The sequence below is a fragment of the Enterobacter cloacae complex sp. P17RS genome (genome assembly GCF_014895885.1).
Classification (GTDB): Bacteria; Pseudomonadota; Gammaproteobacteria; order Enterobacterales; family Enterobacteriaceae; genus Enterobacter; species Enterobacter bugandensis.
Genome location: NZ_JADBQK010000021.1, coordinates 1 through 101,353 on the forward strand (window position 1 = coordinate 1; position 101,353 = coordinate 101,353).

Sequence of the window (101,353 nt, forward strand, 5' to 3'; positions counted from 1 at the left end):
AAATTGTTAAAGAGCAGTGCAACGCGGCTTTCGCTCACCGTTGCGAGGTGGCGTATATTACGCTTTCCTCTTTCAGAGTCAACCCGTTATTTCAGGATTTTTTCTCTTCAACCGACCGGGTTAACTGTGAAGTGATTCACATCCGCCGTGTCGATGGAGGCGCATTATAGGGAGCTGCCGAGGAATGACAAGCGGAAATATGCATTTTTATTTTGACCGCTCACCTTTTCGCCAAAAAGGCTATTTCTGATGCTTTTTTATCTCTTTTGGCAGCTCTGCCAGACTATTAATCACCCAATCCGCTGCACTTTCTGCTTCTGGTGTTACGGGCTTACCGGTACGCACTAATATTTTGGTACCCACTCCCGCCGCTGCCGCTGCCTGCATATCTTCCAGCTTATCGCCCACCATATAAGAAGCAGCCATATCAATGTGCAAGAACTCCTGCGCAGAGTTAAACATGCCCGGATGCGGTTTACGGCAGTCACAGGTCTGACGATACTCTTCTACCGTTCCCTGCGGGTGGTGCGGACAGTAGTAAATGCCATCAAGATCGACCCCACGATCGGCCAGCGACCAGTCCATCCATTCCGTCAGCGTCTCAAACTGCGCTTCGGTGAACTTACCACGCGCGATGCCGGACTGGTTCGTTACGACCACCAGCGCATAGCCCATCTCTTTTAGCTGGCGCATTGCCTCTATAACGCCGTCGATAAATTCGAATTCATCGATCTCATGCACATAACCGTGATCCACATTAATAGTGCCATCACGGTCGAGAAAAATTGCGGGTACTGATTTTGCCACCGGTTTGCTCCTGAAAAAGGCCTGTTGAGCTAGTATCTCATGAATCGCAGCGCAATAAAGTGCTCATCGTACAGAGTTGGATTGATTTAGACGTCTGGATGCCTTAACATCCGTTTTGTTTACGGTCATCACCCGTATCTGGCAGAAGAAAATGCCACGGCTAACTTACATACGATAAAAATAATCTAATGATTAAACTTTCCAATATCACCAAAGTGTTCCAGCAGGGGAACCGAACCATTCAGGCGCTGAACAACGTCAGCCTGCATGTTCCTGCTGGTCAAATTTATGGCGTCATTGGCGCATCGGGTGCGGGTAAAAGCACGCTGATCCGTTGTGTTAACCTGCTTGAGCGCCCAACCCAGGGCAGCGTAGAAGTTGGCGGTCAGGAACTTACCGCCCTTTCAGAAAAAGAACTCACCAAAGCGCGCCGTCAAATTGGCATGATCTTCCAGCACTTTAACCTGCTGTCTTCCCGCACGGTGTTCGGCAACGTCGCCTTACCGCTGGAGCTGGATAACACGCCGAAAGAAGAAGTGAAGCGTCGCGTTACCGAACTGCTCGACCTCGTGGGTCTGGGTGATAAGCATGATAGCTACCCGGCAAATCTGTCCGGTGGGCAGAAGCAGCGTGTTGCTATTGCCCGCGCGCTGGCCAGCAACCCAAAAGTACTGCTGTGCGACGAAGCTACCAGCGCACTGGATCCGGCCACCACGCGTTCTATCCTGGAACTGCTGAAGGACATTAACCGTCGCCTGGGCCTGACGATCCTCCTTATTACGCACGAGATGGACGTGGTGAAACGCATCTGCGACTGCGTGGCGGTCATTAGCAACGGTGAACTGATCGAGCAGGACACGGTAAGCGAAGTATTTTCCCATCCGAAAACGCCGCTGGCGCAGCAGTTTATTCAGTCCACGCTGCATCTGGATATTCCAGAAGATTATCTGGAGCGTTTGAAAACCGAGGCAACGGCGGACAGCGTTCCGATGTTGCGTATGGAATTCACCGGTCAGTCCGTTGATGCCCCTCTGCTTTCCGAAACCGCGCGTCGCTTTAACGTGAACAACAACATTATTAGCGCGCAGATGGATTACGCCGGTGGCGTGAAGTTCGGCATCATGCTGACGGAAATGCACGGCACGCAGGAAGAAACCCAGGCCGCAATCGCCTGGCTGCAAGAACATCATGTAAAAGTAGAGGTACTGGGTTATGTCTGAGCCGATGATGTGGCTACTGGTTCGCGGCGTTTGGGAAACGCTGGCAATGACCTTTGTATCGGGTTTCTTTGGTTTTGTGATTGGCCTGCCGGTAGGCGTACTGCTGTACGTGACGCGTCCGGGTCAAATCATTGAGAACGCGAAGCTCTACCGTACGCTCTCCGCGCTGGTGAATATCTTCCGTTCCATCCCGTTTATTATTCTGCTGGTGTGGATGATTCCGTTTACCCGCGTGATCGTCGGCACATCGATTGGTCTGCAGGCGGCTATCGTTCCGCTGACTGTAGGCGCTGCGCCGTTTATCGCCCGTATGGTGGAGAACGCCCTGCTGGAGATCCCAACCGGTTTGATTGAAGCTTCTCGTGCAATGGGGGCAACACCTATGCAGATCGTCCGCAAGGTTCTGCTGCCTGAAGCACTGCCGGGCCTGGTGAACGCGGCAACGATTACGCTTATTACTCTGGTAGGGTATTCCGCGATGGGCGGTGCCGTAGGCGCTGGCGGTTTAGGACAGATTGGTTATCAGTACGGCTATATTGGATATAACGCTACCGTGATGAATACCGTTCTGGTATTGCTGGTTGTTCTGGTTTACTTAATCCAGTTCTCTGGCGATCGCATCGTCCGGGCTGTTACTCACAAATAACGTTACACACAACACAAACTCGACGAGTTAAGGATAAAACATGGCGTTTAAATTAAAGACCTTTGCAGCAGTAGGCGCGCTGATTGGATCTCTGGCACTGGTGGGTTGCGGTCAGGACGAAAAAGATCCAAACCATATTAAAGTGGGCGTTATCGTAGGTGCAGAACAGCAGGTTGCTGAAGTTGCTCAGAAAGTGGCGAAAGAAAAATACGGTCTGGACGTTGAGCTCGTAACCTTCAACGATTACGTTCTGCCGAACGAAGCGCTGAGCAAAGGCGATATCGACGCCAACGCCTTCCAGCATAAGCCATACCTGGATCAGCAGATCAAAGATCGCGGCTATAAGCTGGTTGGCGTGGGTAACACCTTCGTCTACCCGATTGCAGGCTACTCCAAGAAAATTAAATCGCTGGACGAACTGCAGCCGGGTTCTCAGGTAGCCGTGCCTAACGATCCAACCAACCTCGGACGCTCCCTGCTGCTGCTGCAGAAAGTGGGCCTGATCAAACTGAAAGACGGCGTTGGCCTGCTGCCAACCGTTCTGGATGTCACCGAGAACCCGAAAAATCTGAAAATTGTCGAACTGGAAGCACCGCAGCTGCCGCGTTCTCTGGACGATGCGCAGATTGCCCTGGCCGTTATCAACACCACTTACGCCAGCCAGATTGGCCTGACGCCAGCGAAAGACGGTATCTTCGTTGAAGATAAAGACTCTCCGTACGTTAACCTGATCGTGACTCGCGAAGATAACAAAGACGCGGAAAACGTGAAGAAGTTCGTCCAGGCCTATCAGTCAGACGAAGTTTACCAGGAAGCCAACAAAGTGTTTAACGGCGGCGCTGTTAAAGGCTGGTAATCTCACCTCAGTGTAATATCATCAGGACGGGCTTATGCCCGTCTTGTCATTTGTGCAGTCACCTGATTCAATATCTGACGTTTTGATTATCCATTGAGGAATTATTATGCGTGCTTTACCGATCTGTCTTTTAGCACTCATGCTGAGCGGCTGTTCTATGCTAAGCAGATCTCCTGTTGAACCCGTTCAAAGCACGGCAACCCCGCCAAAAACAGAGCCTGCAAAACCGAAAGTGGTTCGCCCTGCGCCGGTTCGCATTATCACCAAGGCTGACGAACTGGTCGGCAAACCGTTCCGTGAACTGGGTGAAGTGAGCGGTGAATCCTGTCAGGCAACCAATCAGGACTCTCCACCGAATATCCCGACTGCGCGTAAACGCATGCAGATTAACGCCGCAAAAATGAAAGCTAACGCGGTGCTGCTGCACAGCTGCGAAGTCACCAGCGGCACGCCGGGCTGCTACCGTCAGGCGGTTTGCATCGGTTCTGCGCTGAACATTACGGCGAAATGAGTGCATTTCAGTTTGAGCAAATAGGCGTTATCCACTCTCCGTATAAAGAGAAGTTCGCCGTGCCCCGCCAGCCCGGTCTGGTCACCAGTGGCAGCGGCGAGCTTCATCTTCAGGCACCTTATAACCAGGCCGATGCGGTACGCGGGCTCAAGTCTTTCAGTCACTTATGGGTGGTATTTGTTTTTCACCAGACAATGGAAGGCGGCTGGCGTCCCACCGTGCGTCCCCCGCGCCTGGGCGGAAATGCGAGAATGGGCGTGTTTGCGACTCGTTCGACCTTCCGCCCCAATCCGATCGGGATGTCGCTGGTTGAACTGAAAGGCATACGTTGCCAGAAGGATCAGGTCATCCTTGAGCTGGGCAGCCTGGACCTGGTTGACGGCACGCCGGTTATCGACATTAAACCCTATTTGCCTTTCGCCGAATCCCTCCCGAATGCGCGTGCAAGCTACGCTCAGGGCGCACCGCAGGCGGATATGCCAGTCTCGTTTACGCCTGAGATAGCCTTACAGCTGAGTCAGCTGGAGAAACGCTATCCTCGCTTACGGCATTTCATCACTGAAGTTCTGGCACAGGACCCCCGTCCGGCCTACCGCAAAGAAGAGGAAGCAGGAAAGACGTACGCCGTCTGGCTGCTGGATTTTAACGTGCGCTGGCGCGTCACTGGGGCAGGTTTCGAAGTGTTTGCCCTTGAACCCAGGTAATTTTGTTCTCCTCTCTTTTGGCATCTTTGCCACACTGGTAAACTAAACCACTTTTTTTGTGTCAGGCTGGCGTTTCAGCCTGTTCCAATCGTCGAAATGGAACCGTAACAACATGCGTACTAGCCAATATCTGCTCTCCACTCTGAAGGAGACACCTGCCGACGCCGAAGTAATCAGCCATCAGCTGATGCTGCGCGCCGGGATGATCCGCAAGCTGGCCTCCGGGTTATACACCTGGCTGCCGACCGGCGTGCGCGTCCTGAAAAAAGTCGAAAACATCGTGCGTGAAGAGATGAACAACGCCGGTGCTATCGAGGTGTCCATGCCCGTGGTTCAGCCCGCTGACCTGTGGCAGGAGAGCGGTCGTTGGGAGCAATATGGCCCAGAACTGCTGCGCTTCGTCGATCGCGGCGAGCGTCCGTTCGTTCTCGGTCCAACGCATGAAGAAGTCATTACCGATCTGATTCGTAACGAGCTGAGCTCTTACAAACAGCTGCCGCTGAACTTCTTCCAGATCCAGACCAAGTTCCGTGACGAAGTGCGCCCACGTTTCGGCGTGATGCGCTCTCGCGAATTCCTGATGAAAGATGCCTACTCTTTCCATACGTCACAGGAATCGCTGCAAGAGACCTACGACAAAATGTACGAGGCTTACAGCAAAATCTTCTCCCGCATGGGTCTGGATTTCCGCGCTGTGCAGGCTGATACCGGCTCCATCGGCGGTAGCGCGTCCCATGAGTTCCAGGTTCTGGCGCAGAGCGGTGAAGACGATGTGATCTTCTCTGACTCTTCAGACTACGCGGCGAACATCGAATTTGCAGAAGCGCTGGCGCCAAAAGAACCTCGCGGCGCGGCAACGCAAGAGATGACGCTGGTTGATACGCCAAATGCGAAAACCATCGCCGAGCTGGTTGAGCAGTTCAGTCTGCCAGTCGAAAAAACCGTGAAAACGCTGCTGGTGAAATCCACCGAAGGCAGCGCTTACCCGCTGGTTGCCCTGCTGGTGCGTGGCGATCATGAACTGAACGAAGTGAAAGCCGAAAAGCTGCCGCAGGTCGCCAGCCCGCTGACGTTCGCCACGGAAGCGGAAATCCGCGCCGTCGTGAATGCTGGCCCAGGCTCTCTCGGTCCGGTGAATATGCCGGTTCCTGTCGTTATTGACCGCACGGTTGCTGCAATGAGCGACTTCTCCGCGGGTGCTAACATCGACGGTAAACATTACTTCGGCATTAACTGGGATCGCGACGTGGCGACGCCAGAAGTGGCAGACATCCGTAACGTGGTTGCAGGCGACCCAAGCCCGGACGGCCAGGGTACGCTGATGATCAAGCGCGGTATCGAAGTGGGCCACATCTTCCAGCTGGGTGATAAATACTCTCGTGCGCTGAACGCCGCCGTTCAGGGTGAAGATGGCCGTAACCAGATCCTGACCATGGGCTGCTACGGTATCGGGGTAACGCGCGTGGTGGCTGCGGCCATCGAGCAGAACTACGACGAGCGCGGCATCGTCTGGCCGGACAATATCGCGCCGTTCCAGGTGGCCATTCTGCCAATGAACATGCACAAGTCTTACCGCGTGCAGGAGCTGGCCGAGAAGCTGTACGCCGAGCTGCGCGCTCAGGGTATCGAAGTGCTGATGGATGACCGTAAAGAGCGTCCGGGCGTGATGTTTGCCGATATGGAACTGATCGGTATCCCGCACACCGTCGTCATCGGCGACCGTAACCTCGACAGCGATGAGATTGAATACAAATACCGTCGCAGCGGCGAAAAACAGATGATCAAGACCGGCGATATTCTTGATTACCTGGTGAAAGCCATCAAAGGCTAAACAAAAAACCCCGCTCTGGCGGGGTTTTTTAATGGCTCAACGTCAATTTATTTACTGTTACAGTCTTTACCCGCGACAAACTTCGCGTCTTTATCTGCCACCAGCGTTTTCACCATCTCCCCGCTATCCGGGTTTGGCTCGAGCGTAAAGTGGCCATCAACCGTCAGCAATACCGGCTTGCTGTCATTGCCGCGCGCCACGGCGTAATCACGTTCAAGCTGCGCATTGTTTGCCACGCTGACTTTCTTACCGGTAGCGCAGTCAGTAAAGATCGCCGCATCCGCCATATAGAAATACATCCCCCGCATCGCCATTGGCGTGGCTGGCAGCGCCGCTTTCACCGGCGTCAGCGTGTAGTTGAGCTGGGATTCAATCGGATTGCCTTCCCGGTCGAGCATTTCCATGTTCTCACCTTTAGGGCGGAACCAGGTTTTGTCACCGGAGGTATCCGTCAGGACCAGCTTCTCCGCCGTACGCGCCCATGTCCCGTAGGTGGCAAATGAAGAGGGTTCTTTCGCGCCCTGGTAGCGCTGGTTCATCACCCAGGTACCGTCTTTTTGCAGGAACAGTGACGTTTCAATGCCTTCGCAGTCCGCGCAAGGCAATACGCCGTGCCAGCTCTGCTGCATTGGCTTTAACTCTTCATTCTGCGCTGGCTGCAAAACCTGCGTTTCAGAACGGTTGTTACACCCGAAAAGCGCAAACAATGTACTCACTGCCAGCGCTGAAAATAATGCTTTTTTCACAATGAATTCCTTATGAAAATTGTGTTCCCTTTCGTCACTCCATCGGGCGACGAACTTTACCGCGTAATGCTTTCACTGTGGATTTTTGGGCTTTCGAGGACAGCCGACGCTCTTTCGATGCGCGGGTTGGCCGCGTTGCCCGGCGGCTTTTTTGTACTGCCGTTAACTCTTTGATGACCGCCACCAGCCTGGCTAGCGCCGCTTCCCGGTTTAATTCCTGGCTGCGGTACTCCTGGGCTTTGATCACAATCACACCATCGCTGGTGATCAAGTGATGGCTGGCGGCAAGCAGACTTTCTTTATAATACTCTGGCAGGCTTGAGGCCCGAATGTCAAAACGCAAATGGATAGCCGTCGACGCCTTGTTGACGTGCTGCCCGCCCGCGCCCTGAGCACGGATGGCGGCGATCTCCAGCTCGCTATCAGGGATGCTGACGCTTCGGGACAAGACGATCATGGCGCAGGCTGCCAGGCTGTCAGATGAATTTCCAGATTATTCTGAGAATCAGAAAGCCAGATGGCTCCGTCCTGGATCGTTGCCTGCAGCGCCATCGTCCGGCTGGCGAACTCGCTCAGCTGCGCCAGCTGTTCATCATCCAGATACCAGACGGCGAGATTTTTAAACTGCGCGCATTTATTCTTATTTTGCTGCCACCAAATCTCCGCCGCGCGCTGGTTATAGGCGAATAACGCCACTTCCGCAGACTGAGTACACGCCTTTTTGATCCTGCGCTCGTCCGGCAGACCGAGTTCAATCCATAAATCGATCCCCAGATGGTCGTTGCGCAGCCAGGCTTCAGGCTCGTCTTCCGCGCTTAACCCACGGGTAAACTGCAGACGTTCATCAGCATACTTAATCCACGCCAGCAGGCGCAGCATCATACGCTCCTGTGTTTCGGAGGGGTGGCGTGCCAGCGTAAGCGACGCGTCCAGAAACTGGTTGCGATCAAGATCGGCCACGTTGACCACTGCTTTATAAATTGTCGCTTTCAGCGCCATGAGAGAACTCCATTCGAATCAGCCGCACATTGTAGCGAAAACGGAGGCAAAAGGCTGTTACCGAGTAATAAATACACCGCTATCAAGGCGCTGATATTGCTTAAATGAGTATGGTATAGTCACCTTGCTAAACCGAGTTTATCTTCGTAGGCTTAATGATATCTCACAGTAAGTCAGTGCGCTGGCGGGAGGGGATGTGAATAATTATTGTGAGTTAATTCGCAAACGGTATGCGGAAATCGCCAGCGGAGATCTGGGGTATGTCCCGGACGCGTTGGGCTGTGTATTGAAGGTGCTTAATGAAGTGGCCTCTGATGAGAGCCTTTCAGAGTCGGTCAGGGAAAAAGCAGCGTATGCTGCGGCGAATTTACTGGTGAGCGATTATGTCGATGAATGATACTTATCAACCCATCAATTGTGATGACTATGACAACCTCGAACTCGCCTGCCAGCATCATTTAATACTGACGCTGGAGCTAAAAGATGGCGAAGTGTTGAAGGCGAAGGCCAGCGATCTGCTTTCACGCAAGAATGTGGAATACCTGGTCGTGGAAGATGCCGGTGCGACGCGCGAGCTGCGTCTGGACAAAATAGCCAGCTTCAGCCACCCGCAAATCGGCACCGTCGTGGTGAGCGAATCCTGATGACACTAACGGGCAGCCGGGCTGCCCGTTACGCTTTCCGCCACTCGAAGCTGGCACCCTCTTCTGTCCACCCCTCTTTCGTGATGAACACCCCTGCAGCAGCAATCAGCGTTTCACCGTAGAACAGCAGCGGCGTGGTGTCGCGCAGCCACGGCGGCACGTTGTACTCCTGCCATATCTTTTTCAGCTTCCGTCCCCCGTTGCGTCCGACGATATGCAGCAAGCCGCCAGCCTTAAAGCGCACGCTGACGGGTTCACTGGGCTTTGGCAGACGCACATGCCCAGTCGGCATCAGAGAGACACTCCCCGCGTCCTGGGGCAATATCAGCGGTGCCTCTGGTGAGGTCCAGTGAAGCACCACATCGGTCAGCGAGGGGGAGTATTTTACCCACCAGAGTTTGCCTTTATAGCGTCTGACCTCATATCCACTCAGGTGTACGCAGGGGGAAGCATCTTCCCGCGCCTGCGCGACTTCGTCCCAGATACGGCTAAGCATTGCCCGCGACGGCATCGCAGCATGATGAGTGGCTAGCCAGCGACGTAACAGCGCGGCCCGACGCGCCGGGCTTATCGCCTCCAGAGGCGCAATTGCCAGCGCACCGTCTTCTGAAATGAGGTCAGACAGCTCCTCGCTGAGTAACTCATCCAGCAGGCTTTCCTGTTCGGCACACAGCATGGCGCTTCTTGCCGTCGCGTCGGCGAAATGCGGCCAGCGCTCGCTTAAAAGCGGGAGGATGCGCAGACGCAGGAAGTTACGATCGTAGCTATCGTCCTGGTTGCTCTCATCTTCGATCCAGCTCAGCTGATGTTCCCGCGCCCAGGCTTCCAGCGACGCGCGTGTCTCGCCAAGCAACGGCCGTAATAATTGCGCTCCGGCAAACTCTGAACGCGCCGGCATGGCGGAAAGCCCCGCGGGTCCGCTGCCCCGCTTAAGTGCCAGCAAAAAGGTTTCGCACTGATCGTCCAGATGCTGCGCCGTGACCAGCGCTTCGCCGGGCAGCAATACGCCGGCAAAAGCGGTATAGCGGGCTTTACGCGCCTGCGCCTCAATACCCAATCCTTCATCAGCAAGCGTGACGCGCTCAACGATGAGCGGGATAGCCCACGCATCACACAAGGCTTCACAGTGTGCCACCCACTCCTCTGCATGACGGCTTAGTCCGTGGTGGATATGTATAGCCCGAAGCTGGACGCCAGGGTCCCGGTCGCGCCAGAGCTTAAGGCGATGCAGCAACACGGTGGAATCCAGGCCACCGCTAAACCCCACCAGCAGCTGGCGGTACGGTGAAACGGCTTGTGCGATAGCGGGTAAGATCATAGGAAATTACACATAAAAAATGCCCGAACTGAGCGGGCATTATCACACAGGACAAACATTATTGCTGGTAAAGCTCCAGCGGCAGGCCGTCCGGGTCGTTAAAAAAGGTAAACCGCTTGTTGGTAAACGGATCGACGCGAATCGCCTCGCACGTCACGCCGTGCGCTTCCAGGTGTTTTACTGCGCTATCAAGGTCATCAACGCTGAAAGCCAGATGACGCAGGCCGCAGGCTTCCGGGCGGGACGGACGCGAAGGCGGGAAAGGAAAAGAGAACAGCTCAATCACATACTGCCCGTTTAGCGCGAGATCGCCCTTCCAGGAGTCACGCTCCTCGCGGTAGGCCTCGCTCATGAGCGTAAAGCCAAGAATGTCGCAGTAGAAGGCCTTACTTTTCGCGTAATCGGTGGCGATGATCGCAATATGGTGAACCGCTTTTAAACCCAGCATAGCTTCTCCTTTTTATGATGCCTGAACGTTACAACCGAAAACCCACACCTGGCAAGCGGTCACCTTTATTTTAGGACTCGCACCCAGTAAACGCCGTTTTCGTCGCGTTTCGCGCCGTGAATATCCGTTTCAAAGCCTGGATAGTGACGTCCTACCGAACAGAGCATCAGCAGAAAATCGAGCACCGCCCGGCTCTCCTCGGTGATCATCTCACCCGGCATCAGCAGCGGCACGCCCGGCGGATACGGCAGGATCATGTTGGCCGATACCCGCCCGACCAGATTTTCCAGTTCAACGGTTTCGACTTCGCCTTTCACCTGCCGCTGCCAGGCCTTGTGCGGCGTCAGCTTCATATCAGGCAGGACGTCAAACGCCTGGAGCATCAGGCGCGGCAGATCGTGCTGGCGAATCAGCCGGTGGATCCCCTGGGCCAGATCCTGAATGCGCATGTTGCGGTAAAAGTCAGGATCTTCCGCGTAGAGATCCGGCAGCATGTTCTTCACCCGCAGGTTGAGATCATAGGCGCGCTTGAACTCCATCAGCCCGCGGAGCAAACCCATCGCCCGAGTTTTATCGATCCCGATGCTGAACAGGAACAGCAGATTGTAAGGACCGGTTTTTTCCACCACCACGCCGCGCTCGTCAAGGAACTTCGCTACCAGTGCAGCAGGGATCCCCTCCTCGCCCATCACGCCCTGTTCGTCCATGCCCGGCATCAGGATCGTCACCTTCACAGGATCGAGAAACATGTGGTCCGCATCGGCATCCCGGAAGCCGTGCCAGCTCTCTCCCGGCGCGACGGGCCAGCACTCCGCCTCGTCGATCTCTTCCGGCTGCCAGATATCGAAGAACCAGCCGTCGGCCTCATCCTTCAGCCGCTGGACCTCTTTACGGAAATGCAGCGCCCGTTCCACCGAGCGGTTAATCAGGCGCTTACCCGGATTGCCGCGCAGCATCGCCGCCGCCGTCTCGATAGAGGCCACCAGCGGATAGCTCGGTGAGGTAGTGGTGTGCATCATAAAGGCTTCGTTAAACGTATCCTCGTCGTACTCGCCTTTAATATGGATTAACGAAGCCTGCGAAAACGCGGCCAGCATTTTGTGCGTCGACTGCGTTTCGAAAAATACCTTGCCCGGCACGCGCTCGCCGCTCATCCCGCTTTTGCCCGAGTAAATCGGGTGGAAGTTGGTATAGGGCACCCACGCGGAATCGAAGTGGATCGACGGTACGTCCAGCGTCTGCTTGATCCAGTTCGTGTTATACAGCAGACCGTCATAGGTGGAGTTGGTGATTACCGCATGGACAGGCCAGCTTGCGTCGGGGATCGCCGCGACCTTACTTTCGATGGCTTGATGGGTGAACTCCCGGCGCGGAATGCCGCCGAGGATACCGAGCGCGTTACGCGTGGGTGACAGCCAGATCGGAACGACGTCGCTCATCATCAGCAGGTGCGCCAGCGACTTGTGGCAGTTACGGTCAATCAGCAACGTGCTTCCGGTTGGCGCGGCGTACATCCCGACGATTTTGTTCGAGGTCGAGGTGCCGTTGGTCACCATATAGCTCTGCTCGGCACCAAAAGTGCGGGCGATATACTCTTCAGCTTCAAGATGTGGGCCGGTGTGATCCAGCAGAGAACCCAGTTCTGTCACTGAAATCGACACGTCTGCTTTCAGGGTGTTGCCGCCGAAGAAATCGTAGAACAGGCACCCCACCGGGCTTTTTTGATAGGCCGTTCCGGCCATGTGTCCCGGCGTACAGAAGGTGTATTTCCCCTCTTTCACATAGGTGAACAGCGCGCGCGTAAACGGCGGCGTGATGTTATCAAGGTATTCACCGGTGTACTGCTGAATGCGGGTCGCAATGTCCTCGGCCACGCCGAGCGAGTATTCGAAGAACCACAGCGCCATGCGCATATCGTGCGCGCTGACGTCCATGGTCGAGTGAGTGTTGATAAAGGCGTAGAGCGGAAGGTATTCATTCAGCCTGTTGATCTCGCTGCACAGCTCCATGTCGTATTCGTCCCAGTCGAATATCACGCCACAGATGCGCGGATTATGTTCGATGAATTTCAGCAGATCGGCGCTGTTTTGCGGCCAGATCAGCTGATAACCGCGCGCTTTAAGGGCTTGCTCCAGCTCCTTGATGGGCTCGTCTTTATAAAAGACGCCGTGTGGCCCCATGATGGCAATGATGTTCATGGTTTACCTCCTTGAAAAACATCAGATAAGCATAGTTAAGGTAAACGGCAGGTATAAAAAAAGCCGCAACAATGTGCGGCTTTTCAGATAATTGTGAAGCTTACGCGTAACCGTAGGTCATCAGACGCTGGTAACGACGGTTGAGCAGGTCTTCTTTGCTCAGGACGTCCAGATCGGCCAGGTCGGCCAGCAGCTGTGCTTTCAGGGAAGCAGCCATCACTTCCGGCTTACGATGCGCGCCGCCCAGAGGCTCCGGGATAACGGTGTCGATCAGCTTCAGCTCTTTCAGACGCGGCGCAATGATGCCCATCGCTTCAGCGGCCAGCGGCGCTTTGTCGGCGCTTTTCCACAGAATGGACGCACAGCCTTCCGGGGAGATAACGGAATAGGTGCTGTACTGCAGCATATTCACTTTATCGCCCACGCCAATCGCCAGCGCGCCGCCGGAACCACCCTCACCGATAACGGTACAGATGACCGGAACCTTCAGGCGAGACATCTCGCGCAGGTTGCGTGCGATAGCTTCAGACTGGCCGCGCTCTTCCGCGCCTACGCCTGGGTATGCACCCGGCGTGTCGATGAAGGTGATGATTGGCATGTTGAAACGCTCGGCCATCTCCATCAGACGCAGGGCCTTACGGTAGCCTTCTGGTGCTGGCATACCGAAGTTACGACGGATCTTCTCTTTGGTTTCACGGCCTTTCTGGTGACCAATGATCATCACCGGGCGTCCGTCCAGACGCGCGATACCGCCAACGATAGCTTTATCGTCAGCGTATGCGCGGTCGCCTGCCAGTTCGTCAAATTCGTCAAACGCCAGGCGGACATAATCCAGGGTGTACGGACGCTGTGGATGACGCGCCAGCTGCGCGATCTGCCATGCGCCGAGATCGGCAAAGATTTTGCGCGTCAGCTCTACGCTTTTTTCGCGCAGACGATGCACTTCTTCGTCGATGTTAATATCCAGTTTTTCATCCTGACGGCTTACCGCTGTCAGAGAATCGATTTTCGCTTCCAGCTCAGCAATCGGCTGTTCGAAATCAAGGAAATTCAGACTCATAGTATTCCTGTATTAGTCAAACTCCAGTTCCACCTGCTCCGAACCAATGAGGCCACGGAGATCGTTCAGTAAACGATCGCTCGGAGAGACACGCCACGTTGCACCAAAGCGCAACCGCGCACGTGCATCCGCCCTCTGATAGTAGAGATGTACTGGAATGGTCCCCGAGCGGTGGGGTTCCAGAGACTGACGGAGTCGGTTTAAAAGCTGGTCATCAATTTGCCTGTCCGTCAGCGAGATAGCAAGCCCGCGAGCATATTTTTCCCGGGCTTCGTCAATGTCCATCACTTCGCGGGCGGTCATTTTAAGCCCCCCGCTGAAGTCATCAAAGCTGACCTGTCCGCTGACGATAAGTATGCGGTCTTTTTCCAGCAATTGCTGGTATTTATCCAGCGCGTCGGTGAACAGCATCACCTCCAGACGCCCGGAACGGTCATCTAACGTACAGATGCCGATACGATTGCCGCGCTTGGTGACCATTACCCTTGCAGCAATCACGAGCCCCGCAGCCGTGGTGATTTTACCACGTTCTGTCGGATGCATGTCTTTGAGCCTGTGGCCGCCGACATAGCGCTCAATTTCTTTAAGATACTGGTTGATCGGGTGCCCCGTCAGGTACAGACCTAACGTTTCCCGCTCTCCATCCAGCACCACCTGTTCTGGCCACGGCTGGCAGTTGGAATAGGACTGCTCGATCTGCTCTGGCTCTTCCGCCAGCACGCCGAACATATCCGCCTGGCCAATGGCTTCCGCTTTCGCATGCTGATCGGCAGCTTTAAGCGCATCGCCGAGCGAGTTCATCAGCGCGGCACGGTGTGGCCCCAACCTGTCAAACGCGCCGGACATGATCAGTTTTTCCAGCACGCGGCGGTTCAGTTTTTTGGTATCGGTACGGGCGCACAGATCGAACAGCTCACGGAAGTAGCCACCATTATTACGCGCTTCGATGATCGCCTCGATCGGCCCCTCACCCACGCCTTTGATCGCGCCGATCCCGTAGACGATCTCCCCGTCATCGTTAACGTGGAAATGGTACAGACCCGAGTTAATATCCGGCGGCAGGATCTTCAGCCCCATGCGCCAGCACTCGTCCACCAGGCCAACCACCTTCTCAGTGTTGTCCATATCGGCGGTCATTACTGCCGCCATAAACTCAGCGGGATAGTGGGCCTTGAGCCACAGCGTTTGATAAGAAACCAAAGCATAGGCGGCGGAGTGAGATTTGTTAAATCCGTACCCGGCGAATTTCTCCACCAGGTCGAAGATTTTCATCGCCAGTTCGCCATCGACGCCGTTTTTCTTCGCCCCATCTTCAAAGATGGAGCGCTGCTTGGCCATCTCTTCCGGCTTTTTCTTACCCATCGCACGACGCAGCATGTCCGCGCCGCCAAGGGTATAGCCGGAAAGCACCTGGGCGATCTGCATGACCTGTTCCTGATACAGGATGATGCCGTAGGTCGGCTCCAGCACCGGTTTCAGGCTTTCATGCTGCCACTGCACGTCCGGGTAGGAAATCTCTTCGCGCCCATGTTTACGGTCGATAAAGTTATCCACCATCCCTGACTGCAGCGGGCCCGGACGGAACAGGGCCACCAGCGCGATCATATCTTCGAAGCAGTCGGGCTGCAGGCGTTTAATCAGATCTTTCATGCCGCGGGATTCAAGCTGGAAGACGGCTGTCGTCTCCGAGCGCTGCAGCATGTCGAAACTTTTCTTGTCATCCAGCGGGATGGCCGCGATATCCAGCGGCGGCTCGCCGTTCTTCTCGCGGCGGGCGTTTATCATCTCCAGCGCCCAGTTGATGATGGTCAGCGTGCGCAGGCCGAGGAAGTCGAACTTCACCAGCCCGGCGTATTCCACGTCGTTTTTATCGAACTGGGTGACCGGGTGCTGGCCCGCTTCGTCGCAGTAGAGCGGCGCAAAGTCGGTGATTTTGGTCGGGGCGATAACCACGCCCCCCGCATGCTTACCGGCGTTACGCGTCACGCCTTCCAGCTTGCGCGCCATGTCGATCAGCGCTTTTACCTCTTCATCAGCTTCGTAGATTTCCGGCAGCTGAGGTTCGGCTTCAAAGGCTTTTGCCAGCGTCATGCCCGGATCGGGCGGCACCAGCTTTGAAATACGATCGACAAAACCGTACGGGTGGCCCAGCACGCGGCCCACGTCGCGGATAACCGCTTTCGCCGCCATGGTACCGAAGGTAATGATCTGCGAAACCGCGTCACGACCGTACATATCGGCCACGTGCTCAATCACCTGGTCGCGTTTTTCCATGCAGAAGTCGACGTCGAAGTCGGGCATGGAGACACGTTCCGGGTTAAGGAAACGTTCGAACAGCAGGTCAAATTCCAGCGGATCGAGGTCGGTAATTTTCAGCGCATACGCCACCAGTGAGCCCGCACCCGAGCCACGGCCCGGACCTACCGGCACGCCGTTATCCTTCGACCACTGGATAAACTCCATTACAATCAGGAAGTAGCCCGGGAAGCCCATCTGGTTAATCACCTGGAGTTCAATATCCAGGCGTTCGTCATACTCCGGACGACGTTTTTTACGCTCTTCTTCATCCGGGAACAGGAATTCGAGACGCTCTTCCAGACCTTCTTTCGATTTCATGACCAGGAAATCTTCCGTGGTCATGTCCCCGGTCGGGAACTGCGGCAGGAAGTATTCGCCGAGGCGCACGGTCACGTTACAGCGCTTGGCAATCTCTACGCTGTTTTCCAGCGCTTCCGGAATGTCGGAGAAGAGCTCGCACATCTCCTCTTCGCTGCGCATGTACTGCTGCGATGAGTAGTTCCGCGGACGCTTTGGATCGTCGAGGGTGAAGCCATCGTGGATAGCGACGCGAATTTCATGCGCGTCAAAATCGCCGGACTCCAGGAAACGCACGTCATTCGTTGCCACCACGGGCAAGCCGCGCTCTTCTGCCAGCGCGACAGCAGCGTGCAGATAGTTCTCTTCATCCTGGCGGCCGGTGCGAATCAGCTCCAGATAGTAACGATTCGGGAAGTACTCTTCATAGAACGAGACGCACTGATCCACCAGCGCGCTGTTACCGCGCAGCAGGGATTTACCGACATCGCCCATGCGGCCGCCGGAGATCAGCAGCAGCCCTTCATTCAGCTCAGCCAGCCATTCCCTGTCAATCCACGGACCCAGCGCCCCATAACCGCGCTGATAGGCTTTTGAGATAAGCAGAGTGAGGTTTTGGTAACCCGTATTGTTCATGGCCAACACGGAGATTTGCGTCAGTTCATCGCCGATGAGATCGCTCTGCACATGAAAATCCGCACCGACGATAGGCTTCATCCCCGCGCCATGCGCCGTCCCGTAGAACTTAACCAGGCCGCACAGGTTGGTAAAATCGGTGATCGCCAGCGCAGGCATGCCAAGCGAGGCCGCCTTTTTTACCAGCGGCCCGGTCTTTGCCAGCCCATCGATCATGGAGTAGTCGCTATGCACCCGCAGGTGTACGAAACGTGGTTCAGCCATCTTCAGATCCCGCGTTACTTAATTGCTTGCGTCTTGATTCAGGACACCAGTCCCAGCGCGCGCTTCACCGGGCCAAAGCTGCGCCGATGATGTTCAGTTGCGCCATGTTCAGCCAGCTTTTCCAGATGGAAAGCCGTTGGATATCCCTTATGCTGGGCGAAACCATACGCGGGATAAGTGAGGTCCAGCGCGGCCATTTCGGCGTCGCGCGTCACTTTGGCAATAATAGAAGCTGCACTGATCTCTGCGACGCGACTGTCGCCTTTAACGACGGCCATCGAAGGCATCGGCAGCGCCGGGCAACGGTTACCGTCGATCAGCACATATTCAGGCACAACCTTCAGGCCAGCAACGGCTCGCTGCATTGCCAGCATCGTGGCGTGCAGAATATTCAGATCGTCGATTTCATTCGGCTCTGCGCGCCCGACGCTCCAGGCCAGCGCCTTCTCTTTAATTTCATCGAACAGCGCCAGACGGCGCTTCTCACTGAGTTTTTTTGAGTCGTTCAGACCCATAATCGGGCGCGTTGGATCGAGGATCACCGCCGCGGTCACCACGGCACCGACCAACGGGCCGCGCCCGACTTCATCCACTCCGGCAACGAGGTGCGTGTGGGGATAAGTAAATTCCATCATTTTGCTAACTCCAGCACTGCATCAGCCGCCTGCTCATCAGCATTACAGCGGATCTGCTGATGCAGTTCACGGAAAGTATCGTGCATCTGGTGGCTGGTCTTGCCGTTGGCCAGCAGCGGCAGCAGGGCATCCGCAAGCGCCTGCGGCTGGCACTCATCCTGCAACAGCTCTTTAACCAGTTCGCGCCCGGCAAGCAGGTTTGGCAGGGAGACATAATCCGTTTTCACCAGACGTTTTGCCAGCCAGAAGGTAAACGGCTTCATGCGATAACCGACCACCATCGGGCATTTCGCCAGCATACACTCCAGCGCTGCCGTGCCGGAAGCCAGCAGTGCGGCATCGCTTGCATACATGGCTTCCCGCCCTTTCCCGTCGAGAAGACGAACGTGAAGATCCGGGGCAACGTCTGCTTTGATGCGCTCAAACTGCTCGCGGCGTTTGGCATTCACCAGCGGCACAACCACTTCAAGATCGGGATAGGTCTGGCGAAGAATCTGCGCGGTCTTCAGGAAATCAGCGCTCAGCATCTCGACCTCTGCGCCACGGCTGCCCGGCAGCAGCGCCAGACAGTGCACATCATGCGGGATACCCAGCACGTCTCGCGCCGCGTTTTTATCCGGATCCAGCGGCATCGCATCCGCCATGGTATGACCGATAAAACGGCACGGAACATTAAATCTGTCGTAAAACGCTTTTTCGAAAGGCAGGAAAGCCAGCACCAGATGGGTGGACCGTCCGATTTTGAAAACGCGTTTCTGTCGCCACGCCCACACGGACGGACTGACATAGTGAATGGTTTTGATGCCCTGCTTTTTCAGATTACCTTCGAGGGTAATGTTGAAATCAGGTGCATCGATACCGACAAACACATCGGGTTTGAGTTCGGTAAAGCGGCGGGTGAGATCGGCACGAATATGCAGCAGGCGTCGCAGGCGCCCCAGCACCTCGACGATGCCCATCACGGCCAGCTCTTCCATTTCATACCAGGCTTCACAGCCTTCGGCCTGCATCAGCGGGCCAGCCACGCCAACAAAGCGAGCATTGGGTACGCGCGCCTTAAGCGCCCGGATGAGACCTGCACCAAGAATATCGCCGGAGGTTTCTCCGGCGACCAGGGCTATCGTAAGCGGACGACTGTCGACCATTAACGAATCAGACCCCTCGTGGAACGGTCAAAGAACTCCATGAACGCGTTCACTTCAGGATGCTTATTCGCCAGCTCGGCAATTTCCGGCTTCGCCTCTTCCAGCGTTTTACCGCTACGGTACAGCAGTTTGTACGCGTTGCGGATAGCAGTAATCGCTTCGCGGCTAAAGCCACGACGCTTGAGGCCTTCGATGTTCACGCCAAACGGCGTGGCATGGTTGCCCTGCGCAATCACATACGGCGGGACGTCCTGCGCCACACCGGAGCATCCGCCGACCATCACGTGTGCACCAATGATGCAGAACTGATGGACTGCGGTCATGCCGCCAATAATTGCGAAGTCATCAACCGATACGTGTCCTGCCAGCGTTGCGTTGTTGGCAAGAATACAGCGATCGCCCACGGCACAGTCGTGCGCAATGTGCGCATTCACCATGAACAGGTTGTCGCTGCCCACCTTCGTCAACCCACCACCCTGCACTGTTCCACGATGAATGGTGACGCTTTCGCGAATACGGTTACGATCGCCAATTTCCAGACGGGTCGACTCACCAGCATATTTCAGATCCTGGTTAACTTCGCCGATGGAAGCGAACTGATAGATCTCGTTATTGCAGCCAACGGTCGTGTGACCATTCACGACAACGTGAGATTTCAGTACTGTACCCTCACCAATTTCGACATGGGGTCCAACAATACAGAACGGGCCAATGTGGACGTTTGCGCCAATAATGGCACCGGTTTCCACAATAGCGGTAGGATGAATAAAGGCGGATTTATCAATCACGTATCAGGACTCCCGGCTACGAGCACACATCATCGTCGCTTCGCAAACAACTTTGCCGTCAACCAGCGCTACGCCTTTGAAGCGAGTCAGGCCACGACGCGTTTTTTCAAAAGTGACTTCCATGATCATCTGATCACCAGGCACGACAGGACGCTTGAAGCGTGCTTCATCAATACCTGCGAAGTAATACAGTTCACCCGGCTCCAGCTTACCGACGCTTTTAAACGCCAGAATACCGGTAGCCTGAGCCATCGCTTCCAGAATCAACACACCCGGGAAGATAGGCTTACCCGGGAAGTGTCCCTGGAAGAACGGCTCGTTCACGGAAACATTTTTCACTGCGCGCAGAAAACGACCTTCTTCAAAATCCAGCACACGGTCTACCAGCAAAAACGGGTAGCGGTGCGGCAGAAGTTCTAAAATCTCTTCAATATGCAGAGTATGAGTGTCAGTAGTCAAAATACTCTTCCTGTCAAAATGTACTGATAACAATAATAACACGGCCTGCCGGTTTATTAGAAAGCCGACAGGCCGGGAAAGATAGCGTTAAACGGGTGACGTTTAGTCTTGTTGATCGATCTTACGCTCAAGAGACTTGAGTCGCTTGCTCATATCATCAATGTTCATCACCAGAGCTGCTGTTTTACGCCATACCTTGTTGGGTTGCAGCGGAATACCGGAGGAATAGACGCCAGGTTCAGTGATAGGACGCATTACCATGCCCATGCCCGTCACCGTCACCTTGTCGCATATTTCCATATGGCCATTAATCACGCTCGCGCCGCCAATCATGCAGTAACGACCAATTTTCAGGCTGCCCGCCATGATGACACCCCCCGCAACCGCGGTATTGTCGCCAATCACAACGTTATGCGCAATCTGGCACTGGTTATCGATGATAACACCATTGCCAATGATCGTGTCGTCGAGTGCACCACGATCGATCGTGGTACAGGCCCCGATCTCCACGCGATCGCCAATAATAACGCGACCAAGCTGCGGGATCTTAACCCAGTTACCGCGATCGTTCGCGTAACCAAAGCCATCAGAACCAATCACGGTACTGGACTGGACGAGGCAATTTTCGCCGATTTCAACTTCATGATAAACGGACACATTGGCCCATAAACGGGTGCCAGCGCCGATTTTCGTATTTTTCCCAACGAAGCATCCAGGGCCAATGACGACGTTATCGCCCAGCTCAACGCCAGATTCAATAACCGCATTCGCGCCAACGGCCACGTTGTTACCCAGCTTAGCCGTCGGATCAATCGCTGCACTGGCAGCAATGTTCTGCGCCGGCTGCGGCGTGGTATCAAGAATTTGAGCCATGCGTGCATACGTCAGGTAGGGATTTTTCACTACCAGCGCGCTTCCAGTGGCAAAAGGAAGATCGTCCTGCGTCAGAACAACAGCTGACGCCTGGCATTGAGCCAGTTGTTCACGGTACTTAGGGCTTACCATGAAGGTAATCGTGCCAGCTTTAGCAGATTGCATGGACGCAACAGCGGTGATGACGATATCGCCATCACCGTGTAATTCTGCATCCAACTGCTGAGCTAAATCAGCCAGTCGAATTGAAGGCATTACTTATTTAACCTGTTTCAGAACATCAGCGGTGATGTCTTTAACATCGCTGCTGTTGAAAGCAACGGCGTTCGCATCAACAACCAGATCGATGCTCTGATCGGCAGCAACTGCTTTAACAGCAGTCTGAATGCGAGTCACCAGCTTGCCACGCTCTTCGTTAGAACGACGCTGACGATCCTGCTCGAAAGCCTGCGCTTTCTGGGAGAAGGTCTGGCGCTGAGCCATAACGTCTTTTTCCAGTTTGCTGCGATCGCTTGCTTTCATGGTAGAACCATCACGCTGCAGACGCTGCATTTTGGACTGAAGATCGCCTTCCATACGCTGCAGCTCGCTCGCACGGCCTTTGAATTCGTTTTCCAGAGTCGCAGAAACACCTGTTTTCTGAGCGACCTGCTGGAACAAATTACCCATGTTGACGATTGCGATTTTGTCTGCTGCCTGAGCAGAAGTTGCCATCGCTAAACCGAGACCTGCAGCTAATAACCACTTTTTCACAATTAACTCCTTACCATCCCATTGGCACCAGAAGGTACCGTTCTTTGCGTGGCAAGGCGACCGTTTTACCGATCGCCGGTTGTCAGCGCTACACAGCCAACGCATTCCATTGCAGCGGATTATTACCAGGTTTTACCAATGTTAAACTGGAATTGCTCCGCTTTGTCTCCATCGTATTTCTTAAACGGCTGGGCGTAGGAGAAGACCAACGGCCCCAGCGGTGACATCCATTGTAATGCGATACCGGCAGACATGCGAATATTGCCCGGATCGCTGTAGTCTGGAACGCCAGCCAGACGCATCTGCTCAGTATTCTCCCAGTTGGTATCCCACACCGTACCCGCGTCTAAGAAGAAGGACGTACGTACGGAGTTCGCGTATTTATCACTGATAAATGGCGTTGGGGTGATGAACTCCAGGCTGGCCACGGCCATAGCGTTACCGCCTACCGCATCATCAGATCCACAGACGTTTTTGTTACCCGAGCCATCAGTAGCTGGCTTATCACAATTATCTTTATCGTTCCCGCCGTAATAAACCGCTTTCGGACCAATGTTGTTAGACTGGAAGCCACGCACGGTGCTTGAACCACCCGCGTAGAAGTTCTCATAGAACGGCAACTCTTTACTGCCGATACCGTCACCATAGCCCCAACGGGTACGACCCAGCACCACCCACTTGTGATCGTCATCGATCGGGAAGTAGGACGCGGTATCCAGCGTCACCTTGTAGAACTCGTTATCGGAACCAGGAATGGTCACCTTACCGTTCAGGTTGACGCGAGAGCCTTCCGTTGGGAAGAAACCGCGGTCAAGACGGTTGTAGGTCCAGCCATAGTTGAAGGTGAAGTCATCTGCAGCAAAACCGTTGTCATCGCTGGAGGTACTCGCCGACTGGCCGATGGAATCCAGATAACGCCACATCGCCACCTGCGGCTGCATGTTGGACAGGTCGTTATGCACGTAACCTAAGCCCGCTCGCAGGGTGTTGTATTCGTTAACCGGGAAGCCAAGCGTTCCGTCCACACCGTAACTTTTGTTGGTGTAGGAAGACAGATCTGCATCATCCGCTTTAAAGTCGTTATAGAAGATACGACCGCCCAGACTCACACCGTCAACGGTGAAGTATGGGTTGGTAACGGAGAACTCAGAGTAGGTCTGGTAGTCGTTTTTGGTACCGTTAATACCAACAGAGTAACCCGTACCCAGCCAGTTATCCTGCTGGACGCCTACCTGGAAACTCACGCCGCTTTCCGTGCCGTAGCCCACGCCGAAGTTAAAGCTACCGGTGTTACGCTCTTTCACTTTATAAACGACATCAACCTGATCCGGGCTGCCCGGTACACGCTGAGTTTCAGTATCTACGGTTTCAAAATAGCCCAGACGGTTCAGACGCTCTTTACCCTGGTCGACCAGGTCGCTGCCCAGCCACGCCCCTTCCATCTGACGCATTTCACGACGCAGAACGGAGTCTTTAGAGGTGTCATTACCGACGAAGCGGATCTTACGCACGTAGAAACGGTTACCCGCATCAACGTTAACGTGCAGCTTAACGGTTTTATCCGCATCGTTGATTTCCGGCTGAGTTTGTACGCGCGGATAGGCATAACCATAGCGGCCGAGCAGCTTCTTAATGCTGTCTTCCATTTTGGTGACTTTGGATCCGCTGTACAGATCGCCCGGCTGAATTTTGGTCAGCGATTCGATCTCAGCAGAATGCCCCGCCAGGTTACCACTCACTTCAACACCAGAAAGCTTGTACTGATCGCCTTCAGTAATGTTAACCGTAATGTAGATACCTTTCTTGTCCGGAGTCAGACTGACCTGAGTCGAGTCGATGTTGAAGCGGGCATAACCGCGATCCAGATAGTAGCTGCGCAGGGTTTCAAGGTCGCCCGCCAGCTTCTGTTTCTGGTATTTACGATCGCCAACCACGTTCCACCACGGCACTTCATCGCGCAGCTGGAAGGTCGAGATCAGTTCGTCGGTGCTGAACGCGTGGTTACCCACGATGTTGATCTGCTGGATCTTCGCAGAAACACCTTCCTGGAAGACCAGCTTCAGGTCAACACGGTTACGCGGGAGCGGAGTGACAACCGCTTTCACGCTGGCGCTGTATTTACCGACGCTGTAGTAGAAGTCTTCCAGACCTTTTTCAATGTCTGAAAGGGTTGTGCGGTCCAGAGATTCACCCACACGAACACCCGATGCTTCAAGGTTTTGCTTGAGCATGTCATCTTTCACCGACTTGTTGCCGGAGAAAGTGATACTGGCGATCGTTGGACGTTCTTTTACCTGTACCAGCAGCGTATCACCATCGCGCAGGACGCGGACGTCCTCGAAGTTGCCGGTGGCAAACAGAGCACGGATGGTGTTACTGATATCTTCATCATTAACCGTATCGCCGGGGCGCACAGGCATACTGAGGAGGGCCGCACCAACGGCGACACGCTGAAGGCCTTCGAAATGAATATCTTTCACTACGAACCCGTCAGCACCGTATACGGTGGCGCTGCTAAACAGCAGCGACGCTATGAGCAACTTTTTCATCGCCATCGTTATTATGCGTTCTTCCTAACTAACTCTCTTACAACCGAGAGAAATCATTGAAAAGTGCAAGCCCCATTAACAGCACCAGCAAAATCGAGCCAATGCGATAACTAAAGTCTTGAACTCGCTCGGATACCGGCCCGCCTTTTAGCTTTTCAATCGCTAAAAACAGCAGATGACCCCCGTCTAAAACGGGAAGCGGGAACAGGTTGATAATCCCAAGGTTCACGCTAATAAGCGCGAGGAACATGAGATAGTAAATCACCCCGAACTCCGCTGACATCCCAGCCCCCTGAGCAATCGAGATTGGCCCACTGAGGTTGTTCAGTTTCACATCACCGGTTATCAATTTCCCCAACATGTTGACCGTCAGCTTCATCAGTTGCCATGTTTTATCCGTGGCTTCAAGAATGGCGCTGAACGGCCCATACTGGCGTATTGTCTTGTACTCATCTGGCAGCGGGATCACTTTTGGCACAACGCCTGCAAACCCTTCTGCCTTTTTGCCGACCGACTTCGTATCCGGGATCAGCGTCAGCGAAAGCGGACTGCCTTGCCTTTCAACTTCCAGCGCGAGGGACGTCCCCGGATTATCGCGCACCAGAGTAACAAAGGTCATCCACTCTGTTAATGGTTGACCATCGACTTTAACGATCCTGTCGCCAGCTTGCAAACCCGCTTTGCTCGCCGCCGAATTTGCTTGTACTTCGGCTAATACCGGCTCAATCTGCGCGCCGCGGGGACGAATGCCCAGCGCAGCGACGGGATCCTCTTTGTCTGGCTCGAAACGCCAGTGGCGTAAATCCAGTACTTTGTCCTGACGCGCGTCTGACCCAAACGGCGATACGCTGATAGTTGTCTGCGGATCGCCAATTTTGGCTACCAGCTGCAGTCGCACGGCATCCCAATCAGGGGTTTCGATGCCATCAATCGCTTTAAGTTCCATCCCGGAGGTAATTTGCGCACTCGCCGCGATGGAGTCAGGGGCAATATCCCCCACTACCGGACGCACGCCAGGGACGCCGATGATAAACACCAGCCAGTAAGCGAAAATCGCAAAGATGAAGTTGGCTACCGGTCCGGCAGCGATGATAGCGGCGCGTTGTCCAACGGTTTTGTTGTTAAACGCACTGTGTCGCAGTTCGGGAGCGACAGGCTCAACACGTTCGTCGAGCATTTTGACGTAGCCGCCAAGCGGGATAAGGGCGATGACAAATTCCGTGCCGTGACGGTCGGTGCGCGTCCAGAGTGATTTGCCAAAACCAATGGAGAATCGCTCTACCCGCACACCACAACGGCGAGCAACCCAGAAATGGCCAAATTCATGCACGGTAATCAGTACACCCAGTGCAACAATGAACGCCGCCAGATTCCAGAGAATGCTCAGCATAAAACCTTCCGTTAAATCGTCCCGAATACCAGTAAAAGCAGGCAAGCAAATACTGGAACAGCCGCTGTCAGGCTGTCAATGCGATCCAGTATACCGCCATGCCCTGGAATAAGATGTCCGCTGTCCTTAATCCCTGCTTCACGCTTAAACATACTTTCGGTTAAATCACCGAGCACTGAGGCAAGTGCAGCAAAAATCGAGCACACCAGCAGTATTGACGGTGCCACGGCCAGATCTGCCCAGATGCCATAGCCCCAGGAGATGATCGCTGCCGTAAACAAGCCGCCGATGAAGCCTTGCCAGGTTTTCCCCGGCGAAACTTTTGGTGCCAGCTTATGTTTGCCAAACAGTTTACCAAACATATAGGCCCCGGAGTCAGCCCCCCAGACGAGAATCATCACATAAAGCAGCCAGATCGCACCGCTGTAGTGGTTTTCGTCATAGTGCCAGGCGCGCAGCGCGACCATGCCCCAGAAAAACGGAACAATGGTGAGCAAACCAAAAATCAGTCGCAGCACTTTTGAATGACGCCAGATTGCGGCCGAGCCTGGATAAAAAAGCACCAGTAATAGCGCAACAACCCACCAGGCCAACGACATCCACAAGGAGCCGGCAACCAGCGGTTGATGAATATCATGGTGATATTCAGGCAACGTAAACAGCATTATGGCCAGGATAAAGCCACAGAGTACCGCAAGCCATACTCGCTGGCTGCGCGAGGTAAAGCCGCTAAACTGTCCCCATTCCCACGCGGCAAGCATGCACACTACCAGCGTGACAATGGCGAATCCCACCGGGGGCAGTAAAAACAGCGCCGCAATGACAATGGGTATTAAAACAAAAGCGGAAATCAGGCGATACTTCAGCAAAAGCTACCCCCATCAGGCTTTGTCGCCACCTGGCTCGGTGCCGCCGAAACGACGCTCTCGATTGGCAAAGGCATGCAGCGCACCTTCAAAGTCTTGTTCATCAAAATCGGGCCAGAGAACATCTGTAAAGTAAAGTTCAGCATAGGCAATTTGCCATATCAGAAAGTTACTTATGCGATGTTCCCCCCCTGTCCTAATTACCAAATCCACAGGTGCCAGTTCATTCATGCAGATTTGCTTGCTCAGCGCCTCTTCATCAATCTGGTCGGGTCTCAACAGCCCTTCCTGAACCTGTTCGGCCAGATGCCGAACGCCCTGGATAATATCCCAGCGTCCACCGTAATTCGCCGCAACGTTGAGCGTCAGACCGGTATTATTTTCCGTCAGCGCTTCTGCTTTACGAATCCGCTCCTGCAAACGTGAGTTAAAACGACTGGTATCGCCAATGATGCGCAGGCGAACGTTGTGGCGGTGCAGGCTTTTTACTTCGCTGTCTAGCGCCCACACGAACAATTCCATCAACGCAGTCACTTCCTGCGGAGGTCGATTCCAGTTTTCACTGCTAAAAGCATAGAGCGTTAACGCATCAATGCCGTTATTGGCGGCAAAAGAGACGGCGCGGCGAACAGATTTCGCTCCCGCTTTATGCCCAAAGGCTCGTATTTTCCCTTGTCTTTTCGCCCAGCGCCCGTTGCCATCCATAATGATTGCTACATGACGGCAGCCATGAGCTGGCAAGTTTTCGCTTATTGGTTGATTCGCAGACAACATAACGCGTTTTTTGTCCCTGAAAGGATTTAACGGTACTCAGGAATACTTAAGCCTGTACATAAAAAAGCCGTGTCAAACCACGGCTTACCTGACCACATAAAGTCAAATTCCTGCGATCAGGTGGCGCAGACTATATCACTGAAGCCCAACGCTAACAAATAGCACGACCACTAGTGCTTGCTTTATCACCAGCTTGCGAGACGTGTCACCTGTTTACGCGCAATATCACGAGCAGCTGTATCCACCGCCAGTACCTCTTCCACGCTTTGTGGCTCGCGCAAATCCATCATTTCCAGTACCGATAAATTTAAGGTCGCGATATCGGTAAAACGGATCTGCTGATTCAGAAATGCGTCAACGGTAATTTCATTGGCTGCATTCAGTGCCGTCGTCGCCGCCTGCCCCTGGTCAAAGGCGTTCATTGCAAGCTTCAGACAAGGATAACGATCGTAGTCTGGTTCACTGAACGTCAGAGAACTGAGCTTACAGAAATCAAGCGGCTTCACGCCGGATTTCACCCGGTTCGGCCATGCCATTGAATGGGCAATAGGCGTACGCATATCCGGCTCGCCGAGCTGTGCCAGCACGCTGCCATCCTGATAGCGCACCATCGAGTGAATCACCGACTGCGGGTGGATCAGTACTTCCATCTGTTTCGCCGACGCATTAAACAGCCAGCGCGCTTCAATGTATTCCAGACCTTTGTTCATCATGGTGGCAGAATCCACGGAGATTTTACGCCCCATTGACCAGTTCGGATGACGGCACGCCTGATCCGGCGTCATTGCGCGCAGTTCAGACAGTGGCGTTTCACGGAACGGGCCACCAGACCCGGTAAGCAGAATCGACACAACGCCATTCTGCTCCAGGTCAGCGTACCCCAGGTTCTGTTGAAAAGGTTGCGGTAAACTCTGAAAAATGGCGTTATGCTCGCTGTCGACCGGTAAAAGACGCGCCCCGCGCTGTTTTACCGCGTCCATGAACAGACGTCCGCAGGTCACCAGCGACTCTTTATTGGCGAGCAAAACATCTTTACCGGCATCGATCGCAGCAAGTGTCGGCAGCAGCCCGGCTGCGCCGACAATGGCCGCCATAACCTGGTCAACCTCATCCAGCGCCGCCATCTCGCAGGCCGCCTGCTGGCCACTCAGCACCTCGGTTCGGCTGCCCTTCTCACACAGTTGGGCTTTTAGCAGGCGCGCGCTCTCTTCGTCATCCATCACCGCATAGCGGGGCATAAACTCCAGGCACTGCTCGACCATACGCTGCACATTCTTACCGGCCACCAGCGCTGTCACGGTGTAAAGTTCAGGATTATGGCGGACGACGTCGAGAGTACTGCAACCAATGGAACCGGTTGAGCCGAGGAGTGTTAAATGCTTCATGAGATGCCCGAAAAAAGTTAGACCAGATAAAAGCAAAACGCCGCCAGCAAGACCCGAAGTCCCTCTGAACGGCGTTTATCAGTGTACGACAGAAATCAGAACTGCATCAGTTCCGCTTCTTTTTCTGCCAGCGCCGCATCAATTTTCTTGATGGCAGCGTCGGTCATTTTCTGAATGTCGTCCTGAGAACGACGATCGTCATCTTCGCTGATCTCTTTTTCTTTCAGCAGTGCTTTCACTTTATCGTTCGCATCGCGACGCACGTTACGCACGGAAACACGACCCTGCTCAGCTTCACCGCGAACCACTTTGATGAGATCTTTACGACGCTCTTCCGTCAGCGGAGGCAGCGGAACGCGGATGTCAGCACCCGCTGAGCTTGGATTCAGACCCAGGTCAGAAGCCATGATCGCTTTCTCAACGGCCGGGCTCATAGAGCGATCGAAGACGTTGATTTTCAGCGTACGGGTATCTTCAACCGTCACGCTCGCGAGCTGACGCAGAGGGGTTGGCGTACCGTAGTATTCTACGATGATGCCATCCAGCAGGCTTGGGGAAGCACGGCCAGTACGGATTTTGCTGATTTGGTTTTTGAACGCTTCTACGCATTTGTCCATGCGTACTTCAGCATCTTTTCTGATGTCGTTAATCACGTTACGAATCCTTGAAAACTTGTCTCAGGCAGACTATCCGCCAGCACAGCGCTACAGGTGTGCTAAGTATAGTCGCGTTTAATTCATGACAACGCCAAAGGCGCGTCCAGGTAAGATACCACTACAAAGTAAAGCGGAATCTTACCTGTATTTATCGTCGACGGAAATTATTCCGTGATCAAAGTGCCTTCTTTTTCGCCCATGACCACGCGACGCAGTGCGCCAGGCTTGTTCATGTTGAAGACACGGATCGGCAGTTTGTGGTCGCGAGCCAGCGTGAAGGCGGCAAGATCCATCACTTTCAGCTCTTTATCCAGCACTTCGCTGTAGCTCAGCTGATCGTACATGGTCGCAGAAGGATCTTTTGCCGGGTCGGCAGTAAACACGCCGTCTACTTTTGTCGCTTTCAGCACCACGTCGGCTTCAATTTCGATACCGCGCAGGCAGGCAGCGGAATCGGTGGTAAAGAACGGGTTACCCGTACCGGCGGAGAGGATCACCACGCGGTTGTTGCGCAGCAGGCTGATGGCCTCTGCCCAGCTGTAATTATCGCATACGCCATTCAGGGGAATCGCGGACATCAGGCGGGCATTCACGTAGGCGCGATGGAGCGCATCACGCATTGCCAGGCCATTCATCACGGTTGCCAGCATACCCATGTGGTCGCCCACAACGCGGTTCATCCCCGCTTTCGCCAGACCAGCACCACGGAAAAGGTTGCCACCGCCAATGACCACGCCAACCTGGATACCCAGTTCGACCAGTTCTTTGATTTCCTGTGCCATGCGATCAAGGATGCTTGCGTCAATACCGAAGCCTTCCGATCCCTGCAGCGCTTCGCCACTCAGCTTAAGCAGAATGCGTTTGTACACGGGTTTTGCATTGGTAGCCATGTTTCTTTCCTGAGACTGTCAACGATTAAGATGGGAGTTAATTCTGGCGACATAATATGCCGCAAATCAGCACGGCGATACTGGAGCCTGTCTGATTTCCTGTGACGGGTGACAAAAAGAAGCCGCCCTCAGGCGGCTCCTTTTCAATCATTAAGACTGCTTGGACATTGCAGCAACTTCTGCTGCGAAGTCAGTCTCAACTTTCTCGATGCCTTCGCCCACTTCGAAGCGGATGAAGCCAGTTACGTCAGCATTGTGCTCTTTCAGCAGCTGAGCAACAGACTTGCTTGGATCCATAACGAAAGGCTGGCCAGTCAGAGAAACTTCGCCGGTGAATTTCTTCATGCGGCCTTCAACCATTTTCTCTGCGATTTCTTTTGGCTTACCAGACTGCATCGCGATGTCCAGCTGAACCTGGTACTCTTTTTCTACCACTTCAGCAGACACGTCTTCTGGCTTAACGAATTCTGGTTTGCTTGCAGCGATGTGCATTGCCAGCTGTTTAACCAGCTCTTCGTCAGCGCCTTTAGCCGCAACCAGAACACCGATACGTGCGCCGTGCTGGTAAGAACCCAGTACTTCGCCTTCCAGGGAAGATACGCGACGGATGTTGATGTTCTCACCGATTTTAGCAACCAGCGCAACACGTTCTTCTTCGAACTGTGCTTTCAGAACTTCAACGTCAGTGATTTTGCCAGCAACCGCTGCGTCCAGAACTTTGTTCGCAAATGCCTGGAAACCGCCATCTTTAGCAACGAAGTCAGTCTGGCAGTTAACTTCCAGAATGATGCCGTAGGTGCCGTCGATTTTAGTGATGATCACGCCGTCAGCAGCAACGTTGCCTGCTTTCTTAGCTGCTTTGATCGCACCGGATTTACGCATGTTTTCGATTGCCAGCTCGATGTCGCCGTTCGCTTCAGTCAGCGCTTTTTTGCAATCCATCATGCCTGCGCCAGTACGCTCGCGCAGCTCTTTTACCAGGGATGCGGTAATTTCAGCCATTCTTAAATCCTCGGGAGATGTGAACTGCCCGGCCGGAGGCCAAACAGTGTAAATTGAAAAAAGGGGCCGATAATGGGCCCCTATTCATACACGGTACTAATAAGGGGTAAAACCTTATTATTCAGCTTCTACGAAGCTTTCTTCCGCCTGAGAAGCCAGATCCTGGGAACGGCCTTCACGAACGGTAGCAGCTACAGCGCTCAGGTACAGGCTAACAGCACGGATTGCGTCGTCGTTACCCGGGATAACGAAGTCAACACCGTCCGGATCGGAGTTGGTATCAACGATAGCGAATACCGGGATACCCAGGTTGTTAGCTTCTTTGATAGCGATGTGCTCGTGGTCTGCATCGATTACGAACAGCGCGTCTGGCAGGCCGCCCATATCTTTGATACCGCCCAGGCTGTTTTCCAGCTTGTCCAGTTCACGAGTGCGCATCAGCGCTTCTTTCTTAGTCAGCTTGTCGAAAGTACCGTCCTGAGACTGGGTTTCCAGATCTTTCAGGCGCTTGATGGACTGACGAACAGTTTTCCAGTTGGTCAGCATGCCGCCCAACCAGCGATGGTTCACGAAGAACTGGTCGCAGCTGTTAGCAGCATCTTTCACAGCTTCGCTTGCAGCGCGCTTAGTACCAACGAACAGAATCTTACCTTTACGGGAAGAGATCTTGTTCAGCTCAGCCAGGGCTTCGTTGAACATTGGTACAGTTTTCTCAAGGTTGATGATGTGAACTTTGTTACGCGCGCCGAAGATGAAAGGCTTCATTTTCGGGTTCCAGTAACGGGTCTGGTGACCAAAGTGAACACCAGCCTTGAGCATGTCGCGCATGGAAACAGTTGCCATGTTTTAAAACCTCTATATTGAAAGTTGGGGTTATGCCTCCACGTATCCCATATTACCGACCCCGAAGGGCACCCCGGAATATGTGCCGATACGTGTGTGTTGTTACACAAAGTGAGATTTGTCGCTTCCGTCCAGCCTGTGTATCTGAGATGGATCGGAAGTCCGGCGCGCTTTATACCACAAAACACGACCAGAAACCAACAGTTGTTGGCGGAGTGTGCTGTTAATGATTCTCAATTTGGCACGGGGCGTGCCTGACTGATACCATTGACGACACTAAGACTAGTATTGTCGAAAAAATCGACACCGATGGACAGATTACATGGCTATCTCTATTAAGACACCTGAAGAAATTGAAAAGATGCGCGTCGCCGGTCGTCTGGCCGCGGAAGTGCTGGAAATGATCGAGCCGTTCGTGAAGCCGGGCGTCAGCACCGGCGAACTGGATCGCATCTGTAATGACTATATCGTTAACGAGCAGCACGCGGTTTCCGCCTGTCTCGGCTACCACGGTTTCCCGAAATCCGTCTGCATCTCTATTAATGAAGTGGTTTGCCACGGTATTCCGGACGACGAAAAACTGCTTAAAGATGGCGACATCGTCAACATCGACGTGACCGTCATTAAAGACGAGTACCACGGTGACACCTCGAAGATGTTCATCGTTGGCAAACCAACGATTCTGGGCGAGCGTCTGTGCAAAGTGACGCAAGAGAGCCTGTACCTGGCGCTGAAAATGGTTAAGCCGGGCATCCGCCTGCGCACCCTCGGTGCCGCAATTCAGAAATTCGTGGAAGCGGAAGGTTTCTCCGTGGTGCGCGAATACTGCGGTCACGGCATTGGCCGCGTCTTCCATGAAGAGCCGCAGGTTCTGCACTATGATGCCGATGACGGCGGCGTGGTGCTGCAAAAAGGGATGACCTTCACCATCGAACCGATGGTCAACGCCGGTGACTACCGCATCCGCACTATGAAAGACGGCTGGACGGTGAAAACCAAAGACAGAAGCTTGTCTGCCCAGTACGAGCATACTATTGTGGTAACGGACAACGGCTGCGAAATTATGACGTTGCGCAAGGATGACACCATCCCGGCGATACTGACGAACATTGAGTGATAAGAAGCCGGCAAATGCCGGCTTTTTTAATGGCGATAGCTTTTTCTTATGGGTGGCGCACGATGAGTAATCTATTACCCGAACAGTATGCTAACACAGCACTTCCCACCCTCCCCGACCAGCCCGATAACCCGGGCGTCTGGCCGCCGCACGAGCTGACCTGCGCGCACATAAAAGCCCATATGGATGTTTTCCACCGCTGGCTGGGCAGCGCGTTCGACGCGGGCGTCTCTGCCGAGCAGCTCATCGAAGCGCGCACCGAATTTATCGATCAGCTGCTGCAGCGTCTGTGGATCGACTACGGTTTCGGGCAGGTGAGCGACGTCGCGCTGGTTGCCGTCGGGGGCTATGGCCGCGGGGAGCTGCATCCGCTTTCCGATATCGACCTGCTGATCCTGAGCCGCAAAAAGCTGCCGGACGAACAGGCGCAGAAAATAGGCGAGCTGCTGACTCTGCTGTGGGACGTCAAGCTTGAAGTGGGCCACAGCGTGCGCACCCTGGAAGAGTGCCTGCTGGAGGGGTTATCTGACCTGACCGTCGCCACCAACCTGATTGAAACCCGCCTGCTGATTGGTGACGTCGCGCTGTTCCTGGAGCTGCAAAAGCATATTTTCAGCGACGGCTTCTGGCCATCTGAGAAATTCTTCGCCGCCAAGGTCGAGGAGCAAAACCAGCGCCACCAGCGCTACCACGGCACCAGCTATAATCTTGAACCTGATATTAAAAGCAGCCCCGGCGGCCTGCGCGACATCCACACGTTACAGTGGGTCGCCCGTCGCCACTTTGGTGCCACCTCGATGGACGAGATGGTCGGCTTTGGCTTCCTGACCGAGGCCGAGCGTAACGAGCTGAACGAGTGTCTGCACCTGCTGTGGCGCATCCGTTTTGCCCTGCATCTGGAAGTGACCCGCTACGATAACCGCCTGCTGTTTGACCGTCAGCTCAGTGTAGCGCAGCGGCTGAACTATCAGGGCGAAGGCAACGAGCCGGTTGAGCAGATGATGAAGGATTTCTTCCGCGTCACCCGCCGGGTCACCGAGCTGAACCAGATGCTGTTGCAGCTGTTCGACGAGGCCATTCTGGCCCTGACTGCCGACGAAAAGCCGCGCCCGATTGATGACGAATTCCAGCTGCGCGGCACGCTTATCGATCTGCGCGACGAAACGCTGTTTATCCGTGAGCCGGAAGCGATCCTGCGGATGTTCTACACCATGGTGCGCAACAGCACCATCACCGGGATCTACTCCACCACCCTGCGCCATCTGCGCCACGCGCGTCGCCATCTGACGCAGCCTTTGTGTTACATCCCGGAAGCGCGCTCGCTGTTCCTGAGCATGCTCCGCCATCCGGGTGCCGTCAGCCGCGGGCTGCTGCCGATGCACCGCCACAGCGTGCTGTGGGCCTATATGCCGCAGTGGTCGCACATCGTTGGGCAGATGCAGTTCGATCTGTTCCACGCCTACACGGTGGATGAACACACCATCCGCGTGATGCTCAAGCTGGAAAGCTTTGCCAAAGAAGAGACGCGCTCCCGCCACCCGCTGTGCGTGGAGCTGTGGCCGCGCCTGACCCATCCGGAACTGATCCTGATTGCCGCCCTGTTCCACGACATCGCCAAGGGCCGCGGTGGCGATCACTCGGTGCTGGGCGCACAGGACGTGCTGAAATTTGCCGAACTGCACGGTCTCAATTCGCGCGAAACGCAGCTGGTCGCCTGGCTGGTGCGTCATCACCTGCTGATGTCGGTCACCGCCCAGCGTCGCGATATTCAGGACCCTGAGGTTATTAAGCAGTTCGCCGAAGAAGTTCAAACGGAAAACCGTCTGCGCTATCTGGTCTGCCTGACGGTGGCCGATATTTGCGCCACCAACGAGACCCTGTGGAACAGCTGGAAGCAGAGCCTGCTGCGCGAGCTGTACTTCGCCACCGAAAAACAGCTGCGACGCGGGATGCAAAACACCCCGGACATGCGCGAGCGCGTGCGTCATCACCAGCTGCAGGCGCTGGCGCTGCTGCGGATGGACAACATTGATGAAGAAGCACTGCATCAGATTTGGGCCCGCTGCCGTGCCAACTATTTTGTGCGCCACAGCCCAAACCAGCTTGCCTGGCACGCGCGGCACCTGCTGAAGCACGATCTGTCTCAACCGATGATCCTGCTGAGCCCGCAGGCCACGCGCGGCGGAACGGAGATATTCATCTGGAGCCCGGACCGGCCTTATCTGTTTGCTGCCGTCTGCGCCGAGCTGGACAGACGTAACCTGAGCGTTCACGACGCGCAGATTTTTACCACCCGCGACGGCATGGCGATGGATACCTTTATTGTGCTGGAGCCGGACGGCAGCCCGCTGTCCTCGGACAGGCATGAAGGGATACGCTTCGGTCTGGAGCAGGCAATCACGCAGCGCAGCTGGCAGCCACCGCAGCCGCGCCGTCAGCCGGCGAAACTGCGTCATTTTACCGTCGATACCGAGGTCAACTTCCTGCCGACCCACACCGACCGTAAATCGTTCCTGGAGCTGATCGCGCTCGACCAGCCAGGGCTGCTTGCCCGCGTCGGCCAGGTTTTTGCCGATCTGGGAATTTCGCTCCATGGGGCCCGAATTACAACCATTGGCGAGCGAGTAGAAGATTTATTTATAATCGCCACCGCCGACCGGCGTGCCCTTAATAATGACCTGCAGCTTGAAGTGCAACAACGGTTGACAGCAGCCCTCAATCCAAACGATAAAGGGTGACGTGTTTTTTAGTAAAATGGAAAGAGTAAACAATGCAGCAGTTACAGAACGTTATTGAGTCCGCTTTTGAGCGTCGCGCCGAGATCACTCCGGCAAATGTGGATACCGTGACCCGTGAAGCGGTAAACCAGGTTATTTCCCTGCTGGATTCCGGCGCCCTGCGCGTGGCAGAAAAAATCGACGGTCAGTGGGTCACTCATCAATGGCTGAAGAAGGCCGTGCTGCTCTCTTTCCGCATCAACGATAACCAGGTTATCGACGGAGCAGAAAGCCGCTACTTCGATAAAGTGCCAATGAAATTCGCGGATTACGACGAAGCGCGTTTCCAGAAAGAAGGCTTCCGCGTGGTACCACCGGCAGCAGTTCGTCAGGGCGCATTCATCGCACGTAACACCGTGCTGATGCCATCCTATGTGAACATCGGTGCGTACGTTGACGAAGGCACCATGGTCGATACCTGGGCAACCGTCGGTTCCTGCGCGCAGATCGGTAAAAACGTTCACCTGTCCGGCGGCGTCGGCATCGGTGGCGTTCTGGAGCCACTGCAGGCTAACCCGACCATCATCGAAGACAACTGCTTCATCGGCGCGCGTTCAGAAGTGGTTGAAGGCGTGATCGTGGAAGAAGGCTCCGTGATCTCCATGGGCGTTTACATCGGCCAGAGCACCCGCATTTACGATCGCGAAACCGGTGAAGTGCACTACGGTCGCGTTCCGGCGGGCTCAGTGGTCGTTTCCGGTAACCTGCCGTCAAAAGACGGTAAATACAGCCTGTACTGTGCCGTTATCGTGAAGAAAGTGGATGCGAAAACCCGCGGTAAAGTGGGCATCAACGAACTGCTGCGCACCATCGACTAATCCCCGACGCGTTGATAAACCGGGACGCGCCTGTGCGTCCCGGTATAATCATCAAAAACGTCCGTTTCCGCAGTCGCGATTGCCATTCCCTTTTTTCTCAACCCTGCGATATCCGCCGCCATACGCTGGCTCCCCAGCCAGAAAAGCCCGTCGAGAGCCGTCACGGCCAGACCCGACTCCAGCGCCAGCTTCAGTCGCTCACGCGGCGCTTTTACCTCTTTGGCGATCTGCCGGAAGGGCTCTGCAGTAAGCCCGGTGGGATCGATCCGCCGAATGCGGGTGCTCATGCGGTACTGAAAAGCCTCAGGAATCGCATTGAGATCGGCTTTCAGGCTGTAGACGCAGCCAAAGCGCTTGCCGTTAAAGATGACGTTCTTCTGGCTTAGCTGAAACTCATCGCGCAGCCCGGCGATAAGCTGAGGGGCGCGGGTCAGCACCAGTCGGAACGGCAGTTCGAAGCTGGTGACATAATCCACGTTCAGTAAGGCAATACGTAAACGCTCTTCCGCACCCGCCTTTAGCTGGCGGCACTCTGCGGCAACTTCTGCCCACTGGTGCGTGAGCCTTGGGCTCTCATCTGCGGCGCCAAAGCTGTATTTTTCGATCTGATAATCAATGCGTCCTGACATGTCATTATCCCCGCGGGCTACGCTTTCGTGCGATAACTTTGCCTCATTTCCCCGCTTTTGAATACCCGTCTCGCTCGCCTTTTCTCAGCTGAAGTAACAATGATGAATCTCTTTACAAGCAAGTTTGCCTCGTTACTTAATGCAAATTTTTTCTTTTAAAACATAGGTTTGTTGAAAAACAGGATTAACGATATTATTCGTGAACAGCAAATAATAATCTGGCCTTGCGGGCAATAAACGGGAATCGTGCAATGAGTAGTTACGGCAAAATAATTGGTGCGGGGATCGCAGGTCTGGTCACTCTGGCCGGGACGTATTTATTGGGAAAAAATAACGGCAAAGACGAAGGGATTGCCGAAGGGCAGCAGATCGCAAAAGCTGAATACGCCGAAAAGATCAAAAAACTCCAGACTGAACTGGCGGACAAGATGCGCGATATCAGTAAACGGGATGACTTTATCCTCGCGGCGTATGCGCTGGGGACATGCTGCATCAAGGCTAATGGCAAGCCCCCGGCGGAAAATATCGCCCTGCTGGATGATGCAGTGTCTGGTCTTGTTCCGCGGGAAAAGTTACCTCAAGCCGTTCAGCAGAAGATCGTCGAGATGGTCGAAACACCGCCCAATCTACCAACGGTTTGGTCACTTATAAATGAATATCAGCTTAACGATGCGAAAAGTCTGGAGAGGTTTAGCCTCATTGTTGGCATGATGGCAAGTCAGGATGAGCTAAGAACACAAAGCGAAAGTGATTTTATGGCCTCCTGGAACTTACTGGTTGCGGCCTGAGGACGACGGATGACAAATCTTAATGCACATCTCGCCAGAATGAAAAAGCTGCAACAGGTGCGGAATGCCCCTGCGCTAAAATCCGTGGCGACGGCGTCCGCCATCGAAGCTCATCTGACCGGAGAAGTCGATGCTGCATTTATAAAGGGGTGCGATACCGGCAGCATTTACCGCGAAGCGATCATGGGGGCCAACCTGACGGTCAGCAACGACGACGTTATGGCCCGCCTGAACGTAATCTCAACGGGCAGCGCCATCGACAATATCCTCGAACCCGTGTTTCTCAGCCTGCTCGACGGCACAATGCGCGCCTGCAATATCGGCACCCGACAAGGTGTTACCCCGTCCCGCCTGTACCAGGAGTGCCGGGCGTTCAGTTACGAAGCGCCCGAAAGAAATGCCTTTATGCTGGATAGCTACAGCGAGCACTTGAACGAGCGTCAAAACATTGACCGTTTTTCTGAACAATCGTCGTTTAACGGCGGCGAAATGACGCGCAACAACGACTCTCTGAACATGCGCGATGGTGCAAAAATGAAGGCCCGTAAAGAGAACCATTTCTCCGGTAGTCTGCGCGCTGAGGATGAATATGGTAACGGCACGATCTACCAGTACAAAAAACATGCGAAAAGCGAGGGAGAGCAGAAGCAGGCTGCCGAAGTCGATCATGTCGTCTCCTGCGCCGAAGTATGCAATAACCTCAAAAGCAACAAGGCTCTGAAGCTTGATGACATCAAAAATATTCTCAATATTGACGAAAATTATGCTGTTACCAGCATGCAAAACAACCGTGGCGAGAAAACCGGTAAGTTCGCTAAAACCCGCGAAGAACTCCAGCAGGAGATCGATCAGGGCTTTGTAGTTGTCAAAAAAGGGAAAAAAGATGTCGCGCATCCGCTGACAGAAGAGGAAATCAAAACGCGGCAGGTGATGGTCGAGAAAATGGACATCGCGCAGCAAACGATGGATACCAAAACCAATGAAACCGTATTTGATAATATCCGCAAGGATCGCGACGTCCAAAAAGTTCTGGCGAAAGATGCGGCCCAGGCATCAGGTCATCAGTCGCTGGGCGATCTCATTCTCTTCATTATCAAGCCTCTTTACTATGAGCTGCGCAGCTGTTTAACGCACGGTATTGAAGCTGGCGTAAGTGCGAGCGATTTTTCGCAGGCTCTGTCGATTCGTCTTGGTCGCATGAAAGATCACATTCTCAAAAACGCTGTCGTTTTATTAAAAGATGTTGCCGTCGGCTTTATTAAAAATTTCGTGTCGATGCTGCTGGAAGGGATTGTTAACTGCTTCGTTGGCGTGTTTAAAAACATCATGCGGATGGTAAAAGAAGGCTTTAAGGTGCTGATGCAGACGGTACCGATCCTCAGGGATAAACACAGCAGTATGGCCCAAAAAGGCGATGCCATTCTTAAGCTTGTAGCAGGTTCTCTTTCCGTCTTTGCGGCTATTGGCCTTGAGTCATGGCTCAGCGGCCTTGGTCTACCAGGACCGCTCCCCATTTTACTCTCATCGGTCCTGACCGCCGTGATTACGGCGCTGGTGATGTTCCTGCTGGATAAGCTCGATCTGTTCGGCGTCAATCAGGCAATCAAAAAACAGCGGATCGACGAACTGTTGGAACAGGAAATTACCACCACGGAAAGCGAAATGCTGGCCTCCATCGCCTTACTGCGCTAGCGCTCAGATCGTCAGGTTTTGGTATTAAAGTGATTTCCACTTGACGTAGTCGTTAAAAACAACAATAAACGAGTGGGGGCAATGCACCTTCCCTGCCCGGTAATTTCAGTGAAATGTAATCAGGATCGACCCCGCTTTTTTTGTATATGAGGGTGGCAAAAAGGAATTTTTTCATTAATTATTCAAAGGTTATGTTGAGATAAGGGTACCGCTATGTACGATAATCTGAAAAGTCTGGGCATTACCAATCCTGATGAAATCGATCGTTACAGCCTTCGCCAGGAAGCCAACAACGACATTTTAAAAATCTATTTTCACAAGGATAAAGGAGAGTTTTTCGCCAAGAGCGTGAAGTTTAAATATCCACGCCAGCGTAAGACCGTCGTCGCTGACGGCGTAGGACAAGGGTACAAAGAGGTGCAGGAAATCAGCCCTAACCTGCGCTATGTGATCGATGAACTCGATCAGATTTGCCAGCGCGATCGCACCGAAGTCGATCTCAAGCGTAAGATCCTAGACGATCTGCGTCACCTTGAAAGCGTTGTCACCAACAAGATCAGCGAAATTGAAGCGGATCTTGAGAAATTAACGCGGAAATAAAAGCAAAACGGCAATCCCTGATTGCCGTTTTAGTGTTTGCGCCCTCTCCCTGTGGGAGAGGGATGGGGTGAGGGCACCAGACCGCACTCAGTCATCTCTGTTCGTCCAGCTGCAACGCGACATAGAGCAGCAGCCTGTCGTCAAAGTTCCCCAAATCCAGCCCCGTCAGCTCCGAGATCCGGTTTAGCCGGTACTCAAGCGTATTGCGGTGAATAAACAGCGCTTTTGAGGTCGCCAGCGGTTGCACGTTATGGCGAAACCACGCCTGCAGCGTCCGGCGCAGCAACCCATTGTTGTCCATCGCCTTCAGGCGCGCTAATGGCCGCGCCAGCTCATTGGCCTGCCAGCCGCCGCGCAGGCTGTCGAGCAGCACCGGCAGCATCAGATCCTGATAGAAATAACTGCGGCTCTCCGGCATCCGCTGCTTGCCCACCATCATGGTGGTGCGCGCGGTACGCCAGGACCGGGCGATGCTGCCCGGCCCGGTAAAGTAATTGCCCAGGGCAACGCGAAAACGCAACTGGCCGTTCTCCTGCATACGGGAAATCAGCAGTTCCACGCGACGACGATGATCTTCCGCATCCCAGCGGCCGAACGCATTGAGCGCGGGTTTGAGTACCACCATTTCCGTCAGCGAGACGATCGCCACCAGGTTGTCGCGCTCCGGCGTCGCCAGCGCATTTTGCAGCTGCTGCAGCTCGGCCATCGCGCTGTCTACGCCAAGCTGTCCGCTATCGACCTCAATCACCGCCACCACGCGCGGCTGGTTCAGATCGATCCCCAGGCGCTGCGCCCATTCGCTGAGTGCAGGCGTATGTTCTTCCGCCTGAATCAGGTTCATCACCAGCTCTTCACGTAAGCGGCTGTCCTGAGCAAGCAGATGCATCAGACGCGACTGCTCCAGCATCATTTCCGCCGTCATACAGACCAGCTCGCCGTATTTACGCAGGGATTCCGGTTCGCCCGTCAGGCCGATGACGCCAACAATTTCCCCTTCCAGACGCAGCGGCAGGTTGATCCCCTGACGCACGCCGTGCAGGTGTTTTGCTACCGCATCATCGATATCAACCACGCGGCCCTGAGAGAGCACCAGCAGGGCTCCTTCGTGCAATTCCCCAATACGCTCGCGATCGCCGCTGCCAATAATGCGCCCGCGGGCATCCATTACGTTGATATTGGTATCAATGATGCGCATGGTGCGCGCCACGATATCCTGCGCCATTTTGGTATCAAGATGCCAGCCAGCCATGTAACCCTCCTGTGAGCAGAGCTCAAGCATAGGGAAGTTCAGCAGCGACTGCATTGTGCGAATGCACAAAATGAGAGGGGGAAGTATGGAGTTGCGGTAGGCGTCACAGAAACGAGAAAGCCCCTGCGTACAGGGGCTTAAGAGAATTACTGCATCAGCAGGTAAATTGAGGTGTCACCGCGCTGGATATTCAGCGCCAGCACGGACGGTTTGCTGTCGAGAATTTTGCGCAGTTCAGCGATGTTTTTCACCGGTTGCTGGTTAGCCCCCATGATCACATCGCCTTTTTTCAGGCCGATACGGGCAGCAGGTGAATTTGCTTTCACGTTGTTCACCACCACGCCTTTGTCCTGGCCCTTGTTACTCATCTCTGCGCCTTCAATTCCGCTGAAGATGGTGCTGGAGTCCACCTGATTCTGGCTGCTCTGCTGCAGCTCCAGGCTTACGTTAACCGGTTTGCCGTCACGCAGCAGGCCAAGGGTCACTTTGCTGCCAATTGGCATCGAGCCCACTTCCGCACGCAGGGCGGCAAAGCTACTGATCGGTTTACCGTTCAGAGAGGTGATCACATCACCCGCTTTAATGCCCGCCTTCGCTGCAGAGGAGTTCGGCATAACCTGGCTGACGAACGCACCGCGCTGCGCATCCACCTTCATCGCTTTCGCCAGCTCGGAGTTCAGCTCGGTACCCATAATACCCAGCTCACCGCGTTTCACCTGGCCGTACTGCACCATCTGAGCAGTCAGGTTTTTCACCATGTTGCTCGGGATAGCAAAGCCGATCCCGATGTTACCGCCGTCCGGTGCCAGAATAGCGGTGTTGATACCGATCAGCTCGCCGTTCAGGTTCACCAGCGCACCGCCGGAGTTACCGCGGTTGATTGCCGCGTCCGTCTGGATGAAGTTTTCATAGTTTTCCGCATTCAGGCCGCTACGGCCCAGCGCAGAGACGATACCCGAGGTCACGGTTTCACCCAGACCGAACGGGTTACCGATAGCGACGGTGTAATCGCCCACGCGCAGCGCATCGGAGTCGGCAATTTTAATCGCCGTCAGGTTCTTCGGATCCTGAATCTGGATCAGCGCGATGTCGGAGCGCGGATCTTTACCCACCACTTTAGCATCGAATTTACGACCATCGCTCAGCTGTACTTTAATGGTGCTGGCGTTATCCACAACGTGGTTGTTGGTGACCACGTAGCCTTTTGCGGCATCAATAATCACACCGGAACCAAGCGCCATGAATTTCTGTTGCTGGCCGCCGCCCTGGCCGTCATCCCCTGCGCCACCGCCCTGACAGAACGGAGAACTCTGGAACGGCGAACCGTCCTGGCAGAACGGTGAATTGTCACCGAAGAACTGCTGGAAGTTACGCGGCATGCGCGGCGTATTGACGGTCGTGCTGCCCTCAACGTTAATACTCACCACCGATGGCATCACTTTTTCGAGCATCGGTGCCAGGCTTGGCATCTGCTGCGCGGTTGCTGCCGACGACGCGGTCTCGGCTGCAGTAGCAGTCAGAGGAGACAGCGCTAAACCTAAACTCAGAGCCAGTGCACTCATTGCTAATGTGGTTTTTTTCATGTTTCTCAATCTCGATTTACAGGTAACGCAAAATTGCTGTGTAACTCAGATTCATTTTATACCGCTTAGTTCCGGCCATAAGTTTATGGAAAAGGTAAAAATTTATTGGCCTTCTTTACAAAACTCCGGAATTATTCCACGGCCATGAGCTTGCGGTATTCATCCCAGGCATACAAATCGGTCATGCCGCTGATATAGTCCTGGATTAGACGGCAGCGATAATAATATTCCATCACCGGCCATTCCAGAGCGTGGCGATCCAGCTTACCCATCGCTTCGACATACGCCAGCCGATGGCGGGTAGAAAGTTTCTGATAAAGCCGGGATTCGATAGGAATTCGCCGCACGCGTTCTTTTTCCACCAGCTCGCTAAACTCCTCGACGGAGAGTTGAAGCAACGGTGAATAAATTTCCAGTAATCCACTGATTACACGGTATCCCTGCAGTTCCAGCTGCTCGACATCAGGATGGCTGAACACATGCCGCATCGCCACATGTTTATAAAGCTCAAGGAGTTGGCTGAAACTGCTGTCATCTTCCAGCAGCGCATGATTGAATTCCCCGCTAAAGATTTGCGGCAAATTATCAATAAAGCGCGAGGCGGCATACGGCACCAGTTTATTTAATGTATTGACCCGCAAATACATAAAGAACTGATCTTCCGTACTGCGGCTCAACGTATTTGAGCGCGATTTTTCCCAGGCATTTTCGACAACCTGCGCAAACAGCGATCCTTTTTCATGGGCTCCCCATGCCGCATAAAGATGCTGATAAAGCTCCTCGACGCTGAATATTCTTTTCTCAACGGCATCTTCCAGGTCAGCCACGCAATAGGAAATATCGTCGGCGGCTTCCATAATCCACGTCAATGGGAATCGGCCGTTTGGCGTCAGGGAAAGTTCTTTACGCAGCCGTTCTATATAGGCCTCTTCGGAAAGGTAATAGCCCGGTTTTTTCATTAAATAGCTGTGGGATGCGGGCGTCTCCCCCGTCCACCACGCGGGACGCGTATATTTCAAAATGCAGCCAACCTGCGCCCAGGTCAGGTTCATGCGCATCAGGGAGTGCACCAGCCGGATCCCCTGCGCGTTGCCCTCAAAGTGACAGAGATCCTGGCGCACTTTACGGCGCAGATCGTTCAGCCCTTCTTCGCCTTCACGCAGGCGTAAATCGCGCACGATGCAGCGGTCATCGCTGAGTGGCTGGCTTGCCGCATCCGACGGATAAAGCCGTTGTTTAAACCAGTCATTAATAGCCGCCTCGCCAAAATGGCCAAAAGGCGGGTTGCCGATGTCATGCATCAGGCAGGCCATCTCAACGATGCTCTCGAAAGGCCCCGTCAGCTCATCCAGGCCATAGGTTTCCAGTAAACGCTGCTCTTTGAGGCGGCTTAAAATCTCTTTGGCAATATAACGCCCGACCTGCTGCACTTCCATGGAGTGGGTTAAGCGCGTGCGCACCGCGGCGTTACGCTCCAGCGGGAATACCTGGGTCTTTTGCTGCAGACGCCGGATGGCGGGCGAGTTAATAATCCTGCCGCGATCGCTTTCGAAGATACGCAGGATCTCATGTTCGCTCTTTTCGCCCTGCGGCGAACGGAAACGTCGGTGCCAGTTAATTTTGGTACGAAAATCGATTGGTGACATGTGCTCCCCCGCGTGAGAATGCGTTTCCCCTTAACCGCATGATAGACTATGCCTCTTAACAAGGCACATCGCGAGTAAATCTATGAAAATCGGCATTATTGGTGCAATGGAAGAAGAAGTTACGCTCCTGCGTGACAAAATTGAGAACCGTCAGACCCTCTCTCTCGGGGGTTGTGAGATCTACACCGGGCAGCTGAACGGTGTTGAGGTGGCTCTGCTGAAATCAGGCATCGGTAAAGTGGCTGCTGCGCTGGGTGCGACCCTGCTGCTTGAGCGCTGCAAGCCGGACGTCATCATTAACACGGGCTCAGCAGGCGGTCTGGCACCGACGCTGAAAGTGGGCGATATCGTTGTCTCCGACGAAGCGCGTTACCACGATGCTGACGTCACCGCGTTCGGCTACGAATACGGCCAGCTTCCGGGCTGCCCGGCAGGGTTTAAAGCTGACGATAAACTGATAGCGGCGGCTGAAGCCTGCATTGCTGAGCTCAATCTCAACGCGGTACGCGGCCTGATTGTCAGCGGTGATGCGTTCATCAATGGCTCGGTCGGTCTGGCGAAAATCCGTCATAACTTCCCGCAGGCGGTTGCCGTAGAGATGGAAGCGACCGCGATTGCGCACGTTTGCCACAATTTCAGCGTACCGTTCGTGGTGGTTCGCGCCATCTCTGACGTGGCAGACCAGCAGTCTCACATCAGCTTCGACGAGTTCCTGGCCGTTGCGGCAAAACAGTCCACCGTGATGGTGGAACGCCTGGTGCAGAACCTGGCGCGTGGCTAAACGATCTATCAGGGCGCTGGCCGCCCTGCTGCTGCTTGCACCGGCGTGGCTGTTCGCCGCGCCGCGTGTGATTACCCTCTCTCCCGCTAACACCGAACTGGCGTTTGCCGCCGGGATCACCCCCGTTGGCGTCAGCAGCTTTTCAGATTACCCCCCACAGGCGGCCGGCATTGAACAAGTGGCAACCTGGCAAGGGATGAATCTTGAGCGCATTGTGGCGCTTAAGCCGGATCTCGTGCTGGCCTGGCGCGGCGGTAACGCCGAGCGGCAGGTTAACCAGCTCACCTCGCTTGGCATCAAGGTCATGTGGGTTGACGCGGTAAGTATTGAGCAGGTCGCTCAGGCTCTGCGCGCCCTGGCCCCTTATAGCCCTGCGCCTCAAAAAGCCGTGAGTGCGGCGAACCAGATGCTCAGCGACTATGCCGCGCTGAAAGCCCAATACGATACGCCTGTTAAAAAGCGCATCTTCCTGCAGTTCGGCAGCCAGCCGCTGTTTACCACCGGAAAAGGCTCAATTCAGAACCAGGTGCTGGAAGTGTGCGGCGGTGAAAATATCTTTGCTGCCAGCCGGGTACCGTGGCCTCAGGTGAGCCGTGAGCAGGTTCTGGCGCGCCAGCCGCAGGCCATCGTCGTGGTCGGAAATGCGAGCGAGATTCCTAAAATTAAACAATTCTGGCAGAGCCAGCTAAAAATTCCGGTGATCCCACTCAACGGTGACTGGTTTGAACGCGCCAGCCCGCGTATTATCCTCGCCGCAAAACAGCTCTGTGCCGCTCTGGCAGAGGGTCATTAACATTTGTTCGAGGATTTAACGATGCTCGTTTATTGGCTGGATATTCTTGGTACAGCCGTTTTTGCTATCTCCGGCGTCCTGCTCGCCGGAAAACTACGCATGGATCCGTTTGGCGTGCTGGTGCTTGGCGTGGTGACCGCCGTTGGCGGCGGGACAATCCGCGATATGGCGCTGGCCAATGGCCCGGTGTTTTGGGTGAAAGATCCTACCGATCTTGTGGTCGCCATGGTCACCTGTCTGTTGACCATTGTGCTGGTTCGCCAGCCCCGCCGATTACCCAAATGGATATTGCCGGTGCTGGATGCCGTCGGTCTGGCCGTGTTTGTCGGTATTGGCGTCAATAAGGCGTTTAATGCGGGCACCGGCCCGATGGTGGCGATCTGCATGGGCGTGTTAACCGGCGTGGGCGGCGGCATCATTCGCGACATTCTGGCGCGTGAGGTGCCGATGATCCTGCGTACTGAAATTTACGCAACGGCCTGTATTGCGGGCGGCATTGTCCACGCGACCGCGTACTACACGTTTGCAATTCCGCTGGAAAACGCCGCGATGCTGGGGATGGTCGTGACGCTGGTGATACGTTTAGCGGCGATACGCTGGCACCTGAAGCTGCCGACGTTTGCGCTGGATGAAACTTCAAGATAGGCGTCGTTTATAAGCCCGGTGGCGCTTCGCTTACCGGGCCTACAATCCGCATTCAGGCTTAAATGCTGAACGAAGAACCACACCCGCAGGTGCTTGTTGCGTTCGGGTTGGTCACCACAAAACGCGAACCTTCCAGACCTTCGGTGTAATCCACCGAACCGCCCACCAGATACTGCAGGCTCATCGGGTCAACTACCAGCGCGACGCCTTGCTTCTCAATGGTCATATCGCCGTCGTTCACCTGATCGTCAAAGGTAAAACCGTACTGGAAGCCGCTGCAGCCGCCACCGGTAATATAGACACGCAGTTTCAGATCCGGATTGTCTTCGTCGGCAATCAGGGTTTTCACTTTGTTGGCTGCTGCTTCGGTAAATTCCAGCGGCACAGCTACGTCATCACTCATCTTATGCTCCCATGAATACTGCTATTGGGTAAAATTCACCCAATTCTTTTCGTCATTATCTAATACCCTGGTAATTCATTCAAGTATTCTGCGTGGCGGCCCGCTCCGCCTCTTGTTTTGCCAGGGTACGCGCGAGGATGGTGGAGTATAGCGGTTTTCCACCCAGGAATTGGGCTAATAGTGTCGCGCCGAGACAGGTAATGATCATTGGCAAAATGAGCTGGTAATTATCCGTCATCTCCAGCACCAGCACGATGCCGGTTAACGGCGCGCGCAGGGAGGCGGCCAGCAGCGCCCCCATCCCGGCCACTGCAAAGGTGCCGGCGTCCAGATGGTAAGCGGGGAAACCTGCCTCAGCCGCCATACCAAACGCGGTGCCGAGCAGCGTTCCCAGCGCCAGCATCGGGGCAAAAATCCCGCCGGGCGCGCCGGAGGAGAAGCACAGTACCGTCGTAATGACCCTGGAGAAAAACATAAACAGCAGCAAACCCACGCTGAAATTCCCGGCTGCGGCAATGGGAATCAGCCCGAAACCGCCGCCCGCGGCATTCGGTTCGATAAAGCCGAGCACGCCACAAATGCCGCCCAGCAGGCCGCCCATCAGCACCCATTTCGTGGTATTGCCGCCGTGAACGCGCTGGAACATATCCTGAGCGCGTAAGATAAAGGTGTTAAACAGCGGGCCCACCACACCAAAAATCATGCCGAGGATCAGGTATAGCCACAGGGTGTTAACCGGTGCGTTGGTCAGTTTACCGACTCCAATCACCGCCCCTTCGCCATTAAAGATGCGAAAGACGATGCTCGACATAATGACGCCGGTGAACACCGCTTTAATGGAGATCAGGTTGTAGCGGAACTGCGCGCGCATCTCTTCGATGATGAACAAAATACCGGCCAGCGGCGCGTTAAACGCCGCAGAAAGCCCCGCCGCTGCACCGGTGGCCAGCAGCGTATGGCGCGCCTCGGCGCTGCGCATGCGGAACAGATCGCCCACCATGCGGCCGACGTTCCCCCCCAGCTGCACCGTTGGCCCTTCCCGGCCGAGCACCATCCCTGCGCCCAGCGTCCCCATGCCGCCAATAAACTTAACCGGGATCACCCGCCACCAGCGCACCGGGCGCAGCTCCTCCAGCGCGCCTTCAATTTCCGGGATGCCAGACCCGCCCGCCTCCGGGGCGAATTTACGCACCAGAAAATACCCCACCATGGCAAACAGCGCAGACAGGCCGAATGCCGCTACCCAGACCAGCCATTCGCGATCGGCAAAACCGGCTACGGTACCCACTCGCCAGTTGAGTACGGCATTAACCGCTTTTTCAAACGCCACGCCAACCAGCCCTGCAAGGGTACCCACCACCGCAGCAGCAAGCAGGATCGCCAGCGGCGTTTTATCGCGATTAAGCAGCCGCCGAATGCTGATTCGGTGCTGGGCGCGCGTAAACTGTTGTTCTTCAAAAGACGGGGAATCTGATTTCATGTCCTGTTCTTATTCGTCATACAAAAAGCCGCGAAGATTTTACCAGAGACCTTCCCTGCGACGCCTGAAAAATACTTAACAAATCTTAAAGCATTAACAGGCTAAAAATTTCATAACCTTCTGCGGATCACTTAGAATAGTGTGCTTAATCATTTTATACGAACCAGGAACGACGCCATGAGCAAGTCTGAAAACCTCTACAGTGCAGCCCGCGAGCTAATCCCCGGTGGCGTGAACTCGCCAGTACGCGCCTTTACCGGCGTGGGCGGCACGCCGCTGTTTATTGAACGTGCTGACGGCGCGTATCTGTATGATGTCGATGGCAAAGCCTATATCGATTACGTCGGTTCCTGGGGGCCGATGGTTCTCGGACATAACCATCCTGCCATTCGTAACGCGGTCATCGAAGCCGCGCAGCGCGGCCTGAGCTTCGGTGCGCCGACCGAGATGGAAGTGAAAATGGCGGAGCTGGTTACCGAACTGGTGCCGACCATGGACATGGTGCGTATGGTGAACTCCGGTACCGAAGCCACCATGAGTGCCATCCGTCTGGCGCGCGGCTTTACCGGTCGCGACAAAATCATCAAATTCGAAGGCTGCTACCACGGCCATGCGGACTGCCTGCTGGTGAAAGCGGGCTCCGGCGCGCTGACCCTCGGCCAGCCAAACTCGCCTGGCGTACCTGCTGATTTCGCGAAGCACACCCTGACCTGCACCTACAACGATCTGAACACCGTTCGCGCGGCGTTCGAGCAGTATCCGCAGGAGATCGCCTGCATTATCGTTGAACCGGTTGCGGGCAATATGAACTGCATCCCGCCGCAGCCTGACTTCCTGCCGGGCCTGCGCGCGCTGTGCGATGAGTTCGGCGCGCTGCTGATCATCGATGAAGTGATGACCGGCTTCCGCGTGGCACTGGCGGGCGCCCAGTCTTATTATGAGGTTGAGCCGGACCTGACCTGCCTCGGCAAAATCATCGGCGGCGGCATGCCGGTCGGTGCTTTCGGCGGTCGTAAGGACGTGATGGAAGCCCTGGCACCAACCGGCCCGGTTTACCAGGCGGGCACGCTCTCCGGTAACCCAATTGCCATGGCTGCGGGCTTCGCCTGTCTGACCGAAGTGGCGCAGCCGGGTATTCATGAAACCCTGACAGACCGCACCACGCAGCTGGCAAACGGTCTGCTGGAAGCCGCAGAAGAAGCGGGAATTCCGCTGGTTGTTAACCACGTGGGCGGCATGTTCGGGATTTTCTTCACCGATGCGAAAACCGTGACCCGCTATCAGGACGTGGTGAAGTGCGACGTTGAACGCTTCAAGCGCTTCTTCCACCTGATGCTGGAAGAAGGCGTGTACCTGGCACCGTCCGCGTTCGAAGCGGGCTTTATGTCCGTGGCGCACAGCGAAGAAGATATCAATAACACCATCGACGCGGCGCGTAAGGTGTTTGCGAAGCTTTAAGGGCATTGCCGGGTGGCGCTAACGCTTACCCGGCCTACGATGTTCTCCCTCTCCCCGTGGGAGAGGGTATCAGGCCGCACCTGACTACCGACTCTGCTTTCTCAACAGATAGATAAAGTAAGGCGCACCGATAAAGGTCGACAACAGGCCCGCCGGGATCTGATACGGGAACAGCACCATCCTTCCACACCAGTCGGCAAACACCAGAATGACCCCGCCCGTCAGGGCCGACATCACAATATGTGGCATCGTCCGTCGGAAACCCATCATTCTGGCGATATGCGGCGCCATCAACCCTACAAAGCTTAGTGGACCGATGGTCATGGTGGCGGTTGCCGTCAGACACGCCGCCAGCAGAAGAAGCGCGACGCGCGTTGGCGTCAGCGCTAAGCCAACCGCACGCGCGGTTTCGCCCCCCAGCGGCAGAATGGTCATCCAGCGACGGCACAGCGGTACCATCGCCAGCAGCACGATCATAACGCTTCCTGACCAGGCAACCTGGCTGGCGGTGGCGTTGTACGTTGAGCCGGAAATCCAGGTCAGGATCTTCGCCATGCGCGGATCGCCGCTCGCCTGCAGCATCATCAGCAGCATAGTAAAGGCGGTGCTGAGCGCCATACCGGCCAGCAGCATGCGGTGCGGAGAAAATCCACCGCGGCCAGAGGCAACCAGAATAATCATCAGCGTGGCCGCCGCACCGATACTCCCGGCAGGCATCAGCCAGCCAAACGCATTGCCCGGCACCAGGAAGAGCATCAGCACCACGCCAAAGGCCGCGCCGGAGCTGATCCCCAGCACTTCAGGGCTTGCCATCGGGTTACCGGTCAGACGCTGAATAATACAGCCCGCCACCGCCAGCATCACCCCGGCAATCAGCGCGGAGAGAATACGCGGCCAGCGCCACTGCAGCAGTTCGTTGAGTAAGTCACCCGTTGCCCAGTGCCAGCCTGCGGCATCGCGCCCAAACGCGAGGGCGGCAAACGAGGCGATAAGCAACACCGCCAGACCGGCAAGGCTGAACCATAGCACCGACTGACGTTCAGCGTAGACCTTATCACCCGCGTCCATCGCTGGGGCGCTGATGCTGCGCAAACGCGGGAGCAGCCACAGCAGCAGCGGCGCACCGATAAGCGCCGTTGCCGACCCGGTAGACACTTCCATCCAGACGCGCGCCAGCCAGAGAATGATCTGATCGGAAAGCCAGAGGATCAGCGCCCCGATCAGCGGCGCCAGCAGCAGACGTGCCAGAAGGCGACGCGCCCCGAGCATTTTCGCCAGCAGCGGCGCAAAGAGGCCGATAAACCCGATGATGCCAACCGCGTTAACCAGCAGAGCGCTCAGCACAATCGCCAGCGTGAGCGCCGCCAGACGAGCCAGCGACAGCGCCAGCCCCAGGTTGCGCGCCACGCCATCATCCAGCCCCATCAGAGTGAGCGGGCGCAGCAGCAGCAGCGTGAGCACCACGCCGCCAAACAATTGTGGCCACAGGCGCTGGACGATACTCCAGTCGGTCTGGGTGAGCGTGCCGGTGCTCCACATAAACATGCTTTGCAGCTGGTCGTGGTGAAACAGCACCAGAAGCTGGTTGATCGCGCCGCAGTAGAGGCTGACGACCAGCCCGGCGAGGATCAGCGTGACCGGCGAGAGACGTTTTCCCCAGGCCACGCCAAAGACCAGTGCGCCCACGACGCAGGCACCTGCCAGCGCGGCAAACTGCGAGGTTAATGCCCCCGGCAGGGTCCAGAGGGTGGTGATGGTGATCCCCAGCTGTGCCCCCGTCGCCACGCCCAGCGTGGTTGGCTCCGCCAGCGGGTTACGTAGCACCTGCTGGAACAACACGCCCACCAGTCCCAGCCCCGCCCCGACCAGCAGGGAGATGCTAAGACGCGGCAGCAGGCTGTAGTGGAACAACATTTGCTGAATATTGTCGATATCCGGAGCGGCAAACGCGGCCGCCCACTGCTCGCGCGGCAGTGCCGTGGAGAGGTTGAACCCGGTTAGCGCCAGCACCGCCAGAAAAATCAGCCCCAGCAGCAGCGCCGGGAAACGGGCAATACGCGTACTCATGCTTTGCCCCCCATCACGTTGTCCAGCACGCGGGCAAAGTGCATTGCCGACAGCGTCGCGCCGTAAAACCATACCGCAGGGGCGCGCAGGAAGCGCTGCTTGCGCACGAACGGCATCGCCTGCCAGAGCGGGGTCGCCATCAGGGTTTGCATTTCACGCTCGTTGCCGTGGTCAAAGCACAGCACGTCGACGTCGCGAAACGCCGCCAGGCGGTCGATGCCCACGGCGGTGCTTCCCCAGAACGTCATCTCGCCTTCCCAGGCGTTGCGAATGCCGAAGTTGTCGAGCACTTCCTGGAACAGGCAGTTCTTTCCAAAGACCAGCATATGGCGGGCATCCAGCAGCGTCACCATCAGCAATGGCCGATCGCCACGGCGGGCAAAGCGCGGCTTAAGGGACTCAATCAGCGCGTCAAACTCATCGAGATGCTGTTTTGCTTCCGCTTCCCGGTTGAGGAACTGGGCCATCTCGTGGATGGAATTTTTTGCCATGGTCAGCGGCTTTTTACCGTCGCTAAAGGAAAAGCCTCGTCCCGGCGCAATCTTCGCCATGATCTCTTCCGACGGGCCATACCCCGCAGACCAGAATAAATAAGACGGTTTCATCTGCGTGAGAAGCTCAAGGTTTGGCTCCGTGCGCAGACCGATGTCGATGACCGAGTCCGGCAGTTTTGGCTCATTCACCCACAGGGTGTAGTTGGGAATGTCGGCCACGCCGTAGGGCGTGATACCCAGGGCCATCATCAGCTCGACGGGTAACCACTCCAGCGCCACGATGCGGTGCGGATCGATAGCGGCGGCGCGGGCCGGGGCCATCTTCAACAGCAGCGGCGAGAGCGCCATGGCCGTCAGCAGGCGACGGCGGCTAATGTATATTGAATCCAGCATCAGTAGACAAAGCTCACGGGAGCTGCCCCGGCCGGGTGAGGCAGAATACCCATTGGAATACCGTAAATATGTTCCAGCGTTTCGCTGCGCATCAGCTCAGACGGCGTGCCCTGAGCGATCATTTCACCGCCGCGCAGCGCGACGAGGTAGTCACAGTAGCGCGCCGCCATGTTGATATCGTGCAGGACAGCGATCACCGTCAGGCCGCGCTGCTGGCTTAAGCGATGCACCAGCGCCAGCACGTCGACCTGATGGGCGATATCCAGCGCAGAGGTCGGTTCATCCAGCAGCAGGCAGCGGCTGTCCTGCGCCACCAGCATCGCAATCCACGCCCGCTGACGTTCACCGCCGGACAGACTATCCACCAGGCGATGCGCCAGCGGTTTTAGCCCTACCAGCGCAATCGCCTCTTCTACTTTCTCCCGGTCGGCGACGCCGAAGCGGCCAAGCGCCCCGTGCCACGGATAGCGGCCAATCGCTACCAGCTCACGCACCGTCATCCCTTCCGCCTGCGGCAGCTGCTGCGGCAAGTAGGCCACCTTGCGGGCAAAGGCTTTACTGCTCCAGCCCTCCAGCGGCCGATCGTCCAGCAGAATATCCCCTTCAGAAGGTGGCTGGTGGCGTCCCAGCATCTTGAGCAGCGTGGATTTACCGGAACCGTTGTGGCCAATCAGGCCCGTCACTTTACCGGCAGGAAACGTCAGAGAGAGCGGATGCAGCAGGGTGCGCCCGGGTACACGAAAGGAGAGATTATTGAGCGTAAAGGTGGTGTCGGATTGCGTTTTATTATCCTGCATGTCAGCCAACTTAAATAAAAAGGGCACGGCGAACCGTGCCCATAAAGAGGTTAGAAGCGGAAGGTCGCGGTGGCGACAACCTGGCGTTCAGCACCCCAGAAGCAACCGTAGGTGTTGAAGCAGCTGGCAACGTACTCACGATCGAACAGGTTGTTCACGTGAAGCGCGACGTTTGATCCGGCCATGCCTACACGCGCCAGATCGTATCTGACCAGTGCATCAACCAGTGTATAGCTTCCAACAGTGAAGCTATTCGCCGGGTCACCTTTGCTGGAGCCGGTATAACGCACACCGGTACCCAGCGTCAGGCCAGAAAGTGGGCCGTCAAACATCGTGTAATCACCCCACAGGGATGCCATATGTTTTGGCACCTGCGCCGGCGTGTTGCCTTTGTAGTTGGTGTCGGTGGTGTATTCCGCATCGGTATAGGTATAAGAACCGACAACGTTCACGCTGGCAGATAACGCCGCTTTGGCTTCCAGCTCTACGCCACGGGCGCGGATCTCGCCGCCTTCAACGGAGAAGGGTGAGCCAGTTGGGTCAGCCATCAGGTTGTTGGTTTTGGTCAGCTGATACACTGCACCGGTGATCACGATCGGACGATCGTTAGGCACGTATTTCACGCCCGCTTCGTACTGTTTGCCTTTAGACGGTGAGAATGGTTTACCTTGAGCGTCGGTCAGGGAAGCCGGTTCAAAGGATTCGCTGTAGCTGAAATAAGGAGTTACCCCGTTGTCGAACAGGTAGTTAACGCCGCCACGCCAGGTGAACTGAGTATCATCACGCTTGGCGGTGGTATTTAATACGCGGTTGTAGGACTCCTGATCGGCCCAATCGTAACGGCCGCCCAGTGTCACCAGCACTTTATCCCATTCGATCTGATCCTGAGCGTAAACGCCGGTCTGCTTCTGCTTGTTCAGCACCTGGTAAGCACCAGATGGTCCAGGGTGTGAACCGAAATCGAAATCGCCACGATCGAGATCGTAAATATCGGATGGCGCAACGGAGCCGGCATAGCCGAACCAGGAGTTAATGTCATTACGCATGCGCATGAAATCAACGCCTGTCAACAGAGTATGGTCGAGAGCCCCCGTCGCGAACTTGCTCTGAAGCTGCGTATCAACGGTGAAGTTTTGCAGCTTCTCGTCATCGATCACATACTGGCGAGTCAGCGTATGCCCCCATTGTGACTGAGGAATGCTCGCGCAAGGGCTGGATGCCGGATTACTCGAATAGAGCGGATCGGAACACATGCCGTAGCCGTAAACGCTGTTTTGCGAGGTTTTGTTCTCGGCAAAGCGCAGATTCTGACGCACGGTGAAAGTATCGTTGAATTCGTGGTCGAAGCTGTATCCCACCATTTTCTGGTTACGGGAATAGGTGTTGTTCTTCGCGCCTTCATTGAAGTTAGTCGGCAGACGATCGCCGTTTGGCAGCGGGTCAACCGTCCCCTCTTTTGGCAGCCAGCCGTAGTAGCCCGTTTCAGGCTCGTTCTGGAAGTAGGAGAGGAACGTGAAGGTTGTTTTGTCATCCGGACGCCAGGAGAAGGATGGCGCGATGGCATAACGCTGCTCGCCCTTATCTTCCTGCTGCGAATTGTTCGAGCGCGCAACGCCCGTCAGGCGGTATGAATAGACACCGTCATCGTCGATCGCATCGCTGAAGTCAAAGCCTGTCTGGAACAGGCTGTCGGTACCCACTTTAAACTGGATCTCTTTCAGCGGCTCGGTTGTTGGGCGCTTACTTACCATGTTCAGCAGGCCGCCTGGGCTGCTTTTACCGTACAGAACGGAAACCGGACCGCGCATGATTTCGGCGCGCTCCAGCATGTACGGGTCAATTACCGCGTCGTTGTAGAAGTTCCCCTGCATTTTCATGCCGTCGAGGTAGTTGTTTTGGCTCTGGCCATCGGCCGCGAAACCGCGAATAACCAGGTAGTCGTAAGTATTGGAAGCACCACGGGTGCCTACTGCAACGCCCGGGGTATAGCTCAGAGCTTCTTTAACGGAACGTGGCTGATGCAGCGCCATCTCTTCGGCCGTTACCACAGAAATAGACTGTGGAACCTTTTGAATTGGGGTGTCTGTTTTGGTACCGGTCGCAGATTGGCGAGCGGCGATAGTCGCAGCAGGTCCCCAGGCACTTTCCTGTGCAGCAGGTGCAGCGGTAACGGTAATAGTATCTTCTTTTTTCGGGGTTTCGGCAGCGTGAGCAAATGCAGACATGCCGGCAACCGCTGTGGCTACGACAACCGCGACTTTACGCAGCGACGTGTTAATTGGCTGAGCAGTATTGGAAAGCGCCATGTTTATCTCTGATGGAAAAGTGAATGATAACGTAAACGAGAATTATTATTATGACCGCAGAATAATATGCGAAACGCTGGTTGCATAGCAAGCAGTAAGCGGCCCTACAAGATTTAAGGGTTTAAGAATTAACCAGATGAAAAGAGAGGGTTAACGAAGTTAGTGAAATGATCCTTAGCCCGCCAGAGCGGGCAGGATGAATCAACGGTAAAAGAGCTCGAACGTCGCGACAGAATCGACTTTGCCGGCTTTTATCTCCCCCGTCCTGACGTAGCGAGCCTTGAGTGGGATCTCGACAGGAACGTTGTCCTGCGTGCCGGTTATCGCCGTATAGTTCCGATCGAACTGCAGTACCGTATCATTCTGGTCAAGGATCTGAATGCCGACGCCTTCAGCGGCGGAATCTCCGGAGGCGATCCCCAAAATATTGCCGTTCGTGACGCCCGTTGATCCCGCGCTGGTAAACTGATAATCCACCTTTGTGCCTGCCGCGCAGTCGGTGATCTCAATCTTAAAGCTGCCGTCCGTGAGGATGTCAGAGTATTGGCCGCTAAAGTCCTGGGTATTGACCGTTTTCAGCGGCACATAGATGTTGCGATCGACCAGGTTACAGGTGTTTGTGGTGATGCGAATAGTGGTGGGAGAGAAGCGCATTTCACCGATCGGCGCGTTGCCCAGGATATCCATTGAGGTTAACCGTGAGGTATCAAGATCGCCCTCCTGGATAGCGCCCGTGACGACCAGCTGGGCAGCGGCGCGAAATACAGATGTACTTGTCGAAGAGCCGTGGATCGAGCCCAGAAATTGCATGGGCCGGACGAGATCCTGTTCAGTGTAACCGGGAAGCCGTTCGGTCGACGACGCCGCGCGGATGCCAATACCCGGCACGTTGGTCTGATAAACCCCGCTCATCACACCTTCGCGCGCATCCGCATCCGTGAGGTACAAATACCCGCGTCGAATTTGCGCGTCACCGCTACAATCCACCGTTACCGCTTTACTCTCGACGCTGGCGTCATAAAGCACGGTGCCGACGGGCGTGTCGGGGGCGACAATAATGACCGGGGGAAGCTGAAACGTCACCACGGCATCCGCGTCAGCGCTGCCGTTGAAGGTACAATCTGCCCGGGCTGAATGGCAAAATGCCCCTGCCAGCACGAGCAGTATCGGTGGCAGGTATGTGTTAACGATACGACGTAGATTCATGAAATACCTCAGTTAAGGCAGTTGACCGTGGCTTTCACGATCCCTGCCGCGCTGTGCGAGGGAAGATCCAGCGTCCCGTGACACTGCCGATCGCGCTCTTCTCCCCACTGCACGCTAAACGTTGTTTTGCCGGACAGCCCTGTCAGGTAAACCTCCCCATCATCGCCCACGATGGCCGTGGTGTTGTCCAGCGCCACCAGGGCACCAAACGGCACGGGCTTACCCGCGTAGAGCAAGGTCACCAGCGCGCGTCGTCCCACGCGCGCGTCGAACGTGGCCGGCACTGCCGCCCCTTTCGTCGGCACGAGATCCAGCGTTGCCGCGTCGATATCAATATCTTCCCGATCCTGCGTATTCACGGTGATGATGTTGTGCCGGTAGGCCGTCAGAGAAGGAACAATCGCGTTACCAAAACGGTCCGTCGTGATGCCGCGCCCGTTTTGCACTTTGACGTTATCACCATCTTTAATGTGCACAATGGCGAAGGCGTCGCGTACGGGTTGCCCCAGCGTCACGCCATGCTCGTGAGCAACGATTGACCCCTGAGCGCTGTAGTTCCACTGCCGATTGTTACCACCGTAGCTGTACCCCATCCCTACCTCACCGGAAGCCCCGCGATAACGCCCGGACAGGCTGCCGCCGTAACCCGTATCCTGGTTGGCATAGGTCTGCTGGAGGTTGTAGCTCAGCTTATTGTCCTCGAGAGCAGTACCGCCAAGCCCAACCTGATGCGAGACAAATCCGCCACTGGAGGTATTGGCACTGTAGGTTGCCCAGGAATTCGGCAGCCACTTTGATAACGGAATGTTGACCGTCAACGCCATTTGCCGGTCGGTATCGGCATCTGGCGTGCGGGTCAGGTTGTAACTTATCGACCAGGTGATGTCGCGCCAGCTGGAGCTGAACCCCGCGCTGACGCTACGCTCATGGCCGTCCATATCCCAGTAGTCCTGCTGATAGCCGTTGAGATAGGCCGAGCCCCAGTCAGAAACCCGCTGGGAAAGGTTGAGCTGCATGCGGCTACGGCGGTTATTAGTTCTGCGGTAGGTATAAATGCCGTCATCGATTTCGCTGTCACGCTGATCGATAGCTTCCTGAAAGGTATAGAACCCCGATGTGGAGTAGCGATAGCTGGCAAGCGTGATGGTGGTATCCGTGTCGGGAATATCTTTTGAATACTGCGCCCGCCAGGATAAACCGCTGGCATCGTCACGCCCGTCATCAAACACGGTACGCGCGGCCGTGAGGTCGACAGAGGCGGAGCCGAAATGCCCCAGATCGGCACCGAGCCCCAGCAGCAGCGCGTGATACAGTGATGAACCCAGCGCGCCGGTATACGCCGTGACGCCGTAAGGCAGACCATAGATGGCCGTGCCTTGCGCAAAGGTGGGTTCGTCTTCACCTTCATTACCGCGATAGCGCCCTGCGGCCAGCGAATACTTAAAGCCGCCTTCCCGCTGTAACACCGGCACCGACGCGCTGGCCTTGATGAAGCTATGCTCGCTGCCATCCGCCTCTTCGACGGTCACTTCCAGATCGGCTCCGGATGTTACCTGGCTTAAATCGCGGATCTCGAACGGCCCGGGTGAGACGTTTGTCTGATAGATGGTGTAGCCGTTTTGCTTGATAGTGACTTTCGCATCGCTATTGGCAATACCGCGCACGACGGGCGCAAAGCCCTGCTGACTAACAGGCAGCATAGAAGTATCCGTTTCCAGCTTCACGCCGGTCATCTGGACGCTGTCAAAAAGTTCACCATTGGTATATGTCTGACCAATCTCAAGCTGGCTTTTCAGCGTTTTGATGTCGCGTTGTAACGTGCTGGCAATGCCCTCCCAGCCGGAAGCGTCGCTCCAGGTGCTGTTATTCCGCAGCCGCCACGCCCCAAGGTTAATCCCCGACTCCAGGCCAAGCCAGGTCGAAGAGGTTTTGCCCGAACTGTAGTGCTGCTGAGAACCGCTGAGTTGATAGCTTGTCCAGGCGGCAGGCGCGCCGTCATCCCAGAATTTTGGATGTATCGCGCCAGCGGCAGCATGGTCGCGGTACGCCTGCGGGATGACCAGCTTCAGGGTCTGGTCATCCTGATTGTATTCGTAACGGGCATTTTCAATGAAATGAGAGATATCGCGGACATAAGCGCCGTCATCCAGATCTTTTAAGTCCGGGATCGTGTCTACTTTCACGCCGTAATCGCGCAGATCCGCTTTCGTCAGCTCCGGCAGCAGGCGCTGTTTATCGTCAGACAGCACGAAAGCGATGGGACGTTTATCCACAACGTCCCGATCCCACATAACAGTCGTAAGGTAGCTTCCGGCAAGTAGCCCGTTATCGTTAATGAAGTTTTTTAATGTAGAGGTATTTTCGAGGGGCGTATCCAGCTCAAGGATCCGCAGGTTAAATTCGTCATCAGCACAGGCAGGCTGGATCGCGGCGAGCAGCGTCAGCGCGATCCCGTACAGTACCTGTTTGTGAAGCAGAGATGACGACATAAAATACCAACATGATGATTTAAAGAGCCTGCTTGCGCTGTGGGGTTTGCCCACCGAAATCATTGATTGCCGTCCAGGTCACCGCGCCCTTTGCTGAATTCGGTAACGCGAAACGCTGCTCGCTGAACGGAGCCACCATCATTGAAATGGCGCCTGGCGTGGTTTTGGTCTCTTTCACCGGAACACTTTTCCCACCAACGGCCAGCTCGCCAAACGAGACGTAAAACGGGGTCGGGTTGTTTGCAATTAGCGTGTCGCCCTGACGCTGGAATGTGATTTTTGCGTAGGCTCCCAGGGCATCGCTTTCCTTCAGCTGAGCCGGACGCCAGAAAAGCTTCAGGCGCGTTTTCATCGCAAATTGCAGCGTGTTTTTCTCTTTCAACTCCGGCGAGAGTGCCGATACGGATTTAACGTTTGCCAGAAACAGAGATTCCCGGTCTGCGGGCAGGCTTTTTTTATCGCCGGTAAAAATAACGTGCAAAAGGGTTTGACGATTTTCCTGCAATTTGTAAACAGGAGGAGTAATAATAAAGGGCGCTTTCGCATCATTGGGGTAACTGACCCAGCTTTGCACCAGATAACGTGTATGCGGATCTTTATTTTTAAGTGCTATCTGAACATCTGATTTATTCGATGGATAAATAATTCGCGTACCACCGAGAACAACACTTGCCTGTACTGAACAGCAGGAAATAATTAAACAACCACATAACAATTTAAATAAAGTCTTCATACAATGTTCCAAAAAGGCAGCCGTTCAGGCTGCCCGTCATTGCTTAGCGATAGACAACCTCGAATGTTGCAGAGGAGGAGTAATGGCCCGCGGTTGGCGCGGTATCCCCCACCTGAATCACTTTCGCGGTGTAGTTAAAGACAGAAGCCGTTGCCCCGGTCGCGTCGTTATTCACATCGGTACCCGTATCCGGTACTGAACCGTCGAAAACAACATCGCCTTTAGCGCCGTTCTCATTGCTGACGATGATGCCAACGTTGGTCGCATTGCCTGCGCCAGTCAGATCGTTCTTCAAGCGCTTGTTAGCGGCGTCTGTTGTCGTGCCGCTAAACTTGAGGTTCAGTTTAGCGACCAGCGGGTCACATTTTTTCACTTCAATCTTAAAGGCTTTTGAGGTGCCAACCGTACCGTCAGCACCAAAATCCGAAGGATAGGTATCTGCGAAAGTGACGGTGGAAGCGTTAGTCCCTGTGCCATCAACGTTAATTTCACAGGTATCGGCAACAATTTTTCCGGCGAAGTTCACCGTACCGGAATCGTTTGATGCAAATACAGGCAGAGACAGCGCGGCCATAACGCTTCCGGCTAAAAATGTAGAGACAATTTTTTTGTTCATGAAAAATATCCTTATATTTGACAAATGTGGCATCCATTCGCACTACAAATATTTTGAGTCGAAATGTTATCCAGCATGTTACACATGACTGACTAAATAGGAATATCCTTTGAGCCAGTGAATTTCTTATGGCGATTACATCAGATTATTCTTCATTGTGTCCAGAGAGGATAAAGTTACGCAACATGTAGAAGATTTCAAATGCATGTTTTAGATGAAAAAAATGAGAACTTAAAAAATCTAAATTAGATATTTAATTTTTTTAAAAATTGCAGGATGTAAAAAACAAAAAAACCGCTTTATATTAAAGCGGCTTTTTATTCAGGGAATTAATTAATTCCCACCAAACATATCCTTGATCCAGCCGGCCACGCCATCACTGTCTTTCTTCTCGTTCTGCTGCTGGGCCGGTTGTTGCTGCGGCTGCTGCGGCTGAGAAGATTGATCGAACGGGTTGCCCGTTGGCTGTTCAGGCTGGCTCTGCTGGCACAGTGAGTCCGGGTTGGTCGTCCAGACCGGCAGGGTACGCATCCCGCCGCCGCAGATAAAGTTCCCGGAACCATCCACGCCCATATCGACGATATCTTCCGGCGCGACCAGGTTCAGCGGCACAGGTGACTGGTTCGCCAGGTAGCGCTGGTAAATCGACATCGCCCCGCTCGCCCCGTAAAGTTTGGTCGGCTGGTTGTTGTCACGGCCTACCCAGGTGATCACCACTTCACGGCCATCAATACCGGCAAACCAGGTATCGACGTTGTTGTTGGTGGTCCCGGTTTTACCCGCCAGATGCAGACCAGGATACTTCGCCCCCAACTGACGACCGGTACCGCGCTGCACAACCTGCTGCATCGTCCACAGCGTCATGTAGGCCGCCTGCGCAGGAACGGCACGTTCAGCCTGCGGGAAGCTCTGATACAGCACGGAGCCATCTTCGGCAATCACCGAACGCAGGGCAGAGAGCGGTGCGCGGTTACCCCCGCTGGCAATGGTCTGGAACGCCTGCGCCACTTCGATCGGCGTCAGGTTAAGCGCCCCCAGAATCATCGCCGGAACAGGGTGCAGCTGATCTTTCGGTACGCCCAGCTTCTGCCAGGTATCGACAATGGCCGGCAGGCCCAGCGCCATACCGAGGTTAACCGTAGGTACGTTCATGGAGCGGGTTAACGCGTCCACCAGCATCACCTGGCCGCTGAACTGTTTATCATCGTTCTGCGGTGACCAGACCTGGCCGTTAGGCTGACGCAGGGAGATTGGCGCATCGGCGATCCAGGTGTTCAGGCGATACAAATTCGGCTGGCTCAGCGCGGTGAGATAGGTCGCCGGTTTAGCCAGAGAGCCAATCGAACGACGCGCCTGCATCGCGCGGTTGTAGCCCGCATACTGCGGCTCTGCGCCGCCCACCATCGCGCGCACTTCGCCGGTATTGCGGTCAACCACCACCATCGCGGTTTCCAGATCGGAGAGCTTGCGCTGCTTCTTCAGCGCCGGGATCCCTTCCACCGCCGCTTTTTCTGCCGCGTCCTGGGCTACCGAGTCAAAGGTTGTGAAGATCTTCACGCCGGAGAGATCTTTGACCTTATCACCGAGCTTGCTTTGCAGCTCCTGGCGCACCATCTGCATGAAAGCAGGCTGCGGAGAGATCACCCCACCGCGCGGCTGCACGCCCAGCGGACGTGCGCTAAGCATGTCGTATAATTCCTGGTCAATCACCTGCTGCTGTTGCAGCAGACGCAGTACCAGGTTACGACGCTCCAGCGCCAGTTTCGGGTTGCGCCACGGGTTATAAATGGACGCCCCTTTCACCATGCCCACCAGCAGCGCCTGCTGGTCAAGGCTGAGCTCTTCCACCGGACGGCCAAAGTAGTACAGGCTCGCCAGCGGGAAGCCGCGGATCTCGTTATCGCCGCTCTGGCCGAGGTACACCTCGTTCATGTACAGCTCAAGGATACGATCCTTGCTGTAGCGCGCATCCATCAGCACGGCCATGTACGCTTCGTTGGCTTTACGCCAGTAAGAACGCTCGCTGGAGAGGAACAGGTTCTTCACCAGCTGCTGGGTAAGCGTACTCGCCCCCTGCACGGTACGGCCCGCAGTCAGGTTCGCCAGCACCGCACGGCCGATGGAGTAGAGACTGATACCGTCGTGCTCGTAGAAATGGCGGTCTTCGGTTGCCAGCAGGGTATCCACCAGCAGATCCGGGAAGCCGTTACGCGCCACGAACAGGCGCTGTTCGCCATTGGCGGACGAGAGCATGGTGATCAGACGCGGATCAAGACGGAAGAAACCGAACTGGCGGTTATTGTCCATGTTCTCAATGGTTTCCAGCCGATCGCCGTCAAAAGTCAGACGCGCGCGCACCTGCCCCTCTTTGCTGTCCGGGAAGTCGAACGGGCGGCGGATCATCTCAATGCTTTTCGCCTGGACGGTAAATTCGCCCGGGCGGGTCATTTTCGTGACCTGACGATACTGCGTAGCTTGCAGCAGTTTCACCATCTCGTTCTTGCTGATGGACATGTCCGGCTCAAGGTTCACCATGCGACCATACACTGCCGCCGGCAATTGCCAGACTTTCCCGTCGATACGGCTGCGGATCTTCTGATCCAGATAAACGCCGTAAATCGCGATCAGCACAACAAAAACAATGAACAGCTTCAGCAGCAGCCAGAACCAGCCGCGCTTCCCACGAGGCTTACGCCCTTTGCCTTTTCCTTTACGCGGCATGGGTTCTTCATCCTCATAATCGTCTTCATAGTCATCGTCATACTCCTCATCTCTGAGGCGACGACGGCTTACCTTTTCTTTCGCCGGACGCGCGGGTTTTCCCTTACGTCCTATTGGCTCGCGGTCATTCCCCGCCATGCTTTTTCTCCGCAACTTTCAGGCGCAAAGGCCAGATTTTCTTTTCTTCCACAGGCCTGTGAAAGAAGAAATCTCTCAAAATTGGTTTTCTCCCTCTCTCCGTGGGAGAGGGCCGGGGTGAGGGCATCAGGCCGCACTTTCCCCACTACGAATATTTCTTCGTCCGCCGCGTCGGCGCCGTATTCGCCGGATCGTCCGGCCATACGTGTTTGGGGTAGCGCCCTTTCATCTCTTTCTGCACTTCACGGTAGCTCCCCGCCCAGAACGCTCCCAGATCGCGGGTGATCTGCAACGGACGATGCGCAGGCGAGAGCAGCTCAAGCACCAACGGCACCCGCCCTTCCGCAATAGACGGCGTGGTTGCCTCACCAAACATCTCCTGCATCCGAACCGCCAGCGCCGGAGGATTATCCTCATGATAACGAATGGCAATCCGGCTCCCGGTGGGCACAGTGTAATGCCCAGGAAGCTCACTATCCAGACGTTGACGTAATGACCAGTCCAGTAAATTCTGTAACGCGGTCTTAACATCAAGCGCCTTAAGGGCGCGCAGAGAGTGCACGCCGCTCATTTGCGGCAGCAGCCACTGCTCAAGCGTCGCGAGCAGCGTCTCATCATCCACCGCGGGCCAGCCGTATTCCGGTAGCCACTTCGCGGCGCAGTGCAGACGAATGCGATACTGTTCAGCTTCCGGCGTCCAGTTCAGGACGTTAAGGCCCTTTTCCCGAATGCCGTTCAGCATTGCCTGGTGTAACTCTTCTTCCGACGGCTTCGCCAGCGGTTTCGTCCCGAGGATCAGTTTGCCAATCTGACTACGCCGAAACGCCTTTAGCGTCCCCTGAGCGTCATCCCATTCCACGATGTCCGATTGCTGGAGCAGCTGCGGGTAGGTACGCGTCAGGGCATCTATGTCCACGGCAATCGCCTGTAAAATACGGGCATCAGGAGACTGGCTGCCCTGAAGCAGGAGCGGCGCGATCAGCCATTCATGTCGCGTCAGGGCATCATCGCTGTCCAGCATCGCCCCCATGCCGTTTGCCAGCTGGTAGCGTCCATCCAGCCCGCGGCGGCGCGCAATCCTGTCCGGGAAGGCCAGCGCCAGAAGGGAGGCAATCTTATCGCCGTCAGGTGAACCGCCCCGGCAGTTCAGGCGTTTGCACAGCTGCTGCGCCCGCTGCTGCCAGTTTCCCTGATTGCGCGAAAACGCTTGCCCCAGATCGCTGCTGCCTCCGCGCGGCGGCTCCTCAAGAATAGCCGCCAGTTTCGCCGCTGTGGCAATTTCATCTTCGCCCTGAGCGGCCACCAGCATTGCCGCCAGACGCGGATCGTTGCCCAGCGCCGCCATTTTCTGACCGCGCGCCGTCAGACGTTCACCTTCCAGCGCGCCAAGCTGGGTGAGCAGGCTGCGCGCGGCGGCGAGATTCACGACAGGCGGCGGATTAAGCCAGGTGAGCTGTTCAGGATCCGGGCAGCCCCAAAGCAGGAGATCCATCACCAGCCCGGAAAGATCGCTTTGTAAAATCTCCGGCGTGCTTTGCTGTGCCGCGCGTTCAGCCTGCTCCGCGCTGGTCAAATGCAGGCAAATACCCGGCTCAAGACGCCCCGCACGGCCCGCGCGCTGCACCATTGACGCCTGACTGATGCGTTGTGTCAGCAGTTTAGTCAGCACGGTGCGCGGATCAAAGCTCGCCACCCTCTCCTGCGCGCTATCCACTACCAGGCGAATGCCTTCGATGGTTAAACTGGTTTCGGCAATGTTGGTTGCCAGCACGACTTTACGCTGCCCCGCCGGGGCGGGAAGGATGGCTTTACGCTGCTCGGTCAACGACAGGGCGCCATAGAGCGGGCAAAGCAGTACGTCACTGCCCACCCTGGAGGCCAGCCGCTCCTGCACGCGCTGAATCTCCCCCACGCCGGGCAAAAACAGCAGCAGCGAGCCGGGCGCCTGGCGAAGCAGGTCAGCAGTGGCAATAGCTACCGCTTCGTCAAAGCGCTGATGGGCAGGAAGCGGCTGATAGCGACGCTCAACAGGAAATGCCCGTCCTTCTGAGCTGATGACCGGCGCATCGGGTAATGTCTGTCGTAGCCGCTCGTTATCCAGCGTCGCCGACATAATCAGCAGCCGCAGATCGTCGCGCAGCCCCTGCTGAACGTCGAGCAACAGCGCGAGGGCCAGATCGGCCTGCAGGCTGCGCTCGTGGAATTCATCCAGGATCACCAGCCCGACGCCGTTCAACTCCGGGTCGTTTTGCAGCATGCGGGTAAGAATGCCCTCGGTGACCACCTCAAGCCGCGTGGACGGGCCGACGCAGGTTTCGGCGCGCATCCGGTAGCCTACCGTTTCACCCGGTTTTTCATTCAGCAGTTCCGCCAGGCGCTGCGCCACGTTGCGCGCGGCCAGCCTGCGCGGCTCCAGCAGGATAATTTTCCCGGCAATCTTACCCTCTTTAAGGATCTGCAGCGGCAGCCAGGTAGATTTACCCGCCCCCGTAGGCGCGTTAAGCAAAACCTGCGGGGCATGTTGTAAGGCAGCGAGAAGCTCAGGAAGAACGACGGCGACCGGCAATGAGGACACTAACAGCTCCAGAGGGTTAACATTAGTCGGCGTACATTGTAGCATCGGCGCATATCATTACCGAGTCCCCCGTATGTCTGATTCGAAACGGCTGTTTTTTGCCATTGAATTGCCCACCACCCTACAGCGGCAAATCGTTCGCTGGCGCGCGGAACATTTTCCACCGGAAGCGGGCCGACCCGTTGCGGCGGCAAACCTGCACCTGACACTGGCCTTTTTGGGTGACGTGAGCGCCGAAAAACAGCGGGCATTAGCCGCCATGGCCGGGCGTATTGCCCAGCCGGCGTTTACGCTGCACCTTGACGATGCGGGTCAGTGGCTGCGTTCGCGCGTGGTCTGGCTGGGTACGCGCCAGCCGCCGCGCGGGTTGTTACAGCTCGCCAATATGTTGCGCGCGCAGGCAGCGCGCAGCGGCTGTTACCAGAGCCCGCAGCCGTTTCATCCGCACGTCACGCTGCTGCGCGATGCCGGGCAGGCCGTTGCCATTCCGCCGCCGGGTTTTCACTGGGCTTTTCCGGTTAATGAATTCGCGCTTTATGAATCCGTCTTTGCACGGGGACGCACCCGCTACAGGCCGCTACAGCGCTGGACGTTGGGCGACACCACAAGGAATTCCGATGAAGTTTAGTCCTGCACTCCAGTCCGCCACGCTGATCCAACGCTACAAACGCTTCCTCGCCGACGTAGTGACGCCGGAAGGCGAAGAGCTCACCCTGCACTGCCCCAACACCGGCGCCATGACCGGTTGCGCCGCGCCGGGTGACACGGTCTGGTATTCCACTTCAGAAAATACTAAACGCAAATACCCCCATACCTGGGAAATAACCGAAACGCAAAACGGGGCGTTTATTTGTGTTAATACTCTGCGTGCAAATCAGCTGGTTAAGGAAGCGCTGACGAATGGCGCCATTCCCGAACTGGTGGGTTACGGTACGCATAAAACAGAAGTGAAATACGGCGATGAAGGCAGCAGAATTGACTTCATGTTACAGGCGGAAGGCCGTCCTGAGTGCTATATTGAAGTAAAATCAGTGACGTTAGCGGAACAGGAAAACGGCTTCTTTCCGGATGCGGTAACGCTACGCGGGCAGAAGCATCTGCGAGAGCTAATGAGTGTTGCGGCGGCGGGCAAACGCGCCGTATTGCTGTTTGCGGTGTTGCATACAGCGATTGAACGGTTTTCCCCTGCCCGCCATATCGATCCTAAATACGCACAACTGTTGAATGAGGCACAAAAGCAGGGGGTAGAGGTTTTAGCTTATAAAGCGGAACTTTCTGCCGATAATATGACTCTGAGATCGTCTCTTCCCATTGTCTTATAAGGGATTAGACGATTGATGAATAAGTGTTCTGGCCGCGTGCGCAAATACGCTTTTCCTCACAGGCTTGTCAAGTGTTACGTTTAGATAATTGCCATACGGAAAAGCATCTGCTATTTATAGCGACCTGATTTTTCCCCCAACACGGGGATCGATAGTGCGTGTTAAGGAGAAGCAACATGCAAGAAGGGCAAAACCGTAAAACATCGTCCCTGAGTATTCTCGCCATCGCTGGGGTGGAGCCGTATCAAGAGAAGCCGGGCGAAGAGTATATGAACGAAGCCCAGCTGTCGCACTTCAAGCGTATTCTTGAAGCATGGCGTAATCAACTCAGGGATGAAGTGGATCGCACCGTTTCGCATATGCAGGATGAAGCTGCTAACTTCCCGGATCCGGTAGACCGTGCCGCTCAGGAAGAAGAGTTCAGCCTCGAACTGCGTAACCGTGACCGCGAACGCAAACTGATCAAAAAGATCGAGAAAACGCTGAAAAAAGTCGAAGACGAAGATTTTGGCTACTGCGAATCCTGCGGTGTTGAAATCGGTATTCGTCGCCTGGAAGCGCGTCCAACCGCCGATCTGTGCATCGACTGTAAAACGCTGGCCGAAATCCGCGAAAAACAGATGGCCGGCTAACGCCAGCGCTGTTTATACACTTCAAAGGCGGGAGTCTCTCCCGCCTTGTTACTGTTGATATGTCTGAATCACACTATATCGGGCGCTTTGCGCCATCTCCTTCCGGTGAATTACACTTCGGCTCATTAATTGCCGCGCTTGGCAGCTACCTGCAGGCTCGCGCCAGTCAGGGTAAATGGCTCGTCCGCATCGAAGATATTGACCCTCCGCGTGAAGTTCCCGGTGCTGCAGACACCATTCTGCGTCAGCTGGAACATTACGGTCTTCACTGGGACGGCGACGTTCTGTGGCAGTCACAACGTCATGAGGCTTATCGGGAACGTCTGGCCTGGCTCAGCGCTCAGGGGCTCTCCTATAACTGCACCTGCACCCGCGCGCGTATCCAGAGCGTGGGAGGTGTGTATGACGGCCACTGCCGCACGCTGAATCTTCCCCCGGAAAATGCCGCCGTACGCTTGCTACAGCGCGCGCCCGTCACCCGCTTCCACGATCGGCTCTCCGGTGAGATTAGGGCGGATGAACGTCTGGCATGTGAAGATTTTATTATTCACCGTCGTGATGGTCTGTTTGCGTATAACCTGGCGGTGGTCGTCGACGATCATTTCCAGGGCGTGACGGAAATTGTGCGCGGGGCGGACCTGGTCGAACCGACCGTACGGCAAATCTCGCTTTATCATCAGTTTGGCTGGACGGTGCCGGATTACATTCATCTGCCGCTGGCGGTCAATGCGCAGGGCGTTAAGCTCTCCAAGCAGAACCACGCCCCGGCCCTGCCAGACGGCGATCCGCGTCCTGTTTTGATCGACGCGCTGCGATTTCTCAACCAGAATGTAACCAACGAATGGCAGGATCTGCGCATTGACGAATTGCTGAAAATAGCCATTGCCAACTGGACGCTCGCGGCAGTGCCAAAAATCCAGCATTCTCAAATGCGTTGCGCTGAGCTATGATTAGCCGCTTTTTTCATAACAAAACACACTACGAGGTGTACCATTTTTACCCGAGTCGCTAATTTTTGCCGTAAAGTGCTAAGCCGCGAAGAGAGCATGGCGAACGACGCTATTGCACAGCCACACATGTCGGTTATTCCGCGTGAGCAGCACAATATTTCCCGCAAAGATATCAGTGAAAATGCCCTCAAGGTACTCTATCGTCTGAATAAAGCGGGCTACGAGGCCTATCTCGTTGGCGGTGGGGTGCGTGATTTACTGCTGGGCAAAAAACCGAAAGATTTCGACGTGACGACCAGCGCCACGCCCGAGCAGGTGCGTAAATTATTCCGCAACTGCCGTCTCGTTGGCCGCCGTTTCCGTCTGGCTCACGTGATGTTTGGGCCGGAAATCATCGAAGTGGCGACCTTCCGCGGCCACCACGAAGCGGGTGCATCCGACCGCACCACGTCACAGCGCGGCCAGAACGGTATGCTGCTGCGCGACAATATCTTCGGCTCTATCGAAGAAGATGCCCAGCGTCGCGACTTCACCATCAACAGCCTTTATTACAGCGTGGCGGATTTCACCGTGCGTGATTACGTCGGCGGCATGCAGGACCTGAAAGAGGGTCTGATCCGCCTGATCGGCACGCCGGAAACGCGCTATCGTGAAGATCCGGTGCGCATGCTGCGCGCCGTGCGTTTTGCCGCCAAGCTGAACATGCGCATCAGCCCGGAAACCGCAGAGCCGATCCCGCGTCTGGCGACGCTGATTAACGACGTGCCGCCTGCCCGCCTGTTTGAAGAGGCGCTGAAGCTGCTGCAGGCCGGCTACGGGTTCGAAACCTACAATCTGCTGCGCGAATACAACCTGTTCCAGCCTCTGTTCCCGACCATTACCCGTTACTTCACCGAAAACGGTGACAGCCCAATGGAGCGGATGATTGCGCAGGTGCTGAAAAATACTGACACCCGCATCCATAACGATATGCGCGTGAACCCGGCATTCCTGTTTGCGGCAATGTTCTGGTACCCGCTGCTGGAAACGGCTCAAAGAATCACCCAGGAGAGCGGCCTCGCCTATTACGATGCCTTCGCGCTGGCCGCGAACGATGTATTGGACGAAGGGTGCCGCACGCTGGCTATCCCAAAACGTATTACTACCCTGGTGCGCGACATCTGGCAGCTTCAGCTGCGCATGTCCCGCCGTCAGGGCAAACGTGCCTGGAAGCTGATGGAGCATCCAAAGTTCCGCGCCGCCTTCGACCTGCTGTCGCTGCGTGCGGAAACTGAACGCAATCAGGAGCTGCAGCGCCTGGCGCAGTGGTGGGCCGAATTCCAGGTTTCCGCCCCGCCGGAGCAGAAAGATATGCTGACCGGGCTGGATGAAGAACCTGCCCCGCGTCGCCGTCATCGTCGTCCGCGCAAACGCGCACCGCGTCGCGAAGGGACAGCATGACCCTTGCGTATATCGCCATCGGCAGCAATTTAGCCTCTCCGCTGGAGCAGGTGAATGCTGCCGTACAGGCGCTGGGTGAGATCCCGCAAAGCCGTATCGTGGCGGTCTCCTCCTTTTACCGCACGCCGCCGCTAGGCCCGCAGGATCAGCCTGATTATCTGAACGCCGCCGTGGTGCTGGAAACATCCCTCGATGCCGAAATGCTGCTGGACAATACTCAGCGCATCGAACTGCAGCAGGGGCGCGTACGCAAAGCCGAACGCTGGGGGCCGCGCACGCTTGATCTCGATATTATGCTGTTCGGCCATGAGGTGATTAACACTGAACGCCTCACCGTACCGCATTACGACATGAAAAATCGTGGCTTTATGCTCTGGCCGCTCTTTGAAGTGGCGCCCGATCTCACCTTCCCGGAAGGCATCCCGCTCAAGGCCGTTCTGGACAACCTGAACGCGGAAAGACCCGCTCGCTGGTGATCCTCTTCCCTCACCGGTTGACCACAGAATAATTGTGGTTAATCGGTTGCCTAAAATCATTGTTCCCTCGAATGTTACTGTTAGAATGCGCAAAGATTCGCTTTTGGGCTATCAGGAAACAGTATGAAACCAACCACCATCTCCTTACTGCAGAAATGCAAACAGGAAAAAAAACGCTTCGCCACCATCACCGCGTATGACTACAGCTTCGCCAAACTGTTTGCTGAAGAGGGTATCAACGTCATGCTGGTCGGAGATTCGTTAGGGATGACGGTACAAGGACATGATTCAACCCTGCCGGTCACGGTCGAAGATATTGCATATCACACCCGTGCGGTACGCCGCGGTGCGCCAGGCTGCCTTCTGCTTTCCGACCTGCCTTTTATGGCCTATGCCACGCCAGAGCAGGCATTTGAAAACGCGGCGGCAGTGATGCGCGCTGGCGCTAACATGGTCAAAATTGAAGGCGGCGCCTGGCTGGTGGAGACGGTGAAAATGCTCACCGAACGCGCCGTGCCGGTGTGTGGTCATTTGGGCCTGACCCCGCAGTCCGTCAACATCTTTGGCGGGTATAAGGTGCAGGGCCGCGGCGACGCAGCGCAGACGCTGTTTGAGGATGCCCTGGCGCTGGAAGCCGCAGGCGCCCAGCTGCTGGTGCTGGAGTGCGTGCCGGTTGAGCTGGCGAAACGCATCACCGACGCACTCTCCATTCCGGTGATTGGTATTGGTGCAGGCAACGTGACCGACGGTCAGATTCTGGTGATGCACGACGCCTTTGGTATTACTGGCGGGCATATCCCGAAATTTGCCAAAAATTTCCTCACTGAAGCGGGCGACATGCGCGCTGCGGTCAGGCAGTATATTGCCGACGTTGAATCCGGTGTTTACCCGGGTGAAGAACACAGTTTCCATTAAGGAGTCTCGTTGTGCTAATCATTGAAACCCTGCCGCTGCTTCGCCAGCATATCCGCCGCGCGCGTCAGGAAGGTAAACGTATCGCACTGGTCCCGACCATGGGCAATCTGCATGACGGCCACATGAAGCTCGTCGACGAAGCCCGTGCGCGAGCAGATATCGTGGTGGTCAGTATCTTCGTGAACCCCATGCAGTTTGACCGCGCCGACGATCTGGCACGCTATCCGCGCACCCTGCAGGAAGATTGCGAGAAGCTCAAAAAACGCCACGCGGATATCGTCTTCTCTCCTGCACCGGCGGACGTTTACCCGCAGGGTACCGAAGAGGCGACCTACGTTGACGTCCCGGGTATTTCCACCATGCTGGAAGGAGCAAGCCGTCCGGGCCACTTCCGCGGCGTCTCCACCATCGTCAGCAAGCTATTTAACCTGGTGCAGCCGGACGTTGCCTGCTTCGGTGAGAAAGATTTCCAGCAGCTGGCGCTGATCCGCAAGATGGTTGCTGACATGGGTTACGATATTGAGATCGTCGGCGTACCGATTGTGCGTGCGAAAGACGGTCTGGCACTCAGCTCGCGGAATGGTTATCTGACCGCCGAACAGCGTAAAATCGCGCCGGGCCTGAGCAAGGTTATGAACACCATGGCAGAGCAGATGCTGGCAAAAGAGTTAACAGCAGAAGAGATTATTGCCCTTGCCGAGCAGGCGCTTAACGATAAGGGCCTTCGTGCTGACGACGTACAAATTCGTGATGCTGATACGCTGCTGGAATTAACTCAGAACAGCAAGCGCGCAGTCATCCTGGTGGCGGCATGGCTCGGCCAGGCACGCCTGATTGACAATAAAGTGGTTGAGCTGGCGTAGTTCTTCACCCTTGATAATTAAAGGTAAACGTAATGATTCGCAAAATGCTGCAAGGTAAACTTCACCGTGTGAAAGTCACCCAGGCCGACCTGCACTATGAAGGCTCCTGCGCCATTGACCAGGATTTTCTCGACGCGGCGGGTATCCTTGAAAACGAAGCGATTGATATCTGGAACGTGAACAACGGTAAACGCTTCTCTACTTATGCGATTGCCGCCGAGCGCGGTTCTAAAATCATCTCCGTTAACGGCGCTGCGGCGCACTGTGCGGACGTGGGCGACATTGTGATCATCGCCAGCTTCGTGATGATGTCTGACGAAGAAGCCCGCCGCTGGCAGCCTAAAGTGGCCTACTTCGAAGGCGACAATGAAATGAAGCGCACCGCAAAGGCAATTCCGGTTCAGGTTGCCTGATTCTAACAAGGAGCGGAACCCTCTGGATCCGCTCCTTAACAGGAAAAAACACATCATTGTGAATTATGTAAATAGCATCTCTTTACTCATTTCACTTATTTTGACCTCTCTTTTCGCGTCTCCTTTCTTAAATAAACATTCCCCTCAGTTATATGCGAATGGGGAATGATCAATGCCATTAATAATCCAAGCCTGCCAATACCACATCAACGCAATAAAAAATAATCCCCAGTGTTTTTTTGAGATCATTTTCAAGATCTTTTTCAATGACTTATCAATCTTTAATTTTTTCTAATTATAACTTTTAGTAATTCTAAATACCCAACGTATACAGAGATCCCTATCATCATTTTGCTTGTATTAAATCATTACAATGTTTTTTAAATGGAATTTCAATTATGTTAAAAAAAACGTTATTAGCTTCAGCTGTAGCTTTGTTTGCAGTAGGTTCTTTTTCAGCAATCGCAGATACGGATCTTGGTTTAATCACCTTTGATGGTGCGGTAACAGACACAACATGTAATATTTCCACCTCCAATGGTGAATCACAAAACAATATTACTATTACCTTACCCGTCGTTAAAAAATCTGAAGTTGAATCCACAACTATTGATACTGGCGTCGGTTCCAAAAACTTTGAACTGCTGCTCACCAATTGCCCTGAGACATTAAAGAATGCCTCTGCAAGCTTCATGTCAAAAAATATGGGCGCTATTGCGAACGGTACTATTGAACCCGATGCTAACGTACAAGGCTCTGCAACCAACGTTGCACTTGCCCTGTTTAACAATGCCCCAACCATTTCATCTCGTATTATGGTAGGCCAGCCTGACAATAATACGCAGAAAACAGACCTGAAAGCCGGCTCCGGTAAACTGTTCTACCGTGTTGCTTATGTCCCTGGCTCCAACTGGGTGAAAGATACTAGCCCTGTACAGTCAGGTAAAGTCAGCGCCAACGCTTACTTCACCATGAGCTACGAATAATTTTATTCGTCCTGTTAATGTGCCCAGCCGGGCACATTTTTTCGTATTATTTGAGAGTAGACATGTACTTACTGAATATTAAGAGCGGATTAAAAGCCCTGCTGCTGGCCTCGGTGAGCGTTTTTGCTCTTAACGCCAGTGCAGATATTGTGATTTCCGGCACCCGTGTCATTTATCCAGAATCGGCAAAAGACGTAACGGTGTCTATGGATAACCGTGGCACCAGACCTTTACTGGTACAAACCTGGCTCGATGACGGAAGAGATACCACTAATCCTCAAGAGCTGAAACTTCCCTTTATTGTCACGCCTCCTGTATCGCGTGTAGAACCGCAAAAAGGGCAAACGGTCAGAATCACCTGGCTTGGTCAGTCATTGCCAAAAGATAAAGAATCCCTGTTCTGGTTTAACGTTCTGGAAGTTCCGCCAAAGGCAAAGGAAAGCGATACGCAAAGCATGCTTCAGCTGGCATTCCGTACCCGCATAAAACTCTTTTTCCGGCCTACAGGTTTGAAAGGAGAACCGACAGATGCGGCTAAAAATCTTAAATGGACTGAAACCCGGCAAGGTCAAAATATCGTTTTAAGTGCGAAGAATGATTCACCTTATTATGTATCACTGGCGGGGGCAACGCTTATTGCTGGTGCTAAAAGTTACGATATTGAAACGCATTATATTGAGCCATTCTCAAGCCAGACTATGAACGTAAAAAATCATAACACCCTGGGGTATAACAAAATCACCTGGCAAGCCATCAATGATTTCGGTGGAATTGATAAGTATGAATCCATACAGAATTGATTATTTATCCGCCTCGTATCATTCGGAATAACTATAATTAGCTTAACTCTGGGACAGAGTACATCATGCGGTTTAAACGTTCACTACTATGTTTATCGATAAGTGCGGTATTGCCGTTTTGTGCATTTGCTGCTGAAAATAATAAAGAAGAAGACGTGCAGTTTAACGATCAGTTTCTTTATAACACCGGTACATCAATTGATGTCAGCCGTTTTTCAAAAGGCAACCCTGTTCTTGCCGGGACGTATAAGGTGAAGGTGGTTATTAACGGAAAACCTTCCATTACCACGGATCTTGTGTTTAAGGAGAATGGTACACCGCGCGCTACGCCCTGCATCACGCGTAAACTGCTCACCCAGACAAATGTAGCAACCGAGCAACTTAAACCAGCCGGAGATGATTCCGAAGATACGTGCGTCTCTGTGTCAGACGCCTATCCCGGCTCACGTGTGGCTTACGATCCTTCCACACAGGAGTTGGACCTTTCTATTCCCCAGGCTTTCGTCATTCAGCGCCCGGCGGGATTTGTCGATCCTTCACTTTGGGAAGACGGGATCCCGGCGGCGATGCTCTCCTGGGATCTTAACGGCTGGCACGCGGACACGTCTGATTACAGCACCGATACGGCCTACGCAGGGTTGCGCTATGGAGCAAACCTGGGCCCGTGGCGGCTCCGGGCACGAGGTAATCTGAACTGGGATCGGGATTCCGGTACTCATTACGCCAGCCAGGACATTTATCTCCAGCGTGATATCACGCCGCTGAAAGCACAATTTATCGCGGGAGATTCCTACACCCGTGGAGATGCTTTCGATTCCATTAGTCTGCGCGGGGCGCGTTTATATAACGATGATCGTATGCTTCCTAATGGCATATCGACTTATGCGCCGGTGATTCGGGGTGTGGCAAACAGCAACGCCAAAGTCACGATCGCCCAGAGCGGAAACACGATTTACGAAACCTCCGTCCCGCCGGGGCCCTTTGAAATCTCAGATCTCAGTACGACGGGTTATGGCAGCGATCTTATCGTCACTGTAGAAGAAGCGGATGGCAGCAAACGTTCCTTCTCGGTCGCGTATTCCTCGGTCGCGCAAATGCTGCGCCCGGGCTACTCCCGATGGGATGTCGGCGTGGGTGAACTGCGTGACGATAACCTACGTGACAAGCCAAAGGTAGGTTACGCCACGGGCTATTATGGATTAACCAATACCTTCACAGGTTATGCGGGTCTGGAGTACACCGATAGCGATTTTTACGCCGCATTGGTGGGTTTGGCTATGAACACCCGCATTGGCGCATTCGCCTTTGATGTCACGCATTCTGATGCCCGGATCGACGGCTTACGGCACCTTAAGGGTGAGAGTTATCGTATCTCCTACAGCAAACTCATGGAAGCCACGAATACCTCTTTCAACGTAGCAGCATACCGGTTTTCGACATCTGACTATCTCAGCCTGAGCGATGCAGCTTCCTTGACCAACGAGATCAAATACCGTGACAGGGAGCTTAACCCTGACCGTGATAACAGCGATGTGTACCAGACTTTCCAGCGCATGAAGAACCAGATCCAGGTGAACATCAGCCAGCCGTTGGCCTTTAACGGTCTTGATTTGGGATCGCTGTATGTCAACTCCACCTGGCAGGACTACTGGAATGAAAGCAGCTCATCAGCGCAGTACTCGGTTGGCCACAGTCAATCGTTAAGCTGGGGAAGTTACAGCCTCTCCGTGCAGCGCACCTACAACGAGTTCGGGGAAAAGGATGATAGTGTCTACCTGAGCCTCACAATTCCTTTCGACACGCTGATGGGTAACGGCAAGCGTGCAGGCGGGTTCTCGTCCCTCACCACGGGCATCGGCAGCGATCTAAAAGGCGGTGGAAGTTTTAACGCCAGCGCCAACGGCAACACCGAAGATAACCGGTTCAGTTACAGCATAACCGAAAGCACCACGCGTAACGACGATACATTAAATCAGCTAAGCGGTTACGGGAGTTATAACGGCCCGCATGGACCGGTGAGTCTTTCCGTCTCCGCATCCGATGACGATAGCCGACAATATTCCGCCAGCTATAGCGGCGGGATGATTCTGCACTCTGGTGGCATAACACTCGCCCCTGGCAGCATTAGCGAAAGCGATACGCTTGCGCTGATTAAAGCTGAGGGAGCAGAAGGTGCCCGAGTCTCCATCGGTAACGGTGAAATTGGCTCTTCAGGCTATGCCCTTATGCCCTATCTGTCTGCCTACCGTGAAAACAACGTCGGTCTTGATATCAGCGATATGCGCTCTGACGTTGAAGTGAAAAATACCCGTTCCACTACTGTCCCTCGTAGCGGTGCCGTTGTGCTGGTTAATTTTGAGACCGATCAAGGGCGTTCAGTGTTAATGGAACTGACGCGTGACGACGGTGGGTTTATTCCGCTTGGTGCCGATGTTCAAACTGAGCAAGGCGTATCCGTAGGTAGCGTAGGCCAGGCCGGGCAAGCCTGGATTCGCGGAATTGAAGATAAAGGATTGTTAAAAATCGTCTGGGGAAGTGAGTCCGGCACATCCTGTACTGTCTCCTATCAGATTCCGCCCAATGCGAAAAAGATTGGACCAACAACGCTGCTGACAGGCCAGACCTGCCGCATCACAGTATTATAAAAGGAGTTAGAGCATGCTTTTTAAACCTGGGAAAAAAACAGGATTATGGGTATTAAGTTCGAGTCTGATGGCGCTGTCGCTCGGAACATACGCCGATAATCTCGATATTACCTTTACCGCTAATATCCGTGACACCACCTGCGATATGAAAATTGAAGGTGGCAGCGGTGATGGCTCCAGCAACGTTATTCCCATTGGCACCGACGGCAAGGTACGCCTGGATTACATCATCCTCAAAAATGCCAAAGCAACAACAAATTTTAAACTCAAAATGGTCTCATGCCCTTCGAGTCTGACAAAGCTGAACACGACCATTAGTGGTAGTGCCAGCCCACTGAATACGGCAATTAAAAACTCACTCTCCGGTGAGGGCAGCGCAGAAAATATTGGCGTGGCGATTTCCCGCACCGCCACTCCGGATGCCCCTTTTGTCATTAATTCATCCACTGATACTCAGCGCCTCGTCTGGTCGAGCGGAGAAATAAGTGCTGGCGAAGTTCAACTCCTGGCGACGCTGGTGGAAACTGCAAGCGGGCAAGGAATGACCGGCAACTTTAGCGGTATCGCTACGTTTAATTTCACCTATGAATAACTGGCGCAATACGGAGCGTTAATATGAAAAAGAAAATGACATCACTGGTGTTTGCGATGACTGCCATCCTGCCTTCCGTTTGTTTAAGCGCCATTACGGGTACGACGAGCGTTCAGGCCACCTTTACGTCCACCATTGAAGCCGGAACCTGTAATGCCGAGATTCAGGATGCGAGCGGGGCTCCTATTAGCATTTTGCCGTTTGGCGATGTATTTAAGTCCGATCTGGTGAGCCAGAACCGAACAGGGGCATTCAAAATCGCGTTCACTAACTGTGCCGGGGTCAAAAATGCCTCCGTTCAAGCCACGCCGGGCGCTGGCGGGTCCTGTACTGGCAATGCCAAAAATGGGAACTCATATGCAGCCGGGCATAACGTTGGTTTTGAAATCTGGAAAGGTTCTGTCGACTCAGGTTCCCTGCTGAACTGCGCCACGGCTCCAACCTCTATTGTCAACCTGTCTAACGGGGCGGGAAAATTTGAAATGGATGCGCGCATCGTTATTGCTAAAGATAAAACCATTTCTGACGTGACCACTGGTTCGGTCAGCGCCCCTGTGACTTTTATCGTGACCTATCAATAATGTTTATTAAGACTGATAGCTTAAACAGGATGTTCCACTCCCGCTTAAACTTTAGAAGTGCGATGTTATGGCTCGCCTGCTGTCTGGGGTTTCCCGCAGCAGGTTTTGCCTCGAGCCTGGAGATGGATATGACGGCAAACATCATCAACAATACGTGTCAGGTAAGTATTCCGAATGATGGCAAAGTTATTTTACCGATCGTTGGCAAAGGTTGGTTTTATAACTCCGACGGCAGCCCACGGCTACAACCCGGTGACGCAGCTGGGGGAACTCGCTTCGAAATACAGCTGAAAAGCTGTGCGGAAAGTGAATCTGGACTGGCAAAAACCCTGCATTTTGAGTTTAAACCTCAAAGTGGGATAGTTATCGGAAGCTCTCAACAGGTGTTCGCCAATGAAATTCCCGCCTCCGGGGGAGGAGCAGAGAACGTCGGCGTTGTGATTTTCTCAGAAAAAGACAATACCAATGTGGTCAATGCGTCAGGAACGTCAGATGTTATTTTTGATGTATCTAACCAAACCGAAAGCCAGTATTTAACAAATTATAATTTCTATGCCCGTTATCAAGACACAGGGATTGTCAGCGCGGGGAAAGTTACCACAAGCGTGCTGGTCAGCGTTACTTACAATTAAAATATACCAAGCATCGGATATAAGGAATTTTTGAATGTGTTATATAGCAGGAGCCGGAACAAGTCATTTCTTCATAAAAGGTGCAGGCCTTGCTTTGTCAATTCTTGCAATAAGTTTTTCTGCATCGGCCGATTTGTATGAATGCAAATTTAATGGTTACAGTGTTCAGCCTATTTCGGATGTCAAAGGTGCAAAGCCCAAGATCGTTCCCCTGGAGAGCGTCAGCGCGCCAACAAAAATAAGCGGCCTTATTGATTTGCAGGTGACTCCGGGCCTCTACTCCTGGTGCTCAATGGGTAGAGATGGCGAGCGCGTCTATCAGAAAACGGACAGTACACTGGTCGTCGGTGGCGTGGACGGAAAAGCACTCTTTAAAACTAACGTAACGGGGATCGCCTATACGCTGGCCATGTACCCGACCAACAACGCTTTTAATGCCTTTTTCCCTTCGACTACAGGAAGTTATGTAGAAACGGCCAATCAGGGGGATAATTCAGATCTGGTTAAAGCAGTATGGTGGTATGCCCGTATGGAATTTTATCAATTACCCTCATATGCTGGCGTGCCCGCAAGCGTCACACAGATTGGTCCAGTGGCCGGGAATATTGGCAATATTGTCGTAGGTAACCCCTGGAGCTCAGATGAAAGTGACCATCCACGTCCGTTAATCACGATACCCGATATGGCCTTCAATGTTCCTGTTGAAAAACCGACCTGCACTCTTACGGCTCCTAAAAGCGTAGATCTGGGGGAGTATGATGTTTCCGATGTCGAGAACGATAACACGCAAAAAGTCTCTGCTACCGTGTCAGGGAATTGCACCAACACTCGCAAAATTACGATGAAGTTGACCACCAGCAAGACAACCGGGACTGATGGCTCTTTACTCGCGAACACCGCATCGTCGAATGCGGCAAAAGGCGTGGGCGTGTTGCTGAAGTGGCCGGACAACAGCCTGGCGGTGCCTAATTCAACTAACAACTATTCGACAAAAGGGAACACTATCATCCCGTCATTTAGCGAGTCTCTCACGGCTCAGTTGGTTAAATCTGGTACAGAAAAAGTCACTTCAGGAACGTTCAGCGCCATCGGCACGTTGCAGATTACCTACGAATAGCTTATCCCTGCGGCTGATTGCTGATCAGCCGCGACATCGTCTCCAGCGAATCCGTTCTTAAAATATAGAGTCGTTTGAGTAAGAACGGATTATCCCCCGGCTTCACCTTACCCTTCACCGTGGTCACGGCCAGATGGAAACCGGCATCATTCGCCGCCTTGATCGCCTTATTGTCATAGCCGCCAAAGGGATAAGAAAGGTAGAGCACACGCGGGTTGAACTGTGACAGCGCGCGACGAGAACGCTCAAAATCAAACAGGATCACGTGATAGCTGCGGCTCAGTAAGATCGGGTGTTTATACCCGTCCACGCGGTGCAGGAAGTGAGTGTGCGACTGAATGTCGAACACATCCTGAATGCCTTTGATTTCCTGAACGCTCATAAACTGCAGCGATTTCGGATCCCACTTCTGCGGATGGCCTTTAATACGTGACGAAATGATAAACGCCGTCGCGTTGAAGCCATACTCTTTCAGCACAGGATACGCGTAACGGCTCACCGACTTCAGGCCGTCGTCAAAGGTAATCACCACCGCCTTCGCGGGCAGGTTCATCTTGTTGCGCACGTAGCCTTCCAGCTGATACATCGTCAGCGTGGTGTACCCCTGGTCGCGAAGCCAGGTCATCTGGTTGCTGAACGCGCGCACGCTGGTGGTGGTGGAGGTATGACGAAAACGGGTGTTCTCCTCATCGCGCAGGATATGGTGATAGGTCAGAACCGGAATGCCGTTATCTTCCTGCGCGTCCAGGCTGCTTATCCACGCCAGGCGGTTGCCGATGCGGATCTGATACCAGGTCTGATTCAGACGGTCTTTAAGTTTGTTCAGAATGGGATAACGCAGGTTGGCGCTCAGAGTACCAAAGGGCGCGCTTCCGCTGCTGGGCGCGTTATAGACGGGCGTATCTTTCCAGGTGATGAGGTTCTGGTTACTGAGCGGCTTGTTCAGGTCGCCCAGGCTGTCCTCAACGCGTTGCTTACCCTGCACTTTCTCAAGGTGGTCTTTATCAATAAAGCCGGTACCGAACCCGAAGCGAAATTCGTAATAATCCGCCGCCGCGGGAAAGACCGCGATGATCTGCCCTGCGCGAATATTGCCCACATTAACCACAGAGTTACCTACCTGAGCCCAGATGGCAGCATCCTCAGTGGTTTGCATATATTGAGCAGGAAGCCCTTGCTGACTTATCAGGCTGGCAGACGCCCCGCCGGAAACCAGCAGCAAAAGGAGAAAGAACACGCGCATGAACATAGGATATAAATCGACACGGGAAATCAGTCGCCATTGTAGCAAAAGCGACATCAATACCAATGTTTAATGCTTATACAGATCGTGAAGCAGAACGAAAGGCGGGTTTTTCTGCTGCTGGTGCCACAGGCTGCTCACCTCCGGCTGGCCCTCCGCCACGATAGCGTGCCGAAACTCTGCGCTGCTCAATGAGGCGCGAAGCGGATAGAGGGCTTCGAGTAAAGGCAGGCTGATACCGGAGATCACTTCACAATTATCATGCTTGTGGCTCAGCAAAGCGGCCGCGCGGTAAGGCGCCGCGCCGGATTTATCGGTAAGAAAAATCACCCCATCACCGGTATCCGTTTCATGCAGGGCATCGCACATCATCCGGCTGAGCATGTTGGTGCTCAACCCGCGCCAGTAGTTAACCACCCGGCATTGCGCCAGCGGGCCAAATTTGGCCTCAAGCGTATCCAGCATGTCCTGCGCTCGTTCATCGTGGCAGGTGATCACCCATCCGAGCATAACTCTCTCCTTAGCAGGCAAGTAGTTTAGCGGAGTGAAGGTTTGCTTACGGTGATAACCGTCAAAGAAAGTGCCCGGCAACCAGAGCGTCGCCGGGCAGAGGGTTAACTACGCAGACCGCGCCCGCGCTGGATCAGATACCAGCACAGCAGGTAGAAGGCGATGATGAATACCACCAGCACCGCCACCGTGGTAAACAGCGGAACATCGGTAATGCCGAGGAAGCCAAAGCGGAAGCCGCTGATCATGTAGACGATCGGGTTCAGATGCGACAGTGCCTGCCAGAACGGCGGCAGCAGCGTCAGGGAGTAGAACACCCCGCCGAGATAGGTCAGCGGCGTCAGCACAAAGGTCGGGATCAGGCTGATGTCGTCAAACGTTTTAGCGAACACCGCATTCAGCAGACCGGCCAGCGAGAACAGAATTGCCGTCAGCAGCAGAGTCAGCGCCACGAACAGCCACGAGTGTACCTGGAACGGCACGAAGAACAGCGAAATCGCCGTCACCAGGATGCCCACGCACAGCCCGCGCGCCACGCCGCCGCCCACGTAACCGGCTATGATGACGTGCGTTGGCACCGGCGCCACCAGCAGCTCTTCAATATTGCGTTGGAACTTAGCGCTGAAGAACGACGAGGCCACGTTTGCGTAGGCGTTGGTGATCACCGCCATCATAATCAGGCCCGGCACGATAAACTGCATATAGGTAAAACCGTGCATCTCACCAATGCGGGAACCAATCAGGTTGCCAAAGATGATGAAATAGAGCGTCATGGTGATGACCGGCGGTACCAGGGTTTGCACCCAGATACGCATAAAGCGGTTAATCTCTTTCGCCCAGATACTTTTCAGCGCGACCCAATAAAGATGCGTCATGCCTTGTCTCCTTGTTTATCCTGCACCAGAGAGACAAACAGCTCTTCCAGTCGGTTCGCTTTGTTACGCATGCTTAAAACCTGAATCCCCTGCGCGCTCAGCTGGGAGAACACGCTGTTGATCCCCTGCTCGCGCAGCACTTCCACTTCCAGCGTTGAGGTATCAACCAGGCGATACTGGTACCCTTCAAGCTTCGGTAGCGGGCTTTTTGCCGCCAGATCGAGAATAAACGTTTCGGATTTCAGCTTGGAGAGCAGATCCTTCATCGAGGTGTTCTCCACCAGCTCGCCGTGCTGAATGATGCCGATGTTGCGGCATAGCATCTCTGCTTCTTCAAGGTAGTGGGTGGTCAAAATGATGGTGGTGCCTTTGTCATTAAGATCCTTTAGGAAACCCCACATAGAACGACGCAGTTCGATATCCACGCCTGCGGTGGGTTCATCAAGGATCAGCAGCTTCGGCTCGTGCATCAGCGCACGGGCAATCATCAGGCGGCGCTTCATCCCTCCGGACAACATCCGCGCACGTTCGTTACGCTTTTCCCACAAATCGAGCTGTTTCAGGTACTTTTCGCTACGCTCAAGCGCCTCTTTACGCTCAACGCCGTAATAACCCGCCTGGTTAACGACAATCTGCTGCACCGTCTCAAACGGGTTGAAGTTGAACTCCTGCGGTACCAGCCCCAGCTGGCGCTTGGCGTTTACCACATCTTTTTGCAGGTCGTAACCAAAGACGCTCACCCGTCCGGACGTTTTATTCACCAGCGAGCTGATGATCCCGATGGTGGTGGATTTCCCCGCCCCGTTCGGCCCCAGAAGCGCGTAAAAATCCCCAGCCTCTACTTTTAGGTCTATCCCGCGTAGCGCCTGAACGCCACCCGGATAGGTTTTTTTAAGCTGCTCAAGCTCCAGTGCAATTGCCATGAATTTAACTTACCTTCAGTTCTTACACACGTTGTGTGGTTTCATTAAAAGTCGGGTTACCCTATAGTAGCGCAACGCAATTACTTGGTTACAGGTCGCTAACCTCCATGAACGACATAGATACACTCATTAGCAACAATGCACTATGGTCAAAAATGCTGGTGGAGGAAGACCCCGGATTTTTTGGAAAACTCGCACAAGCCCAGAACCCGCGCTTTCTCTGGATTGGCTGTTCAGACAGCCGCGTACCTGCCGAGCGCCTGACCGGCCTTGAGCCCGGCGAACTGTTTGTTCACCGCAACGTCGCCAACCTGGTGATTCATACCGATCTCAACTGCCTTTCCGTGGTTCAATATGCCGTTGACGTCCTGGAAGTCGAGCACATCATTATTTGCGGCCACTACGGCTGCGGCGGCGTGCAGGCGGCGGTTGAAAACCCGGAACTGGGTTTAATTGATAACTGGCTGCTGCACATCCGCGATATCTGGTTCAAACATAGTTCACTGCTCGGCGAAATGCCGCAGGAGCGACGCATGGACACGCTGTGCGAGCTGAACGTGATGGAGCAGGTATATAACCTTGGGCATTCGACCATCATGCAGTCGGCGTGGAAACGCGGGCAGAAGGTATCAATCCACGGCTGGGCGTACGGTATTCACGATGGCCTGCTGCGCAATCTGGAAGTCACCGCCACCAATCGCGAAACGCTGGAGCAGCGTTACCGTTCGGGGATTGCCAACCTCAAGCTTAAGCATGTGAACCATAAATAAAGCCGGGGGTTTTCGCCCTCTCCCCGTGGGAGAGGGTCGGAGTGAGGGCATCAGCCCGCAATTACTCGTCCAGCAATACCACTTTCCCAACATACGGCAGATGACGATAACGCTGCGCGTAATCAATGCCATAACCCACCACGAACTCGTCCGGGATGGAGAAACCGACAAACTCCACCGGCACCTGCACTTCACGACGCTCCGGTTTATCCAGCAGCGTACAAATCGCCAGCGATTTCGGCTCGCGCAGGCTCAGGATCTCGCGCACCTTTGAAAGGGTGTTGCCGGAGTCGATAATGTCCTCAACGATCAACACATCTTTGCCACGAATATCTTCATCCAGATCTTTCAGGATTTTCACATCACGGGTTGTGGACATGCCGCTGCCGTAGCTGGAAGCGGTCATAAAATCGACCTCGTGCGGTACCTGCACTTCACGGCACAGGTCTGCCATGAACATGAAAGAACCGCGCAGCAGACCAACCAGCACCATTTCGCTGCCGCTGTCCTTGTAATGCTCGGTGATTTGACGACCCAGTACGGCGATACGCGCTTTGATCTCGGCTTCCGGGATCATCACTTCAACAGTATGTTTCATATTACTAACCAAATGATTTTGATGAAAATCTTTCAATGCGGATGAATCTTGCTCCGGCATCGATACGCAAGCCAGCCATTATATCAGTAAATGGATAAGCCTGGCGTATGAGTTATAAAAAGCAAATATTGTGATTCCGATCACACTTGTTAACACCTATAATTAGTTGCTAGCAAATTATTAACAAAAACTGACGAGTACACTTTCTATGGCTGAAACAAACACTAAACAGCCGCGTCTACTGGTGACACTAACAGCGCTATTCGCCGCCTTCTGCGGCCTGTACCTGTTAATCGGTGGCGTCTGGCTGGTCGCGATCGGCGGCTCCTGGTACTACCCGATTGCGGGCCTGGTTATGCTTGGCGTAACCGTCCTGCTCTGGCGTAGAAAACAATCCGCACTGTGGCTGTATGCCGCCCTCCTTCTTGCCACCATGATCTGGGGCATCTGGGAAGTCGGTTTCGATTTCTGGGCCCTGACGCCGCGCAGCGACATCCTGGTCTTCTTCGGTATCTGGCTGATCCTGCCGTTTGTCTGGCGCCGCCTGATTGTCCCTTCCAGCGGTGCCGTTGCAGCCCTGCTGGTGGCGCTGTTAATCAGCGGCGGCATTCTCACCTGGGCTGGCTTTAACGACCCGCAGGAGATCAACGGTACGCTGAACGCGGAGTCCACGCCTGCGGCAGCTATCTCGCAGGTCGCTGACGGTGACTGGCCAGCTTATGGCCGTAGCCAGGAAGGTCAACGTTACTCCCCGCTGAAGCAGATCAACGCGGACAACGTTAAGAACCTGAAAGAAGCCTGGGTATTCCGTACCGGCGACCTGAAAATGCCGAACGATCCGGGTGAACTGACCAATGAAGTGACGCCAATTAAAGTCGGCGATATGCTCTACCTGTGTACGGCGCACCAGCGTCTGTTCGCGCTCGATGCGGCTACCGGTAAAGAGAAATGGCACTTTGATCCACAGCTGAACTCCAACCCGTCCTTCCAGCATGTCACCTGCCGCGGCGTCTCTTACCACGAAGCGCGCGCCGATAATGCCAGCCCGGAAGTCATTGCCGACTGTCCTCGCCGCATTATGCTGCCGGTGAACGATGGCCGTCTGTTTGCCATCAACGCTGAGACCGGCAAGCTGTGCGAAACCTTCGCCAACAAAGGCATTCTGAACCTGCAGACCAACATGCCGGACACCACGCCGGGTCTGTATGAGCCAACCTCCCCGCCAATCATCACCGATAAAACCATCGTGATTGCCGGTTCGGTAACGGATAACTTCTCTACGCGTGAAACCTCCGGCGTTATCCGTGGTTTCGACGTGAACACCGGTAAACTGCTGTGGGCTTTCGACCCGGGCGCGAAAGAACCAAACGCGATCCCGTCTGACGAGCACACCTTTACCTTCAACTCGCCGAACTCCTGGGCACCAGCCGCGTATGACGCGAAGCTGGACCTGGTCTACCTGCCGATGGGCGTATCCACGCCGGATATCTGGGGCGGTAACCGCACGCCGGAGCAGGAACGTTATGCGAGCGCTATCCTGGCGCTGAACGCAACCACCGGTAAGCTGGCGTGGAGCTATCAGACCGTTCACCACGATCTGTGGGATATGGATATGCCGTCCCAGCCGACGCTGGCGGACATTACCGTTAACGGTAAAACCGTGCCGGTCATTTACGCTCCGGCTAAAACCGGCAACATCTTCGTGCTGGATCGCAGCAACGGTAAGCTGGTTGTGCCTGCCCCGGAAAAACCGGTTCCGCAGGGTGCGGCCAAAGGCGATTACGTCAGCAAAACCCAGCCGTTCTCTGACCTGAGCTTCCGTCCGAAGAAAGACCTCAGCGGTGCAGACATGTGGGGTGCCACCATGTTTGACCAGCTGGTGTGCCGCGTGATGTTCCATCAGCTGCGCTATGAGGGCATCTTCACGCCGCCGTCTGAGCAGGGTACGCTGGTCTTCCCGGGCAACCTGGGAATGTTTGAGTGGGGCGGTATTTCCGTCGACCCTAACCGTCAGGTGGCGATTGCCAACCCAATGGCGCTGCCGTTCGTTTCCCGTCTGATCCCACGCGGTCCGGGTAACCCGATGGAGCAGCCGAAAGACGCGAAAGGCAGCGGGACCGAAGCCGGTATCCAGCCGCAGTATGGCGTACCGTTTGGCGTTACCCTGAACCCGTTCCTGTCTCCGTTTGGTCTGCCGTGTAAACAGCCAGCCTGGGGTTACATCTCCGGTCTGGATCTGAAAACCAACCAGATCGTCTGGAAAAAACGTATTGGTACCCCACAGGACAGCATGCCGTTCCCGATGCCGGTTCCAGTGCCGTTCAATATGGGTATGCCAATGCTGGGTGGTCCAATCTCCACAGCCGGTAACGTGCTGTTCATCGCGGCAACCGCAGATAACTACCTGCGCGCGTATAACATGACCAACGGTGAAAAACTGTGGCAAGGCCGTCTGCCGGCCGGTGGACAGGCAACGCCGATGACCTATGAAGTGAATGGCAAGCAGTACGTTGTCATTTCTGCGGGTGGTCACGGTTCGTTTGGTACGAAGATGGGCGACTATATTGTCGCGTATGCATTGCCGGACGAAGGCAAATAAAAGCAAAACGGCAACGAAAGTTGCCGTTTTTAGCAATGCAGGCCGGGTAAGGCGAAGCCGCCACCCGGTTTTTTTTATACGGTAAAACCGAGCATCATCCCCGTATCTTCATGCTCCAGCAGATGACAGTGCGCCATATAGGCAAACTCTTCAGGCGCTTCGTGGTCGAACTTCACCAGCACCTCGCTGACGCCGCCTTCCACTCTCACCGTATCTTTCCAGCCTGCTCGATGCGCTTCCGGCGCTTTACCGTTCTCAGACAGAATACGGAACTGCGTGCCGTGGATATGGAACGGGTGCAGCATCATGTCCCCTTCACCTGAAACCACCCAGCGCTCAAACTGCCCCTTCGTGGCGGCAAACATCGGCGTGTTCATATCGAACGCTTTGCCGTTGATCTTGTTGGCGTTGTGGAAATCGAACCCGTGACCGCCGTGATCCATACCGCCCATTTTGCCGTGGTCCATATTCATGTGGCCCATCATCTGGCCGTGGTGCATTCCCGCCATGGCCTGATTGCCATACTTTTTCATCAGCGCCTGCATGCCCATCATGTCGAGCATCGGGTCCATGGAGAGCTGAAGCTTACGCTGCGTGAGCCCATCCAGCGACGGGAGCGCAGGCAGCGTGGCTAAGGTGTCCGGCAGCGTGCCGGAGGCGGTGATCTGTAGTGGCTGAATGCGCAACACCGGATGCGGTTTATCAAACGGCGCGACGGCCATCCCCATCTGGCTGACAGGCAGCGTTACCAGGTCAAACGGCTTGCCGTCGCTGATGTCCACCAGCACTTCGAAGCGTTCGCCCATCAGCATCGGCAGCTCGCTCACTTTTACCGGTTCCGGCAGCAGGCCGCCGTCGCTTGCCACCACGTAAAGCGGGCGCTTATCGCTAGTGGCGAAGTTCAACGAGCGGGCGTTACAGCCGTTAAGCAAGCGCAGGCGCAGCCAGCCTTTCGGGGCGGCGTGCTGCGGATAGATCGCACCGTTGGCCAGCAGCGTATCGCCAAACCAGCCGACCGCCGCGCTCATCACGTCCAGCTGGTAGTCAATCTGCCCATCAGCGCTGAATTTTTTGTCCTGCACAATCACCGGCACATCGTCGATACCCCACTGTTTTGGCAGGCGCAGGAGACTGCTTTCGTCATCCTCAATCAACACCAGTCCGGCCAGCCCCATTGCCACCTGATGGCCCGTTTTGCCGTGCTGATGCGGGTGGAACCAGCAGGTTGCCGCCCGCTGGTCAGGGGTAAAGGTTACGCTGCGTTTCCCCCCAGGCTTGATAACACCCTGGGGACCACCATCCACTTCGCCCGGGACTTCCAGCCCGTGCCAGTGCAGCGTGGTCTCCTCGGCAAGCGTATTGTGGATATCCACCGTCACCGCTTTCCCTTTGCGTAACTGAAGCGCCGGGCCGAGCAGATTGCCGTTGTAGCCCCAGGTTGTGGCGCTGTGCCCACCGAAGGAGGTTTTACCGGCCTGAACAACAAGCTGAATACGGCTACGGGCGTTTGCGGTCAGTAAGTCAGGAATGGGTAAGGCAGGCCTTTCAGCCGCAAAAACCGCGCGGCTCCAGAGTGGTAATGCGCTGGCAACACCCAGCACAGCGGAATATTTTAAAAAATCACGACGTTGCATGTTCATTTCCTTATTTCCAGCAGGCGATCTTTTGAGCATAAACCCTCCCCTTACCGGAAGGTCAAGTAAAGCGGCAATAATAAAGATCGTCGCACTGGCATCAAGTGTGCTAACGTTAATTTTCCGTGAAGAAGTGGTAGAAGCAATGAAGACGTTTTTCAGGACAATTTTGTTCGGAAGCCTGATGGCAATGTGTGCGAACAGCTATGCGCTCAGTGAAAATGAAGCGGAAGATATGGCCGATTTAACGGCGGTTTTTGTATTCCTGAAAAATGATTGTGGCTACCAGAATTTACCCAACGGGCAAATTCGCCGCGCGCTGGTCTTTTTCGCCCAGCAGAACCAGTGGGATCTCAGCAATTACGACAGCTTTGACATGAAGGCGCTCGGTGAAGACAGCTACCGTGACTTGAGCGGTATTGGCATTCCCACGGCTAAAAAATGCAAAGCGCTGGCCCGCGATTCGCTCAGCCTGCTCGCCTACGTGAAATAACCTTCCCGACGCCCTCTGTTCAACCTATACCCGTGCAACCACGGTTATAGTTAGCTATCATGTTTCGCTCATTTTTTGTGAGCGTTACGGATGTTAACAAAGGAGGAGTCCGCGTATGGCCGACCACACGTTGTGGCATGAAACACTGCATGACCAGTTTGGTCAGTACTTTGCCGTTGATAACGTGCTCTATCATGAGAAAACGGATCACCAGGATCTGATCATCTTCGAAAACGCCGCCTTTGGCCGCGTGATGGCCCTGGATGGCGTTGTGCAAACGACCGAGCGCGACGAGTTTATCTATCATGAGATGATGACCCACGTTCCGCTGCTGGCCCACGGACACGCGAAGCATGTTCTGATTATCGGCGGCGGCGACGGCGCAATGCTGCGCGAGGTTTCACGTCATCGTTCCATTGAAACCATCACCATGGTTGAGATCGATGCGGGCGTGGTCTCTTTCTGCCGCCAGTACCTGCCCAACCATAATGCCGGCAGCTATGACGATCCGCGCTTTAATCTGGTTATCGACGACGGCGTTAACTTTGTTAACCAGACCACGCAGACCTTCGACGTGATTATCTCTGACTGTACCGACCCCATCGGCCCTGGCGCGTCGCTGTTTACTTCCTCGTTCTACGAAGGCTGCAAGCGCTGCCTGAACCCGGGCGGGATCTTCGTCGCACAAAACGGTGTCTGCTTCCTGCAGCAGGACGAAGCGCTCGACAGCCATCGCAAGCTCAGCACCTATTTCGGTGACGTCAGCTTCTATCAGGCGGCAATTCCGACGTACTACGGCGGGATCATGACCTTTGCATGGGCAACGGATAACGACGTGCTGCGTCATCTCTCTACCGAAATTATCCTGGCCCGCTTCCATCAGGCCGGGCTCACGTGCCGCTACTACAATCCGGCTATTCATACCGCAGCGTTTGCTCTGCCGCAGTACCTGCAAGACGCATTATCCACTAAGGGGGTGAGCTAATTGAAAAAGCTTAAACTACATGGCTTTAACAACCTGACTAAAAGCCTGAGTTTTTGTATTTACGATATCTGCTATGCCAAAACAGCGGAAGAACGCGATGGTTACATCGCCTATATCGATGAACTCTACAACGCCAACCGTCTGACCGAGATCCTGTCAGAAACCTGCTCGATCATCGGTGCCAATATTCTGAACATCGCACGACAGGATTATGAGCCCCAGGGTGCCAGCGTCACCATTCTGGTCAGCGAAGAGCCGGTCGACCCGCAGCTTATCGACAAAACTGAACACCCGGGTCCGCTGCCGGAAGTGGTCGTCGCCCACCTCGACAAAAGCCATATCTGCGTTCACACCTACCCGGAAAGCCACCCGGAAGGCGGGCTGTGCACTTTCCGCGCGGATATTGAAGTGTCGACCTGTGGCGTGATTTCCCCGCTGAACGCGCTGAATTATTTAATCCACCAGCTGGAATCGGACATCGTCACGATTGATTATCGCGTGCGCGGTTTTACCCGTGATATCAACGGCATGAAGCACTTCATCGACCACGAGATCAACTCCATTCAGAACTTTATGTCCGAGGACATGAAATCGCTGTATGACATGATGGACGTGAACGTGTACCAGGAAAACATCTTCCATACCAAGATGATGCTTAAGGAGTTCGACCTTAAGCACTACATGTTCCACACGAAGCCGGAAGATTTAAGTGAAGAAGAGCGCAAGGTCATCACCGACCTGCTCTGGAAAGAGATGCGCGAAATCTACTACGGCCGCAATATTCCGGCCGTGTAAGTGTTGCCCGGAGCAGGGACGCTTCGGGGAGTTACTTCTGTTTCATGAACTCACGATAGGCATTCACTACCTGCAGGAAGTCTTCCACGCCGCACAGCGACAGGCTCTCTTCGTCGTAGTAGCTCATCCCCTCTTCCATCTCATCCCCTGAAAACTCAAGCTGGTTGGCGCGCACCATCACCTCTTCGCCATCCATCCACAGGGTGTACTCATGCCCGGCACGTTGCCAGGAGCGTTCACTGCCTTTCACCGTATTTGCCGCCTGTTCGACTTCATCAAGAAGGGCGAGATTTTCTTTCACCTCTTCGTTAAACCAGTGTCCAACGGCTTCGTGCCCCATCGACATGCGCACTTTCACCACACCGGTGATGTCGCGCAGAAATTCGTAATCCATAGCGTTTTCCTCTGCAAAGCCATTAGGGTAATTATCGCAGCAGAGGGAAAGAAAAAAAGCGGGAGAGTTGGGAGGAATGAAAATAAAAAGGTGAGAGCAAGACCCTGCGGCCTGATGCCCTCACCCCGTCCCTCTCCCACGGGAGAGGGTGCAAATACTAAAAACCGTCTCGTAGAGACGGTTTTGCTGATTATACCGCCGTCTGGAAGATCACCCCGTCAGCCTTCTCGGTGTACTGAGAAAGCTGGTCGAAGTTCAGATAGCGATAGGTATCCACCGCCGTCTTATCCACCTGCGCCACGAAGGTCTGGTACTCTTCCGGCGTTGGCAGTTTGCCAATCAGCGCCGCAACCGCCGCCAGCTCCGCAGAGGCCAGGTAGACGTTCGCACCAGTACCTAAACGGTTCGGGAAGTTACGGGTAGAGGTGGAAACCACCGTCGCACCGTCGGCTACGCGCGCCTGGTTACCCATACACAGGGAGCAGCCAGGGATTTCGATACGCGCTCCGCTCTTACCGAACACGCTGTAGTAACCCTCTTCGGTCAACTGAGCCGCGTCCATACGGGTTGGCGGTGCCACCCACAGGCGGGTCGGCAGCTGGCCTTTGTGGGTATCCAGCAGCTTACCGGCGGCGCGGAAGTGGCCGATGTTGGTCATACAGGAGCCGATGAACACTTCGTCGATCTTATCGCCCTGCACGTCAGAGAGCAGACGCGCATCGTCCGGATCGTTCGGCGCACACAGGATTGGCTCTTTAATATCCGCCAGATCGATGTCGATCACCGCCGCGTACTCTGCGTCTGCGTCAGCTTCCAGCAGTTGCGGATCCGCCAGCCATTTCTCCATGCCCTGAATACGACGCTCCAGCGTACGACGATCGCCGTAGCCTTCTGCGATCATCCACTTCAGCAGCACGATGTTGGAGGTCAGATACTCAATGATCGGCTCTTTGTTCAGCTTGATGGTACAGCCTGCCGCAGAACGCTCGGCGGAGGCGTCGGTCAGCTCGAACGCCTGCTCCACTTTCAGATCCGGCAGCCCTTCAATTTCAAGAATGCGGCCAGAGAAGATGTTTTTCTTGCCTTTCTTCTCAACGGTCAGCAGGCCCTGTTTGATGGCATACAGCGGGATCGCGTGAACCAGGTCGCGCAGAGTGATGCCCGGCTGCATTTTGCCCTTGAAGCGCACCAGCACGGATTCAGGCATGTCCAGCGGCATTACGCCGGTCGCTGCAGCAAACGCCACCAGGCCGGAGCCCGCCGGGAAGGAGATACCGATTGGGAAACGGGTATGGGAGTCACCGCCGGTACCCACGGTATCCGGCAGCAGCATGCGGTTCAGCCAGGAGTGGATGACGCCGTCACCTGGACGCAGTGACACGCCGCCGCGGTTCATGATGAAGTCTGGCAGCGTGTGGTGCGTGGTCACGTCAACCGGCTTCGGATAGGCCGCCGTGTGGCAGAAGGACTGCATCACCAGGTCAGAAGAGAAGCCCAGGCACGCCAGGTCTTTCAGTTCATCACGGGTCATTGGGCCAGTGGTGTCCTGAGAGCCCACGGAGGTCATCTTCGGCTCGCAGTATGCGCCAGGGCGAATACCGGCGACGCCGCACGCGCGACCCACCATTTTCTGTGCCAGCGAGAAGCCGCGGTTGCTTTCTGCCACGTCTTTCGCGTGACGGAAAACGTCGGAGTGCGGCAGACCCAGCGCTTCACGCGCTTTGGTGGTCAGGCCGCGCCCGATGATCAGCGGAATACGGCCACCGGCACGCACTTCGTCAATCAGCACGTCGGTTTTCAGTTCGAAGCTTGCCAGCAGCTCGTTGGTTTCATGGTTGCGCACTTCGCCTTTATACGGGTAGACGTCAATCACGTCGCCCATGTTCAGGTTAGAAACATCCACTTCGATCGGCAGCGCGCCCGCATCTTCCATGGTGTTGAAGAAGATTGGCGCAATTTTGCCGCCGAGGCACAGACCGCCGCCGCGCTTGTTCGGCACGTGCGGAATATCGTCGCCCATGAACCACAGTACGGAGTTGGTGGCGGACTTACGGGAAGAGCCGGTACCCACAACGTCACCGACGTAGGCCAGCGGGAAACCTTTTTGTTGCAGCGCTTCGATCTGTTTGATCGGGCCCACCACGCCCGGCTGATCCGGCTCAATGCCTTCACGGGCGTTTTTCAGCATCGCCAGGGCGTGCAGCGGGATATCAGGACGAGACCACGCGTCCGGTGCCGGAGACAGGTCATCGGTGTTGGTTTCACCGGTCACCTTAAAGACGGTCACGGTAATTTTTTCCGCCAGCGCAGGGCGGTTCAGGAACCATTCGGCATCGGCCCAGGACTGCATCACCTGCTTCGCATAGACGTTGCCCGCTTTGGCTTTTTCTTCTACGTCGTAGAAGTTATCGAACATCAGCAGCGTGGAAGAGAGCGCTTTAGCGGCAATCGGTGCCAGCTTGTCGTTATCCAGCGCGTCAATCAGCGGATGAATGTTGTAACCACCCTGCATGGTGCCGAGCAGTTCAATGGCTTTTTCAGGAGTAACCAGTGGGGAGGTGGCTTCGCCTTTGGCGATAGCAGCAAGGAATCCGGCTTTTACGTAGGCAGCTTCATCTACGCCAGGCGGTACGCGGTTGATCAACAGATCTAACAGGAATTCTTCTTCGCCCTTAGGCGGGTTCTTCAGCAGCTCGACGAGCGCGGCCATTTGGGTTGCATCTAAAGGTTTGGGTACAATTCCCTCGGCGGCACGTTCTGCTACGTGCTTACGGTATTCTTCTAGCACGACGGTTCTCCTCGCTCTCATTGTCATATGCGGCGGGCGTTCTCTTCACGCTCCTGTGAGACAGCAGTTTGTAGGGTAAATGCCCGATACCGCGTCGGGCAGCATAGCAGGATTTCTGCACAGTGTTAATCCGTTTACAAAAAAGCAACATTAAAAAGTTTGCTGAATCGTTAAGCATGGTGTAGCGGGGAGGAGAGGTGAATTTTGGGGACAAAAAAACCGCCTGATAGCGGTTATTTTGTTGCCTTGCGGTGGTAGCACACCGGGTTGGCAGATTTGCGGCAATGCACTCGGCATGAATAATGCTCCTGAGTATGCAGATCCGCAAGCACATGTTTTGTGTTTACGAGCCGCCATCCAGTTTCGAATGTAAAAGGATGAAACTGCATTTCACCTCTTTTCAGTCAATTTCGGCTGTAATACTGTTGCCCCCGGCCTGCTTCGCTGGTGTAGCAACCAGTCACCGGGCCCGGAAGCAGTTCCGTAACCTACGCGGCAATGTACTCATTTGCCTAGTTCTGCCTTTTCCGGTGAAGAAGGAACCCGCGTAGCCTGTACAGGAACGCACGCAATGGAGATGCGAATCACTGCGCTGATCGTTGCAATTGGTTTACTGCTTACCGCGCTGCACGGTGGCTGGAACATATCCGACATCACGGTGCTGTTTGTCGTCAACCTCGGCAACTAGCTGCTGGCCGCTCGTAAGAGCGGCCTTCTGAATTCCCGGCGCCTTTTCCCGCATCGCATATAATTGTGTAATAAATACTCACACTCTTTATCCGGACGTACCGGACGCTTCCCAATAAAAGTCAAAACAGTAAAAGACGGGTGAATAATACTCACGCCAACCGTAACGCCTCACGGCACAGCGCCTGTCTCGTTGGAGTCATTTTATGAAGTTGCCCTTTAAGCCACATCTGCTTGTCCTTCTGTGCAGTGCCGGGCTGTTTGCCGCCTCAGGCGTCATGTTTGTCAAAAGTCGTGCAACGGAACCCGTTGCGCCAGCCCCCGTCGCGCAACCACCGTCAGCGCCTACCGCAGCCCAGCCGGCCCCTGTCGTCGCGCCAACCTACACTGCCGCGCAAATCGATCAGTGGGTTGCCCCCATCGCGCTCTACCCGGATGCTCTGCTGTCACAAATCTTGATGGCCTCGACCTACCCGGCCAACGTGGTTCAAGCGGCGCAGTGGTCCAAAGACAACCCCAAAATGGAAGGGGACGCCGCGATTCAGGCCGTTGCCAGCCAGCCCTGGGATCCCAGCGTAAAATCCCTGGTCGCGTTTCCTCAGCTTATGTCGCTGATGGGAGAGAATCCGCCGTGGGTACAAAATCTGGGCGATGCGTTTCTCGCGCAGCCGAAAGATGTAATGGATTCCGTTCAACGCCTGCGCGCGCTGGCGCAGAAGACCGGCGCCTTGCAATCTACGCCTCAGCAGACGGTCACCACGGTAACGAAACCCGCACCGGCAAAAACCAGCACCACCGAGTCAACGTCAACCACCACGTCCGCACCGGCCCCGACGGTGATCAAAATCGAATCTGCCGATCCGCAGGTCGTTTATGTTCCCACCTATAATCCCAATACGGTTTACGGGACCTGGCCTAATACCGCCTATCCGCCAACCTATCTCCCGCCGTCACCCGGGGAGCAGTTTGGTAACAGCTTCGTCAACGGCTTAGGTTTCAGCCTGGGTGTCGCCACTACCTATGCCATTTTCAGCAATATCGACTGGGATGACGACGATGACTGGGACCACCATCATGACGGTGACTGGGATAACCACAGCGGGTATAGCCGCAACGGTGATAACAACATCAATATCAACGTTGAGAACTTCAATAAAATCAGCGGACAGCGTCTGACGGACGCCAACCGTACCTGGCAGCACAACCCGGCCTATCGGGAAGGTGTGCCCTATCCTACGAACCAGCTCAACACCCGTTTCCACTCCACCAGCACGGCGACCGGGCTAAGCTCAACCCAGCAAAAACCGGTTAACCGGGATAGCCAGCGTCAGGCTGCCCTGAGCCAGATGGAGAAATCCACGGGTAAAACCTTTCCCCAAACGGCACGTCCCGGCACGAAAGATCTGCAGCGTCAGGCCTCAAGTGAACAGCTGAAGCAGATTTCCCAGCGAAATAACTACCGTGGCTACGACACCAAACCGCAGACGGCAAAGCGGGCATCCACGCAGCAGCGAGAAAATCGTCAGGCAGCAAGCCAGAGACAGGAGAAACGGGTTTCACAACCTGCGCAGCAACGCGCTCTTCAGCAGCGAAACGGTCAGCTCCGGGCCAATGCACTGAGCGGCAACGACAGCCGTTCCGCCAACTGGCAGGCGCAGCAGCAGCGTGGGGCGCAAAGCAGACACCTCGCCGCTCGTCAGCAGCAGCTACGCCCGGCAGCGGCTGGACGTGCTGAACACCGTGAATTCCGTCATCGCTAAGGGAGCCGACATGAAACGTAAATTACTCAGTGGAATGGTGTTGTTCATGGTCTCGGCGACCGTCATGGCGCAGCAATCCTTCAGCTCACCAGAACAGGCTACCAATGCGCTGGAAAGCGCCATCCGCGATCAAAACGAAAGCGCGATGAGCAACCTGCTCGGTGAGAACTGGCGCGACTTCCTGCCCCCTGAAGGCGTTGATCCTGACGCAGTCGATCGCTTTCTGCGCGACTGGAAAGTCCGTCATAACACCATTGTCGAAGGCGATAAAGCGCATCTGGTTGTCGGAGACAGCGGCTGGCAACTTCCCATTCCGGTGATCAAAACCGCCTCCGGCTGGCAGTTTGACATCAAAGAAGGCGCCGAGGAGATCCTGACCCGCGAAATTGGGCGCAACGAACTTGCCGCCATTGAAGCTCTGCATGCCTACGTGGATGCGCAGCAAAGCTATTTTGCGATGAACCAGAAATACGCGCAGAAGATTGTCAGTTCTGAGGGGAAAAAGGACGGTCTGTACTGGCCCGTCTCGCCCGGCGAAGCGCCAAGCCCGCTTGGCCCGGCATTTAGCCCTAAAGAGCCAGGCGCGGGTTACCATGGCTATCGCTTCCGCATCCTGCCAGATAATCACGGTTTCGCGATGGTGGCGTGGCCTGTCAGCTATGGTCAGACAGGCGTCATGAGCTTTGTAATTAACCAGGACGATCGAGTCTATCAGCGAGATCTTGGAAAGGAAACGGAAGATGCAGTGCAGGCAATCGGGCAGTTTACATCAGAAAATCCCTGGCAAAAGGTAACGCCTTAATCACTGCCCGGCGAAAGTGCTGGGCAGCGGTCACTTTTAATTCAAATTTTATTTAACGAAGCTATAGGTGATATTGCCTTGTAAATTTGCCGGCATTTTTGAAATGTCGGTTCTTGCCTCTACGCCCCACTCAAAGACTTGATCATCATCACGCAACGCGATAAAGCGATAGCCACACGAATAGATAGCGCGAATGTTGTATAATTCATGAGCTACCGGGGTAGTATCTCCGCCTTCGTATTTATCTCCCCAGGCTAATACAGTGCCATCACGACGAAGCGCCGCAAATGCATTCCAGGCACCGCCTGTCAGAGAAACTACATTTGTTACATTTTGGGGCATACGATTAGCGACATGCCCCCAGCAGTATACGTCTCCATCTGATGTTAAAAATGCATAGCTGCCATTAATAGCAGCCTGAACATCGATAATATTAGTCAGACACGCAATTTCTTGTGGCAGCTCGCTTAAGTAATACGATTGTCCCCAAAAAACCACACTACCATTTTTTCTCAAAGCAATGAAAGTTGTATCAGTGCTATGTATAGAAACAATGTCCGACAGGTTTGCTATATTGTCTGGTATATCAGCACCGTATTTAGCACTTCCCCATGCAAAAATATTGCCTGTAGCCCTGAGCGCCACAAATGTACCAGTATTACTGTGTAATGCGATAACATCGTTAACTTCTTTTAAATGAATCGGCAACTCGCCTCCGTATGCACCATCCCCCCATGCGATCACGTGACCATTTTGGGTGATTCCTGCAAAGGCATATTCCGTAGTCTGGATAGCGACGAAATCCTTGCGTTCAGCAATATCTTTCGGAAAATCTTCACGAGGCGCACCGTCTGTCCACTGTACTACCTGATTGTTAGCCCGCAACGCAAGATAAGAATTGCTTCCGCTATCATACCCATATTCAGCTACTTTAATAGCTACTATGTCGGTCAGTGCTGCAATGTGATCCGGCAGAGGATTATTACCATCAACAGACCAGGTAAAAACCTGTCCATTAGAGTTAATGGCGGCAGAAATTTCTCGCCCACCGTAAATAGCCCTAACATTATGATTACGATCGCTGGTCGGAGAAGTACCACCGCTTTCTGGCACACCCCACGCTTCAACAACACCATCATTTTTAATAGCGGCCAATGCGCCACCTGAACCACCAATATTGCTGATATTAATAACGTCACCCAGACGATAGATATCAGAGTTTGCCAGCAGTCGCACGTCGGGACGTGTATCGGTAAAAATGGGGCCAGTATGGCGAGGTGTGGATTCATCCTCATACCACCAATCAACGCTCACGGGCAGTAGAGTCTCTTTATCAAGCGCAATCAGTTTGTGTGTTGAACTTGCCCAAGCATTTCCTAATTGCGTTCTGGCTCCCATAACTTTTAAATCACGAATATCAGATATTGAAACATAACTATTCATAATACATCCTTTTATTGAAAATATACCTTCGAAATAGTTATATACCCTTTAAATATTATGTCAAACCGCTAAATCAATTTTTAGAATATTTTTCCAAACGATATTGATATGAATTTTATATAATAATAATCAATATTGAACTCTAAAACATTTACCTAACAAATTACCGTTAAATGAAGAGGGGAATATTTTATTATATAGTATT

At 54.6% G+C, this 101,353-nt stretch carries 90 protein-coding genes; 41 read left to right on the forward strand and 49 right to left on the reverse strand.

Annotation, left to right across the window (positions count from 1 at the left end):
- Positions 1 to 240 precede the first annotated feature (240 nt).
- A complete protein-coding gene (gene gmhB, locus IM265_RS15680; RefSeq protein ID WP_028015601.1) occupies positions 241 to 807 on the reverse strand; it encodes a D-glycero-beta-D-manno-heptose 1,7-bisphosphate 7-phosphatase in 567 nt (188 codons plus the stop codon).
- A 188-nt stretch (positions 808 to 995) separates the two neighbouring features.
- On the opposite strand from gmhB, the gene metN reads away from it, so the two are divergent.
- The 6 genes from metN (at position 996) to proS (ending at position 6,575) form a co-directional block, all read left to right on the forward strand.
- Positions 996 to 2,027 carry a methionine ABC transporter ATP-binding protein MetN gene (gene metN / locus IM265_RS15685; protein ID WP_193030290.1) on the forward strand — a complete coding sequence of 344 codons (1,032 nt, stop codon included), beginning with the start codon at positions 996 to 998 and terminating at the stop codon, positions 2,025 to 2,027.
- Positions 2,020 to 2,673 carry a methionine ABC transporter permease MetI gene (locus IM265_RS15690; RefSeq protein WP_003856130.1) on the forward strand — a complete coding sequence of 218 codons (654 nt, stop codon included), beginning with the start codon at positions 2,020 to 2,022 and terminating at the stop codon, positions 2,671 to 2,673. Before metN ends, IM265_RS15690 begins: the two co-directional genes overlap by 8 nt.
- Before the next feature lie 40 nt (positions 2,674 to 2,713).
- A complete protein-coding gene (metQ, locus tag IM265_RS15695; protein WP_014168729.1) occupies positions 2,714 to 3,529 on the forward strand; it encodes a methionine ABC transporter substrate-binding lipoprotein MetQ in 816 nt (271 codons plus the stop codon).
- Positions 3,530 to 3,635: 106 nt separating this feature from the next.
- Positions 3,636 to 4,040, forward strand: coding sequence for an Rcs stress response system protein RcsF (gene rcsF / locus IM265_RS15700; protein WP_008501883.1), 405 nt, complete (start codon positions 3,636 to 3,638; stop codon positions 4,038 to 4,040).
- A complete protein-coding gene (tsaA, locus tag IM265_RS15705) occupies positions 4,037 to 4,744 on the forward strand; it encodes a tRNA (N6-threonylcarbamoyladenosine(37)-N6)-methyltransferase TrmO (protein WP_193030288.1) in 708 nt (235 codons plus the stop codon). Before rcsF ends, tsaA begins: the two co-directional genes overlap by 4 nt.
- 112 nt (positions 4,745 to 4,856) lie before the next feature.
- Complete coding sequence (gene proS, locus IM265_RS15710; protein WP_028015597.1) at positions 4,857 to 6,575, forward strand: proline--tRNA ligase; 1,719 nt, start codon at positions 4,857 to 4,859, stop codon at positions 6,573 to 6,575.
- Between the two features lie 47 nt (positions 6,576 to 6,622).
- Here the strand turns inward: proS and nlpE are convergent, their stop codons facing one another.
- From nlpE to IM265_RS15725, 3 genes are read right to left on the reverse strand one after another with little or no spacing between them, the layout of a single operon-like run.
- On the reverse strand, positions 6,623 to 7,321 hold the full coding sequence (gene nlpE, locus IM265_RS15715; protein ID WP_193030286.1) for an envelope stress response activation lipoprotein NlpE: 699 nt from the start codon (positions 7,319 to 7,321) through the stop codon (positions 6,623 to 6,625).
- A gap of 34 nt (positions 7,322 to 7,355) precedes the next feature.
- Entirely contained in the window at positions 7,356 to 7,778 is a 423-nt protein-coding gene (arfB, locus tag IM265_RS15720; protein ID WP_028015595.1) for an alternative ribosome rescue aminoacyl-tRNA hydrolase ArfB, read from the reverse strand.
- Positions 7,775 to 8,320, reverse strand: a complete 546-nt coding sequence (locus IM265_RS15725) for a YaeQ family protein (RefSeq protein ID WP_028015594.1) — start codon at positions 8,318 to 8,320, stop codon at positions 7,775 to 7,777. Before IM265_RS15725 ends, arfB begins: the two co-directional genes overlap by 4 nt.
- A gap of 196 nt (positions 8,321 to 8,516) precedes the next feature.
- On the opposite strand from IM265_RS15725, the gene IM265_RS15730 reads away from it, so the two are divergent.
- Positions 8,517 to 8,717 (forward strand): YaeP family protein, encoded by a 201-nt coding sequence (locus tag IM265_RS15730; RefSeq protein WP_008501889.1) that lies wholly within the window; start codon positions 8,517 to 8,519, stop codon positions 8,715 to 8,717.
- Positions 8,704 to 8,964, forward strand: coding sequence for a Rho-binding antiterminator (gene rof, locus IM265_RS15735; protein ID WP_028015593.1), 261 nt, complete (start codon positions 8,704 to 8,706; stop codon positions 8,962 to 8,964). The genes IM265_RS15730 and rof overlap by 14 nt, the downstream gene beginning before the upstream one ends.
- A 28-nt stretch (positions 8,965 to 8,992) precedes the next feature.
- Here the strand turns inward: rof and tilS are convergent, their stop codons facing one another.
- The 20 genes from tilS to rpsB all read right to left on the reverse strand — a co-directional run bounded on the left by tilS (position 8,993) and on the right by rpsB (position 32,491).
- Positions 8,993 to 10,282: a tRNA lysidine(34) synthetase TilS gene (tilS, locus tag IM265_RS15740; RefSeq protein ID WP_193030284.1), complete on the reverse strand. Its 1,290-nt coding sequence runs from the start codon at positions 10,280 to 10,282 to the stop codon at positions 8,993 to 8,995.
- Positions 10,283 to 10,340: 58 nt separating this feature from the next.
- Positions 10,341 to 10,730: a VOC family protein gene (locus tag IM265_RS15745; RefSeq protein ID WP_049000570.1), complete on the reverse strand. Its 390-nt coding sequence runs from the start codon at positions 10,728 to 10,730 to the stop codon at positions 10,341 to 10,343.
- 65 nt (positions 10,731 to 10,795) lie between these two features.
- Positions 10,796 to 12,928 (reverse strand): lysine decarboxylase LdcC, encoded by a 2,133-nt coding sequence (locus tag IM265_RS15750; RefSeq protein ID WP_193030282.1) that lies wholly within the window; start codon positions 12,926 to 12,928, stop codon positions 10,796 to 10,798.
- A gap of 100 nt (positions 12,929 to 13,028) precedes the next feature.
- On the reverse strand, positions 13,029 to 13,988 hold the full coding sequence (accA, locus tag IM265_RS15755; protein WP_013095666.1) for an acetyl-CoA carboxylase carboxyl transferase subunit alpha: 960 nt from the start codon (positions 13,986 to 13,988) through the stop codon (positions 13,029 to 13,031).
- 12 nt (positions 13,989 to 14,000) lie between these two features.
- Complete coding sequence (gene dnaE, locus IM265_RS15760; protein ID WP_041911187.1) at positions 14,001 to 17,483, reverse strand: DNA polymerase III subunit alpha; 3,483 nt, start codon at positions 17,481 to 17,483, stop codon at positions 14,001 to 14,003.
- Positions 17,484 to 17,521: 38 nt separating this feature from the next.
- Positions 17,522 to 18,118 (reverse strand): ribonuclease HII, encoded by a 597-nt coding sequence (gene rnhB, locus IM265_RS15765; RefSeq protein WP_028015588.1) that lies wholly within the window; start codon positions 18,116 to 18,118, stop codon positions 17,522 to 17,524.
- Positions 18,115 to 19,263: a lipid-A-disaccharide synthase gene (gene lpxB / locus IM265_RS15770; protein WP_193030280.1), complete on the reverse strand. Its 1,149-nt coding sequence runs from the start codon at positions 19,261 to 19,263 to the stop codon at positions 18,115 to 18,117. Before lpxB ends, rnhB begins: the two co-directional genes overlap by 4 nt.
- A complete protein-coding gene (gene lpxA, locus IM265_RS15775; RefSeq protein WP_193030278.1) occupies positions 19,263 to 20,051 on the reverse strand; it encodes an acyl-ACP--UDP-N-acetylglucosamine O-acyltransferase in 789 nt (262 codons plus the stop codon). The genes lpxB and lpxA overlap by 1 nt, the downstream gene beginning before the upstream one ends.
- A 3-nt stretch (positions 20,052 to 20,054) precedes the next feature.
- On the reverse strand, positions 20,055 to 20,510 hold the full coding sequence (fabZ, locus tag IM265_RS15780) for a 3-hydroxyacyl-ACP dehydratase FabZ (protein ID WP_010426706.1): 456 nt from the start codon (positions 20,508 to 20,510) through the stop codon (positions 20,055 to 20,057).
- Positions 20,511 to 20,612: 102 nt separating this feature from the next.
- Positions 20,613 to 21,638, reverse strand: coding sequence for a UDP-3-O-(3-hydroxymyristoyl)glucosamine N-acyltransferase (gene lpxD / locus IM265_RS15785; RefSeq protein WP_041911190.1), 1,026 nt, complete (start codon positions 21,636 to 21,638; stop codon positions 20,613 to 20,615).
- Positions 21,639 to 21,641: 3 nt separating this feature from the next.
- The gene (gene skp / locus IM265_RS15790; RefSeq protein WP_014882635.1) at positions 21,642 to 22,136 is read right to left on the reverse strand and encodes a molecular chaperone Skp; all 495 of its coding nucleotides are present in this window, start codon (positions 22,134 to 22,136) and stop codon (positions 21,642 to 21,644) included.
- A gap of 122 nt (positions 22,137 to 22,258) precedes the next feature.
- On the reverse strand, positions 22,259 to 24,691 hold the full coding sequence (bamA, locus tag IM265_RS15795) for an outer membrane protein assembly factor BamA (RefSeq protein ID WP_059357901.1): 2,433 nt from the start codon (positions 24,689 to 24,691) through the stop codon (positions 22,259 to 22,261).
- A 31-nt stretch (positions 24,692 to 24,722) separates the two neighbouring features.
- The gene (gene rseP, locus IM265_RS15800) at positions 24,723 to 26,075 is read right to left on the reverse strand and encodes a sigma E protease regulator RseP (RefSeq protein ID WP_041911192.1); all 1,353 of its coding nucleotides are present in this window, start codon (positions 26,073 to 26,075) and stop codon (positions 24,723 to 24,725) included.
- An 11-nt stretch (positions 26,076 to 26,086) separates the two neighbouring features.
- Complete coding sequence (cdsA, locus tag IM265_RS15805; RefSeq protein WP_126345467.1) at positions 26,087 to 26,944, reverse strand: phosphatidate cytidylyltransferase; 858 nt, start codon at positions 26,942 to 26,944, stop codon at positions 26,087 to 26,089.
- A gap of 12 nt (positions 26,945 to 26,956) precedes the next feature.
- Entirely contained in the window at positions 26,957 to 27,715 is a 759-nt protein-coding gene (gene ispU, locus IM265_RS15810; protein ID WP_028015581.1) for a (2E,6E)-farnesyl-diphosphate-specific ditrans,polycis-undecaprenyl-diphosphate synthase, read from the reverse strand.
- Between the two features lie 185 nt (positions 27,716 to 27,900).
- A complete protein-coding gene (gene ispC / locus IM265_RS15815) occupies positions 27,901 to 29,100 on the reverse strand; it encodes a 1-deoxy-D-xylulose-5-phosphate reductoisomerase (RefSeq protein WP_193030276.1) in 1,200 nt (399 codons plus the stop codon).
- A 95-nt stretch (positions 29,101 to 29,195) separates the two neighbouring features.
- Positions 29,196 to 29,753, reverse strand: coding sequence for a ribosome recycling factor (gene frr, locus IM265_RS15820; protein WP_003856180.1), 558 nt, complete (start codon positions 29,751 to 29,753; stop codon positions 29,196 to 29,198).
- Between the two features lie 167 nt (positions 29,754 to 29,920).
- The gene (gene pyrH / locus IM265_RS15825; protein WP_008501910.1) at positions 29,921 to 30,646 is read right to left on the reverse strand and encodes a UMP kinase; all 726 of its coding nucleotides are present in this window, start codon (positions 30,644 to 30,646) and stop codon (positions 29,921 to 29,923) included.
- Between the two features lie 150 nt (positions 30,647 to 30,796).
- A complete protein-coding gene (gene tsf, locus IM265_RS15830) occupies positions 30,797 to 31,648 on the reverse strand; it encodes a translation elongation factor Ts (protein ID WP_028015579.1) in 852 nt (283 codons plus the stop codon).
- Between the two features lie 117 nt (positions 31,649 to 31,765).
- Positions 31,766 to 32,491: a 30S ribosomal protein S2 gene (gene rpsB / locus IM265_RS15835; protein WP_003856207.1), complete on the reverse strand. Its 726-nt coding sequence runs from the start codon at positions 32,489 to 32,491 to the stop codon at positions 31,766 to 31,768.
- Between the two features lie 322 nt (positions 32,492 to 32,813).
- On the opposite strand from rpsB, the gene map reads away from it, so the two are divergent.
- From map to dapD, 3 genes are all read left to right on the forward strand, one after another.
- A complete protein-coding gene (gene map, locus IM265_RS15840) occupies positions 32,814 to 33,608 on the forward strand; it encodes a type I methionyl aminopeptidase (RefSeq protein WP_028015578.1) in 795 nt (264 codons plus the stop codon).
- A 62-nt stretch (positions 33,609 to 33,670) separates the two neighbouring features.
- Positions 33,671 to 36,346: a bifunctional uridylyltransferase/uridylyl-removing protein GlnD gene (glnD, locus tag IM265_RS15845; protein WP_008501914.1), complete on the forward strand. Its 2,676-nt coding sequence runs from the start codon at positions 33,671 to 33,673 to the stop codon at positions 36,344 to 36,346.
- A gap of 32 nt (positions 36,347 to 36,378) precedes the next feature.
- Positions 36,379 to 37,203, forward strand: a complete 825-nt coding sequence (gene dapD / locus IM265_RS15850; protein WP_008501915.1) for a 2,3,4,5-tetrahydropyridine-2,6-dicarboxylate N-succinyltransferase — start codon at positions 36,379 to 36,381, stop codon at positions 37,201 to 37,203.
- Here the strand turns inward: dapD and IM265_RS15855 are convergent.
- Positions 37,200 to 37,832 carry a DNA-binding protein gene (locus IM265_RS15855; RefSeq protein WP_041911197.1) on the reverse strand — a complete coding sequence of 211 codons (633 nt, stop codon included), beginning with the start codon at positions 37,830 to 37,832 and terminating at the stop codon, positions 37,200 to 37,202. The genes dapD and IM265_RS15855 overlap by 4 nt on opposite strands.
- A gap of 251 nt (positions 37,833 to 38,083) precedes the next feature.
- Here IM265_RS15855 and IM265_RS15860 point away from each other — a divergent pair, with 251 nt between their 5' ends.
- From IM265_RS15860 to IM265_RS15870, 3 genes are all read left to right on the forward strand, one after another.
- Positions 38,084 to 38,620 (forward strand): hypothetical protein, encoded by a 537-nt coding sequence (locus IM265_RS15860; RefSeq protein ID WP_126326328.1) that lies wholly within the window; start codon positions 38,084 to 38,086, stop codon positions 38,618 to 38,620.
- 9 nt (positions 38,621 to 38,629) lie between these two features.
- Positions 38,630 to 40,312, forward strand: coding sequence for a hypothetical protein (locus IM265_RS15865; protein ID WP_182035421.1), 1,683 nt, complete (start codon positions 38,630 to 38,632; stop codon positions 40,310 to 40,312).
- Between the two features lie 213 nt (positions 40,313 to 40,525).
- Positions 40,526 to 40,912: a DUF3461 family protein gene (locus IM265_RS15870; RefSeq protein WP_014168696.1), complete on the forward strand. Its 387-nt coding sequence runs from the start codon at positions 40,526 to 40,528 to the stop codon at positions 40,910 to 40,912.
- Positions 40,913 to 41,003: 91 nt separating this feature from the next.
- On the opposite strand, the gene cdaR is transcribed toward IM265_RS15870, so the two are convergent.
- The 3 genes from cdaR to dgt form a co-directional block, all read right to left on the reverse strand.
- Positions 41,004 to 42,161: a DNA-binding transcriptional regulator CdaR gene (gene cdaR / locus IM265_RS15875; protein WP_032644978.1), complete on the reverse strand. Its 1,158-nt coding sequence runs from the start codon at positions 42,159 to 42,161 to the stop codon at positions 41,004 to 41,006.
- 146 nt (positions 42,162 to 42,307) lie between these two features.
- Positions 42,308 to 43,744, reverse strand: coding sequence for a serine endoprotease DegP (degP, locus tag IM265_RS15880; protein ID WP_028015572.1), 1,437 nt, complete (start codon positions 43,742 to 43,744; stop codon positions 42,308 to 42,310).
- A 131-nt stretch (positions 43,745 to 43,875) separates the two neighbouring features.
- Complete coding sequence (gene dgt, locus IM265_RS15885; protein WP_182035420.1) at positions 43,876 to 45,390, reverse strand: dGTPase; 1,515 nt, start codon at positions 45,388 to 45,390, stop codon at positions 43,876 to 43,878.
- Positions 45,391 to 45,472: 82 nt separating this feature from the next.
- Between dgt and mtnN the strand changes: the two genes are divergently transcribed.
- The 3 genes from mtnN to IM265_RS15900 are packed head-to-tail and all read left to right on the forward strand — an operon-like array spanning position 45,473 to position 47,609.
- Positions 45,473 to 46,171: a 5'-methylthioadenosine/S-adenosylhomocysteine nucleosidase gene (gene mtnN / locus IM265_RS15890; protein WP_028015570.1), complete on the forward strand. Its 699-nt coding sequence runs from the start codon at positions 45,473 to 45,475 to the stop codon at positions 46,169 to 46,171.
- Entirely contained in the window at positions 46,164 to 46,964 is an 801-nt protein-coding gene (btuF, locus tag IM265_RS15895) for a vitamin B12 ABC transporter substrate-binding protein BtuF (protein ID WP_048961427.1), read from the forward strand. The genes mtnN and btuF overlap by 8 nt, the downstream gene beginning before the upstream one ends.
- Positions 46,965 to 46,985: 21 nt before the next feature.
- Entirely contained in the window at positions 46,986 to 47,609 is a 624-nt protein-coding gene (locus IM265_RS15900) for a TRIC cation channel family protein (protein ID WP_023616579.1), read from the forward strand.
- Between the two features lie 58 nt (positions 47,610 to 47,667).
- Here IM265_RS15900 and erpA read toward each other — a convergent pair whose 3' ends face one another.
- Both erpA and clcA read right to left on the reverse strand, forming a co-directional pair.
- The gene (gene erpA / locus IM265_RS15905; RefSeq protein WP_008501923.1) at positions 47,668 to 48,012 is read right to left on the reverse strand and encodes an iron-sulfur cluster insertion protein ErpA; all 345 of its coding nucleotides are present in this window, start codon (positions 48,010 to 48,012) and stop codon (positions 47,668 to 47,670) included.
- Positions 48,013 to 48,091: 79 nt separating this feature from the next.
- Positions 48,092 to 49,492, reverse strand: coding sequence for a H(+)/Cl(-) exchange transporter ClcA (gene clcA, locus IM265_RS15910; RefSeq protein ID WP_182035419.1), 1,401 nt, complete (start codon positions 49,490 to 49,492; stop codon positions 48,092 to 48,094).
- Between the two features lie 177 nt (positions 49,493 to 49,669).
- On the opposite strand from clcA, the gene hemL reads away from it, so the two are divergent.
- Positions 49,670 to 50,950, forward strand: coding sequence for a glutamate-1-semialdehyde 2,1-aminomutase (gene hemL, locus IM265_RS15915; RefSeq protein WP_041911201.1), 1,281 nt, complete (start codon positions 49,670 to 49,672; stop codon positions 50,948 to 50,950).
- Between the two features lie 84 nt (positions 50,951 to 51,034).
- Here the strand turns inward: hemL and fhuB are convergent, their stop codons facing one another.
- The 10 genes from fhuB to hrpB form a co-directional block, all read right to left on the reverse strand.
- A complete protein-coding gene (fhuB, locus tag IM265_RS15920; RefSeq protein ID WP_193030275.1) occupies positions 51,035 to 53,017 on the reverse strand; it encodes a Fe(3+)-hydroxamate ABC transporter permease FhuB in 1,983 nt (660 codons plus the stop codon).
- Positions 53,014 to 53,904: a Fe(3+)-hydroxamate ABC transporter substrate-binding protein FhuD gene (gene fhuD, locus IM265_RS15925; protein ID WP_063438120.1), complete on the reverse strand. Its 891-nt coding sequence runs from the start codon at positions 53,902 to 53,904 to the stop codon at positions 53,014 to 53,016. The genes fhuB and fhuD overlap by 4 nt, the downstream gene beginning before the upstream one ends.
- On the reverse strand, positions 53,904 to 54,701 hold the full coding sequence (fhuC, locus tag IM265_RS15930) for a Fe3+-hydroxamate ABC transporter ATP-binding protein FhuC (protein WP_028015563.1): 798 nt from the start codon (positions 54,699 to 54,701) through the stop codon (positions 53,904 to 53,906). Before fhuC ends, fhuD begins: the two co-directional genes overlap by 1 nt.
- 50 nt (positions 54,702 to 54,751) lie before the next feature.
- The gene (gene fhuA / locus IM265_RS15935) at positions 54,752 to 57,007 is read right to left on the reverse strand and encodes a ferrichrome porin FhuA (RefSeq protein WP_045259489.1); all 2,256 of its coding nucleotides are present in this window, start codon (positions 57,005 to 57,007) and stop codon (positions 54,752 to 54,754) included.
- A 201-nt stretch (positions 57,008 to 57,208) separates the two neighbouring features.
- Entirely contained in the window at positions 57,209 to 58,213 is a 1,005-nt protein-coding gene (locus tag IM265_RS15940) for a fimbrial protein (RefSeq protein ID WP_182035418.1), read from the reverse strand.
- 8 nt (positions 58,214 to 58,221) lie between these two features.
- Complete coding sequence (locus IM265_RS15945) at positions 58,222 to 60,702, reverse strand: fimbria/pilus outer membrane usher protein (RefSeq protein WP_182035417.1); 2,481 nt, start codon at positions 60,700 to 60,702, stop codon at positions 58,222 to 58,224.
- Positions 60,703 to 60,721: 19 nt separating this feature from the next.
- On the reverse strand, positions 60,722 to 61,435 hold the full coding sequence (locus tag IM265_RS15950; RefSeq protein WP_182035416.1) for a molecular chaperone: 714 nt from the start codon (positions 61,433 to 61,435) through the stop codon (positions 60,722 to 60,724).
- A 43-nt stretch (positions 61,436 to 61,478) separates the two neighbouring features.
- The gene (locus IM265_RS15955) at positions 61,479 to 62,051 is read right to left on the reverse strand and encodes a fimbrial protein (protein ID WP_088204385.1); all 573 of its coding nucleotides are present in this window, start codon (positions 62,049 to 62,051) and stop codon (positions 61,479 to 61,481) included.
- Between the two features lie 333 nt (positions 62,052 to 62,384).
- Positions 62,385 to 64,910 carry a bifunctional glycosyl transferase/transpeptidase gene (mrcB, locus tag IM265_RS15960; protein WP_045631651.1) on the reverse strand — a complete coding sequence of 842 codons (2,526 nt, stop codon included), beginning with the start codon at positions 64,908 to 64,910 and terminating at the stop codon, positions 62,385 to 62,387.
- A 145-nt stretch (positions 64,911 to 65,055) separates the two neighbouring features.
- Positions 65,056 to 67,485 (reverse strand): ATP-dependent helicase HrpB, encoded by a 2,430-nt coding sequence (hrpB, locus tag IM265_RS15965; RefSeq protein WP_193030272.1) that lies wholly within the window; start codon positions 67,483 to 67,485, stop codon positions 65,056 to 65,058.
- 73 nt (positions 67,486 to 67,558) lie between these two features.
- Here hrpB and thpR point away from each other — a divergent pair, with 73 nt between their 5' ends.
- From thpR to IM265_RS16045, 16 genes are all read left to right on the forward strand, one after another.
- Complete coding sequence (gene thpR, locus IM265_RS15970) at positions 67,559 to 68,113, forward strand: RNA 2',3'-cyclic phosphodiesterase (RefSeq protein ID WP_047367352.1); 555 nt, start codon at positions 67,559 to 67,561, stop codon at positions 68,111 to 68,113.
- Entirely contained in the window at positions 68,103 to 68,807 is a 705-nt protein-coding gene (gene sfsA, locus IM265_RS15975) for a DNA/RNA nuclease SfsA (protein WP_041911210.1), read from the forward strand. The genes thpR and sfsA overlap by 11 nt, the downstream gene beginning before the upstream one ends.
- 176 nt (positions 68,808 to 68,983) lie before the next feature.
- Positions 68,984 to 69,439 (forward strand): RNA polymerase-binding protein DksA, encoded by a 456-nt coding sequence (dksA, locus tag IM265_RS15980; RefSeq protein ID WP_013095632.1) that lies wholly within the window; start codon positions 68,984 to 68,986, stop codon positions 69,437 to 69,439.
- A gap of 59 nt (positions 69,440 to 69,498) precedes the next feature.
- A complete protein-coding gene (gene gluQRS / locus IM265_RS15985; protein WP_049137775.1) occupies positions 69,499 to 70,389 on the forward strand; it encodes a tRNA glutamyl-Q(34) synthetase GluQRS in 891 nt (296 codons plus the stop codon).
- Between the two features lie 42 nt (positions 70,390 to 70,431).
- Positions 70,432 to 71,829 (forward strand): polynucleotide adenylyltransferase PcnB, encoded by a 1,398-nt coding sequence (gene pcnB, locus IM265_RS15990; protein WP_028015552.1) that lies wholly within the window; start codon positions 70,432 to 70,434, stop codon positions 71,827 to 71,829.
- A complete protein-coding gene (gene folK, locus IM265_RS15995; RefSeq protein WP_193030271.1) occupies positions 71,826 to 72,305 on the forward strand; it encodes a 2-amino-4-hydroxy-6-hydroxymethyldihydropteridine diphosphokinase in 480 nt (159 codons plus the stop codon). Before pcnB ends, folK begins: the two co-directional genes overlap by 4 nt.
- Before the next feature lie 123 nt (positions 72,306 to 72,428).
- The gene (panB, locus tag IM265_RS16000) at positions 72,429 to 73,220 is read left to right on the forward strand and encodes a 3-methyl-2-oxobutanoate hydroxymethyltransferase (protein WP_045259479.1); all 792 of its coding nucleotides are present in this window, start codon (positions 72,429 to 72,431) and stop codon (positions 73,218 to 73,220) included.
- Positions 73,221 to 73,231: 11 nt separating this feature from the next.
- Positions 73,232 to 74,083 (forward strand): pantoate--beta-alanine ligase, encoded by an 852-nt coding sequence (panC, locus tag IM265_RS16005; protein ID WP_008501942.1) that lies wholly within the window; start codon positions 73,232 to 73,234, stop codon positions 74,081 to 74,083.
- A gap of 32 nt (positions 74,084 to 74,115) precedes the next feature.
- On the forward strand, positions 74,116 to 74,496 hold the full coding sequence (panD, locus tag IM265_RS16010; protein WP_003856284.1) for an aspartate 1-decarboxylase: 381 nt from the start codon (positions 74,116 to 74,118) through the stop codon (positions 74,494 to 74,496).
- Positions 74,497 to 74,894: 398 nt separating this feature from the next.
- Positions 74,895 to 75,482, forward strand: a complete 588-nt coding sequence (locus IM265_RS16015) for a fimbrial protein (RefSeq protein WP_193030270.1) — start codon at positions 74,895 to 74,897, stop codon at positions 75,480 to 75,482.
- Between the two features lie 62 nt (positions 75,483 to 75,544).
- The gene (locus tag IM265_RS16020; RefSeq protein WP_047367347.1) at positions 75,545 to 76,282 is read left to right on the forward strand and encodes a fimbrial chaperone; all 738 of its coding nucleotides are present in this window, start codon (positions 75,545 to 75,547) and stop codon (positions 76,280 to 76,282) included.
- A gap of 65 nt (positions 76,283 to 76,347) precedes the next feature.
- Positions 76,348 to 78,927: an outer membrane usher protein gene (locus IM265_RS16025; protein ID WP_193030269.1), complete on the forward strand. Its 2,580-nt coding sequence runs from the start codon at positions 76,348 to 76,350 to the stop codon at positions 78,925 to 78,927.
- Positions 78,928 to 78,940: 13 nt separating this feature from the next.
- Positions 78,941 to 79,519: a fimbrial protein gene (locus IM265_RS16030; protein ID WP_047367345.1), complete on the forward strand. Its 579-nt coding sequence runs from the start codon at positions 78,941 to 78,943 to the stop codon at positions 79,517 to 79,519.
- Positions 79,520 to 79,542: 23 nt separating this feature from the next.
- The gene (locus IM265_RS16035) at positions 79,543 to 80,100 is read left to right on the forward strand and encodes a fimbrial protein (RefSeq protein WP_047367344.1); all 558 of its coding nucleotides are present in this window, start codon (positions 79,543 to 79,545) and stop codon (positions 80,098 to 80,100) included.
- A 29-nt stretch (positions 80,101 to 80,129) separates the two neighbouring features.
- Positions 80,130 to 80,732, forward strand: a complete 603-nt coding sequence (locus tag IM265_RS16040) for a fimbrial-like protein (protein ID WP_074147958.1) — start codon at positions 80,130 to 80,132, stop codon at positions 80,730 to 80,732.
- A 34-nt stretch (positions 80,733 to 80,766) separates the two neighbouring features.
- Positions 80,767 to 81,849 (forward strand): fimbrial protein StkG, encoded by a 1,083-nt coding sequence (locus IM265_RS16045; protein WP_193030268.1) that lies wholly within the window; start codon positions 80,767 to 80,769, stop codon positions 81,847 to 81,849.
- A gap of 1 nt (position 81,850) precedes the next feature.
- Here the strand turns inward: IM265_RS16045 and IM265_RS16050 are convergent, their stop codons facing one another.
- The 4 genes from IM265_RS16050 to IM265_RS16065 all read right to left on the reverse strand — a co-directional run bounded on the left by IM265_RS16050 (position 81,851) and on the right by IM265_RS16065 (position 85,400).
- Positions 81,851 to 83,098 carry a polysaccharide deacetylase family protein gene (locus IM265_RS16050; protein ID WP_047367341.1) on the reverse strand — a complete coding sequence of 416 codons (1,248 nt, stop codon included), beginning with the start codon at positions 83,096 to 83,098 and terminating at the stop codon, positions 81,851 to 81,853.
- Between the two features lie 63 nt (positions 83,099 to 83,161).
- Positions 83,162 to 83,602, reverse strand: a complete 441-nt coding sequence (locus IM265_RS16055) for a PTS sugar transporter subunit IIA (RefSeq protein ID WP_028015541.1) — start codon at positions 83,600 to 83,602, stop codon at positions 83,162 to 83,164.
- Positions 83,603 to 83,706: 104 nt separating this feature from the next.
- On the reverse strand, positions 83,707 to 84,477 hold the full coding sequence (locus IM265_RS16060; protein WP_023334536.1) for an ABC transporter permease: 771 nt from the start codon (positions 84,475 to 84,477) through the stop codon (positions 83,707 to 83,709).
- On the reverse strand, positions 84,474 to 85,400 hold the full coding sequence (locus IM265_RS16065; RefSeq protein WP_028015540.1) for an ABC transporter ATP-binding protein: 927 nt from the start codon (positions 85,398 to 85,400) through the stop codon (positions 84,474 to 84,476). The genes IM265_RS16060 and IM265_RS16065 overlap by 4 nt, the downstream gene beginning before the upstream one ends.
- Before the next feature lie 107 nt (positions 85,401 to 85,507).
- On the opposite strand from IM265_RS16065, the gene can reads away from it, so the two are divergent.
- Positions 85,508 to 86,170, forward strand: coding sequence for a carbonate dehydratase (gene can / locus IM265_RS16070; protein WP_014882586.1), 663 nt, complete (start codon positions 85,508 to 85,510; stop codon positions 86,168 to 86,170).
- 61 nt (positions 86,171 to 86,231) lie between these two features.
- On the opposite strand, the gene hpt is transcribed toward can, so the two are convergent.
- Positions 86,232 to 86,768, reverse strand: a complete 537-nt coding sequence (hpt, locus tag IM265_RS16075) for a hypoxanthine phosphoribosyltransferase (RefSeq protein WP_193030267.1) — start codon at positions 86,766 to 86,768, stop codon at positions 86,232 to 86,234.
- A gap of 208 nt (positions 86,769 to 86,976) precedes the next feature.
- Between hpt and IM265_RS16080 the strand changes: the two genes are divergently transcribed.
- Positions 86,977 to 89,367: a glucose/quinate/shikimate family membrane-bound PQQ-dependent dehydrogenase gene (locus IM265_RS16080; RefSeq protein ID WP_193030265.1), complete on the forward strand. Its 2,391-nt coding sequence runs from the start codon at positions 86,977 to 86,979 to the stop codon at positions 89,365 to 89,367.
- 74 nt (positions 89,368 to 89,441) lie between these two features.
- On the opposite strand, the gene cueO is transcribed toward IM265_RS16080, so the two are convergent.
- Positions 89,442 to 91,001, reverse strand: a complete 1,560-nt coding sequence (cueO, locus tag IM265_RS16085) for a multicopper oxidase CueO (RefSeq protein ID WP_193030262.1) — start codon at positions 90,999 to 91,001, stop codon at positions 89,442 to 89,444.
- Between the two features lie 145 nt (positions 91,002 to 91,146).
- Between cueO and IM265_RS16090 the strand changes: the two genes are divergently transcribed.
- The 3 genes from IM265_RS16090 to speD all read left to right on the forward strand — a co-directional run bounded on the left by IM265_RS16090 (position 91,147) and on the right by speD (position 93,274).
- Complete coding sequence (locus tag IM265_RS16090) at positions 91,147 to 91,494, forward strand: YacC family pilotin-like protein (protein WP_014882582.1); 348 nt, start codon at positions 91,147 to 91,149, stop codon at positions 91,492 to 91,494.
- A 115-nt stretch (positions 91,495 to 91,609) separates the two neighbouring features.
- Positions 91,610 to 92,479, forward strand: coding sequence for a polyamine aminopropyltransferase (gene speE, locus IM265_RS16095; RefSeq protein ID WP_193030260.1), 870 nt, complete (start codon positions 91,610 to 91,612; stop codon positions 92,477 to 92,479).
- A complete protein-coding gene (speD, locus tag IM265_RS16100; protein ID WP_028015535.1) occupies positions 92,480 to 93,274 on the forward strand; it encodes an adenosylmethionine decarboxylase in 795 nt (264 codons plus the stop codon).
- A 31-nt stretch (positions 93,275 to 93,305) separates the two neighbouring features.
- Here speD and yacL read toward each other — a convergent pair whose 3' ends face one another.
- Positions 93,306 to 93,668, reverse strand: a complete 363-nt coding sequence (yacL, locus tag IM265_RS16105; RefSeq protein WP_041911228.1) for a protein YacL — start codon at positions 93,666 to 93,668, stop codon at positions 93,306 to 93,308.
- A gap of 190 nt (positions 93,669 to 93,858) precedes the next feature.
- Positions 93,859 to 96,456 (reverse strand): bifunctional aconitate hydratase 2/2-methylisocitrate dehydratase, encoded by a 2,598-nt coding sequence (acnB, locus tag IM265_RS16110; protein ID WP_048338844.1) that lies wholly within the window; start codon positions 96,454 to 96,456, stop codon positions 93,859 to 93,861.
- Positions 96,457 to 97,349: 893 nt separating this feature from the next.
- On the opposite strand from acnB, the gene IM265_RS16115 reads away from it, so the two are divergent.
- Together IM265_RS16115 and IM265_RS16120 are read left to right on the forward strand one after the other, a co-directional pair.
- Positions 97,350 to 98,903, forward strand: a complete 1,554-nt coding sequence (locus tag IM265_RS16115; protein WP_193030258.1) for a DUF3300 domain-containing protein — start codon at positions 97,350 to 97,352, stop codon at positions 98,901 to 98,903.
- Positions 98,904 to 98,913: 10 nt separating this feature from the next.
- Positions 98,914 to 99,705, forward strand: coding sequence for a DUF2950 family protein (locus IM265_RS16120; RefSeq protein ID WP_193030256.1), 792 nt, complete (start codon positions 98,914 to 98,916; stop codon positions 99,703 to 99,705).
- A gap of 48 nt (positions 99,706 to 99,753) precedes the next feature.
- Here the strand turns inward: IM265_RS16120 and IM265_RS16125 are convergent, their stop codons facing one another.
- Entirely contained in the window at positions 99,754 to 101,148 is a 1,395-nt protein-coding gene (locus tag IM265_RS16125; RefSeq protein ID WP_226839459.1) for a hypothetical protein, read from the reverse strand.
- Between the last annotated feature and the right edge of the window lie 205 nt (positions 101,149 to 101,353).

Excerpts from the sequence above, each read along its gene's own strand:
- hemL (WP_041911201.1), top strand. The coding sequence starts at position 49,670 with ATGAGCAAGTCTGAAAACCTCTACAGTGCAGCCCGCGAGCTAATCCCC.
- IM265_RS16080 (WP_193030265.1), top strand. The coding sequence starts at position 86,977 with ATGGCTGAAACAAACACTAAACAGCCGCGTCTACTGGTGACACTAACA.
- rseP (WP_041911192.1), bottom strand. The coding sequence starts at position 26,075 with ATGCTGAGCATTCTCTGGAATCTGGCGGCGTTCATTGTTGCACTGGGT.
- IM265_RS16030 (WP_047367345.1), top strand. The coding sequence starts at position 78,941 with ATGCTTTTTAAACCTGGGAAAAAAACAGGATTATGGGTATTAAGTTCG.
- IM265_RS15725 (WP_028015594.1), bottom strand. The coding sequence starts at position 8,320 with ATGGCGCTGAAAGCGACAATTTATAAAGCAGTGGTCAACGTGGCCGAT.
- fhuB (WP_193030275.1), bottom strand. The coding sequence starts at position 53,017 with ATGAGTACGCGTATTGCCCGTTTCCCGGCGCTGCTGCTGGGGCTGATT.
- gluQRS (WP_049137775.1), top strand. The coding sequence starts at position 69,499 with ATGTCTGAATCACACTATATCGGGCGCTTTGCGCCATCTCCTTCCGGT.
- IM265_RS15945 (WP_182035417.1), bottom strand. The coding sequence starts at position 60,702 with ATGTCGTCATCTCTGCTTCACAAACAGGTACTGTACGGGATCGCGCTG.
- IM265_RS16025 (WP_193030269.1), top strand. The coding sequence starts at position 76,348 with ATGCGGTTTAAACGTTCACTACTATGTTTATCGATAAGTGCGGTATTG.
- degP (WP_028015572.1), bottom strand. The coding sequence starts at position 43,744 with ATGAAAAAAACCACATTAGCAATGAGTGCACTGGCTCTGAGTTTAGGT.
- IM265_RS16115 (WP_193030258.1), top strand. The coding sequence starts at position 97,350 with ATGAAGTTGCCCTTTAAGCCACATCTGCTTGTCCTTCTGTGCAGTGCC.
- IM265_RS15900 (WP_023616579.1), top strand. The coding sequence starts at position 46,986 with ATGCTCGTTTATTGGCTGGATATTCTTGGTACAGCCGTTTTTGCTATC.
- clcA (WP_182035419.1), bottom strand. The coding sequence starts at position 49,492 with ATGAAATCAGATTCCCCGTCTTTTGAAGAACAACAGTTTACGCGCGCC.
- IM265_RS16045 (WP_193030268.1), top strand. The coding sequence starts at position 80,767 with ATGTGTTATATAGCAGGAGCCGGAACAAGTCATTTCTTCATAAAAGGT.
- speE (WP_193030260.1), top strand. The coding sequence starts at position 91,610 with ATGGCCGACCACACGTTGTGGCATGAAACACTGCATGACCAGTTTGGT.
- dksA (WP_013095632.1), top strand. The coding sequence starts at position 68,984 with ATGCAAGAAGGGCAAAACCGTAAAACATCGTCCCTGAGTATTCTCGCC.
- panB (WP_045259479.1), top strand. The coding sequence starts at position 72,429 with ATGAAACCAACCACCATCTCCTTACTGCAGAAATGCAAACAGGAAAAA.
- IM265_RS15950 (WP_182035416.1), bottom strand. The coding sequence starts at position 61,435 with ATGAAGACTTTATTTAAATTGTTATGTGGTTGTTTAATTATTTCCTGC.
- sfsA (WP_041911210.1), top strand. The coding sequence starts at position 68,103 with ATGAAGTTTAGTCCTGCACTCCAGTCCGCCACGCTGATCCAACGCTAC.
- mrcB (WP_045631651.1), bottom strand. The coding sequence starts at position 64,910 with ATGGCGGGGAATGACCGCGAGCCAATAGGACGTAAGGGAAAACCCGCG.
- fhuC (WP_028015563.1), bottom strand. The coding sequence starts at position 54,701 with ATGCAGGATAATAAAACGCAATCCGACACCACCTTTACGCTCAATAAT.
- IM265_RS16090 (WP_014882582.1), top strand. The coding sequence starts at position 91,147 with ATGAAGACGTTTTTCAGGACAATTTTGTTCGGAAGCCTGATGGCAATG.
- IM265_RS15750 (WP_193030282.1), bottom strand. The coding sequence starts at position 12,928 with ATGAACATCATTGCCATCATGGGGCCACACGGCGTCTTTTATAAAGAC.
- metN (WP_193030290.1), top strand. The coding sequence starts at position 996 with ATGATTAAACTTTCCAATATCACCAAAGTGTTCCAGCAGGGGAACCGA.
- IM265_RS15860 (WP_126326328.1), top strand. The coding sequence starts at position 38,084 with ATGAGTAGTTACGGCAAAATAATTGGTGCGGGGATCGCAGGTCTGGTC.
- IM265_RS16055 (WP_028015541.1), bottom strand. The coding sequence starts at position 83,602 with ATGCTCGGATGGGTGATCACCTGCCACGATGAACGAGCGCAGGACATG.
- can (WP_014882586.1), top strand. The coding sequence starts at position 85,508 with ATGAACGACATAGATACACTCATTAGCAACAATGCACTATGGTCAAAA.
- arfB (WP_028015595.1), bottom strand. The coding sequence starts at position 7,778 with ATGATCGTCTTGTCCCGAAGCGTCAGCATCCCTGATAGCGAGCTGGAG.
- rpsB (WP_003856207.1), bottom strand. The coding sequence starts at position 32,491 with ATGGCAACTGTTTCCATGCGCGACATGCTCAAGGCTGGTGTTCACTTT.
- yacL (WP_041911228.1), bottom strand. The coding sequence starts at position 93,668 with ATGGATTACGAATTTCTGCGCGACATCACCGGTGTGGTGAAAGTGCGC.
- dgt (WP_182035420.1), bottom strand. The coding sequence starts at position 45,390 with ATGTCACCAATCGATTTTCGTACCAAAATTAACTGGCACCGACGTTTC.
- IM265_RS16050 (WP_047367341.1), bottom strand. The coding sequence starts at position 83,098 with ATGTTCATGCGCGTGTTCTTTCTCCTTTTGCTGCTGGTTTCCGGCGGG.
- IM265_RS16125 (WP_226839459.1), bottom strand. The coding sequence starts at position 101,148 with ATGAATAGTTATGTTTCAATATCTGATATTCGTGATTTAAAAGTTATG.
- ispU (WP_028015581.1), bottom strand. The coding sequence starts at position 27,715 with ATGTTGTCTGCGAATCAACCAATAAGCGAAAACTTGCCAGCTCATGGC.
- rof (WP_028015593.1), top strand. The coding sequence starts at position 8,704 with ATGTCGATGAATGATACTTATCAACCCATCAATTGTGATGACTATGAC.
- IM265_RS15955 (WP_088204385.1), bottom strand. The coding sequence starts at position 62,051 with ATGAACAAAAAAATTGTCTCTACATTTTTAGCCGGAAGCGTTATGGCC.
- IM265_RS15690 (WP_003856130.1), top strand. The coding sequence starts at position 2,020 with ATGTCTGAGCCGATGATGTGGCTACTGGTTCGCGGCGTTTGGGAAACG.
- dnaE (WP_041911187.1), bottom strand. The coding sequence starts at position 17,483 with ATGGCTGAACCACGTTTCGTACACCTGCGGGTGCATAGCGACTACTCC.
- proS (WP_028015597.1), top strand. The coding sequence starts at position 4,857 with ATGCGTACTAGCCAATATCTGCTCTCCACTCTGAAGGAGACACCTGCC.
- folK (WP_193030271.1), top strand. The coding sequence starts at position 71,826 with ATGACCCTTGCGTATATCGCCATCGGCAGCAATTTAGCCTCTCCGCTG.
- IM265_RS16065 (WP_028015540.1), bottom strand. The coding sequence starts at position 85,400 with ATGGCAATTGCACTGGAGCTTGAGCAGCTTAAAAAAACCTATCCGGGT.
- IM265_RS16035 (WP_047367344.1), top strand. The coding sequence starts at position 79,543 with ATGAAAAAGAAAATGACATCACTGGTGTTTGCGATGACTGCCATCCTG.
- erpA (WP_008501923.1), bottom strand. The coding sequence starts at position 48,012 with ATGAGTGATGACGTAGCTGTGCCGCTGGAATTTACCGAAGCAGCAGCC.
- thpR (WP_047367352.1), top strand. The coding sequence starts at position 67,559 with ATGTCTGATTCGAAACGGCTGTTTTTTGCCATTGAATTGCCCACCACC.
- hpt (WP_193030267.1), bottom strand. The coding sequence starts at position 86,768 with ATGAAACATACTGTTGAAGTGATGATCCCGGAAGCCGAGATCAAAGCG.
- IM265_RS15855 (WP_041911197.1), bottom strand. The coding sequence starts at position 37,832 with ATGTCAGGACGCATTGATTATCAGATCGAAAAATACAGCTTTGGCGCC.
- rcsF (WP_008501883.1), top strand. The coding sequence starts at position 3,636 with ATGCGTGCTTTACCGATCTGTCTTTTAGCACTCATGCTGAGCGGCTGT.
- metQ (WP_014168729.1), top strand. The coding sequence starts at position 2,714 with ATGGCGTTTAAATTAAAGACCTTTGCAGCAGTAGGCGCGCTGATTGGA.
- IM265_RS15870 (WP_014168696.1), top strand. The coding sequence starts at position 40,526 with ATGTACGATAATCTGAAAAGTCTGGGCATTACCAATCCTGATGAAATC.
- tilS (WP_193030284.1), bottom strand. The coding sequence starts at position 10,282 with ATGATCTTACCCGCTATCGCACAAGCCGTTTCACCGTACCGCCAGCTG.
- lpxD (WP_041911190.1), bottom strand. The coding sequence starts at position 21,638 with ATGCCTTCAATTCGACTGGCTGATTTAGCTCAGCAGTTGGATGCAGAA.
- IM265_RS15865 (WP_182035421.1), top strand. The coding sequence starts at position 38,630 with ATGACAAATCTTAATGCACATCTCGCCAGAATGAAAAAGCTGCAACAG.
- ispC (WP_193030276.1), bottom strand. The coding sequence starts at position 29,100 with ATGAAGCATTTAACACTCCTCGGCTCAACCGGTTCCATTGGTTGCAGT.
- mtnN (WP_028015570.1), top strand. The coding sequence starts at position 45,473 with ATGAAAATCGGCATTATTGGTGCAATGGAAGAAGAAGTTACGCTCCTG.
- IM265_RS15940 (WP_182035418.1), bottom strand. The coding sequence starts at position 58,213 with ATGAATCTACGTCGTATCGTTAACACATACCTGCCACCGATACTGCTC.
- IM265_RS15745 (WP_049000570.1), bottom strand. The coding sequence starts at position 10,730 with ATGCTGGGTTTAAAAGCGGTTCACCATATTGCGATCATCGCCACCGAT.
- IM265_RS16040 (WP_074147958.1), top strand. The coding sequence starts at position 80,130 with ATGTTCCACTCCCGCTTAAACTTTAGAAGTGCGATGTTATGGCTCGCC.
- bamA (WP_059357901.1), bottom strand. The coding sequence starts at position 24,691 with ATGGCGATGAAAAAGTTGCTCATAGCGTCGCTGCTGTTTAGCAGCGCC.
- IM265_RS16060 (WP_023334536.1), bottom strand. The coding sequence starts at position 84,477 with ATGACGCATCTTTATTGGGTCGCGCTGAAAAGTATCTGGGCGAAAGAG.
- accA (WP_013095666.1), bottom strand. The coding sequence starts at position 13,988 with ATGAGTCTGAATTTCCTTGATTTCGAACAGCCGATTGCTGAGCTGGAA.
- IM265_RS16020 (WP_047367347.1), top strand. The coding sequence starts at position 75,545 with ATGTACTTACTGAATATTAAGAGCGGATTAAAAGCCCTGCTGCTGGCC.
- dapD (WP_008501915.1), top strand. The coding sequence starts at position 36,379 with ATGCAGCAGTTACAGAACGTTATTGAGTCCGCTTTTGAGCGTCGCGCC.
- lpxB (WP_193030280.1), bottom strand. The coding sequence starts at position 19,263 with ATGGTCGACAGTCGTCCGCTTACGATAGCCCTGGTCGCCGGAGAAACC.
- IM265_RS16120 (WP_193030256.1), top strand. The coding sequence starts at position 98,914 with ATGAAACGTAAATTACTCAGTGGAATGGTGTTGTTCATGGTCTCGGCG.
- pyrH (WP_008501910.1), bottom strand. The coding sequence starts at position 30,646 with ATGGCTACCAATGCAAAACCCGTGTACAAACGCATTCTGCTTAAGCTG.
- cueO (WP_193030262.1), bottom strand. The coding sequence starts at position 91,001 with ATGCAACGTCGTGATTTTTTAAAATATTCCGCTGTGCTGGGTGTTGCC.
- tsf (WP_028015579.1), bottom strand. The coding sequence starts at position 31,648 with ATGGCTGAAATTACCGCATCCCTGGTAAAAGAGCTGCGCGAGCGTACT.
- tsaA (WP_193030288.1), top strand. The coding sequence starts at position 4,037 with ATGAGTGCATTTCAGTTTGAGCAAATAGGCGTTATCCACTCTCCGTAT.
- cdaR (WP_032644978.1), bottom strand. The coding sequence starts at position 42,161 with ATGGCTGGCTGGCATCTTGATACCAAAATGGCGCAGGATATCGTGGCG.
- map (WP_028015578.1), top strand. The coding sequence starts at position 32,814 with ATGGCTATCTCTATTAAGACACCTGAAGAAATTGAAAAGATGCGCGTC.
- fhuA (WP_045259489.1), bottom strand. The coding sequence starts at position 57,007 with ATGGCGCTTTCCAATACTGCTCAGCCAATTAACACGTCGCTGCGTAAA.
- panD (WP_003856284.1), top strand. The coding sequence starts at position 74,116 with ATGATTCGCAAAATGCTGCAAGGTAAACTTCACCGTGTGAAAGTCACC.
- fhuD (WP_063438120.1), bottom strand. The coding sequence starts at position 53,904 with ATGCTGGATTCAATATACATTAGCCGCCGTCGCCTGCTGACGGCCATG.
- glnD (WP_008501914.1), top strand. The coding sequence starts at position 33,671 with ATGAGTAATCTATTACCCGAACAGTATGCTAACACAGCACTTCCCACC.
- rnhB (WP_028015588.1), bottom strand. The coding sequence starts at position 18,118 with ATGATGGAATTTACTTATCCCCACACGCACCTCGTTGCCGGAGTGGAT.
- IM265_RS16015 (WP_193030270.1), top strand. The coding sequence starts at position 74,895 with ATGTTAAAAAAAACGTTATTAGCTTCAGCTGTAGCTTTGTTTGCAGTA.